92 protein-coding genes and 3 pseudogenes are annotated in these 102357 nt (G+C 71.3%); 41 read left to right on the top strand and 54 right to left on the bottom strand.

Features of this window, described 5'->3' with window-relative positions; translation table 11 throughout:
• Together ACFWJW_RS04740 and ACFWJW_RS04745 are read right to left on the bottom strand one after the other, a co-directional pair.
• A partial coding sequence (locus ACFWJW_RS04740) for an IPT/TIG domain-containing protein (RefSeq protein WP_387234855.1) occupies window positions 1–1727 on the bottom strand: 1727 nt, incomplete at its 3' end.
• Between the two features lie 495 nt (window positions 1728–2222).
• A complete protein-coding gene (locus tag ACFWJW_RS04745; RefSeq protein ID WP_387234857.1) occupies window positions 2223–3299 on the bottom strand; it encodes a chitinase in 1077 nt (358 codons plus the stop codon).
• Between the two features lie 374 nt (window positions 3300–3673).
• On the opposite strand from ACFWJW_RS04745, the gene ACFWJW_RS04750 reads away from it, so the two are divergent.
• The gene (locus ACFWJW_RS04750) at window positions 3674–5185 is read left to right on the top strand and encodes a PepSY-associated TM helix domain-containing protein (RefSeq protein ID WP_387234860.1); all 1512 of its coding nucleotides are present in this window, start codon (window positions 3674–3676) and stop codon (window positions 5183–5185) included.
• A gap of 33 nt (window positions 5186–5218) precedes the next feature.
• Here the strand turns inward: ACFWJW_RS04750 and ACFWJW_RS04755 are convergent, their stop codons facing one another.
• Together ACFWJW_RS04755 and ACFWJW_RS04760 are read right to left on the bottom strand one after the other, a co-directional pair.
• The gene (locus ACFWJW_RS04755) at window positions 5219–5494 is read right to left on the bottom strand and encodes a hypothetical protein (RefSeq protein WP_042158621.1); all 276 of its coding nucleotides are present in this window, start codon (window positions 5492–5494) and stop codon (window positions 5219–5221) included.
• A gap of 197 nt (window positions 5495–5691) precedes the next feature.
• Complete coding sequence (locus tag ACFWJW_RS04760) at window positions 5692–6567, bottom strand: alpha/beta hydrolase (RefSeq protein WP_387235122.1); 876 nt, start codon at window positions 6565–6567, stop codon at window positions 5692–5694.
• Window positions 6568–7000: 433 nt separating this feature from the next.
• Between ACFWJW_RS04760 and ACFWJW_RS04765 the strand changes: the two genes are divergently transcribed.
• Both ACFWJW_RS04765 and ACFWJW_RS04770 read left to right on the top strand, forming a co-directional pair.
• Window positions 7001–7261, top strand: coding sequence for a hypothetical protein (locus tag ACFWJW_RS04765; protein ID WP_387234863.1), 261 nt, complete (start codon window positions 7001–7003; stop codon window positions 7259–7261).
• 416 nt (window positions 7262–7677) lie between these two features.
• Window positions 7678–8058: a peptidase inhibitor family I36 protein gene (locus tag ACFWJW_RS04770; RefSeq protein WP_387234866.1), complete on the top strand. Its 381-nt coding sequence runs from the start codon at window positions 7678–7680 to the stop codon at window positions 8056–8058.
• 162 nt (window positions 8059–8220) lie between these two features.
• On the opposite strand, the gene ACFWJW_RS04775 is transcribed toward ACFWJW_RS04770, so the two are convergent.
• Complete coding sequence (locus tag ACFWJW_RS04775; RefSeq protein WP_387234869.1) at window positions 8221–8382, bottom strand: hypothetical protein; 162 nt, start codon at window positions 8380–8382, stop codon at window positions 8221–8223.
• Window positions 8383–8760: 378 nt separating this feature from the next.
• On the opposite strand from ACFWJW_RS04775, the gene ACFWJW_RS04780 reads away from it, so the two are divergent.
• Together ACFWJW_RS04780 and ACFWJW_RS04785 are read left to right on the top strand one after the other, a co-directional pair.
• Window positions 8761–10497, top strand: a complete 1737-nt coding sequence (locus ACFWJW_RS04780) for a sensor histidine kinase (protein WP_387234872.1) — start codon at window positions 8761–8763, stop codon at window positions 10495–10497.
• 271 nt (window positions 10498–10768) lie between these two features.
• A complete protein-coding gene (locus ACFWJW_RS04785; RefSeq protein WP_387235125.1) occupies window positions 10769–10999 on the top strand; it encodes a DUF6480 family protein in 231 nt (76 codons plus the stop codon).
• A gap of 211 nt (window positions 11000–11210) precedes the next feature.
• Here the strand turns inward: ACFWJW_RS04785 and ACFWJW_RS04790 are convergent, their stop codons facing one another.
• From ACFWJW_RS04790 to ACFWJW_RS04800, 3 genes are all read right to left on the bottom strand, one after another.
• A complete protein-coding gene (locus ACFWJW_RS04790; RefSeq protein WP_387234875.1) occupies window positions 11211–11567 on the bottom strand; it encodes a hypothetical protein in 357 nt (118 codons plus the stop codon).
• 104 nt (window positions 11568–11671) lie between these two features.
• Entirely contained in the window at window positions 11672–12559 is an 888-nt protein-coding gene (locus tag ACFWJW_RS04795; RefSeq protein WP_387234878.1) for a S1 family peptidase, read from the bottom strand.
• A 252-nt stretch (window positions 12560–12811) separates the two neighbouring features.
• Entirely contained in the window at window positions 12812–13525 is a 714-nt protein-coding gene (locus ACFWJW_RS04800) for a hypothetical protein (RefSeq protein ID WP_387234881.1), read from the bottom strand.
• Window positions 13526–13690: 165 nt separating this feature from the next.
• On the opposite strand from ACFWJW_RS04800, the gene ACFWJW_RS04805 reads away from it, so the two are divergent.
• The 5 genes from ACFWJW_RS04805 to ACFWJW_RS04825 all read left to right on the top strand — a co-directional run bounded on the left by ACFWJW_RS04805 (window position 13691) and on the right by ACFWJW_RS04825 (window position 18791).
• A complete protein-coding gene (locus ACFWJW_RS04805) occupies window positions 13691–14362 on the top strand; it encodes a TetR/AcrR family transcriptional regulator (protein ID WP_387234884.1) in 672 nt (223 codons plus the stop codon).
• Between the two features lie 70 nt (window positions 14363–14432).
• On the top strand, window positions 14433–14732 hold the full coding sequence (locus ACFWJW_RS04810; RefSeq protein WP_387234887.1) for a hypothetical protein: 300 nt from the start codon (window positions 14433–14435) through the stop codon (window positions 14730–14732).
• A 459-nt stretch (window positions 14733–15191) separates the two neighbouring features.
• Window positions 15192–16574: a family 2B encapsulin nanocompartment shell protein gene (locus tag ACFWJW_RS04815; RefSeq protein WP_387234890.1), complete on the top strand. Its 1383-nt coding sequence runs from the start codon at window positions 15192–15194 to the stop codon at window positions 16572–16574.
• Window positions 16561–17976, top strand: coding sequence for a SufS family cysteine desulfurase (locus ACFWJW_RS04820; protein ID WP_387234893.1), 1416 nt, complete (start codon window positions 16561–16563; stop codon window positions 17974–17976). Before ACFWJW_RS04815 ends, ACFWJW_RS04820 begins: the two co-directional genes overlap by 14 nt.
• Before the next feature lie 155 nt (window positions 17977–18131).
• Window positions 18132–18791, top strand: a complete 660-nt coding sequence (locus tag ACFWJW_RS04825; protein ID WP_387234896.1) for a hypothetical protein — start codon at window positions 18132–18134, stop codon at window positions 18789–18791.
• Between the two features lie 53 nt (window positions 18792–18844).
• Here the strand turns inward: ACFWJW_RS04825 and ACFWJW_RS04830 are convergent, their stop codons facing one another.
• From ACFWJW_RS04830 to ACFWJW_RS04850, 5 genes and pseudogenes are all read right to left on the bottom strand, one after another.
• Window positions 18845–19360 carry a hypothetical protein gene (locus tag ACFWJW_RS04830; protein ID WP_387234899.1) on the bottom strand — a complete coding sequence of 172 codons (516 nt, stop codon included), beginning with the start codon at window positions 19358–19360 and terminating at the stop codon, window positions 18845–18847.
• A 193-nt stretch (window positions 19361–19553) separates the two neighbouring features.
• A complete protein-coding gene (locus tag ACFWJW_RS04835) occupies window positions 19554–20921 on the bottom strand; it encodes an MFS transporter (RefSeq protein WP_387234902.1) in 1368 nt (455 codons plus the stop codon).
• A gap of 323 nt (window positions 20922–21244) precedes the next feature.
• Entirely contained in the window at window positions 21245–21808 is a 564-nt protein-coding gene (locus tag ACFWJW_RS04840; RefSeq protein ID WP_387234905.1) for a GNAT family N-acetyltransferase, read from the bottom strand.
• 149 nt (window positions 21809–21957) lie between these two features.
• Window positions 21958–22824 carry a ketopantoate reductase family protein gene (locus ACFWJW_RS04845; protein WP_387235127.1) on the bottom strand — a complete coding sequence of 289 codons (867 nt, stop codon included), beginning with the start codon at window positions 22822–22824 and terminating at the stop codon, window positions 21958–21960.
• Between the two features lie 15 nt (window positions 22825–22839).
• Window positions 22840–23409, bottom strand: a pseudogene (locus tag ACFWJW_RS04850) (DUF6817 domain-containing protein); the annotation flags it as partial.
• A 178-nt stretch (window positions 23410–23587) separates the two neighbouring features.
• Between ACFWJW_RS04850 and ACFWJW_RS04855 the strand changes: the two are divergent.
• Entirely contained in the window at window positions 23588–23794 is a 207-nt protein-coding gene (locus ACFWJW_RS04855; protein WP_387234908.1) for a hypothetical protein, read from the top strand.
• A gap of 104 nt (window positions 23795–23898) precedes the next feature.
• Here the strand turns inward: ACFWJW_RS04855 and ACFWJW_RS04860 are convergent, their stop codons facing one another.
• The 11 genes from ACFWJW_RS04860 to ACFWJW_RS04910 all read right to left on the bottom strand — a co-directional run bounded on the left by ACFWJW_RS04860 (window position 23899) and on the right by ACFWJW_RS04910 (window position 34869).
• The gene (locus ACFWJW_RS04860; protein WP_387234911.1) at window positions 23899–24393 is read right to left on the bottom strand and encodes a hypothetical protein; all 495 of its coding nucleotides are present in this window, start codon (window positions 24391–24393) and stop codon (window positions 23899–23901) included.
• Between the two features lie 128 nt (window positions 24394–24521).
• The gene (locus ACFWJW_RS04865; protein WP_387234913.1) at window positions 24522–25028 is read right to left on the bottom strand and encodes a S26 family signal peptidase; all 507 of its coding nucleotides are present in this window, start codon (window positions 25026–25028) and stop codon (window positions 24522–24524) included.
• Window positions 25025–26926: an ABC transporter ATP-binding protein gene (locus ACFWJW_RS04870; RefSeq protein WP_387234916.1), complete on the bottom strand. Its 1902-nt coding sequence runs from the start codon at window positions 26924–26926 to the stop codon at window positions 25025–25027. The genes ACFWJW_RS04865 and ACFWJW_RS04870 overlap by 4 nt, the downstream gene beginning before the upstream one ends.
• On the bottom strand, window positions 26923–27468 hold the full coding sequence (locus ACFWJW_RS04875; protein ID WP_387234919.1) for a TlpA disulfide reductase family protein: 546 nt from the start codon (window positions 27466–27468) through the stop codon (window positions 26923–26925). Before ACFWJW_RS04875 ends, ACFWJW_RS04870 begins: the two co-directional genes overlap by 4 nt.
• A 13-nt stretch (window positions 27469–27481) precedes the next feature.
• Window positions 27482–28012 carry a MauE/DoxX family redox-associated membrane protein gene (locus ACFWJW_RS04880; RefSeq protein ID WP_387234922.1) on the bottom strand — a complete coding sequence of 177 codons (531 nt, stop codon included), beginning with the start codon at window positions 28010–28012 and terminating at the stop codon, window positions 27482–27484.
• Between the two features lie 84 nt (window positions 28013–28096).
• Entirely contained in the window at window positions 28097–28321 is a 225-nt protein-coding gene (locus tag ACFWJW_RS04885) for a hypothetical protein (RefSeq protein ID WP_387234925.1), read from the bottom strand.
• A gap of 164 nt (window positions 28322–28485) precedes the next feature.
• Entirely contained in the window at window positions 28486–29493 is a 1008-nt protein-coding gene (locus tag ACFWJW_RS04890) for a helix-turn-helix domain-containing protein (RefSeq protein ID WP_387234928.1), read from the bottom strand.
• 313 nt (window positions 29494–29806) lie between these two features.
• Complete coding sequence (rox, locus tag ACFWJW_RS04895) at window positions 29807–31243, bottom strand: rifampin monooxygenase (RefSeq protein WP_387234931.1); 1437 nt, start codon at window positions 31241–31243, stop codon at window positions 29807–29809.
• Window positions 31244–31559: 316 nt separating this feature from the next.
• On the bottom strand, window positions 31560–33131 hold the full coding sequence (locus ACFWJW_RS04900) for a beta strand repeat-containing protein (RefSeq protein WP_387234934.1): 1572 nt from the start codon (window positions 33129–33131) through the stop codon (window positions 31560–31562).
• Between the two features lie 165 nt (window positions 33132–33296).
• Window positions 33297–34049 carry an IPT/TIG domain-containing protein gene (locus tag ACFWJW_RS04905; protein ID WP_387234937.1) on the bottom strand — a complete coding sequence of 251 codons (753 nt, stop codon included), beginning with the start codon at window positions 34047–34049 and terminating at the stop codon, window positions 33297–33299.
• Between the two features lie 124 nt (window positions 34050–34173).
• Complete coding sequence (locus ACFWJW_RS04910) at window positions 34174–34869, bottom strand: hypothetical protein (RefSeq protein WP_387234940.1); 696 nt, start codon at window positions 34867–34869, stop codon at window positions 34174–34176.
• Between the two features lie 435 nt (window positions 34870–35304).
• On the opposite strand from ACFWJW_RS04910, the gene ACFWJW_RS04915 reads away from it, so the two are divergent.
• On the top strand, window positions 35305–35736 hold the full coding sequence (locus tag ACFWJW_RS04915; RefSeq protein WP_387234943.1) for a protein-tyrosine phosphatase family protein: 432 nt from the start codon (window positions 35305–35307) through the stop codon (window positions 35734–35736).
• Window positions 35737–35773: 37 nt separating this feature from the next.
• Here the strand turns inward: ACFWJW_RS04915 and murJ are convergent, their stop codons facing one another.
• Window positions 35774–37624 (bottom strand): murein biosynthesis integral membrane protein MurJ, encoded by a 1851-nt coding sequence (gene murJ, locus ACFWJW_RS04920; protein WP_387234946.1) that lies wholly within the window; start codon window positions 37622–37624, stop codon window positions 35774–35776.
• Window positions 37625–37789: 165 nt separating this feature from the next.
• Entirely contained in the window at window positions 37790–38869 is a 1080-nt protein-coding gene (locus ACFWJW_RS04925; RefSeq protein ID WP_387234949.1) for a S1 family peptidase, read from the bottom strand.
• A gap of 436 nt (window positions 38870–39305) precedes the next feature.
• Between ACFWJW_RS04925 and ACFWJW_RS04930 the strand changes: the two genes are divergently transcribed.
• From ACFWJW_RS04930 to ACFWJW_RS04940, 3 genes are all read left to right on the top strand, one after another.
• Window positions 39306–40508: an acyltransferase family protein gene (locus tag ACFWJW_RS04930; RefSeq protein ID WP_387234952.1), complete on the top strand. Its 1203-nt coding sequence runs from the start codon at window positions 39306–39308 to the stop codon at window positions 40506–40508.
• Between the two features lie 227 nt (window positions 40509–40735).
• Entirely contained in the window at window positions 40736–41797 is a 1062-nt protein-coding gene (locus tag ACFWJW_RS04935; protein WP_387234955.1) for a class I SAM-dependent methyltransferase, read from the top strand.
• A 133-nt stretch (window positions 41798–41930) separates the two neighbouring features.
• On the top strand, window positions 41931–43178 hold the full coding sequence (locus ACFWJW_RS04940) for a glycosyltransferase (protein ID WP_387234957.1): 1248 nt from the start codon (window positions 41931–41933) through the stop codon (window positions 43176–43178).
• A gap of 21 nt (window positions 43179–43199) precedes the next feature.
• On the opposite strand, the gene ACFWJW_RS04945 is transcribed toward ACFWJW_RS04940, so the two are convergent.
• On the bottom strand, window positions 43200–44114 hold the full coding sequence (locus tag ACFWJW_RS04945; RefSeq protein WP_387234959.1) for an alpha/beta fold hydrolase: 915 nt from the start codon (window positions 44112–44114) through the stop codon (window positions 43200–43202).
• A gap of 119 nt (window positions 44115–44233) precedes the next feature.
• Between ACFWJW_RS04945 and ACFWJW_RS04950 the strand changes: the two genes are divergently transcribed.
• The 3 genes from ACFWJW_RS04950 to ACFWJW_RS04960 all read left to right on the top strand — a co-directional run bounded on the left by ACFWJW_RS04950 (window position 44234) and on the right by ACFWJW_RS04960 (window position 46369).
• A complete protein-coding gene (locus tag ACFWJW_RS04950) occupies window positions 44234–44842 on the top strand; it encodes a TetR/AcrR family transcriptional regulator (RefSeq protein ID WP_387234963.1) in 609 nt (202 codons plus the stop codon).
• Window positions 44843–45064: 222 nt separating this feature from the next.
• Complete coding sequence (locus ACFWJW_RS04955) at window positions 45065–45838, top strand: ankyrin repeat domain-containing protein (RefSeq protein WP_387234966.1); 774 nt, start codon at window positions 45065–45067, stop codon at window positions 45836–45838.
• 252 nt (window positions 45839–46090) lie between these two features.
• On the top strand, window positions 46091–46369 hold the full coding sequence (locus tag ACFWJW_RS04960; RefSeq protein WP_387234968.1) for a hypothetical protein: 279 nt from the start codon (window positions 46091–46093) through the stop codon (window positions 46367–46369).
• A gap of 88 nt (window positions 46370–46457) precedes the next feature.
• Here ACFWJW_RS04960 and ACFWJW_RS04965 read toward each other — a convergent pair whose 3' ends face one another.
• Entirely contained in the window at window positions 46458–47084 is a 627-nt protein-coding gene (locus ACFWJW_RS04965; RefSeq protein ID WP_387234970.1) for an alpha-ketoglutarate-dependent dioxygenase AlkB, read from the bottom strand.
• Between the two features lie 152 nt (window positions 47085–47236).
• Between ACFWJW_RS04965 and ACFWJW_RS04970 the strand changes: the two genes are divergently transcribed.
• From ACFWJW_RS04970 to ACFWJW_RS04985, 4 genes are all read left to right on the top strand, one after another.
• The gene (locus tag ACFWJW_RS04970; protein ID WP_387234973.1) at window positions 47237–48025 is read left to right on the top strand and encodes an aminotransferase class IV; all 789 of its coding nucleotides are present in this window, start codon (window positions 47237–47239) and stop codon (window positions 48023–48025) included.
• Between the two features lie 144 nt (window positions 48026–48169).
• Window positions 48170–48928, top strand: a complete 759-nt coding sequence (locus tag ACFWJW_RS04975) for an IclR family transcriptional regulator (RefSeq protein ID WP_387234976.1) — start codon at window positions 48170–48172, stop codon at window positions 48926–48928.
• Between the two features lie 102 nt (window positions 48929–49030).
• Window positions 49031–50272 carry a PP2C family protein-serine/threonine phosphatase gene (locus ACFWJW_RS04980; protein ID WP_387234979.1) on the top strand — a complete coding sequence of 414 codons (1242 nt, stop codon included), beginning with the start codon at window positions 49031–49033 and terminating at the stop codon, window positions 50270–50272.
• Between the two features lie 168 nt (window positions 50273–50440).
• On the top strand, window positions 50441–50860 hold the full coding sequence (locus ACFWJW_RS04985; RefSeq protein WP_387234981.1) for a PPOX class F420-dependent oxidoreductase: 420 nt from the start codon (window positions 50441–50443) through the stop codon (window positions 50858–50860).
• A 110-nt stretch (window positions 50861–50970) separates the two neighbouring features.
• Here the strand turns inward: ACFWJW_RS04985 and ACFWJW_RS04990 are convergent, their stop codons facing one another.
• Entirely contained in the window at window positions 50971–51858 is an 888-nt protein-coding gene (locus tag ACFWJW_RS04990; RefSeq protein WP_387234984.1) for a SigB/SigF/SigG family RNA polymerase sigma factor, read from the bottom strand.
• Between the two features lie 488 nt (window positions 51859–52346).
• Between ACFWJW_RS04990 and ACFWJW_RS04995 the strand changes: the two genes are divergently transcribed.
• Entirely contained in the window at window positions 52347–53240 is an 894-nt protein-coding gene (locus ACFWJW_RS04995) for a virginiamycin B lyase (RefSeq protein WP_387234987.1), read from the top strand.
• On the opposite strand, the gene ACFWJW_RS05000 is transcribed toward ACFWJW_RS04995, so the two are convergent.
• Window positions 53237–53425, bottom strand: a complete 189-nt coding sequence (locus ACFWJW_RS05000) for a hypothetical protein (protein WP_387234989.1) — start codon at window positions 53423–53425, stop codon at window positions 53237–53239. The two genes, ACFWJW_RS04995 and ACFWJW_RS05000, sit on opposite strands and share 4 nt — an antisense overlap.
• Window positions 53426–53650: 225 nt before the next feature.
• On the opposite strand from ACFWJW_RS05000, the gene ACFWJW_RS05005 reads away from it, so the two are divergent.
• The 3 genes from ACFWJW_RS05005 to ACFWJW_RS05015 all read left to right on the top strand — a co-directional run bounded on the left by ACFWJW_RS05005 (window position 53651) and on the right by ACFWJW_RS05015 (window position 56403).
• Complete coding sequence (locus tag ACFWJW_RS05005) at window positions 53651–54940, top strand: PP2C family protein-serine/threonine phosphatase (RefSeq protein ID WP_387235130.1); 1290 nt, start codon at window positions 53651–53653, stop codon at window positions 54938–54940.
• 176 nt (window positions 54941–55116) lie between these two features.
• Window positions 55117–55959, top strand: a complete 843-nt coding sequence (locus tag ACFWJW_RS05010) for a DUF1206 domain-containing protein (protein WP_387234992.1) — start codon at window positions 55117–55119, stop codon at window positions 55957–55959.
• Window positions 55960–56076: 117 nt separating this feature from the next.
• Window positions 56077–56403 (top strand): hypothetical protein, encoded by a 327-nt coding sequence (locus ACFWJW_RS05015; RefSeq protein ID WP_387234995.1) that lies wholly within the window; start codon window positions 56077–56079, stop codon window positions 56401–56403.
• A 125-nt stretch (window positions 56404–56528) separates the two neighbouring features.
• Here the strand turns inward: ACFWJW_RS05015 and ACFWJW_RS05020 are convergent, their stop codons facing one another.
• The 4 genes from ACFWJW_RS05020 to ACFWJW_RS05035 all read right to left on the bottom strand — a co-directional run bounded on the left by ACFWJW_RS05020 (window position 56529) and on the right by ACFWJW_RS05035 (window position 62880).
• Window positions 56529–58340, bottom strand: coding sequence for a M28 family peptidase (locus ACFWJW_RS05020; RefSeq protein ID WP_387235133.1), 1812 nt, complete (start codon window positions 58338–58340; stop codon window positions 56529–56531).
• A gap of 377 nt (window positions 58341–58717) precedes the next feature.
• A complete protein-coding gene (locus ACFWJW_RS05025) occupies window positions 58718–60247 on the bottom strand; it encodes an aldehyde dehydrogenase family protein (RefSeq protein ID WP_387234998.1) in 1530 nt (509 codons plus the stop codon).
• 43 nt (window positions 60248–60290) lie between these two features.
• Window positions 60291–61682 carry a 2-oxoadipate dioxygenase/decarboxylase family protein gene (locus ACFWJW_RS05030; RefSeq protein WP_387235001.1) on the bottom strand — a complete coding sequence of 464 codons (1392 nt, stop codon included), beginning with the start codon at window positions 61680–61682 and terminating at the stop codon, window positions 60291–60293.
• A gap of 28 nt (window positions 61683–61710) precedes the next feature.
• The gene (locus ACFWJW_RS05035; RefSeq protein WP_387235004.1) at window positions 61711–62880 is read right to left on the bottom strand and encodes an NAD(P)/FAD-dependent oxidoreductase; all 1170 of its coding nucleotides are present in this window, start codon (window positions 62878–62880) and stop codon (window positions 61711–61713) included.
• Window positions 62881–63060: 180 nt separating this feature from the next.
• Between ACFWJW_RS05035 and ACFWJW_RS05040 the strand changes: the two genes are divergently transcribed.
• Complete coding sequence (locus ACFWJW_RS05040; RefSeq protein ID WP_387235006.1) at window positions 63061–63975, top strand: LysR substrate-binding domain-containing protein; 915 nt, start codon at window positions 63061–63063, stop codon at window positions 63973–63975.
• Window positions 63976–64363: 388 nt separating this feature from the next.
• Entirely contained in the window at window positions 64364–65761 is a 1398-nt protein-coding gene (locus ACFWJW_RS05045; RefSeq protein ID WP_387235009.1) for an amino acid permease, read from the top strand.
• 79 nt (window positions 65762–65840) lie between these two features.
• Here ACFWJW_RS05045 and ACFWJW_RS05050 read toward each other — a convergent pair whose 3' ends face one another.
• Window positions 65841–66755: a LysR family transcriptional regulator gene (locus tag ACFWJW_RS05050; RefSeq protein WP_387235012.1), complete on the bottom strand. Its 915-nt coding sequence runs from the start codon at window positions 66753–66755 to the stop codon at window positions 65841–65843.
• Between the two features lie 155 nt (window positions 66756–66910).
• Here ACFWJW_RS05050 and ACFWJW_RS05055 point away from each other — a divergent pair, with 155 nt between their 5' ends.
• Both ACFWJW_RS05055 and ACFWJW_RS05060 read left to right on the top strand, forming a co-directional pair.
• Entirely contained in the window at window positions 66911–69865 is a 2955-nt protein-coding gene (locus ACFWJW_RS05055) for an FAD-binding and (Fe-S)-binding domain-containing protein (protein ID WP_387235015.1), read from the top strand.
• Complete coding sequence (locus ACFWJW_RS05060) at window positions 69858–71006, top strand: Glu/Leu/Phe/Val dehydrogenase (protein WP_387235018.1); 1149 nt, start codon at window positions 69858–69860, stop codon at window positions 71004–71006. The genes ACFWJW_RS05055 and ACFWJW_RS05060 overlap by 8 nt, the downstream gene beginning before the upstream one ends.
• A gap of 27 nt (window positions 71007–71033) precedes the next feature.
• Here ACFWJW_RS05060 and ACFWJW_RS05065 read toward each other — a convergent pair whose 3' ends face one another.
• From ACFWJW_RS05065 to ACFWJW_RS05080, 4 genes and pseudogenes are all read right to left on the bottom strand, one after another.
• Window positions 71034–71336 (bottom strand): hypothetical protein, encoded by a 303-nt coding sequence (locus tag ACFWJW_RS05065; protein WP_387235021.1) that lies wholly within the window; start codon window positions 71334–71336, stop codon window positions 71034–71036.
• A gap of 159 nt (window positions 71337–71495) precedes the next feature.
• Window positions 71496–72398, bottom strand: a complete 903-nt coding sequence (locus ACFWJW_RS05070) for an aminoglycoside phosphotransferase family protein (RefSeq protein WP_387235024.1) — start codon at window positions 72396–72398, stop codon at window positions 71496–71498.
• A gap of 71 nt (window positions 72399–72469) precedes the next feature.
• Window positions 72470–74386: a cellulase family glycosylhydrolase gene (locus tag ACFWJW_RS05075; protein ID WP_387235135.1), complete on the bottom strand. Its 1917-nt coding sequence runs from the start codon at window positions 74384–74386 to the stop codon at window positions 72470–72472.
• A 207-nt stretch (window positions 74387–74593) separates the two neighbouring features.
• Window positions 74594–74767, bottom strand: a pseudogene (locus ACFWJW_RS05080) (dTDP-4-dehydrorhamnose reductase); the annotation flags it as partial.
• A 390-nt stretch (window positions 74768–75157) separates the two neighbouring features.
• Between ACFWJW_RS05080 and ACFWJW_RS05085 the strand changes: the two are divergent.
• Window positions 75158–75946: a hypothetical protein gene (locus tag ACFWJW_RS05085; protein WP_387235027.1), complete on the top strand. Its 789-nt coding sequence runs from the start codon at window positions 75158–75160 to the stop codon at window positions 75944–75946.
• A 66-nt stretch (window positions 75947–76012) separates the two neighbouring features.
• Here ACFWJW_RS05085 and ACFWJW_RS05090 read toward each other — a convergent pair whose 3' ends face one another.
• Window positions 76013–76555 (bottom strand): DUF1707 domain-containing protein, encoded by a 543-nt coding sequence (locus ACFWJW_RS05090; protein ID WP_387235030.1) that lies wholly within the window; start codon window positions 76553–76555, stop codon window positions 76013–76015.
• Window positions 76556–76652: 97 nt separating this feature from the next.
• A complete protein-coding gene (locus tag ACFWJW_RS05095) occupies window positions 76653–77420 on the bottom strand; it encodes an HIT domain-containing protein (protein WP_387235032.1) in 768 nt (255 codons plus the stop codon).
• A 328-nt stretch (window positions 77421–77748) separates the two neighbouring features.
• Here ACFWJW_RS05095 and ACFWJW_RS05100 point away from each other — a divergent pair, with 328 nt between their 5' ends.
• Window positions 77749–79563, top strand: a complete 1815-nt coding sequence (locus ACFWJW_RS05100; protein ID WP_387235034.1) for a TIGR03767 family metallophosphoesterase — start codon at window positions 77749–77751, stop codon at window positions 79561–79563.
• A 67-nt stretch (window positions 79564–79630) separates the two neighbouring features.
• Here ACFWJW_RS05100 and ACFWJW_RS05105 read toward each other — a convergent pair whose 3' ends face one another.
• The 3 genes from ACFWJW_RS05105 to ACFWJW_RS05115 form a co-directional block, all read right to left on the bottom strand.
• Window positions 79631–80587, bottom strand: a complete 957-nt coding sequence (locus ACFWJW_RS05105; protein ID WP_387235037.1) for a RimK family alpha-L-glutamate ligase — start codon at window positions 80585–80587, stop codon at window positions 79631–79633.
• Window positions 80572–80829 carry a hypothetical protein gene (locus ACFWJW_RS05110; RefSeq protein ID WP_387235040.1) on the bottom strand — a complete coding sequence of 86 codons (258 nt, stop codon included), beginning with the start codon at window positions 80827–80829 and terminating at the stop codon, window positions 80572–80574. Before ACFWJW_RS05110 ends, ACFWJW_RS05105 begins: the two co-directional genes overlap by 16 nt.
• A gap of 115 nt (window positions 80830–80944) precedes the next feature.
• Window positions 80945–82504, bottom strand: coding sequence for an alpha/beta hydrolase (locus ACFWJW_RS05115; protein ID WP_387235043.1), 1560 nt, complete (start codon window positions 82502–82504; stop codon window positions 80945–80947).
• 360 nt (window positions 82505–82864) lie between these two features.
• Between ACFWJW_RS05115 and dacB the strand changes: the two genes are divergently transcribed.
• The 5 genes from dacB to ACFWJW_RS05140 all read left to right on the top strand — a co-directional run bounded on the left by dacB (window position 82865) and on the right by ACFWJW_RS05140 (window position 87727).
• Window positions 82865–84472, top strand: a complete 1608-nt coding sequence (dacB, locus tag ACFWJW_RS05120) for a D-alanyl-D-alanine carboxypeptidase/D-alanyl-D-alanine-endopeptidase (RefSeq protein ID WP_387235046.1) — start codon at window positions 82865–82867, stop codon at window positions 84470–84472.
• 80 nt (window positions 84473–84552) lie between these two features.
• Entirely contained in the window at window positions 84553–85002 is a 450-nt protein-coding gene (locus ACFWJW_RS05125) for an RrF2 family transcriptional regulator (RefSeq protein WP_387235049.1), read from the top strand.
• 180 nt (window positions 85003–85182) lie between these two features.
• Window positions 85183–86421, top strand: a complete 1239-nt coding sequence (locus ACFWJW_RS05130; RefSeq protein ID WP_387235138.1) for a globin domain-containing protein — start codon at window positions 85183–85185, stop codon at window positions 86419–86421.
• Window positions 86422–86500: 79 nt separating this feature from the next.
• Window positions 86501–87037 (top strand): GNAT family N-acetyltransferase, encoded by a 537-nt coding sequence (locus ACFWJW_RS05135; protein ID WP_387235052.1) that lies wholly within the window; start codon window positions 86501–86503, stop codon window positions 87035–87037.
• A 168-nt stretch (window positions 87038–87205) separates the two neighbouring features.
• Entirely contained in the window at window positions 87206–87727 is a 522-nt protein-coding gene (locus tag ACFWJW_RS05140) for a hypothetical protein (protein WP_387235054.1), read from the top strand.
• 47 nt (window positions 87728–87774) lie between these two features.
• Here ACFWJW_RS05140 and ACFWJW_RS05145 read toward each other — a convergent pair whose 3' ends face one another.
• The 10 genes from ACFWJW_RS05145 to ACFWJW_RS05190 all read right to left on the bottom strand — a co-directional run bounded on the left by ACFWJW_RS05145 (window position 87775) and on the right by ACFWJW_RS05190 (window position 98743).
• Entirely contained in the window at window positions 87775–88434 is a 660-nt protein-coding gene (locus ACFWJW_RS05145) for an HD family hydrolase (protein WP_387235057.1), read from the bottom strand.
• A 37-nt stretch (window positions 88435–88471) separates the two neighbouring features.
• On the bottom strand, window positions 88472–89833 hold the full coding sequence (locus ACFWJW_RS05150; RefSeq protein WP_387235060.1) for an NCS2 family permease: 1362 nt from the start codon (window positions 89831–89833) through the stop codon (window positions 88472–88474).
• Window positions 89830–90636 (bottom strand): hypothetical protein, encoded by an 807-nt coding sequence (locus ACFWJW_RS05155; protein ID WP_387235063.1) that lies wholly within the window; start codon window positions 90634–90636, stop codon window positions 89830–89832. The genes ACFWJW_RS05150 and ACFWJW_RS05155 overlap by 4 nt, the downstream gene beginning before the upstream one ends.
• The gene (locus ACFWJW_RS05160; RefSeq protein ID WP_387235066.1) at window positions 90633–92003 is read right to left on the bottom strand and encodes an MFS transporter; all 1371 of its coding nucleotides are present in this window, start codon (window positions 92001–92003) and stop codon (window positions 90633–90635) included. The genes ACFWJW_RS05155 and ACFWJW_RS05160 overlap by 4 nt, the downstream gene beginning before the upstream one ends.
• 76 nt (window positions 92004–92079) lie before the next feature.
• The gene (locus ACFWJW_RS05165) at window positions 92080–93012 is read right to left on the bottom strand and encodes a nucleoside hydrolase (RefSeq protein ID WP_387235069.1); all 933 of its coding nucleotides are present in this window, start codon (window positions 93010–93012) and stop codon (window positions 92080–92082) included.
• 84 nt (window positions 93013–93096) lie between these two features.
• On the bottom strand, window positions 93097–94182 hold the full coding sequence (locus ACFWJW_RS05170) for a glycosyltransferase family 4 protein (protein ID WP_387235072.1): 1086 nt from the start codon (window positions 94180–94182) through the stop codon (window positions 93097–93099).
• 6 nt (window positions 94183–94188) lie between these two features.
• Window positions 94189–95199, bottom strand: coding sequence for a formylglycine-generating enzyme family protein (locus ACFWJW_RS05175; protein ID WP_387235074.1), 1011 nt, complete (start codon window positions 95197–95199; stop codon window positions 94189–94191).
• 7 nt (window positions 95200–95206) lie between these two features.
• Window positions 95207–96274, bottom strand: coding sequence for a bifunctional diaminohydroxyphosphoribosylaminopyrimidine deaminase/5-amino-6-(5-phosphoribosylamino)uracil reductase RibD (gene ribD, locus ACFWJW_RS05180; protein WP_387235141.1), 1068 nt, complete (start codon window positions 96272–96274; stop codon window positions 95207–95209).
• A 53-nt stretch (window positions 96275–96327) separates the two neighbouring features.
• The gene (gene ribA / locus ACFWJW_RS05185; protein WP_387235077.1) at window positions 96328–97014 is read right to left on the bottom strand and encodes a GTP cyclohydrolase II RibA; all 687 of its coding nucleotides are present in this window, start codon (window positions 97012–97014) and stop codon (window positions 96328–96330) included.
• A 10-nt stretch (window positions 97015–97024) separates the two neighbouring features.
• Window positions 97025–98743, bottom strand: coding sequence for a WD40 repeat domain-containing protein (locus tag ACFWJW_RS05190; RefSeq protein WP_387235080.1), 1719 nt, complete (start codon window positions 98741–98743; stop codon window positions 97025–97027).
• A gap of 509 nt (window positions 98744–99252) precedes the next feature.
• On the opposite strand from ACFWJW_RS05190, the gene ACFWJW_RS05195 reads away from it, so the two are divergent.
• The 4 genes and pseudogenes from ACFWJW_RS05195 to ACFWJW_RS05210 all read left to right on the top strand — a co-directional run bounded on the left by ACFWJW_RS05195 (window position 99253) and on the right by ACFWJW_RS05210 (window position 101965).
• Entirely contained in the window at window positions 99253–100287 is a 1035-nt protein-coding gene (locus ACFWJW_RS05195) for a questin oxidase family protein (protein WP_387235083.1), read from the top strand.
• A 100-nt stretch (window positions 100288–100387) separates the two neighbouring features.
• Window positions 100388–101057, top strand: a pseudogene (locus tag ACFWJW_RS05200) (alpha-amylase family glycosyl hydrolase).
• Window positions 100963–101310, top strand: a complete 348-nt coding sequence (locus tag ACFWJW_RS05205) for an alpha-amylase family glycosyl hydrolase (protein WP_387235086.1) — start codon at window positions 100963–100965, stop codon at window positions 101308–101310. The pseudogene ACFWJW_RS05200 and the gene ACFWJW_RS05205 overlap by 95 nt, the downstream one beginning before the upstream one ends.
• Window positions 101311–101377: 67 nt before the next feature.
• Entirely contained in the window at window positions 101378–101965 is a 588-nt protein-coding gene (locus ACFWJW_RS05210) for an SMI1/KNR4 family protein (protein ID WP_387235089.1), read from the top strand.
• Window positions 101966–102357: the final 392 nt, after the last annotated feature.

The following is a 102357-nucleotide window of genomic DNA, read 5'->3' on the forward strand; positions in this document are numbered from 1 at the left end:
ACCGTCGACGGATCCGGCGCCGAGACCACCGCCGTCGACGACCCGCTCGCCCCCACCGCCTGGGTGCCGGTCCCCGTGGAGGGTTCGAGGTTCCCGTCGCCTTGGTAGGTGGCGGTGACCGTGTAGGGGCTGCCCGCCGTACCGGCCCAGCCATGGCTGGTGGCGGCGGTGCCGTCGGTGAGCGGTACGTCGACGGGCGGGGTGCCGTCGCCGAAGTCGAAGGTGACCGTGCCGGTCGGGACGGCAGCTCCGGGCGGGACGGCGGTGACCGTGGCGGTCACGGCCACCGGCTGCCCGGCCACGGAGGGGTTGGGTGCCAGGTCCACCGCGGTGGCCGTGGCCGCCTGCTGCACGGTGTGGCTGTCCGTCCCCGTGGAAAGCGTGAAGTTGTCGTCGCCGCTGTAGGTGGCGGTGACCGGGTAGGGCAGTCCGGCGGCGTCCGCATAGAGGTGGATCGCGGTCGCTGAGCCGCCGTCCATCGGCACGGTGACGGGTACGGTGCCGTCGCCGAAGTCGAAGGTCACCGTGCCGGTCGGCGCGCCGGCTCCCGGCGGGGTGGCGGCGACCCGTGCGACAAAGGTGACCGGCTGGCCCACCAGGGACGGGTCGGGCCCGGACGTCACCGTGGTGGTGGTCGGTGCGACCTCGACGGCCTGGGTGTCCGTCCCGGTGGCGGGCAGGAAGTAGAGGTCGCCGCTGTAGGTGGCGGTGACGGCGTAGGGGGTGGCCGACGGGCCGGCGTAGGCGTGCTCCACCGTGGCCGTGCCGTCCGTCAGGGACGCCGTCACCTGTGCGGTTCCGTCACCGAAGTCGAAGGTGACGGTGCCGGACGGTGTCCCCGTCGTGGACGGGACGCCCTCCACTTCAGCGGTGAAGGTGACCGGCCGGCCGACGAGGGAGGGATCCGGCGCGGAGGTGACCGTCATCGCCGACGGCGCTTTGTAGTCGAAGGCGTTGGGGAACGTGACACTGCCCGCGGGTGTGGTGACGACGATGTCGGCCGGGCCGGGAACACCCGCGGGTGTCACCACGACGAGCACGTTGTCGGAGTACGCGCGAAAGGACCGTACGGGGACACCGCCGATGGTGACCCCGCTGACGCGGGCGAGGCCACTGCCGGTCAGTACGACGGTGGTGCCGCCCGCGATCGGCCCGGTGTCCGGGGTGACGCCGGTGACAAAAGCCACCGCCGCATAGGTGTAGAGCAGTCGGTTGCTCACCCCGCCGAGGGTGGTGACATACACGGGGACGGTGCCGGGGCCCGCGGCGGGCGGAACCGTGACACCGACCTGCCGGTCGGAGAGCGCCGTGGGGAAGGCGACGGCGTCGCCGAAATGGACGAGGAGCGCGGTGCGCAGGTTGGCGCCGGTGAGGACGACGGTGTTGCCCCCGCCGATCGGCCCCGTGGAGGGGACGATTCCGGTCAGTCTGGGCCAGGTGATGTAGAAGAAGTAACCGACCCAGGCCGATCCGCCAGGGGTGGTGACCGTGACCGGGACCGCCCCTTGTCCCGAGGGAGTCACCGCGACGATGGTGTCGTCGTCGAGCACGGTGAAACTCGCCGCCGGACGCGAGCCGAAGGTCACGGCCGTGGCATGGGTGAAGTTGCGCCCGATGATGGTCACCTGGGTGCCGCCACCGAAGGGGCCCTGGTCGGGAAAGACACCGGAGAACTGATTGCGCGCCGCCATCAGGCCGTAGGCGTATACGGCATCAAGACTCAGCATGACGGTGTCACCGCCGATGCCGTGCCCACGGCCGCCGGGTCAACGGGGCTTACTTCATAGGGCAGTTGGGGAAAGGGAGCGTACCGGCCCGGCGGGGCCACCCATCGGAGAGCGAGGACACGGACGGCGAGGCACACAGCGCGGGCAGCAGGCATGACGGCTCCAGGGCCAACTTGCGGGCCCGCCGCACCATGGGACGCCCGCGTACGCGCGCCGACATGGCCGGTCCTGCACATCCCCAACGGAGGAGCGCTCGAACGGCACCGTCATCACACCGGTGCTCCGAAACAGGCAGGGCACCTTCCACTCCCCCGGAAAGGATGGGCGGCCCACCGGAATCGGACGGATTCAGTAACCCATCCCGGTGTGGTGCGGGCAACACAGCCGGATCGAGCTCACCCGAACGGGCGAGCGGAACCCGGTCACCGGTGAACCGGCCCCGGCCGGGCACCCCGGTGCGACGATGCCCGACCCCGCCCGCCGGCTCTCCGCGGCTCAGCCCGTAAAGGCGCGCACGAACTCGTTCGTCTTCTTCCCCAGGCTCGAACAGGTCGCCACCGCCTTGAGGTTGGCGCCTCCCGGGCAGGGCTTGTCGCGGGTGACCGACCACATCGACAGCCGGCCGAGCCCCTTCTCCTCGGCGAACTTCTTGAGCTCCGCCGCGTCGTCGGGCCGGAAGACCTCGACCTTGACGTCGTTCACGCCGATCATCGGGGTGACCGCGACGCTCTTCCACGCCGTGGCCTCGTCCCGGATCCCCAGCGCTCCCTTGAGCTGCTTCTGGGTGGCGGTGGCGGCCGCGATGGCGTATTCGCCCATGTCACCGTCGTAGTAGGTGCCGTAGTCCATGGCCATGATGTTCACGGTGGAGATCCGGGCACCGTTCTTCTCGGCGCTCTTCAGCACCGCGACGGCGTGCCGGTTCAGGCCGGAGGGAAGCACCGGGAGGGTGACGGAGACATCCAGTTTTGTGTCCTGCTGGAGCCGGGCGATGGCCTGCGCACGGAGGTCGTTGGCCTTGGTGTCCGTGAGCGCGGGGCCCTCGATATCGAAGTCGACCTTGGTCAGGTGGTAGGTGTCGATGACCTTGCGGTAGGCGTTCACCAGCTTGTCCACCGAGCCGCAGACCCTGGCCAGTTCATTGCCGCTCTGCCCGCCGAAGGAGATCCGTACATCGCCGCCCTGGGCGCGCAGTGCGTCCGCCTGCCGCGCCACCGGGTTGGCGCCGAGCGGCTGCCTGCCGCCCCACTTGGGCACGCAGCCGCCGCCCGGCGAGACGAACGCCAGGTTGTACTCCTTCACGCCGGTCTCCTCGGCTCCCTTGACCAGGTCGAAGGAGGGCTTGAGCGAGGTGTCCACATATGGCGAGAACCCAACGGTCTTCGGCGTGGGGGCGGGGCTGCTCGGCTTCGCGGAGGGGGTCGCCGGGTCCGGGCGCTGGGGCTTCGCCGGCTCCTCGGACGAGCAGCCGGCGAGCAGGGACGCCGCTGTCACGGCCGTCACCACAGCGATCGCGGTCGACTTCCGCTTGCGGCTCCGCCGGGAAGCGTGCGCGTCTGCGGGGTACGTCATCATCGGGCTGCCTCCAACGGTGGGGGGTGGGCAGTGCTGTTCGGACCGGCGGCAGGGGGCGGGACGGGCGGAACACTCCGTCTGCCACGGGCCGGGTCCGGGGGCTTCGGGCCGGGTGCGGGAGGGAAGGACCCGGCGCAGCAGCCCACACAGCACGCGCGACATCAGCACGTCAGCAGGTAAGGCCGGCCCGTTCGTCATGGCCGCCATCGTGCCATCCGGTGCGGGCTCCCCGGAGGGTGGGTGCGGGCCGGGCAGCCTGCCGTATGGGGCAGCTCACATGATGCGCGGGAACTCGTCCTGCGGTGCGTCCGACTCCCTGAACGGTACCGGCAGCGGGCCGGGCCACCTCCTCCACGAGCCGGGAGCCCCGCGTGCCCACTGAACAACGTCTCGCACCGAGCCAAACACCGGACTCCCCGGACGCCCCGGACACCACCGGCTCCGGGGCGGAGCGGGCGGTACGGCGGACCGGGTGGGCCGCGCTCCGTCCGCTGGTGTTGCGCCTGCACTTCTACGCCGGGGTGCTGATCGCGCCCTTCCTGCTCGTCGCCGCGGTCACCGGGCTGCTGTACGCCGCTTCCTTCCAGGCGGAGAAGGTCGTTTACGCGCATGAGCTGAGCGTGCCGGTGGGCAAGGCCGAGCGGCCGCTGTCGCAGCAGGTCGCCGACGCCCGTAAGTCGCATCCCGAGGGCAAGCTCGCCGCCGTACGCCCGGCACCGCGGCCCGGCGACACCACCCGGGTCCTGCTCTCCGACGTACCGGGCGTCTCCGCCGGCAAGCAGCTCGCCGTCTTCGTCGACCCCTACACCGGGAACGTCAGAGGGGCTCTGGAGACGTACGGTTCCACGGGCGCGCTGCCCCTGCGCACCTGGCTCGGCTCCCTCCACCGCGACCTGCACCTGGGCGAGACCGGCCGGCTCTACAGCGAACTGGCCGCCAGCTGGCTGTGGGTGGTCGCCGGGGGCGGAGTGGCGCTGTGGATCGGCCGGAAGCGCCGGAACCGCGGGCTGCGGGCGCTCGCACTGCCGGACCGCACCGCCACCGGCCGCCGCCGGACCCTGTCCTGGCACGGTGCGGTCGGCCTGTGGGCCGCGGGCGGCCTGGTCTTCCTCTCCGCGACCGGTCTGACCTGGTCCGCGTACGCCGGGGCGAACATCGGCGAACTCCGGGAGTCCCTGGGACAGGCGACCCCGACCGTCTCGACGGCCGTGGCCGAGCACCACGCCGGACAGGGCGGCTCCGCAGGGATGTCCGGGATGCCTGACATGCCGGGGAGGGGCAACGCGAAGGGAAGCCGGCCGAGCGGAGCCGCGCCGGCGGACGTGGGCATCGACAAGGTGCTCCGAACGGCCCGCGCCCAGGGCCTCACGAACCCCGTCGAGATCGGCCTGCCCACGGACAAGGGCACCGCTTACGTCGTCAAGCAGGTGCAGCGCAGCTGGCCCGAGAAGCAGGACGCAATCGCCGTGGACCCGGCGACGGGCAAGGTCACCGATGTCTCACGCTTCGCCGACCACCCCGTCCTGGCCAAGCTCACCCGCTACGGCATCGACCTGCACACCGGCACCCTTTTCGGCCTCGCCAACCAGATCGCGCTGGCCGCGCTCGCCCTCGCCCTGATCTTCCTGATTCTCTGGGGCTACCGGATGTGGTGGCAGCGCCGCCCCACCCGCGACCGCGCGCTGCCCTTCGGGCGTCCCCTCCCGCGTGGCGCGTGGCGGCAGGTACCGCTGCCCGTGCTCATCGCGCTCGTGCCGGCGGTAGCGGTGGTGGGCCGGCTGGTGCCCTTGCTCGGCCTTTCGCTGGTCGCGTTCCTGGCCGTGGACATCGCTCTCGGCGCGCTCAGCCGCCGTCGCCGCGTCCCCGCCACGACTGCCGGCTGACGGCCTTCGCCACTAACGGGCCGTAAGGCCAGGTCAGGCGTCCCGCATCTCCGCCAGCCGGAACGGCCCCGCCGCGCCGGGACCGAACATCACCGGCAGGTTGCGGCCCAGTGGTACGACGACGAGCGGCTCGTCACGGTACTCCCGGAGGAATTTCTCCAGGGGTTCCCAGATCAGGCTCCGGTACCCGGACTCGGTCCGCTGATGCTCAAAGGAGAGGGTCAGCGCGGAGTCCATCACGGTGACGCTCACCGCGTCGACCTCCAGCCACTCTCCACCGATCCAGGCTTCAAGCCTTACGTATGACATGCCGCAAGGGTGCCCCGCGCCACACCCGCCTCGCAAACCGCACCACGCCCCTGGCGACAAACGCCGCCCGACCGCTGCCGTGCCGCGCCGTCGCCCGCCTCGCGGTGCGTCCTCCCAGGTCGCTCACGTGGCACCCAGTCGCGCCGGTGCCACGGGAGGCGGGCGCAGCTGGTGCTACCACCCTCTGCGCCCGTGGGTCACGGCCGGCGCTCGTCCCCGGCACACCAGGGTTCGGCGAGTTCACCCAGGACACGGGCCGCCGGCGCCGGGTCGACCAGCCACTTCAGATGGCTTCCCGCCAGAGTGCGGACGTCGTACGGGTTGTCCGGCGTCAGCGCGTTGCCCTCGCGGATCAGCCGGTCCTGTAGGGCGAGCGGCAGGCTCGTGTCGTCGGCCAGCCGCACGAAGGTCTTCGGAATGCGACCCCAGGTGGCGGCCTGCGCCCGGTCGGCGGAGGTGCCGACGTCCAGGTTCTCGTCGGGCTGGAAGGTGTTCAGGAAAGTCAGGAACTCCTCGTCGGTGCCGTCGGCGAAGAAGGCCGCCTTGAACGCCGCGAGGGCGGCCGGGTCCGCGGTGCGGAAGTTGATGCGCAGCAGGCCGAGTTCGGCCGGGTTCCCGGCCAGCGCTATCGCCAGCGAAGCGGCGTCGACCGTGGCCATCTCCGGCTCGGCGTAGTAGTCGTTGACGTCGAGCTCGACCGGGCACCAGGCCGAGACATACACGATGCGGTCGATCAGGTCCGGCCGTGCGTTGGCCGCGGCGGTGGCCGTGACGCCGCCGCGGCTGTGGGAGACGAGGATCACCGGCCCGTTCTCCTTGGCCCGCTCCAGGACTCCGATCAGGTGCGCGACGTTGTCGGCGAGCGTGACGCCCTTGATCGAGCCGGGCGTGGTGGCGAGCTCTTCGAGATTCTGCGGCGCCTGGTAGGCGCGCGCGTAGGTTGCCCCGAATCCGTGGCCGGGCAGGTCGACGGCGACCGAACGGTGTCCGAGGAGGCCGAGTTCGGCCTGGAGCGGCGCGAAGGAGAAGGAGTTCGCGAAGGCTCCATGAACCAGTACGAAGGTCGGTTGCATCTTGTTCTCACTCACTTTCTTGCCGCCGAGGCTCCCGCCCGCACACACCGCGCCCTTCGCGGCGCCACAGGCCACCTCGCGGCCGAGGAACGGGCCGTCGTCCTGCGCACCGTCCGCGCCGCAGAGACGTTTCGTGCGTGGCAGGCGCCACGCGGCCAAGCGCGGAGTCTCGAGCGCAGCGCGCGGACGGTTGCCCGGTATCCGAGGGTTCACCCTACTCAACGGAAGATCATCCGCACTACCCGTTTGCGCCCCTGGCGGCGAGTTCGGCCGTCAGTCGTCGTGAGGGCGCAAGGGAGGCCGTACGACAAGAACGTACGGCGACCTACGCGACAGTGACAGTGATCCACTATCCTCGGTGCGCCTTACTGCTCGGACCGGAGCGATAAGGCCAACTACGACCACGGGGCGGGGGCGGGGCCACGGCCGAGTCATGGACGGTGGCGGCTGGCGCAAGGTCGACGCCTTCATCGTCGAGACCCGGCTTGAGCGGGATGGCTTGGTCATCACAAGCAGGCGCTGCAATTTCACGAAGGCGGTCAACGCCGGGGACACGAACGCCGACTGCGCCAGCCCGTACGCCCTGGGGCGCACCCATTACACCGGTGACGGTCGCATCTACGTCGACATCGACGACGACGGCCGCGGCGGCACCTGGTACGACCTCGAGGGCTCGAAGCCGATCGGTAGCTGACCTGTCGTAACCGTTATCAGGCGCCCCGCTAGTGCCAGGGGCCGGTCGGCCGCTCGTACTTCGGCGCGAGGGAGCAGCCCCCGCCCGGGTGCCGGCCGGCGCCGGTTGCGCGTCCCGGTCCCGTTGCGCAGGCGGTGGCGGAAGTTGTACCGCGAGGCGTCGGAGCGCGGCGCGCCGCGTACGCCCGGTGCATACGCTGCCGCGCTCCAACAGCCGGTGGTCCGGCGAGAAAAGCCCTGAGGACGGCCGCGGGCGCGGACCATACTGGTGCTTCGTCAGGCCGCCCGCCCGGCACCCTTTCGCGGGCCAACCCTCCCACGCCACCCACCATCCGTGGCTCGCCCCGACGCGATCCTTCTCAGCCGATCCACAGCGGCGTGACCGTTCCCACCCTCACCACGAAAAGGACCCCTGCCATGCGTCGTCTTCGCTCGCTCACCATCGCCGCAGCCGCCCTGGCCACCGCCTTCGCTGCCGCGCCGCTCGCCAACGCGACCCCCTCGGCACCCACCGGCCTGGCCGCCTTCAACTGCACCTCCGGGTACTTCTGCATCTACAGCGACTGGAACGGTGGCGGAACCCGCTGCCAGTGGTCGCAAGCCAGCAAGGCGAACACGGCCGACGACTGCTCCTTCATCCAGCGGGGCCAGAACGTGCGCTCCGTATGGAACAACACCGGACACCGTGTGCAGTACTACACCCAGACCAACTACCACGCACGCGTCGGCTCCACGCCCTCCCACACCGGCGGCAACTTGCAGGGCAGCTACCAAATCCGTTCCTTCAAGCCGCAGTAGGCCAGGACGGCAGTAGGCCAGGAGAGAAACCGGCGCCGGCCGCGGGGTGGCCCCAACACGTCTGCTGCGAGCTCCCGTTGAAGGGGAGCGTACGGAGCAAGTACGGAGCAAGGGGCCGGGACACCGACCAGAGGCGCCCTCTCCCCCGCGCCCGCCAACAGGTCACGACGGCTCGACGTGCGGTTCGGCCTCGTACGCCACTACAGCGCGACGGGTTTCGCTGTCTGCCTCGTCACCGGGGACCGTCCCCAGAACGGGCGGCAGCGTCCCGTCCCGGGCCTGCTTCCGGTAGGACGTGCCCCGGCTGTCGTCGGCGTCCGGCATGGGGCGCAGCGGAAGAAGAGTCGGGGGTCGGGCGCCGCATCCCGGGACTGAAGACGGGCGGATCGTGGCCATCGGCCCTCGGCCATGGGCCACGGCCAGTGGTGCCGGTGGTGCCGTTCCTGCCCGGCAACTCAGCAGGTCCGCAGCCCGCGACGCGGTACCACCGGGTGTCGGCGCGTGCCGGCGAGTGTCGGCGGCGGGGCTCCCTCCGAGCCGGTGGGACGGCCACTCCCGACAGCCCGGCGTGCCGCGCGCCCGGTCACCTCGGCGTATCGAGCTCGTCCCGGGCCTGCACCAAGACCGTCTCCGAAGGGTCCGGACCGGGCGGGGTCGACGTAACATACCGGGAATTGTCCGCACGTCCGTTTGGTCGCCGATATGTCCGCCAAGGTTGCCGGCCCCGCCGCCGCACCCGCCCCACTGCCGGACCGGGCGCCGCCCACTCCGGGCTCATTGTTCTGGCTTCCTGCGCTTCCCCGGTGGTGGCGGCCGTGGGGCGCGATCGCGCTCGACGTGCTGATAGCCATGGGCTGTGCGGGGTTCGACGCACAGTTCCGCACTGCCTTCCCCGAGGGGCACCTACAGAGCCTGCTGCCCAAGGACTGGGCGATGTGGTTCACGGCCGTGGTCGCTCTGCTGCTGGTACTGCGGCGCCGATTCCCCGTGGCGGTCACCGCGCTCATCACCGGCGGTCTCCTCCTGGGCACCGGCTCCGTCCTGGCCACGATGGTGGCGTACTACTCGCTGTCCCGGCACACCCCGCGACTGCGAACGGTGTTCATCGCCGCATCAACGGGCTTGTTGCTCATTCTGGGCGTCGCCGCACTGCATCTGTGGCAGTACGCCCCGCGTCACGGGACGGCCTTCGCGCAGTCGACCGTGCTCATCGTCTTCGCCGGTCTCCTCGCGGTGGTGCTGCCCGTCCTGGCCGGCCTCTACCCGAGGACTCCGCGGCAGCCCTGGTGGTGGGAGCACCGGAGCGCGATGCTGTTCGACATCCTGCTCGTGTTGTTCTTCCCGCTGGCGAATCCGATCGCGCTGGTCAGCGGCCTGAACGGCGCGGAGCGGGACCCGCTGCTGCTACCGGCTCCGGTGGTCGTCATGGTCGTGGTGGTGCAGGGGGTGGCGCTGATCTGGCGGCGGCGGTATCCGGACGCGCTCGCCGCGGCTTCGGTGCTCCTCATCCCGCTCGTACTGCCGTCCTTCAGCATCCTCCCCGTCAGTCTCTACGCGCTGGCGAAGTACGGGGCGTCGCGGCGCAATCTCCTCCTCGGCTCGGGCGCGGCGGCCGTGGTCCTCGTGGCGTGGACCGTGGTCGCCACGGATTTCAACGCCGAGCAGTTCGTGCCCTTCTCGATCTTCCTCGTGGTGCCCTCCGTGGTGGTGCCGGTGCTGTTCGGCATGTACCGGGGGGCCAAGCGGAGTCTGATGGTGACCCTCCAGGACCGGGCGGACCGGCTGGAACGGGAGCAGCATCTGCTGGCCTCGCAGGCCCGGATGGAAGAGCGCACCCGCATCGCCCGGGAAATGCACGATGTGGTCTCCCACCGGGTGAGCCTGATGGTGGTCCACGCCGGGGCACTGGAGGCGGGGGCCGGCGGTACCGGGGTGGCCTCGGACACCGGCAAGCTGATCGGGGACATGGGCCGGCAGGCACTGAACGAGCTGCGGCAGGTGCTCGGGGTGCTGCGCCTGGACGACGGGGACCAACGGGTTCCGCTCTCCCCGCAGCCGACGCCGGACGACATCGCGACCCTCGTGGAGGAGTCACGGGCCGCCGGGATGCGGATCGCCTTCGACGTCATCGGCGAACCGCCGGCTGCGGACTCCACCGTCCAGCCCACCCTGTACCGGGTGATCCAGGAGGGCCTGACCAATGCGCACAAGCACGCGGGCAAGGTGGCGGCCCGGGTGGAGGTGCGGTACCAGAAGGACGCCGTGCGGGTGATCGTGGAGAACGAGGCCCCGGACGGCCCGGTCCCCACCCTGCTGCCGAGCGGCGGCCACGGTCTGGTGGGCCTGGGCGAGCGGGTCACCGTCCTCGGCGGCACCTTCGAGGCCGGACCACTGGAATCCGGCGGCTTCCGGATCACCGCGACGGTTCCCCTTCGGTGAGCGCCGTGCCGCTGCGCTGGGCGGTGCCGCCTCTCCTGGCGGTGCGGCACCGCTGAGCGCCGAGCGGCACCCCTGGTCCCGCCCCCTTCGCCGAGCACCTCCGCGACGTTCCCCTACGAGTACGAGGCGGACGCGTGCGCGGGAGGCACCTCCGCCGCCTCTAGCACGTAAGCGGCACATCCGGAGGAGCGAGCAGTAGCCCGCATCCGCTTGGCCCAAGCCCCGTCACCCCGGACCGGTGAATTCGGTCGATATCGGGCAAGCTTCCAGTATGAGTGCTCAATATCCGGAATCGGATCCACACAACGGACCAGGTCTCGGGCCCGGTGACGGGGTGCCGCCCGAGGAAACGCCCCAGGGCGAGGGCAGCACGGGAGCCGAAACCGGTCCCCGCGACAAACAGACACGGGGTTGGGCCAAAGGCCCGGCCATCGCCCTCGGCATTCTCGTCGTGCTCTGTGCGGCATTCTTCATCGCTTACGCCGTGACCGTGGCGCTGTAACTCTGTGACCGTGGCGCTGTAACTCTCGGTGAACCGAAGCACCGGTGCCCCGGCCATGCGGGCGGCACACGAGCCGGTAGGTGGCGCACGAGCCGGTCGGTGCGGCGCACGAGCCGGTCGGCCGCTGCACCCCAGGACGCGCCCTTCAGGCGTCGCCGATGACCACGCCCTGGTCAGGCACGTTGCGAGCGTTGCCCAGGCGCTGCGAGCGTTACAGCAGACCGGCAATGCTCGGCGGGGCGAATACGTGCCGGGCGCGGTGCTCCAGGACGAGTACGGCCGGCATCTGCCGGCTCTCGTCAGAGGTGCACCTTTCGCAGGACGGATCGATGGCGGGGACGTCCGAAGCATGGTGGGTGGCGATGTGCCGGGCGAGCCGGATCTGGGTGGACACCACCGTGTCGAGGGGGTCGTAGTCCACCCCCGGCTCACCCTCCTCCTGTGCGGCGTTCACCACCTCAGGGGCGTGCTTCATCGCCTTGTACAGCTCGGTGCACTCCTGGCAGCTCCACATCCATGGGGGAGGCAGCGGCCACTCATCGGCACCGGGCACGTCACTGGAATCCATGCCCGTCACCGTAGCGAGCTGCCGGCGCCGCAGGCAGCAGATCAGCCGAATCCCCCCTCCTGAGCAGCATCCTTGGCTGCACACTCATTTCCCGAACAACACACCTATGCCGACGTCACTCCTGCCATGAGCGCCGGAACGTCGGCGAACGCGGCGTCGGCGGGCTGGCCGCAGACCTTGCCCGCCGTTTCGCCGGCGAAGCTGAAGACGCCGACCAGTTCAGGCCCGCGACGTCCCCATATGACGAGGGGGCTGCCGCTGTCGCCGAAGCACATGGTCGTCTCGCCGCCGGATATGTCACGGGCGCAGAAGACCGATGCCTCGTCCACTACGGCGGGCGTCTGGGCGGCGCACTGCGCATGGGTGCGGGCGGTGAGGTCGCCGCGGCGGAGTACGTCACCGCGGATCTCCTTCCCCGGCCGGGAAGGGTCCGGTGCGGCCGTGGTGCCGTGACTGAAGAGGGAGACGGGGGTTCCGGGAAGCGGCCGGTGGTGCGCGATGCGGAGCGGCTTGACGCCTCGGACCGGGGCGCTGAGGCGGATTTCCGCCAGGTCGTAGGCCGCTGAGGAGAGTGCGACGTTGTCGGGGTCCGCAGGGGAGGGCAGCAGTTCGTACCGGGGGTGGGGGGTGACGCTGCGGATGTCGCGTACGGTGCCGGGGTCCTGTGACAGGACCGAGGACCCGATGTGCACCTCCGCCCGCCGGGCGTCCTGTCCATCGAGGCAGTGGGCCGCCGTCAGGACCCGGTCGGGAGCGATCAGGGCGCCACCGCACGAGGCACGTTGCAGCAGCGGAGCATCGCCCTTCACGGCCAGTGTCGCCAGCCACGGGGCCGCGCCGCGCTGCGGCAACTGCGTGCCCCCGGACATGGCGTGCACCGAACCGGCCGCGCTCACACTCAGCGCCACAGCGACCATGACCGCACCGAGCACCGCCCCCGTACGCCTCCGACGACCACGCCATACCTGTCGCCGCTGCGCTTCTTCGCTCACTTCGCTCCCCCGTCTCTCGCACCTCGCCTCGGATGCGATGAGTCGAAATTAGCGGCGGGGACGGTGAAAGTAGTCAGACCGTGGTCGCGTCCATGGTCATACTCCCGGCTGAACGCCCCTGAGCCAGCGTCAGGGTTGCTGCCGAGGGACTCTGCGAGGGACCGCCACGGCGGAGGGAGAACCGCTGGTGGGAGGGGTGGCCAACCAGTAGGGGACCCAGCCCCGCCGCCACTTCAGACCCGCCCCATCTCACTACCACCCCCGGTTCAACCGACAGTGCTGCCGCCGCCCTTCATCTCGCACGACAACCCCTAGCCTGGCCAACTCCTCGCGCATTTCCCGGAGATCCTCGGTCGGACTCTTCTTTTCGAGGAGCCGTGCCCGAGCTTTGAGCAGCGCATCGGCTCCCTGTGGCAGTCCCGGCATGTCCGGCACCCAGCGTCGGAACTCGTCCTTGTAGGGGTCCTCGTCCGCCCAGGCGTAGCCATGCACCCTGAATGCCCCGGCGACACGCTGGGCGCTCACATCGCAGGTCTCACGGGCGAGTTCACCCTCGTCGTTGCCGATCAGCACGAGTTGTCTACCGTCCAGGAACGCCTGGACGACGCGGTCGCGCGCGAACTCCTGGTCTTTGCCCTTCCGGGTAAGGGTGATCCGCTCGGCCGATACGACGACGGAGAGCTCCTCGTACTGGGCGATGAGGCCCACGATCAGCCCCAGGACCGTTCCGGCGGAGATCAGGCCAATGGTGAGCCAGGGCTCCGGAACCGAGGCCAGGAGCTTGGCCGGCCCTTGCATCGGCGCCCAGGGCAACGCCACCAGCCACTCCGCCAGGATCTTGACCAGCCAGCCGGCTCCGGCTCCCAGCAGCGCGAGGACGACGTACACAAGCGCCACCATCCAGGCCGGTTGTGCCAGCACCGTGGTCTTGTCCGTCGGGTGGCGCTGCGCGAGCAGGTCATCCATGGGTGGTGTCCCCCTTCAGCGAGTCTGCGTCGCCGCGGCCGACGGAAGCCGGCGCGGTGCGGCGCAGGAACGGACGCCAATCATAAACCGAGTGCGCGATCTATTATTGGCGCAACGGCGAAGGAGCCGTCCATCAGGTGCAGCGGTCAGTCATAAGGTGAGGCCATGAGGACGATCGATCCGGCGAAACATGCGGCGCGGCGGCAGCACATCGTGAACGCGGCGTGCGAACTGTTCGCCACGCAGGGTTTTGAGCGCACCACAACGGCGCAGATCTGCAAGGCCGCCGGGATGAGCTCGGGGAATGTGTTCCACTACTTCCCCAACAAGCGCGCGATCTTCATCGCCCTCCTCCAGGACGACAAGGAAGAGAAGGCGGAGCGGCTGGCCGCGGCGAAGGCCGGCGCCGACCCGTGGGCCGCCCTCCTGGATGTCGTACGATTCCTGGCCGCACCCGCCGCCGAGCCTCTGGCGCCGCCACTCGTCATGGAGGCCATGCTTCAGGCGCACCGCGACCCCGGGCTCGCGGAACTCCTGAGCCAGGACAACGCCGACGAGCACACCGTGATCACGGAACTGCTCACCAAGGCCGCCGCGGCCGGCCAGATCGACCCCGACTTCGATCCGGGCCACGCCGCCTCGTGGGTGATGGCCCTCATCGCCTCGATGTACACCAGCGCTGCCACCGAGCCGTCCTTCGACCCGGCCGGACAACTGCCCACCCTTGTCCTCATCTTGGAACGGTTCCTGCGCGGCGAGCCCCACAGCCGGACCACCACCGCCTCCCCCTCGCCGATGCCCCACCCGCACCCACCTGCACCACCGAACTCCCCCTGAGCAACCACCTCTTACCCCCACACCGCACCGGTCCACCCACCCCACCACCCACCGAAGGAAGACCCCACCCGTGAAGAAGAGTGCGATAGCCGGCGGCTGCCTCCTGGGCCTCTTCGTGATCGCCTGCGCCTACAACGGCAGCACCGACACCACCGACCCGCTGAGCCTCGCCGAATACCGGAAGATCAAGGCCGGCAGCAGCGAGAAGGCCCTGTTCAACTACACCAATACATGTCGGCAGAACAGCGAGTCCGAGCGCGCCGATGACTACCCGACCACCTGGACGTGCTACGGCGCCGACGGCAGCAGCGCCGTGTTCTTCTATTCCGAGGGCGTGATGTTCAGCAAGTCGCAGACCGGTCTGGTGTGAGGACCGGGCCTGTGTGAGGACCGGGCTGACGTGAGGGCGGTGCGCCGCCCGCCCGGCCACCCCTCCCCCCTCCCCCACCGTGCGCAACAGCCGTGTCATCCAACGGAGTTGGGGCAGTCACGCGCCATGAGACAGCGTCATAAGCCTGCCTTTAGGAAACGCAAAGCACCGTTATGAGGGTAAATCCCGTCGTAAATCGGGCGTCAGGTGATGTCGTACGACAGGTCCGCGTACTCCATGACGCGCCTCCGCGAGATTGCTACGCAAGGTAGTGGCGCTGAAACGGCTGGTAATCGCGCAGGCATTCGGGGTTGCGTCCTTCGTGCAGCGAGCATTTCCGGCCGCGCGCCGGCGGACGACTGGTTGCGAGCGGTGGGCTTCGACCAGACGATTCAGACTCCCGCGTGCCGGTCGGCCGAGTGCCGGCCGAGCGGCATGCCCGTAGGCGAGGAGGTCCTGATGAACGACCAGACTAGTCTCAGCCCGGATGCGGCACGGCAACTCGCGACCACGACCAAGACCAGCCCGCAGATGCGCGGCATCACCCCGCGCTACCTCCTGCGGGCGCTGCCATGGGTGGATGTGGAAGCCGGTGTCTTCCGCGTCAACCGCCGCCGGACCTACGTCCTCGGGGACGATCGCATCAGCATCCACACCGACGGCGGTTCGCCCCGCGTCATCCCGGGCGATCTGCGGGAGTTGCCGTATCTGCGGGATGCCGACGACGCACTGCTCTCCGAACTGGCGGGCTCCTTCACGGAAGTCAGCTTCGAGGCCGGACAGATGCTGGCGCAGGACGGGGATGCGCACGACAAGCTCTGGGTGATCGCCCAGGGCCGCGCCGAGAAGCGGGTGAGCGGCCGCTACGGCGAGGACGCCGTGCTCGAAGTGATCGGCGACGGCCAGTTCTTCGACCTCGACTCCTGGACCCGTTCCGAGCCCCTGCCGTACCGCGTCCGGGCGCTCACCCCCGGTGTGGCGCTGTGTGTCGAGCGCAGTGTGCTGGAAGGGCTGTGTGAACGCGACACGGCCGTACGGGGAGCGATGGATGCCTACCTCTCGGCGGACGGCATGCTGCCGGGCGCCGAGGTACCGGTCGATCTCAGTTCCGGGCACATCGGCGAACCCGACCTTCCCGCGACATTCGTCGACTACGAAGACACGCCCCGCGAGTACCACATGAGCCTCGCCCAGACCGTGCTGCGCGTGCACACCAGGGTTTCCGACCTCTACAACGGGCCCATCGACCAGATCCGGGCCCAGTCCAACCTCACCGCGCACGCACTGCGCGAGCGGCAGGAAGCCTCGCTGCTCAACCACCCGGAGTTCGGTCTCTTCAACAATGTGGCCCCCGGGCAGCGGGTCCAGGCGCGCACCGGTTCCCCGACCCCTGACGATCTGGATGAGCTGCTGACCCGGGTCTGGAAGCAGCCCGGCTACTTCCTCGCGCACCCCAGGGCGATCGCCGCGTTCGGCCGGGAGTGTACGCGTCGGGGTGTGCCCCCGGTCATCGACAACCGGTTCGGCAGTCCGCTGCTGAGCTGGCGCGGTGTCCCGCTGCTCCCCTCCGACAAGGTGCGGTTCTCCGGCAACGCCGGCATCGGTACCACCGAGATCCTGCTGATGCGGGTGGGTGAGGCCGAACAGGGCGTGGTGGGTCTGCGTCCCGCGAAGGTCGAGGACGAGGTGGAACCCGGTCTGTCGATGCGGAACATGGGCGTCGACCAGAAGGGCATCACGTCGTACCTGATGACGGCGTACTTCAATACCGCGGTGCTGGTGGAGGACGCCGTCGCGGTGCTCCAGAACGTCGAGGTCTCCAACTACTATGACTACTCCTGACGTCGTCCGGGGTCTGTGGCCCGGGGCGCCGACTCCGAACCTCCTCGGCGATGGTCTGGTGTCGCCCGATCCAGCCACGGTCCCGGCCTCGGTCCCCGTCACGGATCCGGCCTCGGTCCCGGTCACGGATCCGGCCGTCCCGGCCGCCCACCCCGCACAGTTCACCGGCCTCCCCGGTCAAACGGCCGCCTTCTCACCCGAGTTGGCCCGCCGCGATGTCCCCATCCTGCACCGGACGGTGAACGGGCACCCGCTGGTCTGGCTGGACAACGGGGCCACCACCCAGAAGCCACGCCAGGTGATCGAGGCACTGGCCGGCTTCTACGGATCCGCCAACTCCAATATCCACCGTGGTGCGCACACCATGGCCCGCGAGGCCACCGAGGCGTACGAGGCCGGCCGGTCGGCGGTCGCCCATTTCCTGGGGGCACCGTCACCGGACGACATCGTCTTCGTACGCGGCACCACCGAGGCCATCAACCTCGTCGCCCAGACCTGGGGCCGGGCCAACCTCGGCCCCGGGGACGACATCCTGGTGCCGGTGCTGGAGCACCATTCCAATATCGTCCCCTGGCAGTTGATCGCCCAGCAGACCCGGGCCCGGGTGGTACCCGTACCCCTCCAACCGGACGGGCAGATCGACCTCACCGCGTATGACGATCTGCTCTCCATGCGCACCCAGCTCGTCGCGCTCAGCCAGGCGTCGAATGTGCTCGGCACCGTCCCGCCCGTACGCGAGATGACCGCGCTCGCCCACCGTTACGGGGCCAAGGTCCTGGTGGACGGGGCCCAGGCGGTGGCGCACTTCCCCGTTGATGTGCAGGACCTGGACGCCGACTTCTATGTGTTCTCCGGCCACAAGCTGTACGCCCCCACGGGCATCGGCGCGCTGTACGCGAAGCCGGAGATCCTGCGGGACATGGCGCCGTGGCAGGGCGGCGGCAACATGATCGAGTCGGTCGACTTCACCCGTACCACCTATGCCCCCGTCCCTCACCTGTTGGAGGCCGGCACCGGTCACATCTCCGGCGTGGTCGGTCTGCTGGCCGCCCTGAACTGGCTGACCTCCTTCGACCGCGACGCCATCGCCGCCTACGAGACCTCACTGATGGCGTACGCACAGCAAGCCCTGGCGACGGTCCCGGGACTTGAGTTGCTGGGCTCCGCGCCCGACCGTATCGCCGTACTGACCTTCACCCTGGCCGGCCACGACCCGTCGGAGATCGCCGCCTGGCTGGACCGGGACGGCATCGCCATCCGGGCCGGACACCACTGCGCCCAGCCGGCCCTGGCCCACTACGGCCTGGCGAGTGCGGCCCGGGCCTCGCTCGCGCTCTACAACACGTCCGAGGAGGTGGACAAGCTGGTGGCCTCACTACAGCAGCTGCAACAGGCCGCCTGACGTTCCGTCCGTCCGACGTCGCCGACCGGTCATCGGCCGGCGACGTCGGCGCGGGCGTTTGCGTTCCGGGCGGCGGCTGGTGGCGTCCGGCCGCCGCTGACCGCGCGCTCGGTTCATACTGGGAGCCAGACCGCAAATGAGGGGGAACCGAAGCCATGACGTGGTCGCCGGACGGGGTGGAGCCGCCGCATCGGGTCGAGGACGTGTCGTCGGCCCGCTGGATCGAGGAGAGCGTCGGCGGGTTCGACAGTGGCGTCCACGCCCTGCTGCCGGCCGGGTTCGAGGCGTATGTACGGCTGCTGCATCCCAGCGAGCCGTCGGACGGCCGGTTCGAGCGGTGGGCGGAGGTGGCGCAGCGGTCGGGGCGCGGCCTGCACCCGCTGGCACGCTTCGAGGACGTGGCCGGCCCGGGTGACGAGCCCCCGTGGCAGGGTTCGCTGCCCGCGCCGGTGCTGGCGGCCCTGTGCTCGGTGCTGGCGGCGGAAACCGACACCCCCCGGCAGTGCTTCTTCGGACTCTGGGAAGGGTGGGGCTGGTCCGATGCCGGCGGGCCGATGGTGCAGTTGAGCGGACGTGCCTACACGCTGTACGAGGGGCCGATCGAGGCGGCGCTCGCCACGGGAGACAGGAGTGCGGGGGTCTTCTTTCCGCAGTCGCCGAATCTGTGGTGGCCACGGGACCGGGCCTGGTGCGTCGCCACGGATGTGGATCTGGACTCCACCTACATCGGCGGGTCCGCCCGCCTGGCCGAGCGGCTGGCAGGCGAACCGGGCATCGAAGTGGTTCCGGCAGCGCTCGGCGACCGACTTGGTTGAGCCGGTCGCCGAACGCCTCTCCGGCCCGGCCGGACGCCTGCCCGGCCGACGGGTCAGCGCTTCTTGCAGGCGTTGATGCGGGCCGTCGCGCTGGTGTGCTTCACCTGCTTGGTGTGCGGGGTGTAGCCGGGCGGGAAGGTGACCACGCCGACGGAGTAGCCGGTGTAGTTCTGCCGCTTGATGCAGCGCCGTGCGGCGTTCTGGCTCACCTTGTTCCGACCGCGGTTGACCTTGGCACCGCTCTGCTTGTACAGCGTTCCGTTCTTGTACAGGCCGACACGGAGGGCCAACTGCGCGACCGGCTTGGTGCACTTGATGTCGGCGGTGACGTTCACCATGTGCCGGTTGTCGGCGTGCGCGTGGTGGGAGTAGTGCGGGAGGTGCGTGGTGAGCTTGCAGGTGATCACGTCACCGCTGCGGGCGTCCATGGTGCGTACGGTGGTGGCGCCGGTCGCGGTGTGGGGCCCCGGCCCGGCCGGTGTCGAGGCACCGGCGGTCCCCGCCCCCATGGTCAGTGCCAGCACGCCGGTCAGCGCTCCGGAAAGCAGTGTTCGCTGTACGGTCCTCATGAATCTCCCCCTGTGTAGCGCCCGTTCGGGCGCTTTGCTGATGCACCGTCACCTCTCCGTGGCCGATCCGAGGTCCGGCGCGCGCTGGCCACATGATGGCGCATCAGGGCGACGGTCGCAGGCATATTGCCCATTTGCCGCGGCCGGCGCCGCTCGGCGGGAACGACGCAGTTCACGGCACACGGCACCCTCATCACGAGTCCTGGGTGACCACCGAGCTGTCGTCGACCGCTACTGACCGTCTGAGGCGGCTCGGGCGGTCCGCGGCGCGTGCGGTGAAGATGCCGAGGGCGCAGAGGACGGCGAAGCCGAAGAGCAGCCATCGTGCCGAGCCGAGCATCGACGGGCCGCCCAGGCCGACCAGGACGCCCGCGACCGCCGTGCCGAACGCGGTGGACATCGTCGTCACGGTGGCGATCGCGGCGGCCGCCTGCCGTCCTCCCTCCGGGTCCTGAGCGGCCGACATCGCGGCCACGGACAGGTGCGGGTAGGCGAGCCCGATGCCCGATCCGGCGACGTACAACACCGGCACCCAGATGACCACCCACCAGAGCGACGCGTGCTCGCGCTGGAGCAGGCCCTGGACGAGGAAGCCGAGGGCGAGCAACACCGGGCCGGTGGTGCGCAGTCGGCGTACGGTGCGCTTCCGGACGGCCGATGAGGCGGCGATCTGGGTCAGCGACCAGCCGAGGGAGACCACCGCTCCGAAGAAGCCGGCCGCGAGTGGGGGCAGCCCGGCGAGGCGTTGGCCGAACAGCGGGAGGAAGGACTCGACAGCGACGCCGAAGGACAGCAGCCCGAGCGTCAGATAGACCCACTTCAGCGCGGAACCCGCCTGGTAGGTCGCGCCGGGAAAGACCCGGCGCGCGCTGCGCCGCTCATGGGCGACGAATCCGGCGACCAGCAGCAGCGCCATCGCGATGCCCGCTGCCCTCGCCATGGTGTCGTGCAGGATTCCGGCCACGCTGACGGCCGCCGTGGCGGCCATGACCAGCGCCAGGGACCCGGCCGGTACGGGAGCCGCCGCATTGCCGCGTTCCCCTCGGGGCAGCACCCGGGGCACGGCCGCGAGGCACACCGCGGCGGCCCCTGCCATCAGGACGAACGCCAGGCGCCACGAGCCGACTTGGGCGAACAGGCCACCGAGCGCGGGGCCGGCGAAGTTTCCGACGCCGTACATCGCCGACATCAGCGCGTTGCCACGGGTCCAGAGCCGCCGGGGCAGGACCGAGCGGATGACGGCGAAGCCCAGCCCGGACAACAACCCGGCGCCAAGGCCCTGAAGGCACCGGCCCACCAGCAACACCGGCATCGCCGGGCTCGCCGCACAAACCAGTGAGCCCCCCGTGAACAGGGCGAACCCGAGGAGATAGGCACCGGCATTCCCCCAGCGTGCGAGGAACCGGCTGACGAGCGTCGTCGCGATCACCATGGCGACGAGGTAGAGCGTCATGTTCCACGCGTAGAAGCTCTCACCGCCGATCTCGGCCACCGCGGTGGGCAGCAGGCTCGACGCCAGATAGATATTGACCGCGCCGACGAGCACGCCGGCGGCCAGCACGACCGCGGCGCCCCGATGCTCCGGGCCGAGCAGCTCCCGCCAGCGGGGCGGGGCAGGGGCCGGTTCGGACGTGGCGCGATCATCTGCACCAGCGTGATCGTCTCGGGTGGGGCATCGACGGTGGCCGGCTTCCCCGATGCTGTCGAGGGGCGCCAACGCAGGGCGCGGGCCTGGGTGTGCGCTGTTGTCGGGAGGCATGACTTCCAGCGTTCCACTGAACCGGGCCCGGAGACTTCGGGCCGGATCCGGCCCACGGTGCCGGGACCAGGGGGCGGACAACCCTCAAGTCGCGGGTGAACCCCCGGGACCGGCCCCGGCCGAGGTCAGCCGGTGGTCTCCCGCTGCCGGCGCCACTCGGGAGCCAGGACCGACCAGACCTCCATATCGTGGCGTACGCCGCGGTGCGGATAGCTCTCCCGCTGCACTCCTTCGCGCACCATGCCGAGCCGCTTGGCGACATTGAGGCTCGGGGTGTTGGCCGAGGACGCGATCCACTCCACGCGGTGGATCCCGCGCTGGTCGACGGCCCAGTCGATGAGTATCCGGATCGCGCGGGTGATCAGCCCCCGCCCGACGGCCGCCTCCTCCAGCCAGCAGCCGACCTCGCAGGTGCCGGAGGTGAGGTCGAACGTCCGGAACAGGACGCCGCCGACGAGCACGCCGTCACTCCAGATGCCGTAGAGGCGGCCGCTGTCGGCGGCCGCCTTGTCCGCGTACATCTGGAGGAACGCCGTGGCGGACGCGAGGTCGGTGGTGTGGTCCGGCAGTGCGATATACCGGCCGATGAACTCACGGCCGCGGTCCATGTGCGCGAGGTACTCCCCGGCATGCCACGGCTCCAGCGGGCGCAGCTCGGCACCCTCGACACCCAGCGATATCGCAAACACCCGGTTCCCCCGTCCGACACGGCTCCTGCGCACCGGCTCTCCTGCTGCACCGACCCGGCACGAGCGGCGCCGGCTCTCCGCCGCTCGTGCACCGCGGCCGAAATAGTCCCACACCGGTGCGGCCCCGGGCCTGCCCTTTAGACGGGCGCTCAGTCGGCGCTCAGCTCGGCCATCAGCCGGACGGTCACCGGCACGGGTACGCCGTGCCGCTCGGCCGCGCGGAGCAAGGCGCCGCCGATCGCATCGAGCTCCAGCGGCCGGCCGGCCTCCGCGTCACGCTGCATGGACGACTTGCTGCCGGCCGGGAACGCGTCGTACCGCGCCAGGGCCTTCGCGGCCTCGGCCGGCGCGCCGCAGGCGCTGCTCACGGCGGCGGCTTCTTCGGCGAGGGCCACCAGTTCCTCGCGTCGCCGGGTGCGCACCTCACCGATGGTGCCGCCGTACCGGGTGGTGAGCAGGGCGAACGGGGCGAGGAAGGCCAGCTTGGCCCAGAGCGCGGCGGTCTCGTCCCCGACCGCCCGCGTGCGTACCCCGGCGTCCTCCAGCAGCGCGGCCGTCGGGGCGAGGCGTTCGTGCGCTCCGGACAGCTCGATCTCCGTGAACGGGCTGCCGTGCTCGATGGTGCCGGGTGCGGTGCGGGTCGACTCGACGCGGATGATGCCCGGCGCGACGCGCTCGGCGCCGTAGCGGTCGCGCAGCACGGCCGGATGCTCGATGCCGTTGAGCAGCGGCACCACCATGCCCTCGCCCAGGACGCCGGGCGGGATCCGCTCCAGCGCGGACTCCAGAGCGGTGTGTTTGACGGTGATCAGGCACAGATCGACCGGCTCCCGCAGTTCGGTGTCCGCCTCGACCGTCGCGGTGAAGTCGCCGAACTGGCCGCTGCGTACCCGGATGCCGTCCTGGCGCAGGGCCCGGGTCGTCGCGTCCCCGGCCACACAGATCACCCGGTGTCCTGCCCGGGACAGCAGGGCGGCGAGGAGACCGCCGACCCCGCCCGGGCCCAGCACCGCCACGGTCCACGGTCGGGATGCGGGCCCGTCGGGGAGCGGAGCGGCGCTGAGCTCCGTGTGGCAGTCCGTCCACGCCGGCCGGCTCAGGAGCGGTCGAAGGCGGGTGAACAGGGTGAGCAGCTCGGCGCCGGAGGCTTTCCGGAAGTCGGGGTCGATACGGGCGATATCGAGTTCGTTCGCGGCCGACAGCTCGGCGAAGTCCCGGCGCGGTCCGAGGTCCGGTGTGAAGGTGCGGCCGGTGAAACGGTCCCGGAAGGCGGCGTCGGGGTCCGCGAGGGTGGGGTAGGAGGCACGCCGGTCGCAGGCGGCGTAGAAGTACACCAGTGCCTCCGCCTCGGCGCCGATCACCGCCGCCAGCTCCGCGCGCCGGCCGAGCGGCAGGAGGGACGTGGGAAAACCGTCGGTGCCGTAGAACGCGTGGCACAGGCCCGCCAGTTGTACGGCGGGGCGGGCGCCCCAGGCGGCGAGCTGTTCCTGTACGCGGCGAAGGTGCGCGAGCAGGCCGCCACCGGGGTGCGCGATCGTCTCGGCACCCAACTCGCGGAGCAGCGCGAGGGCTTGGGGTCCGGCGGAAAGAGGTACGAACATGGAATCGGGCTCCTTTCGGACGTGACGGGTCGGCACCTGCCCGGTGCTCCCCGCTTCCCGGCGGACGGTTCCGTCCGGTGCGGAGAGCGGCACGGTTGCCGCCCTTGGGCCCTGCGCTGATCTTCGAGGCGGCCGGGGGGCGTGTCAATCCTCGGGTTTTCGGCGAGGGCGGTGACGGATGCCGCCGGCCGGCGTTCCCGTCGGGCGCCGGGGGCCTGGTCTCGACCGCCGACGACTGGCACGCCTTCGCCCGGATGCTGCAACGGCCGCGCATCTCACCGCCTCCACCGGCACCGTCACCCTCCTGCTCAGCCAGCTGGAACTGGCCGGGCCGTCGGCGCCCGCCCTGATGCGGGACTTCTGGCGGTGTGCGGTCGAGGAGTGAGGAGCGGGAGTCGGAGGCCCGGGCCGCTGCTGCGTTCGCGCCTTCCTGACTACGGAACCGGGTGGACGCAGCGGAATGCGGAGACCTCAGGTCCTGATGTGCAGTCAGCCGAACATGTTCGCGTAGGGGTCGGGTTCACCGGTGAGGGGGTCCAGGCCCGCGTGGAATCGGCGTTCCTGCTCCCGGACGTGGACGAAGGTCCCCACACGCCCCCACAGCGACAGGTCGCTCAGCGGACACTCGTCGAACTCGGCGGTCATGAGCCGGCGGAGGAATTCCGCCATGCCGCACTCAAACAGCGCCCAGTGCGGTGATCCGTGACGGCGCCACACCACCACTGGCCACAGGTCCGGGTCCGAGCCGGTCATCAGCCAGCCCAGCTCGTTTGCGTTGCACCCGCTCCCCCAGGGGAGCACCCGGTCCGCATCCAGTGCGATCCCAGGTACGCCCCCATCCATGTCCCACAGATGTCGAAGGTCCGCGGTGAGGTCGGAGATCGATGTCTGCCGGCCGTCGCCGGTCGGCAGGGGCGAAAGGATGCTCAGAAGCTCAGCAGTCCCTGCGGGCAACTGTCCACGCCGTGCGGCCAGTCGCGCCATGGTGCTGGGTGAGGCGGACTACGGCCGGGACGCGCGAGCGGCGGCAGAGGTCCTGCTCGAACGCGCTCTAACGGGCACGAGCTGACGGGGAAGGCGGCGGCGCTGGACAAGGGGTGCTGCCGGAAGCCTCATCCGCCCGCCGGGCCCGTTGCCTGCCGCAGCTGCCGGACCACCGTCCCCAGTACACGCTCGGCGGGGTAGAACCCGAAGTGCCGTGAATCCACGCTGTGGTGGGGGTTGTCGCCGAGCAGCACCAGGCTGCCGTCCGGTACCCGGGGCGGCCCGGGGAGTTCGAGGAACGACGTGGACAGCATGGCCGCCGGCACCGGGTCACCGGGGAGGGCCGCCACCCGCTTGATCAGCCACTGGCGCCGGCCCACCGTCCTGGCTCCGGCGGTGGCGGGCAACGGTCCGCTCGGCCACCGGGTGCGGAGGGCGGGCCGTTCCACGACGAGGACCTGACCGCGGGTGAGGCGGGTGGTGCGGCGGACGAGCACCCGGTCGCCGTCCAGGTAGGCGGGGGCCATGCTCACGCCCCGTACGGTCACGACCGCAAGGCGGTGGCTCAGGAGGACGGCGGTCGTGGGCACCAGTCCGGCGAGGCCGAGCAGGGCGGCGGCCGTCGCGGGCCTCATGACTGCCGTCCGTCATGGGCCGGCGCGGTGTCGCGGTAGCCGGCGGCCTGGAGCGCGAACAGCCGGGCGTACTCTCCGCCTGCCGCCATCAGCGCGTCATGGCTGCCGAGCTCCGCGACGCGGCCCTCGCGCAGCACGGCGATCGCGTCCGCTTCCCGCACCGCGCCCAGCCGGTGCGAGATCAACAGGCTGGTGCGTCCGCTGCGGTGGTGCTTCAGCGAGGAGTGGATCTCGGTCTCGGCCTCGGCGTCCAGGCCCGACGAGGGTTCGTCCAGGATCATCAGGTCCCGGCGGTCCCGCAGGAAGGCACGGGCCAGGGCGAGCCGTTGCCACTGGCCTCCGGAGAGGACGACGCCGGTTTCGGGGTCGTCCCGGTCCGTTCCGGCGAAGAAGATGCGGGACAGCAGGGTGTCGTATCCGTGGGGCAGGGCGGCCAGTTGGGGGGCGATCCCCGCGCGGGCCGCCGCCGCGGCGACCCGCGCGTGGTCGGGCCGCGCGGCGATGTCGCCGAGCGCGATGTTCTCGGTCGCGGTCATGTCGTAGTTCATGTAGTCCTGGAACACCGCGCCGAGGCGGCTGCGGAGTTCGGCCGGATCGGTGTCGCGGAGGTCGACGCCGTCCCACAGCACGGCTCCCCGCGTCGGATCGTAGAAGCGGCACAGCAGCTTGATCAGGGTCGATTTTCCGGCGCCGTTGAGGCCGACGAGGGCGAGCGAGGTGCCGTGCGGGAGGAACAGGTCGATGCCGCGAAGCACCCAGGGGTGGTCGTCCGAGTAGCGGAACCATACGTCTTTGAGCTCGATGCCGTGCCGTAGTGCGGGGAGCGTCCGGGGTTCCCGGGGTACGGGCAGGTCCGGGCCGGCCTCGACCACGGCGGTGTAGTGGCCGAACAGCAGCAGTGCCTGATGGGTCCGGGCGAAGGCGGTGGCGAGCGAGGCGAGCGCGCCCTGCACCCCGACGATGGCGGCGACGAAGACCGTGACATCGCCGACGGAGAGCCGGCCTGCTCTGGCCGCCGCCACCGCCCAGAGCAAGCCGCCCCCGGAGACCAGTGCCGCGAGCAGTCCCAGTGCGGTCTGTACCCGTGCCTCCCGCAGGTCGAGGCCGCGGCGTGCCGTGTTCACGGCCCGCCGGTCGGCGACCATACGTCCGCGCAGAAAGGCGCCGGTGCCGAACAGCCGTACCTCTTTCGCCGCTTCCATCCGCGACAGCAGCGTGCTGTAGAAGAACTCGCGGCGCTCCACGGGGCCCAGGTCCCACGCCAGGCGGGCCCGCAGCCGCGACAGCCACAGCTCGGCGGCCAGCACCGGCACCGCGGCGGCCGCGACCAGGAGTGTCATCAGCGGGCTGAGGACGAACAGCGAACCGAGGAAGCCGGTGACGGTGAGGACGGAGCCGGTGACGGTGAGCACCGCGTCGAGCACCTGGCCCGGTGAGGCCCCGCCGGACTGCTGGGCGAGCCGCAGCCGGTCCAGGAACGCGGGGTCTTCGAGACGGCGCAGACCGACGAGGCCGTCCACCGCCCGGTAGAGGCGTTCCTGCGCGGTGACGGCGACTTCCCTGCCCAGCTGTGCCCGCAGGTACTGGGCGGCCTCGCCCGTCAGCACCAGGGCGACCCCGGCCGCCGCGAGCCCCGCCGCGGGCCGGAGGACCTGCGAGAGCGGCGCGGCCTCGGCCAACGCGTCCAGGACGAGCTTGGTCAGCCATGCCGTCGCCACCGGCAGCACACCGGCGGCCAGGGTGAGGACGGCGTAGCCGGTGAGCAGGACGGGCGCCGCCGCCGCGACCAGGGTGCAGGCCGACCGGGCCAGACGGAGCGGAGCGGCCTCGTCCGGTGCGGACTGCGGGGGTGTGTCCGGTACGGGACCGGGCGCCGCGGGCTTCGGTAGGGACTTCATACGGCCATCGCCGTCGGGCGCGTCAGGTCCACGGCGTTGGAGGTGACCACCGGGCGGCCCTCGGCGTCGGGGCCGGTCCGCAGCAGCGTGGGGTACGCGTGCACGCCGAAGGCTCTGCTCAGCGCGCCGTTGGGCTCCTCGACCACCACTTGGGCGACCGGGCCGAGCGGTGCGGCGAACGCGGCGGCCTCCCCCGGCTCACCGACGACGACGGCCAGGACACGGCGGCGCCCGCCGGGCAGCGAGCGCGCGTGGGCCACGAACCCCGGCAGCTTTTCGACGCAGGGGGCGCAGCCGGGCGAGAGAAACGCCACCAGCAGATCCTCGGTCAGTGACGCCCGGGTCAGGGGCTCACCGGCCTCGGTCACGGTCTCGAACTCGGCGATCGGCGTGCCGACTTCGATGTCGGCGGACGGGGCGCCCCGGCGGCCGGCCAGCAACGCGCTGTGTTCACGCAGCCGTTTGACCACCCCCAGGACGAGGACCAGGTTGAGCGCACCGAGCGCTCCGACGAGTACGACCGCGGCGGTCAGGAAGGGCATCACGGCTCCGGATTCATCGTCGTAGTGGCGTCATCGGCTGGAACAGGGCGAGCAGTTCGTCGAGGGCGGCCACAAGCGCACCGAGGACGAGGCCGGCCGCTGCCGCCACCAATACCCCTGCCGGGTGGCCGTCCGGCGCGGCGACGGCCGTGGTGGTCGCGCCCAGGACGGCGAGCACGGCGAGCAGCAGATTGCGCAGGAGGTGGTGCGGCCCCAGCGGCGTCGTGGAGGCGCCGAAGCAGCGGCAGGCAGTCCGGGCACCGCGGCGCAGCCCGCGCGCGATACCGGCGGTGAAGACCAGCAGCAGGGTGGTGGCCAGCCCGAAGCCCGCCACCGCCGTCACCCGGCCGGGTACCGCCAGGGCCAGTACCACGCCCGCTTCACCGGCGACGACGAGCACCGCGACCGGCCGCAGATACGCCCGGGGCACCGCCCGCAGTTCGCGCAGTGACCGTTCGAAGCCGCCGAACCCACCGCGGACCACCGTCTTCCCGCACAGTGCGAGCAAAAAGACCACACCGACCAGGCACTTCAGACCGGTCATCAGGTAGACCATGACGTCCCTCCGGGAGCGGGAGTTCCTGGGACCGGCCCGGCGGCCGGCCCCAGGAAAACGGCGCGTGGTCGGTCAGTTCCAGTCGCCGGGCGTGCAGTTGTCGCAGTACCCGAAGATCCAGTCACCGTTGGTACCGTCCGAGCACGCCAGCCGGTACTTCCACCACGTGTGGCCGGTCGCGTTACATCCGCTGGTGCCCCGTACGCACAGGTACTGGTAGTCGCACGAGGTGCTGGATGCCTCGGCTGCCACCTTCGGCACGATGCGTTCGAGGAGTCTGCTCCCCAGTGTCTCCATCCTTGCGAACATGAATGCTCCAAGTTCTGCTCGGCCCACGACTCCGCGTCGTGGTGCATGAAGGGTGTGCGGGACCGGCTTTGGTGCGCCCGGCTGACGGATTCGGACGTCCTGCGTCGGTGCCCGGACATGACGATGCCGAGAAGAGCGGCGGATCGCGTTGACTATCCGTGCGGAGCGCTTGTCGATTCGCGCACGGCGCCGCGGAGGGCGTGTTCCCGGTAGTCGCGGGGCGGCATGCCGTAGGCCGCGCGGAAGGCTCGGCTGAAGTGCGCGGGATCGATGAAGCCCCACCGGGCGGCGATGGCGTGGATGGGGCGCAGCCGGAGGTGGGGGGTGGCGAGGTCGCGGCGGCAGCGTTCCAGGCGGCGTCCTCGTATCCAGGCCGCGGCGGTGGTGCCTTCCTCGGCGAACAGCTGGTGTACGTAGCGGACCGATATCCCGTGGACGGCGGCGATCGTGGCCGGGGACAAGGAGGGGTCGCCGAGGTTCCGGCGGATGAAGTCGCGGATCCGCACCTGTAAGGCACGTCGCCGGGATTCCGGGGTCATCGTGTCCTCGGCGTCCAGGAAGCCGCCGAGTGCCGCGGCGAGGAGATCGGCGGTGACCGAACGCAGGGTGGCGATATCGGCGGGAGTGAACTCATCGGCCCGGGTGTGGACTTCGGCGAGCCAGCGCCAGAGCACCCCGCTCATTCCCTGGCAGCCGCATATCGGGCGAGCGGCCACCCGCTGGACGGTTTTCCATGGCAGTGGCAGCAGTTCCCGGGGCAGCTGAATGATCATCGCGGCGTAGTTCTCCGCCCCGCCGTACAACCGCCCACGAAACGGCAGTCCGCTGTCCACGAGTACCAGCTGCCCCTGCCGGAGGGACATATTCCGCTCGCCCTGGGAAACGTCACCGGTACCGCTGAGGACACAATTGACTTGATAGAATTCCTGGTCGCTCTGCTGCCGTATGAGCTTCGGAGTCCGCACGACCTCCAGGCTCGGGAAGGTCATCGTGGATATCTGGGTGTCCCCCATGTCCAGCACCCGCATCGTCGCACGGAAGTCGTCTTCGTGGTCGCTGCGGATCCAGTTGCGCATATGTGAGTGAACGGCGAATTCCTCCCACAGCTCGAATCTGTCCTGCGCAGCCACCATCTCGGTGCTGAAGTTGTTCACCAGCATCGTTCCCCCGCCTCTCCGTGCTGGCCCCGGCCGTCGTGGCCCGAGTATGTGGGGAACGGTCCGGAACGGCCGAGTAGAAGACCAGCCGTTCTGCGAATGAGGGATGATCCGCTCAAGAAAGAGCGTTAAGCGTCGCCCGCTGCGGAGCCGCCTTTGCGGCCCCGCAGCAAACGCTCAGGGGAGAGAGTCCGCCGCCCGCCCGCCGCGCTTTCCGCGATCGATATCGGCGACGAGGGGGGCTACGGGTGAGGGAATTCCGGTTCGGGCGCCGCCGCCGGCGGTGGGCCTGACCGGGCCGGGCCGGACCGCGCGCTCAGTGGACCGGCGCGCCGAACCACTTGGGCAGCTCGCCGAGCAGCTCCTGCTGGTCCTCACCGGCCCACGCCACATGCCCGTCCGGCCGCAGCAGGACCGCGGGCACGTCCAGTTCCTCGCTGCTGTCGACGACGTGGTCGACGCGATCCGCCCAGCCCGTCACCGAGAGCCGGCCGCTCTGGTCGAGCAGCAGTCCGCGGCCGTCGTGCATCAGCTCGTAGAGGCGCCCTCGCTTCAGCGCCAGGTCCCGCATCCGCCTGCCGAGCAGGTCATGGCCCTCGCCGAAGTCGTAGCGGACGCCGACCGCGGTGATCATCTCGGTCACATACCGGTTCACCTCCTCGAAGTCCATCAGCTTCGCGAAGAGCTCCCGCAGCGCGGTCGCCCCCGGGTCGGTCCCCAGCAGCGTGATCTGCGCGCGGGTGTTGTCCAGCACGGCGGCGCCCACCGGGTGCCGTTCGGCGTGATAGCTGTCCAGCAGCCCCTCCGGCGCCCAGCCGTTGACCGCGGCGGCCAGCTTCCAGCCGAGGTTGAAGGCGTCCTGCACACCGAGGTTGAGCCCCTGCCCACCGGTCGGCGGGTGGATGTGCGCCGCATCGCCGGCCAGCAGCGCCCGGCCGGCCCGGTAGCGCTCGGCCTGCCGGGTGGCATCGCCGAACCGGGACAGCCAGCGCGGCGAGTGCACCCCGAAATCGGTCCCCGCGACGGCCCGCAGCTGCCGCTGGAACTCCTCCAGGGTCGGCGCGGCCGTACGGTCCTCGGCCACACCGTCGGCGGGCACGATGATGCGGTACACCCCGGCTTTCCCGTCCACGTCGGGAACGGCGCCGAACCGCAGCTGGGTCTTGCGGACTTCCTCGACGACGGCGGCGATCGTCGCCGGATCCTCGGCCGCTTCCATGTCGCCCAGCATCGTCTCGACCTTGGCGGGCTCGCCGGGGAAGCCGATGCCGAGCAGCTTGCGCACCGCACTGCGGCCGCCGTCACACCCGACGAGATACCGCGTACGCAGCTGCGTACCGTCCGCCAGCTCGACGGTCACCCCGTCCTCGTCCTGGCTCAGCCCCACCACTTCGCAGCCGCGCCGGATCTCGGCACCGAGTTCGACGGCACGCTCGTTGAGCAGCCGCTCGGTGACCGCCTGCGGGGTGGCCAGGCCGTACGGGTGCGCCGTGTCCAGCCGCTCCGGCCACGGCTTCATGATGCCGCCGAAGAGGCCGCCGACCTGGAACTTCTCACTGACCGCGAGGAACCGGTCCAGCAGGCCGCGCTGGTCCATCAGCTCGACGCTGCGCGCATGCAGGCCGCGCCCGCGGGACTGCTCGGTCGGCTCGGCCAACTTCTCCAGCACGACCACCCGCACCCCGTGCAGCCGCAACTCGCCGGCCAGCATCAAGCCGGTCGGTCCGCCGCCGACCACGATCACGTCACTCATCAAAAACGCCCGTTCACCGAGAAGGAATTCCGGCCAGCCGCTCCGGGCCATCCGGGATTCCCCAAGGCACACGCACTTGGGGAATCCCCGATTTCCGCGGGTTCTGGCTTCGAGCGCAGATTCTGACGCACCACGGGGGCCTTGCCGCAAGGCCCCCCATGCGCTATACATTAAGAGTGGCAAGGAGTGGATTACCTCCTTGCCTTTGTTTTTTGTCCTCCGGGTGGACGGACAACAGCGAGCGGCGAGAGAACGCACCGCTGCCCCTCCGCGCCTGACAGCCCGCGGGAGACGGGCCGTCAGGCGTTGCGGCATATCAGATATTGGGGGCCGCGACTCGGGTGTAGACCGCCGGTGCGCTGGTGCCGCCGGGGGTGGTGACGGTGACATTGACCGGGCCGGCGGCGCCGGCGGGGATGTCGGCGACGAGATGGGTGTCGGAGACGACGGTGAAGCCGGTGGGCGCGCCGCCGACGAGCACCGTGGTCGTCTGGGCGAAGTTGCTGCCGGTGAGGGTGGCGGTGCTGCCACCGGAGGTGGACCCCTGGTTCGGCACCAGCGTCGTGATGCTGGGCGCCGCCAGGTAGGTGTAGGAGACCGGGTTGCTGGTCCCGCCCACAGTGGTGACGGTGACATTCGACGGACCGGCGGCTCCCGCCGGGACCACGGCGGTGATCTGGGTGTCGGAGACGACGGTGAAGGACGTCGCCGGTGTGGCCCCGAAGCGCACCGCGGTGGCCTCGATGAGGTTGGTACCGGTGAGGGTGACGGTGTTGCCGCCCGAGAGCGGGCCGGAGAGCGGGATGACGGCGGCGAGCACCGGGGGGCTGACGTAGAAGTAGGACTTCGGGAGGGTGCTGGTGCCGCCGGGGGTGGTGACGGTGACATCGACCGGTCCGGCGGTGGCGGCCGGAACCACGGCGGTGATCTGGGTCGGGGAGAGCACCGTCACGGAGGTCGCCGGGGCGCCGCCGAAGGTGACCGAGGTGGCGCCGGTGAGGTTGGTGCCGGTGAGGGTGACGGTGTTCCCGCCCGAGGTGCTCCCCTGGTGGGGACTGATGCTGCTCAGCGTGGGGGCGCCGGAGTAGGTGTAGGAGAGGCCGTTGCTGGTGCCCCCGGGGGTCGTGACGGTGATCTGTACGGTGCCGGTCCCGGGCGGGGCGACGGCGGTGACGTGGGTGTCGGAGACGACGGTGAAGGAGGTTGCCGGTGTGGCCCCGAACCGCACCGCGGTGGTGGTGGCCAGGCCGGTGCCGGTGAGGGTGACCGTCGTGCCGCCCGCGGCCGGGCCGGAGTTGGGGCTGACCGAGGTCAGGACCGGCACGGACGCGGAAACGTAGGTGAACGACACCCCATTACTCGTCCCCCCAGGCGTCGTCACCGTCACCGCGACAGTCCCCGAACCCGCCGGCGCCGTCGCCGTGATCTGCGCACTCGAATTCACCGTGAACGACGCCGACACACCACCGAACCGCACCGCCGTCGCACCCGAAAACCCCGAACCCGACAACGTCACCACCGTCCCACCCGACGCCGGACCGGAGTTGGGACTCACCGAAGTGAGGCTCGGCACGGGCGCGGTGACATAGGTGTAGGTGACGAACTGGTTGCTGGTGCCGCTGGGGGTGGTCACGGTGACCTGCACCGTTCCGCTGCCGACCGGGCTGAAGGCGGTGATCTGGGTGTCGGAGTTGACGGTGAAGGACGCCGCGTGGGTGGCGCCGAAGCGGACGGCGGTGGCTCCGGTGAAGCCGGTGCCGGTCACCGTCACCGCCGTGCCACCCGCGGTCGAACCGGACGTGGGAGAGACGGATGTGACGGTGGGCGAGGCCGCCAGGGACGGCGCGGCGGAGGAGGTGGGCGAGTGTGCGGAGGGATTCACGGCCATGGTCCTTCGTGGGCGTGAGCCCCGGCCGGCCCCGTGGAGAGGCACCGGGCCGAGGCTCATCAAGGGAAGTGGGGTAGAGCCCGGGCAGGGAGGGGCGCCCCCTGTCCGGGCAGGTTGTCCGCGCGCCTGATCACACGAACCAGGCCGTCGGGGCTCGCGGTCCGGTCAGATGCCGGGCCCGGCGAGGTAGGTGAAGGCGCCAGCAGCGAAGGCGCTGCCGCCGCTGGTGGTCAGGGTGACATCAGCGGTACCGGGAGCTCCGTCAGGCGTGGGCGGGGTGACGACGGAGACGCTGGTGTCACTGATGACGGAGAACGGTGCGAGCGTGGCGCCGAAGGCTACCGACTGAGTGGTGGCGAGGTTGGTGCCCGTGATGGTCACCGCGGTACCGCCGGACGCCGGGCCGGAAGTGGGGTTCAGCGTGCCGATCGTGGGCGCGTCGACGTAGGTGTACGACAGACCGTTGTTGGTGCCGCCCGCAGTGGTCACCGAGACGCTTACCGGCCCGGGCGCCGTCCCCGCCGGTACGGTGACGGTCAGCTGGCTGTCGTTCACCACGGTCGGAGTCGCGGCGTTGGTGCCGAAGTTGACCGCGGTGGCGGTGCTGAGACCGGTGCCATTGATGGTGACGGTGTTGCCGCCCCCGGTGACGCCGGTCACCGGGGAAATGCTGGACTTGAACGGCGCGCTGACGTAGAAGAACTGAAGCGGGTTGCTGGTACCGCCGGGGGTGGTCACCGTCACCGGTACGGTGCCCGTGCCGGAGGGCGATGTCACGGTGACCGAGGTGGCGGTGTTGGCGGTGATGGTGGCGTTCTTCGTGCCGAACTTCACGGCCGTGGCGCCACCGAGGTTGGTGCCGGTGATGACGACCGTGGTGCCGCCGCCGGTCGATCCCTGGTTGGGGGAGATGGGCATGGTGATGCTCCTTTGACGAGATGTGTGAGAGGGGGTGCTGAACCGGAACCGGATGGCCGCGCGCGCCGTCGTCGGTCGAGGTGTTACGTGGTGGAGCAGTCGGCCGAGACCTCGGCCGGGACCGTCAGGTGCAGCCCATGACGCTGCCTGACGGAGCACAGTTGTCCGGGGTGTTGTCGCGCACCGACGTGCCCAGCAATGTCACCCCGCCCGAGTTGACGTAGATGCCGCCCCCGCTGGAGGTGGCTTCGTTACCAGTGACGGAGCTGGTGGTCAGCGTGATGCTGCCGTTGTCGTTGTAGATGCCGCCCCCGGCGATGGCGGAGTTGCCGGTGACGGCACTGGAGAGCATCGAGACCGTGCCACCCAGGTTCGAGAGGCCGCCTCCCGGATACGGAGAGACCGCGCTGCCACCCGCGGATGGTGTGAGACCCACCGCGCTCAACTGGCCCTTGGTGCCCGGCACGTTCGCGGCACCCTCCACCTGAAGAATCCGGAAGGCCGGCGCGCCAGGAGCGCGGGTGATGGTGACTCCCATACCCAGCAGGGTGATCGGGGTGGTGATCGGCGGCAGTCCCACCGCCCCGTGGGGCGAGGTCCCGTGAGCGCTGGTGAGCTGGTAGGTGCAGAACGGAAAGAGGGCCAGGGTTTCCCCGTCGGCCGCGTTGGCCGAGTTGATCGCGTTCACCAGCGAGGTCTCGCTGCACAGGACCGGAACCTGGGCGTGTGCCTTGGTCGGAGCCGCGGCCATCGCCACGGTCAGTCCCAGGGTCAGCGCACAGATCCCGAGGAGGGATCGCAACGTGCGGACAGTTCGCATGACGCCCACAGAAAGAGGTGACGTGAGCTACCGCACCAGTCGGTGCCCGCGACGGGGCACCGAGTGGTGGATGCACTTCCTCAAGCGTGGGAGGGCGCCTGCCGCGGATGCCAGGGCCGCATCGCCGCCTGCACTCTCAATCGGGAGTAAGGGCAGGCGAGTTGCCACTCCCCCGAGAGGAATGGGCAGCCCACCGGTTTGGAATATGACCAGTTATCCATTGGGATGAGCACAGCTGCAAGCGCCTTGACGCCCCCTCACTCAAATGGCAGAGCGCGTACCGAAGGCGCCGCAAAACCACCGGCGCTGCCCTCGACTCGCCCCGGTCCTGACACACCGAGTGCGCACCGGCCCACCGACTGCCGCCCCGAGCGACCGGCGCCAACTACCGCTGAATGCCCCCTCCTTGATCGGCTGCCCCGATACGGTGTCCGGATGACCGCTACCTGGAACGCCGCCGACCCCGGAGTCCTGGAGCTCCCTTCCGGGCGTCTGATCCGAGGCCGGGGCCTCCGCCGGCCGCTGCCGGACGGCCCGGCGCCGGACTTCGCCGTCTATCTCCTCGGCAAGCAGCCACCCGAGGTCCCCTGGGAATCCCAGTGGCTGCGCTGGCCCGACTTCCGGCTGCCCAGCAGTCACCCCGAGGCCCAAGCCGCGCTCCGTGCGGCCTGGGCGCGGGCCGGCACCGAACGTGTCGAGGTCGCCTGCGGCGGGGGCCGTGGCCGGACCGGGACGGCGCTGGCCTGTCTCGCTGTGCTGGACGGCGTTCCGGCAGGCGAGGCAGTGGACTTCGTTCGCCGGAACTACGACCCCCGGGCCGTCGAAACCCCCTGGCAGAAGCGCTACGTCCGCCGCTTCGCCGACTGACGGCGGAAGCCCGGCGGCCGCCCCGCCGGCCCCCGGTTCAGCGGCCGAGGCGCCCCCGGACCATGCCGACCATGGCATTGAGCTCCGCCACCCGCATCCAGTGCGCGAGGAGCACGAAGACACCGAGCAGGACACACCCGCCGGCCAGCAGCGTCACGAGTGAGCCCAGGGCGCCGCTGCCGACGGCCAGGGTGAGCGCGTAGGCCACCCCGCCGCCGGCGAGCGCCGCGGGGATCGCCGCGGCACTCAGCCGGGCATAGGTACGCAGCACACGAGAGCCGTCCAGATCGCCGCCCAGCCGCTTGCGCAGCCGGCGCCAGGCGGTGCCGACCCCGACCGCGTAGGCCAGACCGTAGGAGGCGGCCATTCCCGCGACGGCCCAGCGCGCCGGGAGGACGACGAAGCACGCCCCGGAAGCGGCGGCGTTCACCGCGGCGACGATGACGGTGTTGTAGAACGGGGTCTTGGTGTCCTCGTAGGCGTAGAAGCCGCGCAGCACGACGTACTGCACCGAGTAGGGAATGAGCCCCGGGCCGAAGGCCATGAGGACATAGCCGATGCCCCGGGCGCCCTCGGCGTCGGAGCCGGCGTAGAGCAGCGTGGCCATCGGCACACCCAGCGCCAGGAAGGCGAACGCGCAGGGCACGATGGCGACGGCGGAGGTCCGCAGGCCGTGGGAGATGTCCTCGCGGATCGCGGACACCTCCCCGTCCTGGACCGCACGGGACATCCGGGGCAGCACCGCGGTCATCACCGACACGGTGATGATGGCCTGCGGCATCTGCCAGAGCAGCAGGGCGTAGTTGTAGGCGGTGATACCGGAGCCGGTGTGCCCGGCCCGTTCGGCGAGGGAGCCGGCCTTGGTGGCGAGTTGTGTGACGACGATCAGGCCGGCCTGGTTGACGAGGACGAAGAGCAGCGTCCATTTGGCCAGGCCCATGGCCCGGCCCAGGCCATGACCGCGGAAGTCGAAGCGCGGGCGGAGTCTGAACCGGGCGTCGCGCAGATACGGCAGCATCGCCAGCGCTTGGACGGCGAGGCCCAGCAGGGTGCCCAGGCCCAGGAGCCGCACCCCTTCGGGGGTGATGGTGGCAGGACTGACGCGGGAGTCGGTGAAGCCGCCGAAGGCCCAGATGAAGCCGCCGAAGGTGGCGATGATCAGGACGTTGTTGAGCACCGGGGTCCACATCATCGCGCCGAACCGGCCCCGGGCATTGAGGATCTGTCCGAGCACCACATGTGCGCCCATGAAGAACATGGTGGGCAGGCAGTACCGGGCGAAGGCCACCGTGACCGCCATCCGGTGCGGGTCGGCGGCGATATCCGGCGACATCATGTGCACCAGCAGCGGCGCCGCCAGCACACAGAAGACCGTGACACTCCCCAGCACCACCATGACCAGGGTGATCAGTCGGTTGGCGTACGCCTCGCCGCCGTCGTCGTCCTGCTTCATGGCGCGCACGAGTTGCGGCACGAAGACGGCGTTCAGCGCACCGCCGCCGACCAGGATGTAGATCATCGTGGGCAGGACATTGGCGACCTGGTAGGAGTCGTTGAGGGTGCCGACGCCGATCGCCGCGGCCATGACGAGCGTGCGGAGAAATCCGGTGATGCGGGAGACGAAGGTGCCCGCCGCCATGACGGCGCTGGACTTCAGCAGCCCCGAGGCGCCACTCCCCGGCCGCTGCGGCTCGGGTTTCGGCTCACCGGCCGGGAACGGGGGCGGGGCGTGCTGTTCACCCGCCGGGTTCGCCGCCCCGCCGCCGTACGCCTCCCGAGGCGTGGTCGCCTGATGGTTCCCCAGGCGTGGCCGCAGCGGGACCGTGTCATCCGGCAGGACGTGGCCCCCCTGCCCCCGGCCGTCCTTCTCCCGCCCCTGCGCATTCATGGCTGCCCCGCCCCATTCGCCCCCGGCCCGTCACCGGGCCCCGTCGTCGCTCAACGGGACACTCTTTCACCTGCCCGCTGACGTCCCGACAGGTGGCCTGGTCACGGGCCCGCCGGGGACCGCAGGGCGCGCGGTCCCCGGCCTTCGTCGTGCGTTCCGGCCGGGTCAGCCGAGCTGCGCTCCGGTCTTTTCGAGGGCCTCGCGCACGGGCTGGTAGTAGGTCACCCCACCGGCCGTGCAGTCGCCCCGGCCGCCCGAGGTCAGACCGAGCGCGGTGTCACCGTCGAAGAGCGAGCCGCCGCTGTCCCCGGCCTCCGCGCAGATGCTCGCCTGGATCAGGCCGTCGACCGCGCCCTCCTGGTAGTTGGCGGTCACTTCGAGCGCGATGACGTCACCGTCATGCACATGTGTGGAGCCGCCGCTGCGCTGCACCTTCTGGCCCACGATCGGATCGCCGGCCCGGGTGATGGGCTGCATGCTGTCGTTGTAGAGATCCACCTGGCTGGGGTGCACGAGGTCGTCGTCGGTGTACTTCACGATCCCGTAGTCGTCGCCGGGGAAGGTGCCGGCCTCCGTCACCGCGATCTCCTCGCCGCCCTGGGTCGCCGACCAGCTCCGTACGGCGTTGGTGCAGTGCCCCGCGGTCAGGAAGTACGGCTGCCCGCCCCTGGTGACGTTGAAGCCGAGCGAGCAGCGCGCCCGGGTCCCCCAGATGGCGTCGCCGCCGGCGATCAGCGGCCGGAGGGTGCCCGTGGACTGTCTGAGGACGGCCCGGTCACCGAGCGCGGCGACGACCCGCTTCAGCCGCGTCAGCTTGTCGCCCCGGACCGTGCGGTCGGCGCTGATGACGACCTTGTTGATCCTGGGGTCCATCCCCCAGGAGGTGCCGGGGATGGTGGCCTGTTTCTTGAGGGTCGCGCGGGCGGCGTCCAGCGAGGCGAGCGAGTGCTTGACGACCCTGGCTTCGGCACCGGCCGCACGTGCCTTGGCCGCGGCGGCCTCGGTGGTGACGTTGACGATGAGTCTGCGGTTCTTGGCGTCGTAGTAGGCGCCCGCGCCGTCGGCACCGAGGGTGGAGCTGATGCCCTTGGCGCGCTGTCCGGCGGCGCTGGCCGTCGGCGGATCGGGGGCCTTGGCGGGGGCCGCCTCCGCGGTCTTCAGGGTGAGTGTGGCGGCGGTCAGGGCCACCACCAGAGCGGCACCGGTGAGGACGGTGCGGGGCGTCGGTACGCGGGTGTGCTTCAACTCGGAACCTCTGGTGGGGGTTGGACCGGGCAAGGGGGTCGGCCCGGATGCGGTCGCGTCGTTTCCTGCCCCACCATCGAGGGGCCGTCGGCACCGTCTGCGGCCCGAGGGCGGGACATCGCGGCGCGGACGTATCTCTTCCTGGCCCCGCCGCGCCCCACACCCGCCCGGCCACAGGACCGCAGGAATCACCTGTACGGCGGCGGCCCGGCGCCCTCACCAAATGCTGGACCGTACGAGTGAAATCGGGTCACTCACCCTATGCACGGGGCGTGCCGCGGTGGGTCAATCGTGCTATCCGCGCGACGGGCCGCCCATTCCTCCGCACGGGGCAAGGACCAGTCCTTCCCATCCGATCCCGGGCGACCCACCGGCGCAGCCATACGTCAATGAGTGGTGCCACGGGCCCGGGAAATATCCCCGCAGGAGGCCCCTCGTGCACCCTCTTTCCGGTCCGTCGTCCGAGTCAACCGCCAGGTCGGGAAGCCCCCGTGCCGAGCACGGGGAGGCGGCACCGCCGACCGCGGACAGCCCGTTCGCCGTCCCCAAACGATTGCCCTCGCTGACCGGTCTGCGCTTCGCCGCCGCGGTCGGGGTCCTCTATACGCACAGCAGGCTGATGATTGATCCGCATCTCGCCGAGACCCTCGGGCCCGAAGTATGGCTGGGCGGCAGCTCGGTATCGCTTTTCTTCATCCTCAGCGGCTATGTGCTGACGCACTCCGCCCGCCCGGACGACACCGCGCGCGCGTTCTGGCGGCGGCGGGCCGCCAAGATTTTCCCCAATCACCTGCTCACCTGGTGTGTGGTGGTCACCGCGCTGGCCTGTGCCGGTACGGCGGCCGTCACCACGGGCTCCGGGATAGCGGCCGGTCTGGCAAGCCTCTTTCTTGTGCACACCTGGGTCCCCAGCCACCTTTTCGTCTCCGCGGGCAACCCGGTTTCCTGGTCCCTCGCCGCCGAAGTGTTCTTCTACTTTCTCTTCCCCGTACTGCTGCCCAGGGTCAAGCGGCTGTCGCCCCGTGGCCTGCTGATCGGCTCGGCCACGGCGATCGCGGTCGTCTGGTCATTGCCGTTGTTCTGTGCGCTCGTGGTCAACCCTGATGGCTCCTCCTTTCCCGAGTACTGGTTCCTGTACATGCTGCCGGTCGCCCGGCTGCCCGAGTTCCTGCTCGGGATGATGGCGGCGCGGATCGCCTCGTCGGGTCTGCGGCTTCCGCGGATAGGCGTGCTGCCGGCCGCGCTGGGTGTCATCAGCGCGATCGTCATGAATCCCGCGTTCCTGCCGCAGCGCTTCCTGTACGCGGCCTCGACCGTTGCGCCGCTCGTCGTGCTGGTGTACGCGACCGCGGAGCTGGATCTGCGCGACCGGCCCTCGCTGCTGCGCTCCCGGCCCTGTGTGTTCCTCGGTGAGCTCTCCTACGCCATGTATCTCGTGCACTTCACGGTGCTGGGGCTGCTGTACCTGGGGCTGCGGGACCACGGCTGGAGCAATCTCGCTGTGGTGCTGGTCGGCCTCCCCTTCGTCCTGCTGGCCTCCTGGCTGCTCTACGCAGGGGTGGAGCGCCCCTGTGTGCGCCGGTTCTCCACACCACGTGCCCGTGCTCGTACCCGCACCCGTACGGCGGCGGCCTCGTGAGCGCCGGACGGTGCCCCGGCCGGCGGCCGCAGCTGCCCCGCCCGGCGCTCCCGTCGCGGTGCGCCCTCGGGGTGACACATCGTCAGCCGGCCGCCCGTCCCGAGCCGCCGGTCCGGCTCGGTCTGCTGGCCGTACGGCCGAGGAAATCCAACCTCGCGTATCGCGTTCACCGTCCACACCGAAAGCCACGCCCACGCCACCAGGACTACAGCTGAAAGGGGCTCCCCGTGAGGAACAAGCGAAGCGAGCAGATCGCCGCCCACAGACCCCGCTACCAGGACGAGCTGGCGCACGGGCTGGACCGGTTCTTCGATCCGGAGCGCGCCACCTGCCCCTGGTGCACCTCCGCCCGCCTGCGCCGCCGGCTGCGCACCACCAACCATCCCCAGCGCAAACCGGGGAACTTCGTACTCGACCAGTGCCGCAACTGCGGGCACGTATTCCAGAACCCCCGGCTCAGCGCGGACGGGCTGGATTTCTACTACCGCGACTGCTACGACGGCCTGGGCGAGGCAACGATGGCGCGGATGGCCGCCTCGCCCCTCGCGGTCAAGCTGTACCGGGCCCGCGCGCGGGCGCTGCTCCCGTTCAGCCGGCCCGCACGCTGGCTGGACGTGGGTACCGGCCACGGCCACTTCTGCGCCGAGGCCCGGAGAATCCACCCGCGTACCGAATTCCACGGACTCGACTGGGGCGAAGGCGTCGAGATCGGGGTACGCAACGGCCGGATCAGCCGTGCCTACCGGGGCTCCTTCGCCGGTCTGGCGGGCCAACTCACTTCGCAGTACGACGTGGTGAGCATGTACCACTACCTGGAACACACCCTGGCGCCACGGCAGGAACTGGCCGCCGCGCACACGGCGCTGCGGCGCGGCGGGCATCTCCTGATCGAGGTACCCGACCCCCAGTCCACCGCCGCCCGGTTACTCGGCCGCTGGTGGGGGCCCTGGCTACAGCCACAGCATCTGCACCTCATCCCCCTGGACAACCTCTGCGGCGCACTGACCGAGCAGGGCTTCACCGTGGTGGCCACCAACCGGCGGGAGCCGCACATCCCGACCGATCTGACCTCCGCGGCCGTGAACGTGCTCAACTGCGTGCTGCCGGGCGAAGACCTGCCCTGGCTGCCCAGGAGACCCGGCCCGGTCAGCCGCTGGGTCCGCAGGCTGTCCCTGCTGGCCGCCGCGCCCGCCCTGCTCGTCCTCTTCGGGATCGACATCCTGCTCGCGCCGCTCACCCGGCGCACCCGTCTCTCCAACGCCTACCGGGTGATCGCCCGCCGGGACTGACAGCGGGCGCCCTGCACAACCGTGCAGGAAGACAAGCGTTTTCGGCTGCGCGGGGCTGCGGCGGATAGCCCACCCGAGTGAAGCAGTACGTGGTCGGAATCGCCGGAACTCAGGGAACGGAACACTGCCGACTATGCACACCCTCATCGCTACCGCGGGGTCGCACGGCGACGTGGCTCCCTACACCGGCCTCGGTGCCCGGCTGCGGCAAGCCGGGCACCGGGTGGTGATGGCCACCCATGCGCGCTCGGCCGAGGCGGTCCGCCGCAGCGGCCTCGGTTTCCGCCCGCTTCCGCTCGACCGGTACGCCACCTCCGGAGCGGGTTCCCAGGAGGGGGCCGCGCCGGGTAAGGGCGGCTCGGGGGCCGGTCTTACCAAGGTCGAACAGATAAAGCTGGCACGGGAATTGGCACCGGAGATGGCCGACGCGGTGACGGATGCCTGTGCGGCCGGCGCCGAAGTCGTCCTGCTGTCCAGCGGTTTGGCGCCCCTGGGCCTCGTGGCGGCGGAGGGACTGGGGCTGCCCAGCCTCGGTGTCTTCCTGCAACCCCTCGCGCCCACCCGGGAGTTCCCGCCGATCATCTTCGACATGCCGTCGATGGGACCGTTCGCCAACCGGGCCGCGGCACGGTGCGCCGAGTCCCTGCTGACCCGGGCCTTCGCCCCGGGCGTCCGCCATGTGGAGCGCCGGCTGGGGGTGTCGCCGGCCGCCCTCGCACGGCGGCGGGCCACCTGGCCCGTCCAGCACGGCTTCAGCCCGGTGGTGGTCCCCCGGCCCGCCGACTGGCGGCGGGGGATGGAGGTGGCGGGCTACTGGTGGCCGTCGGAGAGCCCCGACTGGACGCCGGAGCCCCGGCTCGCGGACTTCCTGTCCTCCGGCCCGCCACCGGTGTACGTGGGGTTCGGCAGTATGCAGCCCAGCGATCCGGAGCGCCTGGGCCGACTCGTGGCCCGTGCCCTGAAGCTCGCCGGGGTGCGCGGTGTCATCCAGGCGAGCTGGGCCGGATTGTCGGTGGACGGGGACGATGTGCTGACCGTGGGCGAGGTGCCGCACTCCTGGTTGTTCCCGCGGATGGCGGCCGTCGTCCATCACGCGGGGGCCGGCACCACGGCGGCCGGCCTGCGCGCGGGGGTGCCGGCGGTCCCGGTGCCGATGATGCTGGACCAGCCCTTCTGGGCGTCGCGCCTCACGGCACTCAGGGTCAGCCCGGGAAGGGTGCCGTTCCGGCGGCTGTCCACGGAGACCCTGGCGGCGGCGCTACGGAAGGCCGTGCACGACCCCCGGTACCGTCATCGCGCCCGGCAGGTCTCGGCCTTGATCGGCACCGAGGACGGCGCCGGCCGGGTCCTGACGGCCGTGGAGCAACTGGCCGGGCAGTGACAGAGGGCCGGGACCGCCGCCTCAGTTGATGTCGTCCATAAAGCCCAGCATGCGGCTGTTGACCTGTTCCGCGTGGTCGATCTGCGGTCCGTGGCCGGTGTCGGCGATGATCTCGACGCGGGCCCCGGGCACCAGACGCGGAACGCGTTCCCGCTGCCGTTCCGGGTGCACCAGCAGGCTCCGCTTTCCCAGCAGGACGTACAACGGGGTGCGGATACTGCGCAGTTCGGCCTCGGTGAGGGGCAGCGGAGCAGGGCGGCGGATGCGGTAGGCGCGGACGCCCAGCCGCACCATGGTCCGTAGTTCCGGCACCACCAGGACCGGCTGTTCGAGCCAGGCGGCCAGGCGCGGTCGCATCGCCTTCGGCGCGAAGGTGGCCAGCAGGCTGAGGAACACCCAGCCGAAGAACCGGACCCCCACCTTCTCCAGGCCGCCCGGGTCCAGCAGGGTCACCGAGGCGAGCCGGCCGGGCCGGTGCAGCGCCTGGTTCAGCGCGAGCCATCCCCCGTAGGAGGACCCGATGAGGTGGACCTGGTCGAGCCCGAGGCCGTCGAGCGTCTCGTCCAGCCACTGGGCGGCGCGTTCGGGCTGGTGGATGGGTTCGCGCTGCACGCTGCGGCCCGGGTCGCCGACGGTGTCGACCGCGTAGACGGGGCGCTCCGCGCTCAGCGCGGCGACGTTCGGATACCACTGCGACGAGTTGCCCCCGGCGCCGTGCACCAGCACCACGGGGGTCCGGGCGGCGGCATCGGGGTCGGCCGGCCCGTACCGGTAGACGTGGGTGGTTCCGAAGCCGGTGGCTATCGTCAACTCCCCCTGCGGGGCCGGTCCCAGCGCATAGACCGCGTCACAGGCGGCGAAGTACCGGTCCCGCAGGGCCTCGTTCACATAGCGGCCGACCGCGGGATCACGGTCGCGCGTGGTGGTTTCGGTCATGACAGGCCCCCTCTGGACAGCAGGTTTAGTGGTACGACCGTACCATCAAAGTGATACAGCGGTATCATGAAGCGGTCCCAGCGGTCGGACGGAACGAACGAGGCGGAGGGCAGCGGCTGATGCCGAAGCGGGTGGACCACGAGGAGCGGCGCGCGCAGATCACCGAGGCGCTGGTCCGAGTGGCCGGGCGGCAGGGTCTGCACGCCGTCGGGATGCGCGATGTGGCCGCCGAGGCGGGGGTGTCCCTGCGGCTGGTGCAGTACTACTTCGAGACCAAGGAAAGGCTGCTGCTCCATGGCCTCCAGTGGCTGACGGCCGGACTCAGCCGCCGTGTCGCCGACCGGGTCCGGGCTGCCGGGGAAGCGCCGGGGCCGCGGGCGGTGATCGAGGCCGTACTCCTCGAAGCCCTCCCGACCGACGAGGAGAGCCGGGCCTTTCACCTCGTCCACACCGCCTACGCCGTGCTGGCGGTGACGGACGAGACGCTGGCCGCACAGCCGTTCATCGACGGCCCCAATGCCGCCGAGGACGCGCTGACCGACCAGCTGGAGCGGGCGCGCGAGGCCGGTCTCACCCCGCCCGGCCTGGAGGTGCGTACCGAGGCAATCAGCCTGCTCGCCCTGTCGGCCGGCCTCGGCACCAGCGTCCTGGTCGGCCAGCGCACCCCGGAGGCCGCCGCGGGAATCCTCCGCCATCACCTGGACCGGATCTTCCCGAACGGGAGTTGAACCACCCGGCACGCCGCCCCCCCGTCCCCGCCCGGCACGCCGCGCCCCGTCTCACCGGGGACGTCGCGCCCCGTCTCACCGGGGACGTCGCACCCCGTCGCACCGGGGACGCCGCGCCGCGCCCCGCCCCACCCCGCCGTCTCCAGGTGCGCCACGGCCGCGGCGGCCTGCGGCGGGACGTCGTACGCTGCGCCGAACCGGCTCCCCGAGGAAGGACCCTGCATGACCGAGGCGTTGACCTCTCAACTCATCTCCGCCATCTACGCGGACCAGGCGGACACCGTGGCGGCGCTCCTGCGACAGGGGGCCTCCCCGTCCGCGCCGGCCGCCGACGGGGAGACGCCGTTGTACCTGGCCGCCGTGGCGGGACAGGCGGACCTCGTGCGGCTCCTGCTCGAAGCCGGAGCCACCCCCGATACGGAGAGCAGGGGGGAGCCGGGAAGCGAGGGGCTGCCGCTGTGCGCGGCCGCCTGCTGGGGCCATGAGGAGGTGGTGCGCGCACTGCTCACCCACGGCGCCGACCCCAACCTCCGGGAGGATGACGGCACTTCCTACACCCCGCTGATGTGGGCGGCCGCCAACGGCCACCACCGCACCGCTCAGCTCCTGTTGGACGGGCAGGCCGATCCGGACGCGGGCCACGGCGACCGGACCCCGTTGATGGTGGCGGCCGAGCGGGGATCGGTCGCGGTCGTACGGGCCCTGTTGCGCCATGGCGCCAGCCCGCAACTCGTCGATGCACAGGGCCGAACGGCGTGGCACATGGCCCGCGAGGAGAGCGGCAAGGACGTCGAAAGCGAGCTGCGCCGGAAAGCGGGCGCAGCGGGCGCGTCCCCGGACAGCCGGTGCGAGTTCCGCCGCAGCCCCCGCCCCGAGGGCACCGAATTGGTCGAACTCATTGTCCGCGCGCCGGACGGAACGCACGCGGCCGAGTACCACCGGGAGACGGGGCACGCAGCCATTGTGGCGCTGCTGGAGGAGAACACGCCGGATTGAGGCGGGCCGGCCCGGGGGCGCGCAGAATTCCCGTCACGCCCCGGTCGAGGTTTTCGGGTCCGGCCCCCATCCTGCGGTTTCGCACCTATCAACCGCCTTCATAGGATTTCTGCTTTTCGCCGGCTTCTGTCTGCATTGCGTAAAACCATGGACGTTGGCGGGATGGAGTGAGCGCCACCGGTGCATGGTCATTCCTGCCCGGCCAACGGCGGGGCAGGAACATCACGGCAATGCAGAAAGGCATGATCCGCAATGATTGACGGGTTCAAGCGCGCCCTCGCTCTCGGCGCCGCCACCGTGGCCCTCGCCGGAGGCGCGGCCTTCTCCTCGGTGGGGGTCGCCTCGGCCACGCCGTCGCACCACGGCGACCACTCCGCCACGAAGCATGTCGACCGGGGCCGGTGTCATATGGTCCGCGGACACTGGGTCCGGGTCTGGCACCCGGCCTGGCGCGACCGGCACGGCCACCGCCACCCGGGCCACTGGACGCGGACCTGGCACCGCGGCCACCTGGTGTGCCACAGACACTGATCGCGGCGCCCCCAGCAGTTCCCGGGCCCCCGAGCCGATCACCGGCTCGGGGGCCCTCCGCCATGCCGCGGGAACGCCGTCCCGGAGTTCAGTGCACGCCGTGCGGCCGGAACTGGATGCTGATCCGCGGCCCGGCCGCTCGGGCGGTCTTGGGGATCGCATGCTCCCAGGTCCGCTGGCAGGAGCCGCCCATCACGAGCAGGTCGCCGTGCCCGAGCGGATGCCGTATCGAGCCGCCGCCGCGCCGCGGGCGCAGCAGCAGATCGCGCGGCGCACCCACGGACAGGATCGCGACCATCGTGTCCTCCCGTCTGCCGCGGCCGATCCGGTCGCCGTGCCAGGCCACGCTGTCGTGGCCGTCCCGGTAGTAGCAGAGGCCGGCCGTGGTGAACGGTTCGCCGAGCTCGGTGGCGTAGTGGGCGGAGAGGGCGTCCCGCGCCTCGTCCAGGACGGGGTGCGGCAGGGCGTCGTCGGCCTGGTAGAAGGCGAGCAGCCGCGGTACGTCCACCACCTGCTCATACATCCGCCGGCGCTCGGCCTGCCAGGGAACCTCCGCGGCGAGCTGCTCGAACAGGGCGTCGGCCCCGCTCAGCCACCCGGGCAGCAGATCGATCCAGGCACCGTCACCGAGTCCGGACCGGCGCATCCCGCGCAGCGGACCGAGCCGGACCTCGTCGGTCTGATCGAAGAGCGAGCCCTGAAGATGCGTGGCCATGCGGCAAGGGTACGCCCGTAATCGAATGTGTGTTCTGTCGTTGTGGAGCGAGCGATGCCGAGGGGGCTGCAACGGGGGCCAGGGCGGCGCCGCTCCCGGCGGGGCCGGTACGTGCCTGCCCAGCTGCGGGCGGGCACCCTAGGATGCTGATCATGACCGACTCGTCCACGCCCCACATAGAGATCAACGGCCGTGCCACCGAGGCCGATCCCCTGCTGTTCGAGATGCTGAGCGGCCAGGGGCATTTCACGGCCATGCAGGTCCGGGGAGGCCGGGTACGCGGGCTGGATTTCCATCTGCGGCGGCTGGACGCGGCCACCCGTGAGCTCTTCGGTGTGGAGCTGGACGGCGAGCTGGTCCGCGGCAGGATCCGCCATGCTCTGCGGGACCGGAGCCACGACGCGGCCGTCCGCGTGTACGTCTACCATCCCGAGCCCGGCGACGGACCGGTCACGGTGGTGACCGTCCGTCCCCCGGTGCCCGAGCCCGAGACCGCATACCGGCTGCGCAGTGTGCAGTACCAGCGGCCCGCGGCCCATCTCAAGCATCTCGGCGGCTTCGGGCAGCGGTACCACCTGGACCGGGTGCGGCAGGAGGGGTACGACGAGGCGCTGCTCGTGGCGCCGGACGGTGCGGTGGCCGAGGGCGCGATCACCAACATCGGCTTCATCGAGGGCGCCACGGTCGTCTGGCCCGACGCACCCGCCCTCCAGGGGACCACCATGCTGGTGCTCCGGCAGGAACTGGACCGGGCCGGCATCCCTTGGACACAACGACCGGTCCACACAAACGAGTTGGCCTCCTTCGACGGGGCGTTCGTCTGCAACTCCCAAGGGGTGGCCGCCGTCTCGGCGATCGACGACACCCCGTATCCGGCGGACACGGAGCTGGTGCGCACGGTGCGGAGGCTGTACGGGGCCGCCCCCTGGGACGAGATCTGATCACCGCCCCGCAGCATTCCCGATCGCCTCGCCGGCGATCGCCTTGCCTGCCGTGTGTGCCGCGGTGCATACCGTCCGCGAACGAGGGTGATCTCCGGCGGGACGGCCCTTGCCCGGGTGGGGCGCCAGGGGCAGGCTGAACATATGGGCAACAGCGAGGGCCCCACCCTCATCACCTCCGTCCAGCGAGCCTTCCGGCTGATGGAGGCGGTCGGCGTGCACGAGGGCGGTGCGCCGGCGAAGCAGCTGGCACGGGAGACCGGGCTGCCCCTGGCCACCACGTACCACCTGCTGCGCACGCTGGCGCACGACGGATACCTCCGGAAGCTGGACGACGGCGGTTTTGTGCTGGGCGAGAAACTGACCACACTGCATGCCGGCGGACGGAGCCAGGCGTTGCTGAGCCGGGTCCGCCCCGCGCTCGCGGCGCTACGGGACGAGCTCTCGGCCGCCGCCTACCTGACCTTCTACGAGGACGGCGAGATCCGGGTCGCCGAGATCGTCGACGGTCCGCGGGCGCCGCGGGTGGACGTCTGGGTGGGCTTCGAGGACGCCGGGCACGCCACGGCGCTGGGCAAGTGTGTGCTGCGCGAGCTGGACGACGAGGCCCGCGACGACTACCTCGCACGGCATCCCCTTGCCGACCTCACCCCGCGCACCATCACCGGCCGCGCCGAACTCCTCCGACGGCTCGGCACCACACCCCTGACACCGGCGGTGACGGACATGGAGGAGTACGCCCTGGGGACGTTCTGTGTCGCGGTACCGGTATACAGCGGCGAGATACTCGGCTCCCTCGGTGTGTCCCTCCGGGCGGACCGGGTGGCCCGCATCGACGAGATCCGGAACCGGCTGATTTCGACCGCGGACCGCGTGACCAGGGGACTGTCGCTCACTATCTGAAATTCCGGTCCTTGCGGCCGCCGCTCCGGCACCCGTTTCCTAGATGAAACGGACATTTAGGTACGTAAGTGCCCTGAGCAGGGAAGCGAGCCGCGGACGAGGATGCGCCCAGCCCGAATCCACCACGATCACCAGCCGCAGTGGCAGCTTGCGCATCCGTTCTCCGCTCTGCGGAGGGCTGCCCGGCGCCCCGTCCCGCCGCGGGGCGAGGCACCGTCCGGCGGCGCGGGCGTCCGCCGGCACTTCGCCTCCGTAGTACCGGTTCTGATCATCGCGGCCGTCACGCTCCTCGCCCTGACGGGCGGCACCGGGATGAGCTGGCTGCCGCTGCTCGCCGTCGGTCCCGCACTGGCCGCCGCGACCAGCGGGCCGTGGGGGGTGCTCCGTATCGGTGCGCTGGCCGTGGGCCTGGGGGCGGCCATCGGGATCCATGCCGGGACGCCGGACCGTGAGCTGGCGATCGTGCTGACCACCCTGTCCGCCGTGACCCTCGCCAGCAGTCTGGCCGGTGCCCTGCGCAGGCGTCGGGAACAGGTGCTGGCCGCGGTCCGCTCGGTCGCCGAGGCCGCGCAGCACGCCTTCCTCAAGCCGGTCCCCGCGACCGTAGGGCCTTTCCAGGCGGCGGTCCGGTACAGCGCCGCCGCGGCCGAGGCACGGATCGGCGGGGACCTGTACGCACTGGTGCCCACCCCCTTCGGCATCCGGCTCATCGTCGGCGACGTCCGCGGCAAAGGACTGCCGGCGGTCGGCGTCGCCGCCCTCGTCCTGGGTGTGTTCCGGGAAGCCGCCTACGACGAACCGGATCTCCTCGATGTCGTCCACCGCATCGAACGGAGCCTGGCACGCAACCTCGGCCCGGACGACTTCGTCACCGCGGTGATCGCCGGCTACCCCGAAGCCGACCGGATGGAGCTGGTCAACTGCGGGCACGCCGCTCCGCTGCTGGTGCAGGGCTCGGGCGTGCTGCACGTGGAGCCTGCCCGGCCGACCCCACCGCTCGGATTGCGGGCCCTGGCCGACGAAACCCCGGTCCTCCAGGAAGTAGCGCTGGCGGACGGGAACCAGCTGCTCTTCTACACCGATGGCGTGACCGAGGCCCGCGACCACGAGCGGCAGTTCTACCCGCTCGGGGAGCGGCTGGCGGTGCATCTCTCGGACGAGCCGTCCCGCACGCTCGCCGCGCTCCATGAGGATCTGCTCACGCACGTGGGCGGGGAGCTCCACGACGACGCCGCGATGCTGCTGCTCCGGAAGCCGGCCGTCGCCCCGGTGGGACCGGGGGTATCGGATGCCATGGACGAGCCGGTCGAACGGTGCCCCTCCCGGCCGGTGGCCGCCGAATAGGACGCGGGCGTGGGGCGGGGTGGGCCGCGGTCGCCCTGTCGCCCCGTCGCCCCGTCGCCCCGTCGCCCCGGTCAGCAGGAAGGTGAGAGGTGGGCTGAGTACAGTCGTTGATGTCGGTCATGTCGGACGTCCCGACCGGCGGGCGGCACCGTAGTGGAGGGCACCTCAATGTCGAAACCACCGCTTCCCGAGGCGGCAGTCACCCTGTTGGCGAAGGCGAACCCGGCGGTCATCACGACGCTGCGTACGGACGGACAGCCGGTCTCCACGGCTACCTGGTACCTCTGGGACAACGGCCGGGTGCTGGTCAACATGGATGAGGGCCGCAAACGGCTGGCGCACCTCCGCAACGATCCCCGGGTCGCCCTCACCGTGCTGGACGACGGCAACTGGTACACCCACCTCAGCCTCATCGGCCACGTCGCGGAAATCCGCGCGGACGACACGTTCGCCGATATCGACCGACTGGCACAGCACTACCTCGGCAAGCCGTACCCGCAGCGGGACCGCGGTCGGGTCAGCGCCTGGATCGAGATCGACCGATGGCACGGCTGGGGCAGCTTGAAGGACAGCGACCAGGCCGGCTGACCACGGACGAGCGCGGCACCACGTGGGGTGGACCCGCACCCGGTCGGCGGCGGCCCTGACTGCCGGCCACTTCCTCGTCACGCCTCTGGGTCACCGTCACGGCGGGCGCTTCATCCCTCGGCGAGCAATCCCTCGCGCAGGGTGGTGCAGGCGCGGGTCAGCAGGCGCGAGACATGCATCTGGGAGAGGCCGAGCTCCTCGCCGATCTCGGCCTGCGTCATCTCCGCCCCGAAGCGCAGCTGGAGGAGGGTGCGGTCGCGGTCGTCGAGCTTGGCCAGGTGCGGCTTGAGTGCCTGGATGTCCTCGGCGAGACCGAGGGCGGGGTCCTCGGCGCCCATGAGGTCGGCGACGAGACCGGTCTGCTGCTTGCCGCCACCGCCGGCCTGGATGGGCCGGTCGATGGAGTCGCTGTCGTAGCCGTTGCAGGCCACCAGACCTTCCTCCACCTCGTTCTCGGGCATGCCGAGGTGGTCGGCGAGCTCCGCGACGGACGGCTCGTGGCTGCCCTCCCCCTCCAGCTCCTCCCGGGCCCGGGCGAGGTCGATCCGGAGCTCCTGGAGGCGCCGTGGCACCCGCACCGACCAGGTGGTGTCACGGAAGAACCGCTTGATCTCGCCCTGGATGTAGGGGACGGCCAGCGTGGTGAACTCCACGTCACGGGAGGGGTCATAGCGGTCGATCGCCTTGATCAGACCGATCGTCCCGACCTGGAGAACGTCCTCCATGGATTCCCTGCGGCTGGAGAAACGGCGGGCGACATAGCGCACCAGGGAGAGGTTCATCTCGATGAGGGTGTTCCGCACGTACTGGTACTCGGGCGTGCCCTCCTCCACCGTCTCCAGCCGCGCGAGGAAGAGCTTGGACAACTCCCGTGCGTCGGCAGGGGCGACGCGCTGCGGCGCCTCGATGTGCGGCAGCACCGTCGGAGCCGGGACGGCACACACCTTCGACGTGGTCTCCGGCTCCATTCCGGCCGCCATGGTGCTGTTGGTCCTCATGCTCTGGCTCCCGCCTTGTTGCTGAGCCCCCGTCGCACGATCCCCTACCCGACGCAGACACATGCATGTCCACTCGTTCCGGTGCGTTGGCCCGCGCGGGCGGTGGCGACGGGGAATTCCGGTGAATGCGGGCGGCGGGCACCGTTCCCTCGGCGGGCAACCAACTGACCGCGGTGTGCGTGTCGTTGGCGATTCCGGAGGCAGGCCGCGCTCCAGCGGAGAGTTGCGGGCGATCTCGGGCCCTCCAGCCGCTCCACCCGCTCCCTCGCTGACGCCACGCGGCGGAGACCTCGCCAAAAATTCTTGTTGCTTCCGCGGCGGCATCGTGACAGCATTCTTAATGCAACTGATGTAGCAGTAGCGACTCTGATCGGCCCCTGCCCCGACGCTGCCGCTCCCGCACGTACACCCGCTCCCCCAACCCCCGACCACGGCCCGGCACCCCGCACCCCGCACCCCGCACCCCGCTGAAAGGACCAGCCCCACCGATGACCCGACGTACCGCCTCGTTCCAGCAGATCCCCGTCTCCGACGCGGACGCGGGCCCGTACGCCCTCACCAGCGGGCCGGATGGCGCACTGTGGTGCACCTTGGTCCACGCGGGGCAGATCGCCCGCCTGACCCCGGACGGCCAACTCGACCACTACGCCCTCGACTCCGCGTCCTGCGGGCCGTCCGTCATCACCTCGGGCCCCGACGGCGCCTTGTGGTTCACCCGAAGCCGGGACCACCGGATCGGCAGGATCACCGTGGCCGGCGAGATGAGCTCATTCCCCCTCCCCACTCCGGGGGGTGGTCCCTTCGGCATGGCGTCCGCCCCCGATGGAGCTCTGTGGTTCACCCAGCTGCACGGCGACCGGATCGGCCGGATCACCACGGACGGCCGGGTGACGGAATTTCCGCTGCCGCTCAGCGGCGCGTTCCCCTCAGCCCTCACCGCCGGGCCGGATGATGCCCTGTGGTTCACCCTCAATCAAGCGCATGCGATCGGCCGCATCAGCTTCGACGGGGACATCACCCTCCACTCCCTCCCCACCGAGAACGCCGCGCCGGTCGGCATCACCTGTGGCGGGGACGGCGCACTCTGGTTCGTGGAGATAGGCGCCGGCCGGATCGGCCGGATCACCACCGACGGCCGAATCGACGAGTTTCCCCTCCCGGACCCTGCGTCCCGGCCCCATGCGATCGTCGCCGGACCGGCCGGTGAGTGCTGGTTCACCGAATGGGGAGCCAACCGCATCGGTTCCATCACCCCTGACGGCCGCATCGAGGAGTACGACCTGCCGATCGCCTCGTCCGAACCGCATGGACTGGCCTTCGGGCCGGACGGTGCCCTCTATGTGGCACTGGAGATCGGAGCGGTTGCCAGGCTGGCGCTCTAGGAGGGAGCGAGCGGCTCTCCTCTGGCTGTCCTCTGGCTGTGGCGACCGCAGAGCTGCGGACGGGCGACGGCATCGCGGGGCCCATAGCCCGGTCCGGGGTCGTGGTCATGGACGTGGTCGTGGCCATGGACGTGGTGGTGGTCGTGGTCGAGGTCGAGGTCGAGCGACGCATCGTTTCCGGTCACTCAGCGCCCACCGTCCGCAACCCGGAGGTGTCGCTTCGGTGCCGTACCGCGGCGTCGGTGTCGGCGAGCTCCGTCCAGGTGTCACCATCGACAGCACAGGCATCGCCGCCGGCCGCAGGGACAGCCGGGGATGCCGCGAGAGCGACAGCCCACGGGCCGGACGGCTCAGCGGGCCGATGCCCGAGGAAAGGTGCCTCCATGAGCAGTCCTGCCGCCCGTGGGCGGATGCTGGGTGACATCATCGCCGCGAGCCATGTGGTGACCATGGACCAGATCCCGGACCTGGTCGCCAAGCACGCGGCCAAGGTCGGCTGGCTGGACGTGCAGATCTACCTCGCCGATCTCCAGCAGGTCATTCTGTGCCGGCTCGGCGGGCAGGCGTGCGGTTCCGGAGAGGAGACTGAGCCGGCGGCGGATGTGGTGCGGGTGGAAGGCACGCTCGCCGGCCGGGCGTTCCAGACCGGGGCCATCGTCGCGGGCAGCACCTCCGAGGCGGGCCGGTGGTGGGTGCCGATGCTGGACGGCACCGAACGGCTGGGAGTGCTGCGCGCCACCGCCGCCCCGGGCTCGGAGATGGATGCCCAAGCGGCCCAGGACCTGCGCAACCTCGGCGGGCTGGTCGCCTTGATGATGGTCAGCAAGAGAGGGGGGAGCGATACCTACGCCCGGCTGGTACGACGCCGCAGGATGAATGTGGCAGCGGAGATGGAGTGGCGTGTCATGCCGCCCCGGACCTTCGCCACCGACCGGGTGCTGATCAGCGCGGTGATGGAGCCCGCCTATGAGGTCAGCGGCGATGTGTTCGACTACGCCGTCGCCGAGGAGACCGTACACCTGGCGCTCTTCGACGCCATGGGCCATGACACGGCCGCCGGGCTGACCGCGAACCTCGCGCTCGCCGCCAGCCGAAACCACCGCCGGCAGGACTGCGGCATCCTGGAGATCGCCGAAGCGGTGGAACGGGCCCTCGTGGCGCAGTTCAGCTCGAACCGCTTCGCCACCGGCATCCTCGCCGAGCTGAACGCCGGCACCGGAGCACTGACCTGGACCAGCCTCGGACACCCACCGCCGGTCATCATCCGCAAGGGGCGTACGGCCATGACCCTGTCCTGCTCGCCCGCCCCTCCCATGGGCACCGACCTGGGCGTGCCGCCCACACTCCACCGGGACCAACTGGAGCCCGGTGACCGGCTGTTGCTCTATACCGACGGCATCACCGAGGCACGTGATCACAAGGGAGAAGAATTCGGCCTGGAGAGCTTCTCCGACTTCCTCATCCAGCACCATGCCGACGGTCTGCCCGTACCCGAGACGCTGCGCCGGCTGATCCGGCGTCATCTCGCCTACCACGACGGACGGCTCGAGGACGACGCCACCGTGCTGCTGCTGGAGTGGAGCGGCCCCACCCCGTACCGCCCCGCCCGCGTCGAAGCCCTCGCCGGTCTCCCCGAGCACACCACCCCCGCCACCGCCCTGCCCACCCCGTGGACCACGCCCGGCACGGACGCCCCGTGACGCGGTCCGCGCCGGGGGCGCCGTCGCGGCAGAGCGGGACGACGCTGGCGTACGCGGACCGGCTTCGGACGGCATACGCGGACCGGCTGCGGCCGGCGGGCCCGGTGGTTTCCGTTCTGCGGCCAGGGGCAAACGGAGTGCACCCAACGGCTGGGTCACGCCTCTGGAGGCCACATATGCACCCCACCACCGCGGTACCCCCTCTCGGACGAGGTACGGCCCACCGCGCGGCGCGCAGCTCCGCGGTCCGCGTCGCGGCACGTGGTGGTTTCGTGGCACGGGGCGTGATCTACCTCCTGGTGGGGGTGCTGGCCCTGCGGATCGCGTTCGGTGACTCCGGTGAGCAGGCCGATCGGGGCGGGGCGCTGGCAGAGCTCGCCGCCCGGCCGTTCGGCAACGTGATGATCTGGGCGCTCGGTCTGGGCCTGGCGGGGATGGCGCTGTGGCGCCTGTCCGAGGCGGGGTTCGGCGCGGCCGGGCCCGACGGGCACAAGGCCGGTACCCGACTGCTGTCGTTCGCCCGCTTCGTGTTCTATGCCGTGGTGTCGTTCTCCGTCGTGTCCTTCGCGGCAGGTGAGAAGGGCAGTGGAAGCGGGGCGAGCGACCAGCAGTCCCGGGATGCCACGGCCCAGGCGCTGGGCCTGCCCGGTGGCCCCTGGCTGGTGGCCGCCGCGGGCGTGGGCATAGCCGTCGCCGGGGTCTGGATCGCGGTGCGCGCGGCCCTCCGCTCGTTCCACGAACATCTCGACCGGAGCGGAATGTCGCCACGGCTCCGGCGCGGGGTCGATGTGCTCGGCATATCCGGCGGGCTCGCCCGCGGTGGGGTGTTCGCGGCCGCCGGGGTGTTCGTCGTCAGGGCCGCGGTGACCTACGACCCCGACCGGGCCAAGGGCATGGATGACACCCTCCGCTCCTTCGCGGACACTTCGGCCGGTCCCTGGCTGCTCGCCGCGATCGCCGCGGGCCTCGCCCTGTTCGGCCTCTTCTCGTTCGTCATGGCCCGGTGGCGCAACGTCTGACCGCGCCACCCCAGGCCACGCCGCATGAGCGGCCTCCCTCGCGCGTCACCCCACGCCCACCGGAAGCCGCACCGCACGCCGACCACTCCCCTGCCTCATGACAGGAGTTCCTCTCGCATGACCGAGACCCATCAGAACGCCCGGACGGTACGAGCGGTGTTCCGCGCCGAGGCTTTCGTCCGGAACGGTCGCTGGCACCTCGAAATCGCCAGCCTCGACCGCGAGCCCGAGACCGGCGACACCGAGGCCCTGCTCGTCACCCTGTGGCCCGTCGAGGACACCCCCGACGGCAGCGGCTTCCCCGCCGTCCCGCTCGGCGAGCAACTGCACGAGAACGGCTTCGCCCTCGCCGACCCGGACCACGGCATCGGCGGCTGGACACCCACCGGCGACCGGGGCCACTACAGCGCGGCGTGCTACCCGACGGGCGAAACGACGGTCTGACGCCCCCGGCACCGGGACGCCCCCGGCACCGGAGGGGCGAGGCACTCCAGCCCTCGCCCCTCCGATGCCGTCGGAGCAGCCGGGATCGGCCGGGATCGGCCAAGCTCAGCCGGGATCGGCCGGGATCAGCCGGTCTGGAGCGCCACGTCGTCGACGACGAAGCTGCTCTGGAGACTGGCGTCTTCGGTGGCGGTGAAGGTCAGCGTGATGCGTTGTCCGACGTAGCGGCTCAGGTCCAGGGTGCGCTGGGTGTAGCCACTGGCGGCGTCGGTGTTGGAGAGGGTCGTCAGGGTGGTGCTGCCCACCTTGACCTTGAAGGTGTCGTAGGCGACGCGGTCGGTCTCATCGGTGTCGATGTGCAGCCAGTAGGTCAAGGTGGCCTTGGCGCATCCGGCGGGCACGGTCACCGCCTGGCTGAGAGTGTCGGTGGTGGAGGAGCCGTAGCCGCCGAGCCAGGCGAATCTGCTGCCGCTGTGGGCGGCCTGACCGGCGTGGGCGCCGATCGTCCCGGTGTCACCCGTCCAGGGTGTGGTGCCGCTCTCGAATCCGCCGTTGGTGAGGAGCTGTTGGGCGGTGCAGCCGCCGCTTCCCCGGACGGTCAGGGTGTAGGTCGTGGTGTGGGTGACGGACCCGGTACCGGTGATCGTGAGGGGGTAGGTGCCCGGTGCGGTGGCCGAGGTCGTGGCGACGGTCATGGCCGAGCTGCCGCCGGAGGTCACCGAGGCGGGGTTGAAGGAGACGGTCACCCCGGCCGGAGCGCCGGTGGCCGACAGCTGCACCGTCTGGGCGGATCCGCTGGTGGTGGCCGTGGAGACGGTGCTGGTGGCCGAGGCGCCCGGGTCGACGCTGCCGGTGGCCGGGCTGGTGGCCAGGGAGAAGTCGTTCGCCGGGGTGGAGTTGGTGACGGCGAGCTTCCACAGGGTGTAGGCGATGCCGTCGACGCTGCGGTTCAGTCCCGTGGCGTTGATGTTGCCGGTGGTGTCGCAGGACTGGTGGTAGCAGGGGTCGTAGGCCCGGCTGGCGGTGCCGCCCCACTTGGCCGCCTGCGCCGAGGTCTTCCTGGCACTGGCCCCCATCGCGTATCCGGAGGTCGGGATGCCGGCCTGCTCGAAGGAGTAGTCGTCGGAGCGCCCGGCGCCCTCGGTGTTCTCCTCGGGCTGGAGGCTGAGGGAGTCCCAGTACGCCTTCATCGGCTGGGCGGCGGTGGAGTTGACGTGGTTGATGAAGTAGCCGCCGTTGGTCGAGGCGATCATGTCGAAGTTGTAGTACGCCTTGATCTTTGACCGCTCGGCGGTGGAGAGCGAACCGACGTAGAAGTCGGAGCCGTTGAGGCCCTGTTCCTCGTCGGTCCACCAGCCGAAGCGGACCCGGGCGGCCATGGCGGGGTGCTGTTCCGCGAGGGTCAGTGCCGTCTCCAGCAGCGCGGCCGAGCCGGAGCCGTTGTCGTTGATGCCCGGACCGGCGCCGACGCTGTCGAGGTGGGAGCCGAACATATACACCTTGGTGGCGTCGCCCTGCGGCCATTCGGCGATCAGGTTGGGTCCGGCTCCACTGGCGCAGCCGGAGGTGCAGGGCTGTTCGGTGACGGTGTAGCCGGCCGCCTGGAGCTTGTTCTTGACGTAGGCGACGGAGTCCCGGTAGCCCTGTCCGCTGGACTTGCGGTTGCCGCCGTTGCGGGTGGCGATGGCGTTCAGTTCGGTGAGATGTGCCTGGACCTTGGTCACGTCGATGTCCGGGGCATCGGCGGCCGAAGTGCGGTCGGCGACGGGGCCGTTGGCCGCGGTGGCGGGAGCGCTGCGTGCGGTCTGACCGGTGGTTATCGCGGAGTGTGGCGGGTGGGTCCGGGGGGTCGCCGCGGCCGTGGGGGCCACGGCCAGTGCGGCCGCTCCGATGGTGGCGGCGAGGGATACCCCGGCCACCGCGAATCTTCGAAACACCATGACTCCTTGAGGGGGTAGGGAGTGCTACCGACGGAGGTTCTGGTGGAGCGCCGGGCCGTGGCAGCGCCTTGTCGTCCGGCCGGCTGCGACGAGGTGGGGCTCGTGCGCGGCAGGAGAAGGCATGTCCATGACCCAAGCCGCCGTACCATCACACCGCGACCCTCATGGCGTCAACGGATGTCCCCGCGTGGAGCGAGGTTTGTCGAAAAACGGCAGATGATGCCCGATATCCGGGCACCTACTGGTGCTTGTGACTGCTGCCGGATCCGGCTCCGAGCCCTCCGCGACATGACGAACCCCCGCCGCGGCTGGGGAGCCAGGGCGGGGGCACGGGTTCCGCTCACGCGGGTGACGGTCCGTCAAGCAGTCGTGGCCTAAAGGAAGCTGACGTTCTGGGCGAGGGCGAGCCGGCTGGAGTAGTTGATGGTGTTGGTGGCGGAGCGCATGTACGCGCGCCAGGCGTCGGAACCGGACTCGCGGCCGCCGCCGGTCTCCTTCTCGCCACCGAAGGCGCCGCCGATCTCGGCTCCGGAGGTACCGATGTTGACGTTGGCGATACCGCAGTCGGAGCCCTCCGCCGACAGGAAGAGCTCGGCCTCCTGCTGGTCACGGGTGAAGATGCTGGACGAGAGGCCCTGCGGGACATCGTTGTGCAGCGCGATGGCCTCCTCCAGGGTCTCGTAGGTCTGGACGTACAGGATGGGCGCGAAGGTCTCCTCGCGGACCACGTCGGTCTGTGCGTCGACGCGGACGATGACCGGCTCGACGTAACTGGCCCGGGGTGCGGCGTCGGTGAGGCGCCGGTTGCCGCCGGCCAGGATCTTGCCGCCCTCCGCCTGTGCGCGGACGAGGGCGTCCTGCATGGTGTCCAGCGCCTGCGGGGTGATGAGCGGCCCGACGAGGGTGGTCTCGTCGAAGGGGTCGCCGATGGGGAGCTTCTGGTAGGCGGCGGTCAGCCGGGCGATGAGGGTGTCGGCGATGTCCTGGTGGACGATGAGACGGCGCAGGGTGGTGCAGCGCTGCCCCGCGGTGCCGGCCGCGGCGAAGACGATGCCCTGGACGGCGAGGTCCAGGTCGGCGGAGGGGGCGACGACGGCGGCGTTGTTCCCGCCGAGCTCCAGCAGGCTGCGGCCGAAGCGGGCCGCGACGCGGGGGCCGACCTCGCGCCCCATACGGGTCGAGCCGGTGGCGCTGACCAGCGCGACCCGGGGATCGTCGACGAGCTTTTCCCCGACGGTGCGGTCACCCAGCAGCAGGCGGTGCACGTCACGCGGCGCACCGACCTCCTCGGCGGCCCGGTCCAGCAGCCGGGTGCAGGCGAGCGAGATCAGCGAGGTGAGCTCGGAGGGCTTCCAGATCACGGTGTCGCCGCAGGCCAGAGCGACGGCGGTGTTCCATGACCAGACGGCCGCGGGGAAGTTGAACGCCGAGATCACCCCGACCACACCGAGCGGGTGCCAGGTTTCGGCGAGACGGTGGCCGGGGCGCTCGGAGGCGATCGTCCGGCCGTAGAGCTGGCGGGACAGACCTACGGCGAAGTCGCAGATGTCGATCATTTCCTGGACCTCGCCGAGCGCCTCGGAGCGGATCTTGCCCGCCTCGATGGTGATGAGGTCGCCCAGGTCGTTCTTGTGCTCCCGCAGCAACTCCCCCAGGCGGCGGACGAGCTCGCCGCGGCGGGGCGCCGGGGTGGTGCGCCAGGTGAGGAATGCTTCGCGGGAGGCGGCGAGCGCTTCCTCGGTGTCGGCGGCGGTGGCGGCACGCAGGCCGAAGAGGTCCTCACCGGTGATCGGGCTGCGGGCGTGGAAGTCGCCGCCTTCCTCGACGGTGACGCCGACGCGGGCGAGGGCGGCGCGGGCGCGGGTGCGCAGGTCCTCGGTGGTGGGGAGGGCGGTGGCGGTCATGATGCTCCTTGGGTGGGGAGGGGTGGGTGACGGATCGGCCGGGTCAGCCGGGAAGACCGTCCAGGGCGAGTTCTCGGGCGACCTGGGCGAGGGAGCGGTTCTGCTGCTCCTCGTAGAGGTCGAAGGGGTCCAGGACCTCGCGTCCGATCGCGCCGGAGAGCCAGGCGCTGTCGTAGGCGATGCCGGTGCGGTCGTTGTTCCTGGCGCCTTCGTCGCTGAGGTTGGACTGGAAGATTCCTGCTGCGGAGCGTGGCAGGAAGTCCTCGTAGACGATCGGTTCGGCCCGGACCCAGCCCTGTTCCAGCAGCTCGTCGAAGCCCGCGGGCGGGCGGCTGCCGTCCGCCGGCCGGCCGGGCACGACGTGATAGGTGAAGTGCGCCAGGCCCTGGGCGGCGAGGGCGTGTTCGGTGGCGGGGAGTTCCGCCGTCCACAGGGCGCGGGCGATCTCGGCCCGGTCGGTCTGCGGCTCACGGGCGGCCAGTTCGTCGGCGCGGGCGAGCAGCGCGTCGTAACGGGCCCGGCCCTGGCGGGTGAGGGCGATGCCGCGGGCCTCGACCTCGCCGAAGCGCACCCGCAGGGCACCGCTGATCACCTCGCCGTCCGGGGTGCGCATCGCACGGGGCTCGGCGAGGGCACGGAAGGACGTCTGCCGCAGCAGGACATCGGGGCCCGGCCACCGGGGCGGCCCCTGGATGGCGTCGATCATTTCGATGCCGCGCTCGGTCATCCGCCGGTAGAGCGCGTCGATATCGAGGACCCGGGGCGTGAGGTGGTTGATGTGGGTGCTGCGTACGCCGCCGATGTCCGCGGCGACCGCGGAGACCTTCTCCAGGGTTTCGTACCATGCCTTGTCGACCGGTTCCGGGGACAGTTCGAAGACCTGCACGGCGAGGTGGAGGAACCGTTCGGCGTCCGTGTCGGACAGTTCTCCGGCGGCTTCCGCGCGGTCGGCGAGAGCCAGCAGCTCCGGGGAGAACAGCTGCCGGCCGGCGAGGAAGTTGTCCAGGCGGGAACGCAGTTCGGGGTCGAAGAACCGGGGGTCCGCCGGGGTGAGCAGCGAGGTGAAGACGCGGAACGGATTCCGGGCCAGCTCCTCGCCGTCGACGGGGCGGAAGGCGGTCGAGACGACGGGGACCGCGCTGGCGGCGGCCTCCCGCAGGTCGTAGAAGCCGACCGGGTGCATGCCCAGCGCGCCGAAGACGCGGGCGACCTGTCCGAGTTCCTCGGGGGTGCCGACCCGGATGGCGCCGTGCCGTTCGGCGGTCACCCGGCCGATCGATCCCAGGCGTTCGGCATCGGCGCCCCGCTCACGCAGCACCTCCTCGTTGACCTCGCGCGAGACGTCCACGAGCGTCGAGTAGGCGGGCACCTCCCGCCCGTACATGTCGGAGAGCCGCCGGGCGAAGGCGGCGCGCAGTTGCCACTGGCTGAACATCGACAGGTCTGCCTTTCGTCGGGGGAACTCACACCACGTGTGCTTCGGGGCGGGTTTCGGCGCCGGTCGTGAACCGGTCGGCGCTGAGCGGGGTGACGTCCACGAACGGTGTGCGGCCGAGGTGGAGATCGCGCATGATCTCGCCGACCGCGGGGGCCTGGAGGAAGCCATGACCGGAGAACCCGGTGGCGTACAGGAAGTTGGGCAGCGTGCCGGAGCGTCCGATCAGCGCGTTGTGGTCCGGGGTGACCTCGTACAGTCCGGCCCAGCCGTCGCGGGTCTCCATGTCCGCGAGGGCGGGGGCCCGGCGCCGTGCGGCGGCGCGGAAGAGCCGGAGCCAGTCCGGTGTCCAGGTGGTGTCGAAGCCGTCGGCCTGCTCGGGGTCGGCGAGGCCGAAGAGCAGGCCGTCGTCGCTGTTGTGGAAGTAGGCCGTGGAGGCGAAGTCGATGGTGAAGGGGATGCGCGGGGCGGGCGGTGCGAGCGGCGCCGTGAAGGCGAGCTGGCGGCGCACCGGGCGCACCGGGAGGTGGACGCCCGCCATCGCACCGATCCGTGCGGACCAGGCGCCCGCGGCGCAGATGACCGTGGCGCAGGAGATCCGGCCGTGGTCGGTGTGCACGGCGGTGACCCGGTCGCCGGTGGTGTCGAGGCCGGTGACGGCGGTGTGCGGGGCGAAGACCACCCCCGCCCGTGCGGCGGCGCGCGCATAGCCCCGGACCGCGAGTCCGGGCCGGGCGTGGCCGTCGGTCGGTGAGTAGGCGGCGGCCACCAGCCCGTCGGTGCTGAGGTAGGGGCACAGTTGCCGTGCCTCGCGGGGGCCGATCATGCGGCTGGGGACGCCGAGGCTGTTCTGGAGGCGGACGCCGGTCTCGAAATCCGCGGCCTGCTGCTCGCTGGTGAGCAGGAAGAGGTAGCCGACGCTGTCCAGCCGGATGTCGGCGCCGGGCCGCTGCGGGAAGTCCTGCCAGGCGCGCAGACTCCGGCTGCCCAGGGCGATGTTGAGTGGGTCGGAGAACTGCGCCCGTACGCCGCCGATCGGCTTGCCCGAGCTGCCGCTGCCCAGCTCACCGCGTTCGACGACGACGATGTCGGGGACCCCGGCCTCGGCCAGATGGAACGCGATGCTGGTGCCCATCACACCGCCGCCGACGATCACCACGTCGGCCGTGGGCGGGACGGTGCGGGAGGTGGATGACATGGACAAGAGGCCGATCCCTTCCAGAGGCCCGGCCCGGTGCGGGGGCGTCCGTCCGGCACGTGGGCTGGGCTGTCAATGCATGGCGAGGACTGCTGATCAGCTAGCTGCCCGCCATCGTGCAGCACCCCAACCGTTGACGTCTACGAACAGTTACTGCGTCCGATCTATTACGATCTCTATATGGACTGGACGAGTGCCCAGCTGCGGTCGCTGGTGGAATTGACCAGGCGCGGCACGATCACCGCGGCGGCCCAGGCCCTTGGATACACGCCCGGCGGGGTCTCCCAGCAGATCGCCGCGCTGGAGAAGGCCGCGGGCATGGAGCTGCTGCGGCGGGTCGGGCGGCGGGTGGAGCTGACCGATGCCGGCCGGACGCTGTCCCGCCACGCGGAGCGGATCCTGTCCACGGAGGCGGAAGCCGTCGAGGCCCTGGAGCGCACCCGGCACGAGATCTCCGGCGTCCTCCAGGTGGGGCTGTTCGCCACGGCGGCCGCCGAACTGCTGCCGCCGGCGCTCCAGGAGGTCCGGCGGGCGCATCCCGCGCTGACGGTGCAGAGCCGCGATATGGATGTGGACGAGGTGTATGACGCCGTGGCGTCCGGCGCGGTGGACCTGGCGCTCGGTCTCGACTACCCGGACGTGCCGATTCCGCGCGAGCCCGCCCTGCGGGTGCGGCGGCTGTACCGCGAGCGGTTCGCGCTGGCGGTTCCGGCCGGATCGATGGCGGGACGCGAGGCGATCGGCCTGGCGGAGACCCAGGAGCTGGGCTGGATCCTGCCGTCGGCGGACAGCTACTACGGACGGGCGGTGCGCACCGCCTGCCGACGGGCGGGTGTCGAACCGCGGGTGCAGCACGAGGTGACCGATACCGCGGCCACGCTGGCGCTCGTCGAGGCGGGCATCGGAGTGAGCACGGTGACGGATCTGATGCTCGGCCTGCGGGCGTCCCGCCTGGACGTGGTGCGGCTGCGGGAGCGGATCGAGCGGCACATCGTGGTGATCTTCCGTTCCTCCGTCGAGCACCGACCCACGGTGACGGCGCTGGTCGATGTCCTGCGGGCGGTGTCCGGGGCCCGCAGCGCGCCCTCCGGCTGAGGGCCGTCCCGCGGATCAGGGCCGGCCCACGCAGCCGCCCAACGCCCCGGATTCCGGGACGAGTTTACCTTCCCCAGGGAACAAGATGCTGCGTACACCAGAGCCCGAGGGCCTCGCCCTCTGACGCGGCTGCGCCAGTTTTCCTTGCGCTCAGCACCGCAAGTTGTCGCCCTGCGGTGTCTTTTGCCGGGGGACATCGTGAGTGATGGTTTCAGGCCAGTGGTGACCCACGCCACGACGGTGGCCCGTCGTGCTGCCGGTGCCTGACAGGGAGCGATCGATGTCCCCTCATCACACCCCGAAATCCACCCTCCCCGCGCTGCTGGGAAGAGGCCCCAAGGGGGTATTCAGGCGAACACTTCCCCATGAACAGCCCACCGGTGCGCGGATGGTGCGCACGCTGGGCCTGACCCAGCTGACGATGATCGGCATCGGTGCCATCATCGGGGCCGGCATCTTCAGTCTGGCCGCGGCCGTCGCCCGGGATGTCGCCGGTCCCGCCGTCCTGATCTCGTTCCTGGTGGCCGGAGCCGCCTCGCTCTGCGCGGCCTTCGCCTACGCCGAGTTCGCCGGCATGGTGCCGAAGGCCGGCTCGTCCTACACCTACTGTGCCGCGGTGCTCGGGGAGCTCGTGGGCTGGATCGTCGGCTGGGATCTGCTCCTGGAGTACACCGCCATCGTCGCCGTCGTGGCGATCGGGATGTCGGGCTATCTGGGCTTCCTGCTGGAGGCCGTCGGTATCCATCTGCCGGCCTGGGCCCTGGGTGCTCCCGGCACCGGGGCCGGGCACAAGATCGACCTGCTCGCGGTGGCGATCTGCCTCGGCGTGGCCTGGCTGCTGACGCGTGGAACCCGCACCTCGGCCCGGGTGGAGACGGTGCTGACCATCGTCAAGATCGCGATCGTGCTGCTGGTGATCGTGGTCGGCTTCACCAAGGTCGACAGCGGCAATCTCCAGCCCTTCGCGCCGTTCGGTCTCGGCGGGGCGTTCACCGGGGCGGCGACCGTCTTCTTCGCGGTCTTCGGCTATGACGCACTGAGTACGGCCGCGGAGGAGTCGCTGGAGGCCCGGCGCAAGCTGCCGAAGGCGATGATGCTGTCGCTGGCGGTCTCCATGGTGCTGTACGTGCTGGTCTGCGTGGTGCTCACCGGTATGCAGCACTACAGCGAGATCAATCCGAAGAGCGGTATCTCCAGCGCGTTCCAGAGCGTGGGGCTGAGCGGACTGGCCAATGTGATCGCCGTCGGTGCGGTCATCGGCATCGTCACCGTGACCTTCTCGTTCATGATGGGCGCCTCCCGGCTCTGGTACGCCCTCAGCCGCGACGGCCTGATGCCCGCCTGGTTCGGTGCCATCCACCCCAAGCGCAAGGTTCCGCACCGCGCCACCTGGCTGATCGGTGGGGTGGCCGCCGTGCTGGCGGGGGTTCTGCCCATCAACGCCGTCGCCGAACTCACCAATATCGGCGTGCTGCTGGCGTTCGTGGTGGTGTCCGCCTCCGTGTTGCTGCTGCGCTACAAGAAGCCGCACCTCAAGCGGGGTTTCCGGTGTCCGGGCATGCCGGTGGTGCCCGTCCTCGGCATCGTCTTCTCCGTCTGGCTGATGTCGTTCCTCCAGTGGGAGACCTGGGTGCGGCTCGGCTGCTGGCTGGTCGTCGGTCTGGTCATCTACGCCGCGTACGGCTACCGGCACACCCGCCAGGTCATGCCGGGCGGCTCGGTGGATCTCGACACCCTGGACGACCTGTCCGAATCCGACGAGGCCGAGCCCACGCCCGTTCCGTGACGGGCGGTCGGCCACCTCTGCCGGCGCTCCGTCCCTCCCTCCTCCCCGGGAGGGACGGAGCCCGCCTCCGCCGTCACCGTCAGGCGTCCTCCGCCGGATGCAGATACGGCTCACCGGACGGCACCGCGCGGCGCAGACAGCTCAGCACGGCGGGGAGCAGCGGATTGCTGTTCTCACTGCGGTGCAGCGCCATCACCTGACGGTGCGCGGAGCGCTGGGTGAGCCGGGTGGCTTCGACCCCGTCGCTGGGCAGATGCCCGAGTGCCGGGACCACCGCCACGCCGAGACCGGCCGAGACCAGCTCCCGCACCACGGCGTAGTTGTTGCTGCGGAAGGCGACGGCGGCGTCGAAGCCCGCGGCCGCGCAGAGCCGGAGGAAGGACCGGGCCCCGGCGGTGTCCTCCCGGCTGGTGATCCAGCGGGCCCGGGACAGCTGGGACAGCTGCGCGCTCAGGCCGCTGTTCCGGGCCCTGAGCAGGATGAGGTCCTCCCGGAGCAGGTGATGGCGGGTCAGGCCGGCGGGCCACTGGCGGGGGCTGAGTCCGTACTCGTAGACCAGCGCGACGTCCAGGTCACCCTGGCTGAGCGCGGCGAGGAGCTCGTCGGGTTCGGCCTCCTCCAGCTGGATCCGCGCGCGTGGATGGGTCTCGACGAGGGCGGACAGCGCCGAGGGCACCAGCCGGACATCGGCCGTGGGGAAACTGCCCAGCCGCAGCCGGCCGGTGGCGCCGGTGGCGAGTTCCTGCACCTGGTGGTCGAGATCGTCCATGGCGGCCAACACATGGGTGCTGAGATCGACCAGCCGGTGGGCGGCGGCGGTGGGGCGGATACCGTGCGCCTCCCGCTCGAAGAGCACCAGCCCGGACTCCTTCTCCAGGGCGGAGATCTGCTGCGAGATGGCGGACGCGGTGTAGCCGAGATCGCGGGCCGCGAGCGCGAACGACTCGCTGCGGACGACGGCCTTCAGCGTGAGCAGATGCAGTGGCTTCAGCACGGCGGACTCCCGGGAACGACGGGGGCGAGCATAAGCATTGCTCGCCCTCAAGCGTCAATACTTTCGGCCTGCTGGGCCTTGTCCCTGTTCCCTCCGGCCCACATCGTGGTTGCACCAGGCCGAACGTGACCGGTGAGCACAAAGGAGCAAGCACGGTGACCACAACAGCGCAGGGCCCCGGCAGCCTCGACGCGGCAGCCGTGGCCGAGGCCCTCGGCGCGGGGGACTGCGGCGAGGTCGCCGGCGACGCCGGCCGCCGGGCACAGTATGCGTCCGATGCCTCCAACTACCGGCAGATACCGCTGGCCGTCGTCTTCCCCGGCGAGCGGCGGCACATCCGGAACACGCTCGAGATCTGCCGCCGGCTGGGCGTGCCGGTCACCGCACGCGGCGCGGGCACCAGCACCTCCGGGCAGGCCGTCGGGCCAGGCGTGGTGCTCGACTTCTCCCGGTACTTCCACCGGCTGCTCGCACTGGACCCGGAGGCCCGGACCGCGACCGTCGAGCCCGGCATCGTGCTGGACGATCTCCAGCGGGCCGCCGCCCCGCACGGCCTGCTGTTCGGCGCCGACCCGTCCACCCACAGCCGCTGCACGCTCGGCGGCATGATCGGCAACAATGCCTGCGGATCACACTCCCTGGCCTGGGGACGCACCGCGGACAACATCGTGGAACTCGAAGTGATCACCTACCGCGGCACGGTGGTCCGGCTCGGCGAGATGACCACCGAGGAGATCGACGAGGCCATCGCCGCGGGCGACGACCGCGGCGAGCTGATCGCGTCCCTGCACCGCCTCGCCCAGCGCAATCTGGCGGCGCTGCGCACCGGGCTGGGGCGGTTCCCGCGGCAGGTGTCGGGCTACGCACTGGAACAGCTGCTGCCCGAGCGGCGCTTCCACCTCGCCCGCGCCCTGGTCGGCAGCGAGGGCACACTGGCCGTCATCCTCTCCGCGACCGTCCGGCTCATCTCCCCGCCCCCCGCGCGGGCCCTGGTCGTCCTCGGGTTCACGGACGCCTGTGCCGCGGCCGACGCGGTGCCCGCCCTGCTGGCGCATCGGCCGCTGGCACTGGAAGGGCTCGATCACGCGCTGACCGACATCGTCACCCGGCCCGCGACCCGGGCCGCCATCGACACCCTGCCGGCCGCACGGGCCTGGCTCTTCGCCGAACTCGGCGGCACCGCCGACGCGTTGCCCCGGCAGGCCGAGGCGCTGGCCGAGACCGCGCGCCAGGCCGCCGGGTCCACCGGCAGCGAAATCATCACCGACCCCGTGCGCGCCCGCACCCTGTGGCGGATCCGGGAGGACGGCGCGGGGCTGGCCACCCGTTCGCCCGAGGGCGCCGAAGCCTGGCCCGGATGGGAGGACGCCGCCGTCCCGCCCGGCCAACTGGGCTCCTATCTCCGCAAGTTCACCGAACTGCTGGCTCACCACGGGCTCCAGGGCGCCGTCTACGGGCACTTCGGCGAAGGCTGTCTGCACGTCCGGATCACCTTCGACTTCGGCACCGAGCAGGGCACCGCCGTCTTCCGCGCCTTCGTCACCGACGCCGCCCGGCTGGTCGCCGCCCACGGTGGTTCGCTGTCCGGTGAGCACGGCGACGGGCAGGCCCGCTCCGAGCTGCTGCCGCTGATGTACGGACCCGACATCATCGCGCTGTTCGAGGAGTTCAAGAGCATCTGGGACCCCGACAACGGCCTCAACCCCGGCATGATCGTCCAGCCGCTGCCGGTCGACGGAAATCTGCGCGTCAGCCCGCACCGCACCCCGCTGCCCCTGGCCACCGTCTTCCCCTTCCACGCCGACGACGGGGACTTCGCCAAGGCCACCCGCCGCTGCGTCGGCGTCGGCAAATGCCGCTCCACCGAGCACCGCGGGGATGTCATGTGCCCCAGCTACCGGGTCACCCGGGACGAGAAGGACTCCACCCGCGGCCGCGCACGGCTGCTGTACGAGATGACGCAGGGCGAGGTGATCACCGACGGCTGGCGTTCCACCGAAGTCCGCGACGCCCTCGATCTGTGTCTGTCCTGCAAGGGGTGCAGCGCCGACTGCCCCGTCGGGGTGGACATGGCCACTTACAAGTCGGAGTTCCTGCATCACCACTACAAGGGGCGGTTCCGGCCCGCCTCGCACTACACCATGGGCTGGCTGCCGCTGCTGGCACGGCCGGCCGCCCGGATCCCCCGACTGGTCAACGCGCTCACCTCCTCCCGGCTGGCCCCGGCCGTCAAACGGCTCGGCGGGATCGCCGCCCAGCGGGAACTCCCCCGCTTCGCCGGGCAGACCTTCCTGGCCTGGTTCCGCGGCCGTACGCCCCGGGGCGACGGCCGGCGCGGCCCGGTCGTGCTGTGGGTGGACTCCTTCAACAACCACTTCAGCCCCGAGGTCCTCCAGGCCGGGGTGGCCGTACTGGAAGACGCCGGGTTCCGGGTCCAGGTCCCGGACGGCACACAGTGCTGCGGACTCACCTGGATCACCACCGGACAGCTCGGCACGGCCCGCCGTATCGCCCGGCGCACCACCGCCGCGCTGGCCTCCGCGGTCGCCGCCGGCCTCCCCGTCGTCGGACTGGAGCCGAGCTGCACGGCGGCCCTCAAGACCGATCTGCCCGAACTCCTCGACGGCGACGAGGAAGCCCACGCCCTCTCCCGCGCCACGCTCACCCTCGCCGAACTCCTCGTCCACCACGCCCCCGACTGGCAGCCCCCGCGGATCGAGGCCCGCTCGATCAGCCAGACCCACTGCCATCAGCACGCCACCTCCGGCTTCGGTGCCGACAGCGTGCTGCTGGCCCGGCTGGGCATCGACAACACCGCGCTCGATTCCGGCTGCTGCGGCCTCGCCGGCAACTTCGGCTTCGAACGCGGCCACTACGACGTCTCCGTCGCCGCGGGCGAACAGGTCCTGCTCCCCGCGGTGCGCTCGGCCCCGGCGGACACCCGGATCCTGGCCGACGGCTTCAGCTGCCGCACCCAGATCGCTCAGCAGACCTCGCGCCGGGGCACCCATCTCGCCCAGCTGATCGCCCAGGCACTGCGGCCGGCCGGCACCACCGCCCGGGCCGGCCTCCCTTCGCTTCCTACCGACAAGGAACACTCCCGTGACTGACGCACTCTCCCTCGTCGACGAGTGGGGCCCCGAGAAGATCGTCGTCGTCTCGCACCGGCGCACCGGCATGAAGGGCGTCCTGGTGATCGACAACACCGCCCGCGGGACCGGCAAGGGCGGAACGAGGATGAGTCCCGGCGTGACCGTGGAGGAGGTCTCCCGGCTGGCCCGTGTCATGACGTGGAAGTGGGCCGCTGTCGACCTCTTCTACGGCGGCGCCAAGGCCGGCATCGTCGCCGACCCGGCGTCCCGCGACAAGGAGGCGGTGCTGCGGGCCTTCGCCCGTGCGCTGTCCAACGAGGTGCCCCGCGAGTATGTGATGGGGCTCGACATGGGCCTGACCGAGAGTGATGCCGCCCTCATCCAGGACGAGCTGGGCGACCGCGGTGCCGCCGTCGGTACTCCCGGGCATCTCGGTGGGGTGGCCTACGACAAGCTCGGCGTCACCGGCTACGGGGTGGCGGAGGCGGCCGACGCCGCGGCGCAGCACCAGGGGCTGCCGCTGGCCGGCTCCCGGGTCGCCCTCCAGGGCTTCGGTGCGGTCGGCAGCGCGGCCGCCACCCGGTTCGCGGAGCTGGGCGCCACCATCGTGGCGGTGTCCACCGCCCAGGGGGTGCGGTACGACCCCAGCGGTCTCGACGTGGGGGCCCTGCTGGCGGCGCGCGACGAGCACGGCGACCACTTCGTCACCCGTCACCCGGCCGGTACCGCGCTCCCTGCGGGCGCCGAACTCACCGTGGACTGCGACGTCTTGGTGCCCGCCGCGCTCCAGGACGTGATCCACCGCGGCACCGCGCACGAGATCAAGGCGAAGCTCATCGTGGAGGGCGCGAACCTGCCGACTTCGGCGGAGGCCCGGAGCATTCTCGCCGAGCGCGGTGTCACCGTGCTGCCCGACTTCGTGGCCAACGCCGGCGGTGTGGTCGCGGCCGCCTTCGCGATGGATGCCCGCTACTCCGGGTTCCGGCCCGGCACGGCGAGCATCTTCGAGTCGGTCTCGGCCAGGCTGCGGGCCAACACGGTGACGGTCCTGGACGAGGCCCGGCAGCAGGACATCACCCCGCATGCCGCCGGCCGCCGCCTCGCCGAGGACCGCGTCCGTGCCGCCATGCGCAGCAAGGGCCGTCTCCCGCGCGACTGAGCCCCGCGGCACCGCGGACGCCGGATGTCAGACCGGACACGCCTCATGGGTCTTGACGACGGTGAGCGTGGCATCGCGGCCCTGTAGGGGTGCGCCTGCCTCCGGGCTCTGCGAGCAGACCTTCCAGCTCGCCGGCCACAGCACATGGCGGCCCGCGCCGCGCCCGTCCAGGAGCCGGACGGAGGAGTCGTAGTTCAGGGCCCGGTAGGCGGCGACCAGGCCCTGGCCCGCCACCTGCGGCATCCGCTCGGGGCCGTCGGCCTGCGCCGGAGCGGCCGGGACCAGGCAGGACAGGACAAGGAACGAGGTGGTGAGGATGCGTTTCATCATCTGAGAACGATCGTTCCGGACATCGGTCACATACGGCTTTCGGGGCCGGCACCGGGCGTCGGGGCAGAGGCCGTGCGGCCGGAGCCGAGCCCGGCGGACCGCAAGCCCGACGGTGATCCGGGGTCAGACGGCGGTCCGAGGTGGGACGGTGATCGGGTGTCAGACGACGGCCCGCGCATGCTCGATGCGGACTTCCTCGATGACCTGCCGGGCGATGGCCGCCATCACCGGGTTGCTGTCGCGGTAGTAGCGGAGTTCGCTGAGCGCGATCGACAGCGCCCAGCCACGGCCGCGGGCCCAGGTGGCGTCGTCGGCCCCCAGCGCCGTACGGAAGGCGCCGCGCGCCTCGGCGGGCAGCACGTACCACGCCACGATCAGGTCGACGGCGGGATCGCCGAGGCCGAGGCAGCCGAAGTCGATGACGGCGGCGAGCCGTCCACGGACGGTCAGCAGATTTCCTGGTTGCAGGTCTGCGTGGATCCAGACGGCCGGGCCGGGCCAGGCGGGCGCCTGGAGGGCCGTCTCCCAGGCGGCGATGGCCGCGCCGGTGTCGACGATGCCGGGCAGCTCCGCCACCGCGGCGCGGGTCGCCCGGTCCCGGGCCGCCAGGGATTCGCTGCGGTAGGACGGCGGCCCGTCCGCGGGGTCGATCCGGTGCAGCGCGGTGACGAACTCCGCCAGATCCGCCGCGAGCGCGTGGGGCGCGGCGAGGCGGCCGGTGGCCGGTGTCTCCCCGTCGAGCCAGCGGTAGACGGACCACTGCCAGGGGTAGCCGTCGGCGGGCATGCCCTTGCCCAACGGCCCCGGTACGGCCACCGGGAGCGAGGGGGCCAGCCGGGGCAGCCAGTGGTGCTCCTTCGCCACGTCGTGGGCGGCCCCCGCGATGCGCGGGAGCCGTACGACCATGTCGTCGCCGAGCCGGAACATGGCGTTGGAGGTGCCGGCGGAGTCGACCGCCGTGACGGGCAGGTCCGCCCACCGGGGAAACTGCGCAGCCACCAGACGGCGCACGAGCGGGACGTCGATGTCCGCCTCGTCGGTATGCATCCTGCGTGCGCACATGGGCGCCCTCCGCCTCGGAACGGTGTCGTGGACAGCGTCCCTTGATACCCCGGCCGGTCCTTCCGGTCGACTCAGTTTTCTCCGGTCAGGGGGCGGCAGAGCAGGGCGTCGGGGCGGCCCAGGTGGCCGAGTCGGTAGGTGTAGGCGATGCCGGCCGCGTAGGAGCGGGAGGAGCACTGTCCCTTGTAGTGGCCGTGGGCGAAGTCGCCACCGGGGTCGTCGGGCGGACGGTTGTCGCCGCGGTCGAACCAGAGGGTGCTGCCGCCCGTGCCGAGAGCCGCGCGGGCCGGTGTGCACAACGCGGCGGAGACTCCCTCACCCCGCAGGCTGTAACCGGTGAGGAAGTGCCCGTCGGGGCACTGGAGTTTGCTGTAGCCGGGCGCCCAGTCCCCGCCGGCGGGAACATGGCGTTCGTCCCGCACCACGGTGGGGAGGCTGCCGGGCGCGTGCAGAGGGCGGGCCGTGGGGGCGTCGGTGCACAGCCCGCGGCCGCGGGTGTGGCTGAGGCCGATGAGCCGTTCGCCGTCGGGGCAGGCCGCTTTGCGGGCGCCGCCGTCCCAGTCGCCCAGCGAGCGGGCGCTCAGGGACTGGACGAAGTCGCGGTGGTCGGTGGTGAGCAGGTGCCAGGCGGGGGTCGGTGCCACCGGTCCCGTCTTTTGCGGCGCGGTCATGAGCCGGTGCCAGGCGGCCGCCCGCCAGTCGTCGCCGTCGAGGATGCCGCTGCGGCGTCCGGCGTTGTCGTAGCGCAGCATGGCCCAGTTGTCCCCGGCCGGCCCGCCCGGGCCGTCGGTGCGCCAGCCGACGAGCGGCCAGTAGGCGAAGTCCGTGTCGGTGTCGGCGAGGTAGTCCGTGAGGTTGCCGAACCAGGCTCGGGCGGCCTGGTTTGATTCCCCGGATCCGACGCCGAATTCGCTGATCCACAGGGGCGCGGTGAAATGCCGGCCGCTCTCCGCGGAGACATAGAACGCCTGGTCGTGCAGTACGGCACGGAGCTGGTCGCGGGTCAGGTCCTGGTAGCGGGGGTCACTGGTCTCCCCCACTCCTGTGGCACCGCTGTGGTGCGGGCCCGTGTAGCCGTAGAAGTGGGCCGAGTAGACGAGTTTCCCGGACGTGACGAGGGTGTGCGAGAGCGTACGGACCGGGGCGAGGGTGGGACGGCCGTGCGGCAGACCGTCCACCGGCACGCCGGTCCAGTTGATGCCCTCGATGACGATGAGGAGACGGGGGTTGGCCTCGGTGAGGATCCGGTCCGCCGCCTCCTGCGCGGCGGCCTGCCAGTCGTGGCCGTCGCCCAGGCCCCAGTTGGGGTCGTCCAGGACGTCACGGCGCACCTCGTTGTAGAGGTCCGCCCCCACCACGCGGGTGTTGTGCTGGTAGCGGCGGGCCATGAAGACCCAGTCATCGGCCCATTGCCGGGTGGACTGGCGGCTGTTCCAGCGCTCGTTGCCGTCGAGGCCGCAGCACCATCGGGTGGTGTTGGTGTGGTTGTTGAGGATGACCGCGAAGCCACCCGCGGTCAGGGCCTCGACCACGGCGTCGAAGACGCCCAGGGGGGTTTTGCCGCGCAGGTGCGGGTTGGCGGCGACCGCGGCATCGGGCACGGGGGCCGTGGCACGGAGCATCTCGTTGGAGAACGGCAGCCGGATGCTGTTCAGGCCCAGCGCCCGGAAGTCGTCCAGCAGCGCGGCGATCCCCACCCGGTCGAGGCCGAGGGGTATGCCGTGGGAGTTCTGGCCGCCGTGGTGGGTGGCCGGGTCGTCGATGTCGCCCGAACCGTTCCAGGAGCCCTGCGCCCCGTCCCAGTTGGCGGACTTCAGCCGGAAGCGCCGGCCGTCGGCGTCGACGATATAGCGGCCCCTGGTGGAGAGCGGAGCGGTCCACGCCTCGGCGGCCTTCCCGGCGGCGGACGGTCCGGACGCGGAGGCATCCGGCCGGGCCGGAGCCGCGACCGCCCCGGAGACGGCGAGCCCCGTCAGTACGAGGCACATCGCCAGGACACGGCACACGGAACGTAAGAGCGGCTGCACGTCATCGCCTGCTTCATCGGGCGTGCTCGCCGGCTTCGTCCGACAAGCGGCCGCTCGGCAGGACACCACCGGCGGGCCGGGGACAAGTTACCGGCGGTAGGCCCAGGTGGCCATACCCGGGGAGACGGATCGAGCCCCGCGGCTGCCGACCGGCAACAACGGTTCCGCTCACGGCACTTGGAGGAACTCCCGGGCTCCACGCAGCCGGGTACGGACGCGCCGCTGTGTGACGCTGCTGTCGAGTCGGACATCGAGGGCCCCGGGCATGCGGGCGTCGGCTCGCCGCCCGGCAGCCAGCCGGCCGGCGTCGAGGCCGTCGCGCCGGGCGATGAGAACCCCGACGGCGGGGGTCGGGCTGACCTGGGGCGCCTTCGTCATGCGGGCTCCTGGTGTGTCGCCGGGGCGAAGGGGCCCGCGACGGCCGTTCCGTACGGGCCTCCAGGGCCACCGGCCACCGGCCCCGCGTCCCCCGGGTGGGGGAGCCACTCCGACTGTCGCGTCGAGGGTACTCACCCCCTTTCACGGCGTTTGATCGCCCGGGACCGCATAGCTCTGCGCAGCGCCGGATTTCAGGCGCCTGGCCCAGTCCCCGGCCGGGCTGCCGGGGACCCCGCAGACAGCCACTTAAAGTGACTAGGTGATCACGGTACGGATGCCCCACCGGCCGGCCGTCGGCGGTGGGTCACCGGCATCCGATGCCGGCACTCGGTCGCACCGGAGAAAGGGACACATATGCGCGCTCGCCATCTCGCCACAACCGCCGCTCTGGCGCTCACCACCGCTCTTCTCGCCGCCGCACCGGCCCCGGCACAGCCCTCCGCCGCCACCCCGCCGCCGGGCAGCCGGTCCGCCCCGGACCGCCCCGCCGGCCACACCGAGGTCCCCGTCAAGGGCGGCTCGGCCAGCTTCGCCACGCCGCCCGCCCTTCTTGCCGCGCTCAAGGCACGCGGCGTGGCGCTCGCGCACGTCGACACCCGGGGCACCGTCACCCCGCACCACGACGCCAAGGGCATCAGCCTGGGCATCAAGGGCGGCGCGGTCACCAACAGCGGTGGCAAAGTCGGCGGTGAGCTGCGGCTCGCCGATGCCGGGATCGCGCTGGTCAACCGCACCAGCAAGAAGGTCGTCAAGGTCACCGGCTTCACCGTCGACCTCGGCCAGGGCACCCTCCGCGCCCGGCTGAACCGCGGCCCGAGCATGGCCGTGGGCACCTTCACCCGCCCCGCCATCGCCTCCGCCATCGACACCCATGCCGCGGCGCTGCGTATGGAGACCGGCATCACGGTCACCGCGGCGGCCGCCGCCAAGCTCAACGCGGCCCTCGGCACCACCGGCTTCACCGGCGGCGGCCCGCTGCTCCACGCCCGTATCGACGCCACGCTCGACCCGACCGTCGACCTCGGTACCGCCCTCAACCTGGGCCGTCGCCCGGCCTCGACCGACGCGGGCCGCCGCTCGGCCGGGGGCGCGGGCGAAGGCGCGGGCGGAGGCGCGGGGGGACGGCTTCCGTGGGAGTGGTGATCCGCGGGGCAGGGGCCGGCTCGTCGGCTCCCCGCCGGTCAGGTGGGCCTGGCGCCGGAGGGGACCTCAGCGCCACGCGTGGCGGATCTTCAACCGTCCGAACCCCATGGTTCCGGAGATCCGGATCGTTGGTCCGCCGGTGCGGGGGCGCCGCCTGATCTTGTAGAGCGGGTCCTTCCACCCGGCGTGCAGCCCCTCGACCTCGACCGTCGCGTCGCGGGGCACCGTGATCCTGGCCCTGCCGGTGCCGAGTTGCAGCTCGATGTCGACCACCGGATGCTCGATCACCGCCCGGGACAGGTCCAGGTGCACCCTGCCGAACGCGGACGCGACCGTGAGCGTGCGAGGTACCCGCCAGGCGCCGCGCCGGTGGATGCGTCCGCCGGCGACGGCGATCGTGGCCGTGGCCCCCGCGTCCTCCTCGGGGAGCGAGGTCAGAGCCTCCACGAGCTCACCGGGCGCCTTGGCGGTAAGTGCCTGGTGGAGGCGTGCGTCCATCTCCTCGTGCGAGAGATGCCCTTGGGTGAACGCGTCCTGGAGGCGCTGTACGGCCGCGTCGCGGTCCTCTTCGCTGATCCGTGGCGGCAGGTTTTCCGGTAACGGGGTCACCGCTTCACTCTAGTGCGGTGGTGGCGATATCGAACGCCCTTAGGTAGTACTGGGCAACGCCCTTGGGTCCGTACAGGGCAGGCATCGGGGGCCGAACTCACCGACGCTGCGGGGTCCAGGGCAGTGGCAGGCCGTCGCTGTGGCGCCGGGGGATGAGATGGACATGGGCGTGGAAGACCGTCTGGGTCGCCGCCGGGCCGGCCGCGGTGATGATGTTCAGGTCCTCCGCGAGTTCTCCGCCGAGCTCCGCGGCGCGCTGCATCACGGCGGCGGTCACGGCAGGGTCGGTCGTCGCGTCCCGGACATGGCGGCGGGGAATGACCAGCAGGTGTCCGGGGGTGACCGGGCGGCGGGGCACGATCGCGAAGGCGTCGGGCCAGTCACGGACGAGCGGGGCGGGGTCCGTGCCGGCGGCCATCCGGCAGAAGGCGCAGGCTTCCAGTTGCTTCGCGGGTTCGCGGTGGATCAAGGGGCGGGTGATGTCGCGGTGTTCGACGTCGGCGGCCGTTCCGCGCTCGGCGAGCCAGTCGGCGACGGCACGGGCGACGGCCGGCGCCCGGTGGCGGCCGTACCAGCAGGCGACGTAGAGGTGCACCGCCTCGTCGGTGGCGGCCCGGTGGAGGGCGAGCAGCTGACGGCCGGTGCGCTCGACGGTCTGCCGGGCGTCCGGGGCGGACAGCACATAGTCGCGGACCTCGGGGTCCAGCCCCGTCAGCACGACCAGCGGCGCGGTGACCGCCACGTCGGCCGGGTCCCACATCCGGTCCCGGACGTCCAGTACGAGGGCGCCGGTGTCATGCCGGGGCGGAGCGCCCCAGCGGGCGCCGTAGGACGTGATACGGATCGGGGCGGGGCTGCTGGACATGGGCTCTCCTGCCGTGGGGAACTGGGGGACGGCGCGGGGCGGGGGACCTGATCCCGCGTCCTCGTCGCCGTCGGCGAGCGGCGGGTTTCCCTGCGGTTCGCCTTCGACAGATGTACCGGACATCGCGTGGTCATGCGGCGGCTTCGGAGCGGGGCGTCCCGGTCGGCACGGCCGGGCGAGGGACGGATGGTAACCGACAGGCAATGGGTGTACCGCGTTCCGGGTTCGTTCAGCTACCGGTCACGCTCACCGCCCAAGCTCTGGAATGAGACATTCCGATTGGTGACACCGCTGTGGTCGGGCCTCCCGCCACGGCACGGAGGGCCGCATGGCCGGTATGACCCAGATCCCCACCAACCGTCGTCACTTCCTCCTCACTTCCGGTGCCGCCGTCGCCGGAGCCGGCGCCGCCTGGGCGCTGCCTGGCCAGCGCAACAGCAGCGCGGCGCCGGGCGACGGACACGCACGGACGCTCCCCCGCACCGCGCCCGCCCGCCCGGCCGTGCGCCGCGCGGCACCGTACGGCGCCACCACGCTGGACACCGCGGCGCGCCTCGTCGGCAGCAGCGGCTACCGCCGCCTCGGCTCCGGCCCGGGCTGGCCGCTGGTCGTCCGGGGTGAACTCGCCGCCGCGTCGACCGGACGCCAGGACCGGCGCACCCCTCTGGCGTGCTTCGTCCAGTTCACCGACCTCCATGTGGTCGACGTCCAGAGCCCGTTGCGCACCGAGTTCCTGCGCGCCGGGTCGCCGGGGACGTGGCGGGCGCAGGAGGCGCTGTCGGTGGCCGGTTCGGTCTCGCTGGTGGAGCAGGCCAACGCACTCGGCGGCGGACCCCACACGGGCCGTCCGCCGGCGTTCGTCATGTCCACGGGCGACAACATCGACAACCACTCCATGGTCGAGCTGGAGTGGTTCCTCACCCTCATGAGCGGCGGCCGCATCACGCCCAACACCGGAGACCCGGCGTCCTTCGAGGGCGTACAGAACTCCGGCCTCCCTCTGTACTGGCACCCGGACGCCGTCCTGCGCGACCAGGACAAGCAGCGGGGGCTCCCGCGGATACCCGGCTACCTCGAAGCCGCGATGCGCCCGGTCACCAGCCCCGGTCTGCGCATGCCGTGGTACTCGACGCCCGGCAACCACGACGACCTGCCGGGCGGCTGTCTGGCTCCGCAGGACCCGATGCTGACGGAGTACATCACCGGGTCACGCAAGCTGTTCTCCGTACCTGACACCGATGTCGCCGCGTTCAAGAAGGTGCTGGATTCCGGCGACGACCCCAAGAGCACGGTGCTCAAGGACATCCTCGCCCGCAACGCCCGCCGGGCACGGACCGTGACCCCCGACGAGCGCCGGCGGATGGCCACCCCGCACGAGTATCTGCGGGCCCACCTGGACCCGGCCTTCGCGGGCGCGGGGCCCGTCGGCCACGGCTACACCGACAACCACCTCGACGGCGACCGGATGTACTACGCCTTCCCCGTCGCGGAGGGTGTCGTCGGCATCAGCATCGACACCACCTACCGCAGCGGTCACTACGAGGGGTCGCTGGGCACCGAGCAACTCCAGTGGCTGGAACGGACGTTGGCCGCGCACAGCTCCCGCCATTACGACGCGGACGGGCGGCTGGTGCGCAATGCCGGTGCCGATGACGCGCACATCCTGGTGTTCAGCCACCATCACAGCCCGAGCATGACCCGGCGACCTGACGCGGCGCGTGCGGAGGAACGGCGGCACGACGGCGAGGAGGTCATCGCCCTGCTGAACCGGTTCCCGAACGTGGTGGCGTGGATCAACGGCCACAGCCACATCAATCGCATCACGCCGCACGCCCACCCGACGGCCGCCCGTTCCTTCTGGGAGGTCAACACCGCCTCGCATGTGGACTATCCGCAGCATGCCCGGGTCATCGAACTCGTCGACAACCACGACGGGACGCTGTCCCTGTTCACCACCCTCATCGAGTCCGCCGCGCCGCACCGCACGGACTTCGGCGACCTGTCGGCCGTCGGGCTCGCGTCCCTCTACCGCGAGCTGTCCTACAACGCACCCGGTCTCGCCGGTATGACGGGCGCGGTCCACGAAGGGCTGGCGGGCACCGCGGCGGACCGCAACACCGAACTCCTCGTACGACGGGCCTGATCCGGGACGGTCACGTCAGCCGTCGTTCCACCGGGGCTCGCCCGTCGTCGGTCCGGGCCGGCCCCGCTCAGGCCGCGGAGAGCAAGAAGTCGGCGAAGTGCTCGGCCAGCGGTTCCCCGGTGAGCGGTTCCAGGAACAGGAATTGCCCCTGCGGATTCACCTCAAGCCAGACCGGCTCCCCTTCCGGGGTCAGTTTCAGGTCCACGATGCCCATGCGCAGGCCGAGTTGGCGCAGTACGGTACCGACGCGCCGCCGGATGTCGTCGGGGACGGGCCACGCCGAGATGGGCACATTGAGGTCGGGGCGCCAGTCGAGCGCGGTGGTCTCGATCAGCGCGGCATACATCCGGTCACCGAAGCAATTGAGCCTGATGTGGCGGCTTCCTTCGATGTACTCCTGATACGTCGCAGGGCAGATCTCGAACGACGGCGCCGGAATCAGTTCCGGGTCGTCGAGCCGGCGTGTGTAGAGGGAGGGCCCGCGGGCGCCGACCACGGGCTTGACGATGGTCCGTCCGACCTGCCGGGTGAAGGCGATGACCTCGTCCCGTGACTGCGAGATCAGGGTCCGTGGCACCCGGAATCCCGACGCGTGGGCCACGGCCAGTTGATACAGCTTGTCGGCGGCCAGGTCGGTCGCGGCGGGCGGCGAAATCCAGTCGCCGTGAAAGGTGGCCGCGAGAATTCCGCCCAGCGCGCCACGGCAGTCGTTGTTGACCAGACTGCGCTCATGGGCGCTGCCCGCCGCCCCGGTGATGTCCTGATCGGCCCTGGCCCGCCGCCACCACAGCAGCGCCGCCTCCTCCGGCGACACCGGCACGCCCTCGGACGTCAGGACGGTCGCGGCACCGGCGCGACCGTCCGCTTCCTCGCGGTGGGAGCGCCAAGAGAGGCTCCGCCGGCCGCTGATGGTGTCGCATTCCACGACATGGAAGGCGTGACCGCGGCTGCGCACCGCGTGCTGGACCGCGAGGGCATGCAGGTCGTCGTGGAAGGAGACGGCCAGGATCATGCCATGTCGCACGCGTCGCTATGGCTCGCCTCGCCGAATTCACAGCCCGATTCGGCGGCCACCCCCGCGAGGTTGTCGGCGACGATTTCCAGACCGGTGGTGAGCCGCACCGCCTGTTCCCACGCCCGGAGTTGCTCGGGGGTCTTCAGCCGCACAAAGCCGCTCGGCTGGACCCGGAGGACGACGGGGGGTGGTGTCGTGACGAACTCTTCCGAGTTCTTGTCCAGCGGATCGCCGAGGTTGAACTCAGACATCGCTCTCACCTTCGGAACGCACATGTCGGAACACACATGGATGGGCTTTGTCTCTCCTTCCACTGAACCACCGGTGGGTCGCCGCCGCCTCCCGGGCCGCTGTGCGGGCCGTGCGCTACCCCCGTCCCGACGGCACCGGCAGCGGGCCGGCCGCGCAGGTCACATCGTGCTCCGGGGCGGCTCCGTCGAGGAGATAGGCGTTCACCAGGCCGTCCACGCACGCATTGCCGTTCTGGTACTGGCCGTGATCGCCGCCGCCGGTCACGGTGACCAGCCGCGAACCGCGCAGCGCCCGGTGTGCCGCGAGCGCGCCCTCGTAGTGCGTGGCGGGATCGTGCTCCGAGTTGAGCATCAGTGTGGTCGGCAGGCCCTTGCCGGTGACGCGTACGCGGGGTGCGGCGGGCACCGGCCAGGCCGCGCAGGTCGCCGCGTAGGCGAGTTCGCGCGCCCCGGCGAGCGGATGGGCCGCGGTGTCCTCGGCGCTGCGCCGGAGCCAGTAGCCGAGGTCACCGCGCCACCGGGTGTCGTTGCAGGTCACCGAGAAGAAGGCGGCGGCGAACCCCGGGGACAGATAGCTGCCGAAGAGCTTTCCGACGAGGGTGCGCTCGGCCGGTGTGGCGGTCGGCCAGTGGTCGAGGGCGCTGAGGGCGGACGCCAGTGGGGCGAACTGCCGCTGTGCGTTGTAGAGGTTCTGAAGGGTGGCGTTGTCGAGCTGGTTGGGCCCGATCGTCAGGGAACCGACGGTCAGCGGATGGTCCCGCAGGGCGCGGCGGCGCGCCTCCCAGCGTGCCTTCGCCTCGCCCGCGGTACGCCCGTAGTGGTACGTGGCGTCGTACCGGGCGATCCAGGGCAGGAAGTCCTGCTCGAAGCGCCGCTGGAAGCTTCTCGGCTGGCCTGCTTCGGCGTTCTGCCAGGTACCGCTGAAGTCCAGGTTGCTGTCCAGTACGGCGCGCTCGACGCGCCGCGGGAACTCCGTCGCGTAATAGGCGCCGAGCCAGGTCGCGTAGGAGGGCCCGTAATAGGAGATCTTCCGTACGCCGAGCAGGGCACGGAACAGATCCATGTCGCGCACCGCCTGCTCGGTGGTCAGCCAGGGCACCACGTCGCCGCTGCGCCGCAGACAGCCGGCGACGAGCCGCCGGGAGCGGTCGAGGACGCCGCGCAGGGCCGCGGGCGAACGGTCGCGGAAGTCGTGGGCGTAGAAGTCCTGGAACTCGGCGTCGGTCTGGCACCGGGCGGGTGTGCTGCTGCCGACGCCGCGCTGGTCGAAGCCGACCACGTCGTATGCGGCGCCCACGGCGGGCGAGCGTGCGGCGAAGTCCGCGGGCCGGGTCAGCCCCGAGGCCCCCGGCCCACCCGCCGCCATCATCAGGACACCGCGCCGCCGGGCGGGGTCGGTCGCGCGGTGCCGGGAGACCGCGACGGTGAGGTCCGGCCCGGTGTCCGGGTGATGCCAGTCGCGCGGCACGGTCATGCGCGCGCACTCCAGAGACGGTTTCCCCGCGCAGGGCTGCCAGTTGAGCCGCTGGTGGGCGTAGCGGGCCGGTACCGGCGGCGCGGACCGGTCCGCCGCGCGGGCCGGGGCCGCGGTGGGAAGCACCGCCGTCAGCAATGCGGCGGCGGCCATTCCCGACAGCGCGGCTCTCGGCCACCGTGGTGTTCTGAACGCGGACATCGATCCTCCCGTCGGCGCGCGGGGTGCGCTGCCACGGCAAGAATCCTCGGCGTCCGGCCGGTCCGCGGTCGATCACACTGGTGCCCGTTCGCGGGGTGGCACCAGCACCACCACGGCTCTCCCCGCGTCGCAGCACGCGCCGTGCGCGCGCCGCCGTCGTCGTCCCCGTCGCCGTCCTCGCCGACGCAGGCCGTGGGGACGCGGCGCCGACGGCCTCCCCCTCTCCGTCCGGACCGGGGCGCTGGGGCGTCCGGGGGACCCCGGCCGAGGTGCTGCGGCCGCGCGGCGGTCGTGGGCAGTACTGTCAGGGCGGGCATATCGGCAGATATGCGGCAGAACAACACCATTGGTGGAGTCTGTATGTCCCCCTCCGTCCCCACGCGGTCGGCCCGACGGCGTACCTTCGGCGCCCTGTGCGTACTGCTGGCCGTCGGCGTCGTCATCACCGGCCTGGTCCAGGCGGCGCCGTCCGCCACGCCCCGCGCGCTCGATCCGCGGATCGCCTCGGTCATGCGGAAGCCGGACTACCGGCATGCCCAGTGGGGCCTGTTCCAACAGGACCCGCGGACCGGCAAGGTGACCCACTCCCGCTACGCCGACCAGTTCTTCATCCCCGGTTCGGCGGCCAAGCTGTTCAGCGTCAGCGGGACCTGGCACACCCTGGGCGGCGACCACCGCTTCGTCACGCCGGTCCACGCCGTCGGACAGCGCCGGAACGCGACGCTCAAGGGCGATCTGGACCTGGTGGCGCAGGGCGATCTGACCCTCGGCGGCAGAACCCGCAAGGACGGCACGGTCGCGTACACCACCATCGACCACACCTACGCCAACGACGTCCCGGGAGCCACCCTCACTCCGGAGAACCCGCTGGCCGGTATCGACCAGCTGGCCCGGCAGGTACGGCGGACGGGGATCCGCCGGGTCGACGGCGATGTGGTCGTCGACGCCCGGCTGTTCACACCGGACCCCGGCCTCGATCCGGTCCCCACCCCGCTGATCGTCAATGACAACGTCATCGATCTGCTCACCACCCCCGGCGCCGAGGCAGGCACCCCCGCCGGTCTGGAGTGGCGCCCGAAGGTCGCGCCCTACCACGTCACGTCCTCCGTCCGCACGGTCGCGGCAGGCAAACCCTCCGACATCAACGTGCGCAGCTCCCCCGACGGCACCCGCATCCAGCTGTCCGGCACCATCGCCGCCGACTCGGCCCCCGTCCTCCGGGTGTCCGCCGTCAAGGACCCGAACGCCTTCGGCCGCACCGCCCTGATCGAGGCACTACAGCGGGCCGGTGTCGAGGTCCGCGCGAAGGCCGTGGGCCGCAACCCCGTCCGCCGACTGCCGCGCTCCTATGAGGGCGCCCCCACCGTGGCCCGCTACACCTCCCCCGTGTACGCCCAGTACGCCAAGCTCATCCTCAAGGTGAGCCACAACCTCGGGGCGAATCTGGGGATCTGCCTGATGGCGACGAGCACGGGAAGCACCAACTGCGACGACGGCTTCCCCGTCCTCGCCACATTCCTGGACCGTGCCCAGGTGGACCGCAAGGCCGTACAACTCGCCGACGGCCGCGGCGGCAACCCCGCCGACCGGACCACCCCGCGTGCCATGGCACAGATCCTGACGTACTGGCAGCGCACCCCCGAGGCCCGGCGCTTCCGCACCTCGCTGCCGATCCTGGGCGTCGACGGCACCCTGGCGGACTCCTGCCGCAGCTGCCCGTCACGGGGCAAGGTCTTCGCCAAGACCGGCACCGCGGCGGGCGGCGACCTCCTCAACGACCGGCTGGCCGTGGGCGCCGAAACCACGGCCGGCTATCTGGAGACCCGTAAGGGCCACTTCGACGTCTTCTTCGCCGGCGTGAACGGCGCCGCCACCCCCACCGCCGACATCACCGGCGTCCTGACCATCGCCAACGACGTGGCCGACGTCGCCGCCCACCTCCAGCAACAGGCCGGCGGGGGGAACTGAGGGGGGCGGCGGGGGCCACGAGCCACCCTCCCCCGGGGCTTTAATTGGCATCTTGGATGCCACTTCTATAGAGTGCTGCCGTGCGACTCACCAAAAGCACCGACATCGCCCTCCGCATCGCCATGCGCCTGGCGGTGCTCGGCGACGCGGGCGATGCGCCCACCACCCGGGAGGTGGCGAGCGCCGTCCAGGTGCCGTACACCCATGCCGCCAAGGTGGTCAGCAAGCTTCAGCATCTCGGCGCCGTCGAAGCGCGGCGCGGGCGAGGTGGTGGGCTGGCGCTGACGACGGCGGGGCGTACGGGGTCGCTCGGGCGGCTGGTGCGTGAGCTGGAGGGGACCGATGACGTCGTGGGGTGCGAGGACGATCCGCCGTGTCCGCTGCGTGGCGGGTGCCGGCTGCGCGGGGCGCTGCGGGCGGCGCAGGAAGCGTTCTACGCCTCGCTCGATCCGCTCTCCGTCGCCGACCTGGTCGAATCGCCGACCGGGCCGCTGCTGATCAGCCTGACGCCCGCCCCACCCTCGGACTGATCCGCCCTCGGACTGATCCGTCCACGGACCGACCCACCCACGGACTGAGCGCGCCGCCCGGCTGCCCGGCGGCGCGCCCTCGGATCAACCCGCCCCGTACGCCGCCTTTTTCACGGCTGGAAATACGCATCCAAGATGCGACTTTACTTCTCCCCCACCTTCGAGAGTCCGGAGTTACCCATGCTGTCGCCGAAGTCCGCCGAGACCGTACGTGCCACCCTCCCCGCCGTGAGCGGAGCCATCGACGAGATCACGACGCTCTTCTACGAGAAGCTCTTCGCCGCCCACCCCGAGCTGCTGCGCGATCTCTTCAACCGCGGCAACCAGGCCAACGGCAGTCAGCGGCAGGCCCTCGCCGGGTCCATCGCCACCTTCGCGCACCATCTCCTCGACCACCCGGACCGCCGGCCGGACGCCATGCTCGCGCGGATCGCGCACAAGCACGCCTCCCTCGGAGTGCGCGAGGACCAGTACCCGGTCGTGCGGGAGCACCTCTTCGCGGCCCTCGCCGAGGTGCTGGGCGAGGCGGTGACCGACGAGGTCGTACGGGCCTGGGACGAGGTGTACTGGCTGATGGCCCATGCCCTGATCGCCGTCGAGAAGCGGCTCCTGCGGGAGGCGGGCGTACGGGACGGCGCGGTATGGCGGCCCTACCGGGTGGCCGGCCGGGTGCAGGAGACCGATGAGGTGGCCACCTTCCTCCTGCGGCCTGCCGACGGCGCTCCCATACCGGCGTCCCGGCCCGGCCAGTACGTCTCTGTGCAGGTCCAACTCCCGGACGGTGCACGGCAGATACGGCAGTACAGCCTGTCCGGGCAGCCGGACGGCGGGCTACAGATCTCCGTGAAGCGGGTGGCGGCGGACGGCCCGTCCGGCGCCCCCGCGGGCGAGGTGTCCGAGTATCTGCACACGCGGGTGCACGGCGGGGAGACCCTGTACGTGAGCCCGCCGTTCGGCGATGTGGTGCTGTCCGACGACGGTGACGGGCCGCTGCTCTTCGCCTCGGCGGGTATCGGCTGCACCCCGATGATCGGCATGCTCGCGCACCTCGCCGCCACCGGCTCCCGGCGCCGGATCATCACCGCGCACGCTGACCGCTCCCCCGCCACGCACCCGTTCCGTACGGATCTGCACCGGCTCACCGGCAAGCTCGCCGACGCGACGGCGGAACTCTGGTACGAGGAGGGGGCCGGGATCGAGGGGAAAGGCGCGGGGTGGGAGACGGGCGGCGCGGTGGACGCGGTGACCGTGCGCTCCGGGCTGATGGATCTGAGGCAGCTCGCCCTTCCGGCCGGGACCACGGCGTATCTGTGCGGGCCGGTGCCGTTCATGAAGGCGGTACGGGCCCAACTGCTGGACTCCGGCGTACCGTCCGCGGCGATCCACCATGAGGTGTTCGGGCCGGACCTCGGGCTGTAGGTGCCACGGCCCAGGGCATCGGGTCGGTGCGTGCGGGAACGGCGTTGCCAACGGTCGGTGGGGGCAGCAAGATCGAGGAATGACAGCGAACCTGCCTTCCGCGTCGGCGGCCGTGGTCCGGCTGACGCGGTTCACGCGGACGGAACTGAGCGAGATCGTCGGGGACGGCGAGGACGCCTTCGGGGTCTCCTGGACCGGGCTGACCTGGCGGGGCAAGGAGGAGCACTTCGGCATCGAACGGGACGGCCGTCTCGTGGCGCACACCGGTCTGGTGACGGTTCCGCTGTCGATCGGCTCCGTGGAAACCCGGGCGGTCGGCGTCGGCGGGGTGGTCGTCGCTCCCGGCCTGAGAGGGCAGGGACTGGCGCGGGTCGTCATGACCGCCGCTCTGGAGCACGCCCGCACGGTGGGACCGGATTACGGCCTTCTCTTCTGTATGCCACATCTCCTCCCGCTGTACGAGCGGTTCGGCTGGCAGCAGCTCCATGAGGAGGTGGAGGTCGAGCAGCCCGAGGACACCACCGCGGTCATGCCGCTGCGGAGCATGTGGGTGCCGCTGCGCGAGGGGGCGCGGTGGCCGGTGGGGCCGGTGCGGCTGCGGTCGCTGCCCATGTGAGCGACCGCGTCGTCACGGGCTCGACGGGGCGGGACCGGCCGCACCCCCGCGTGCGGCCGCCGCCGTCCTCGGCTCGGGACTGCCACGGGAGTTCGTATGTGTCCTTCGTCCGCGTGGCCGCCCGGCGCGTCGTTTGGACAGCTCACGGGCCTCCGACACCGTGAAGGCGTGCGCCCACTCCTCCTTCGCCTCGTCGCAGCGACGGCCGTTCTCCTCGCGGTCGGCGGCTGTGTGTCCCTTCCCGCCGACGGCTCCCCGCACGACCCCGGCCCCTCGTCGGGCGGACGCACGGTCGCCCCGGCCCGGCCCTCGCCGCTGGTGCTGCCCACCCAGGGGTCGTCGCGGGAGCGGCTGGTGGATGTGGCGTCCGCACGGCGGAAGGCGAAGCGGCCCGCGGCGTCACGGAAGGGGCACGCCGCCCCGCGGCACACCGCGCCGGGGCACCGAGCGGAACGGCGTCCCGTGGGGCGGCCGGTGCCGCGGCCCGCTCGTTCGGTGGCGTCGAGGCCGCGTCCGGTGCCGGTGCGCACGGTGCCGGGGAAGCGGCATCACGTGGCGGCGCCGCCGCGCACGCACCGGCGGCCGCCGCGGCCCCGCCCGACGATCGATCCCGGTGTGGTGTGCCGGATGGCGGCCGGCCGGGTCCGCGGGGATCTGCTGCGGCTGTGCCATCGGACGTACGGGCACTGAGGCGGTGCGGCCGCCGGGCCGGTCCCGGCGGCGCCGACCGCTGAGCGTCAGGAACGGGAGTCGGTGCGGGGCACCCAGCCGTTGCCGGCTCCGGTGTGGATCAGGTCCTGGGCGTAGCGCCAGAGGTCGGCGGAGGCGTCCTTGATCACGGACTTGCGGGCGAGCACGTCGTCCTCCGTGACGCCCGGGGTGCGCCAGGTCCCGCCGTGGTTGCCGTAGTTGAGCAGCAGCGGCTGGAGCCGGTCCATGGCCTTGGCGAAACGTGCCTCGGGGGTGGCCCGGGCCTCGAACTCGTCCCACAGGGCCCGGAAATGCTCGCGCTGGTCGTCGGGCAGCAGCGCGAAGAGCTTGTCCGCCGCCCGCTGTTCCCTCTCCTCCTGGTCCGCGGCGGCCACGGTGTCGTACAGGAAGGTGTCTCCGGCGTAGATCTCCACCAGGTCGTGCACGACGACCAGGGCGAGCACCTTGCTGGTGTCGAGGGGTTCGTCCGCGTATTCCGTGAGCACCAGGGTCATCAGTGCGAGGTGCCAGGAGTGCTCGGCGTCGTTCTCCTTGCGGTCCGCGCTCAGCAGCGGACTGCGCCGGAAGACGTTCTTGAGGCGGTCGACCTCCATGATGAACTCGATCTGGCGGCGCAGCCGTTCGGGGGTGCCGTCGGGCTGCCGGACGGCCTCGGCGAGCAGGGGGAGGTCCTCGTCGTGCGGCATGGCAGGCTCCTTGGAGGGGGTTGGGGGGACGCGCCGTTCAGCGGTGGAGGTATTGCAGAACGACGCCGGCCATGAGCAATAACGTCGTCACCCATAGCGCGGGAGGCGGCCGGCGGCGGCCGATGATGCTCGCGGCCACGCTCACCACGAAGGCGGCGGCCATCGCCTGGTCGATGGCGAGGGTGGCGACGGTGACGGCCACGGCGGTCACCGTGACGGTCAGGCCCAGGCGGTCGGTGCCGCCCGGCCGGCGGGTGGTCAGCATCTTGACCGCCACGAAGACCAGGGCGCCCGTGGTGGCCTCCACCGGGACATGGACCAGGACCGGGCCGAGGAACAGGCAGGAGAACAGCAGCAGTCCGGTGACGACCGCCGCGATCCCGGTCCGGGCACCGGCGCGGATCCCGACCGCGCTCTCCACGAACGCCACGAAGCTGGACGATCCCACGGCGGACCCGGCGACGGTGGCCCCGGCGTCGACCAGCAGCGCCGCACGCATCCCGGGTACCCGCCCCTTGGCGTCCTGCAACGGGGTGTGCGCCGAGAGGCCCACCACCTTCGCGATGCTGCCGAAGAAGTCGAGTGCGAACAGCACCAGAATGACGCTCCATGCCCGGGGATCGGTGAGGACCGTGAGGTCGAAGCGGAAGAGCGCCGCGCCGCTTCCGTGGACGCCGTCGTGGACCGCGCCGGCACGGAGGCCCGCGACGGCGCAGTACAGCGCGGCGGCCGCGATGCCGCCCAGGACGGCCGCGGCCCGTGCGCCGAGCCGGTCCAGGACCAGGGCGACCGCGAGGCCGAGGTACAGCGCCACGGCGGGTGGTCCGGTCCAGTCGCCCAGGCCGGACAGCCGCCCGTCGGTGGTGCGCACGAGGTGTGCGATCTGCAGCCCCACCAGGCCGATGAACGCGCCGACCGCGGCGGCGAGGGCCGAACGCAGCTCCGGCGGGATGGCGTTGATCACCGCCGCGCGCAGCCGCAGCAGCGACACCGCCAGCATCGCCACTCCGGACCAGAACACCATGCCCAGCGCCTGGGGCCAGGTGTAGGCGAGGGTGCCGACCACGGAGAACGCCACCATCGCGTTCATCTCCATGCCCGGTGCCACCGCGAACGGGAGCCGGGCCCACAGCCCCATGGCCATGGTGGCGAGGCCGCCGACCGCCGCCGTCGCGAAGAAGGCGGCGGAGTGCGGGATGCCTCCCTGGGCGAGGATCGCCGGGTTGACGACCACGATGTAGGAGAGCGCCAGGAACGTCGATATCCCGGCGACGATCTCACGGCGCCAGGTCGAGCCGCGGGCGCTCAGGGAGAAGTACCGGTCGACGGCTCCGGGCCCGGCCGGGGCGTCGCGCCGGAGCAGTTCCGGGCCGCGCCCCGGGCTGTCCGGAGTGGTCACGCCGGGGTCCCCCGGGGCGGGGAGGCGGGCGCCACCGGGCTGATGGTGTCCCCGACATCGCCCAGCACGACCTGATCGGGGGCGTCCGGCCGCACCGCGTAGAACTTCCCGTTCAGCGCGCCCGACACCTGTCCGACGTGCAGGGTCAGCGACACCTGGAGCTGCTCGGCGTAGCGGGCCAGGGCGAGCGCGCCCTGGCGGGTGGAGTGGCAGGTGAAGATCTCGACGTCGGCACCGGGCCGGACCGTCAGCTGCATCAGGGCCATGAGGGTCACCCCGCTGGCCACCACACCGTCAATGATCACCAGCCGGTCGGCCTGTGAGGGCAGCCATTCGTCCACCCCGACGAGGAGTCCGCCGCCCACCGGCATCCGCTTGGCCTGGGGCGTCCAGCCCTGGCGCTGGGGCATGACACCGAGCCGTTCGGCGAGGATGCGGCCTTCGCGTTCCGGCGCTATGACGGTCGTTCCCCATGCGGAGGCACGCCGGGCCGGCGGGACGGGCAGCATGCCGTAGATGTCGAGCAGCGCCTGGAGGTAGCGGGTGCGGTCGGCGTCCTGCTGGTGGGGGAGGTTGGCGACGGCCGTGACGGTGGCCATCCGCTCGGTCACATCGGGACGGACGGCGGACGCGACGGAGATGTTCTCCGGCAGCGGCCCCGGGGTGTGCAGCGACTCCAGCAGCTCGGGGCCGAAGTGGACCAAGTGGCTGAAGTAGGTGTCGTGTTCCTTCTCGAAGTCGTCCACCGTACGCCGGGCCTCCGGCGGGAGTCCTGGCCTGTCGAGCAAGCGAGCGGTGTTCATCGATGACCTCCGGTCCGTGGCTCGAAAGAGGGGTCGTGCGGGGAGACGGGGGCGGGCGTGGGCCCGGTGCGCGGCAGGCGGAGCAGCGCCGCCGGCGCGGCGGCCGCGGCGATGACCGCGGTGGCGCAGAAGGTCCACACGAAGTCTCCGGCCACCGGATGCTCCCCGTGGAGGAGGACCAGCAGCGCCAGGCCGAGGGAGCCGCCGAGGTACTGCGCCGTGGTGACCAGGGCGCTCCCGGTGCCGTTGCTCTCCGGCGGGAGGTCGCGGGTGCCGGTGATGAACATGCCGGTGAACGCCATGCCCTGGCCGAAGCCGCTGAGCAGCAGCCCCGGCAGGATGCCCGCCAGGTATCCGCCCCGGGTGCCGGCGGCCAGCGCGAGCACCACCAGTCCGGCCGCTCCGGTGAGGTAGGCGAGGGACAGCAGCCGCCCCAGCGGCAGGCGGCCGGCCAGCCGTCCGGCGACCGTGTTTCCCACCACGATGGTCCCGGCGAGCGGCAGGAAGGCCATGCCGGCGGCGAGCGCGCTGTAGCCCCGTACGTTCTGGAGGTACAGGGTGACGAGGTAGAACTCGGCGCCGAAGCTCGCCATGTACAACGCCGCGACCAGGCAGGCCACTTGGAGGGCCCGTACGCCCAGCAGGGCGCGGGGCACCAGCGGCCGGCGCCGGCCGCGGACGAGGACCCCGCCGGCGAGCACCGCCACCACCAGCGCCGCGGCGACGACGGGCAGGGAGGGGCGGGCGCGGGAGAGTTCGGTGCAGGCCAGGACGACGGCGACGACCGCGGCACAGGCGGAGAGGGTGACCGCGGTGGCGAGCGGGGCCCGCTCGGTGTGTGTGGTGGCACGGACCGCACGTCCGGCGGCGAGCAGACAGACCGCCACGATGGGGAGGTTGATCCAGAAGATCCACTGCCAGGAGGCCACTTCGAGGATGCCTCCCCCGGCCGTGACACCGAGGGCGAGTCCGACCGCGCCCGTGGTCCCCCACACGCTCACCGCCCGGTCCCGGGCCGGCCCCGACGGGTAGGCGGAGCTGAGCAGCCCCAGCGTCGCCGGCACCAGCAGGGCGGCCGCCACCCCCTGCCCGACGCGCGCCGCGATCAGGGGGGCCGCGGACGACGAGAGCGCGGCGCCGACCGAGGACGCGGCGAAGAGCAGCTGGGCGGTGAGGAAGACCCGGCCGGGTCCGAAGACATCGGCCAACTGCCCGCCCAGCAGCAGGAATCCGGCGAAGAAGATGGCGTAGGCGCTGACGATCCACTGAAGGGCGACCGCGGAGAAGTGCAGGCTTCCCCCGATGTCGGGGAGCGCGACGTAGATGATGGAGAAGTCGAGCGCCACCAGCAGCTGTGCCCCGGCCAAGGCCGTGAGTAAGCGGGCACCCGGAGTCGGTACGGGAGAAGCGGGCACGGTCGGTCAGCCTCCGTAGGTCGACTGGTCAGCCCAGGGCGGCGAGCGCCTTCAGGAACACGTCCCAGAACCGCTCGGTGTCCAGATGCGTCGCCACCAGGGCATTGGGGGCTCTCCCCGTCACACCGTAGAGGTCGATCACGGTCGCGCCACGGGTGAACTCGCCACGCAATTCGATCGAGACGGGGGCCTCGACGCAGTCCACCAGGCTCGGGTCGAGCACCCGGGCGATGGCGACGGGGTCGTGCAGCGGCGCGTCGGGCAGATCCCAGATCTGGTCGTAGGTGCGGGAACGGAAGGCGAGGAGGGCCGCGGACACCTCGCTGATGTGGGTGCCGACATCGAGGATCCGGTCCAGCACCTCACGGGTGACCGGGGCCTGGTGGGTGACGTTGAGGCCGCAGTAGGTGAGGGGGACGCCGGTGGCGAGTACTTCGTGGGCGGCCTCGGGGTCGACCAGGATGTTGTACTCGGAGTAGGGCAGGGTGTTGCCGCGGTGGGTGGCCCCTCCCATGCAGACGATCTCCTTGATCTTCGTCTTGTCCTCCGGGTGCAGGGCGAGGAGTCCGGCGATATTCGTCTGCGGGCCGGTGACCACCAGGGTGACGGGTTCCGGGCTGTCGGACAGGATGCCGTGGATCAGGTCCACGGCGTGCGCGGAGTGCAGCGGTACCTCGGGGTCGGGGAAGTCCCAGCCGTCCAGGCCGGTTTCGCCGTGCACATCGTCGCCGATCAGCAGCATGCCGGTGAGCGGCTTGGGGTATCCGGCGGCGACGGGGACGTCAAAAGCCTTGGCGAGGGCGCACATCCGCCGGGCGTTGAGCGCGGTCTTCGCCACGGTCTGGTTGCCCGCGCTGGTGGTCACGGCCTTCAGCTCCACGCGGGGGTCGCCGACGGCGAGCAGGATGGCCATCGCGTCGTCATGGCCGGGGTCGCAGTCCAGGATGATCGGGGTGGGCATGCGGGGCTCCCTGGTGGGTGGGTCGGGGAAACGGCGGCAGGCCGGCGGTACATGGCGCCGGCCGGGGTGCGGGCGACCGGTCCGTCACGCCGGGCCGGCGAGGGTCCGGTAGAAGGCCAGGTGGTGCCGGCCGGCGGTGGCGAAACCGTCCCGGAGGTGCTGGGCCAGGGCGCGGTCAGCGGTGGTCGGTGCGACGGCCGGCCGGTCCACCGCTTCCCGGAGCGCCTCGGTCAGGGCCCGGACATCGCCCGCGGGGACGAGGGTGGCGGCCGAGTAATCGGCCAGCAGCAGCGGCAGGTTGCCGGAGTCGCTGGCGATGATGCGGCGGCCGCAGATGACGGCCTGGGCGACGGACAGCGAGAACGGCTCGCCGTGGGCGCCGCGGTCGATGGTCGGGTGGATGACGAGGTCGCTGGCGCGGATCGCGGCCCAGCTCTGCTCGGGCCGGTAGTGGGTGAAGTGCACCCGCCCCTTCTCCTGCCAGACCGCGGCCCGTTCCAGCAGGGACTCGGGGATGCCGGGCGGCCAGATGAGGTGCTGGGTTCCCGCGTGCACGAAGTGCAGATCGGCGCCTTCGTCCAGCAGCGTCAGGGACGCCGCAAGGCTCAGGTGGGAGCCCTTCCACCGGGTCATCCGGCTGGGTTGCAGCACGGTGGTGCCACCCCCGCCGGGGAGCCGGAAGGGGGCTTCGAGCAGCGGCAGTGCCAGGGGCAGCGTGCTGACCTCGGCCGCGGGCAGTCGGCGACGGACCTCGCCGGCCACGAACTCGGAGTGCACGACGAGCGGGCCGGGGAGCGTGGCGAGGAACTCCCACCGCTCCGGCCGTTCGTCGATGTTGTGCAGATCGAAGACGAAGCGGCCGGGCCAGCGGCACTCCCGCAGCCGCGCCACGAGGGCGGTCACGACATCGGGTTTGTGCCACTGCGGGTTGTGCCAGTGCACGACGTCCGCGCTCCGGCACCGCTCGGCGAGCGCGGCGACAGCGGCCGGGTCGAAGGGGACCTCGATGTCGAGGGCCGGGTCGTAGTCGCAGTCCGGTGACCGCGGGGTGCCGACGACGGCCAGGACCTCGCACGGCAGGGCGCCGAGCTGGCCGACGACCGCCCGCAGATGGGTCTCTACACCGCCGGTGACCGGTAGGCCGGTCCAGTGGACATGGACGATGCGCACCGCGCGTCAGCCCTCCTCGGACATCGGGACGTCCTCGGCCAGCCGGAACCCCATCGCGTACAGCGAACGCGGGTAGGGGCCGTGCCGGCGCTGGCACCGGGCGAGGTCCCGGAACCGGTTGAAGGCCCCGCCCCGGGCGATGCGGTAGGCACCGAGCCGCAGATACAGGTCGTCCCGCACCACTTCCCCTCCCGGGTAGGGCTCGTAGGTGCTGCTGGTGTACTCCTCGACGTTGCCGGCCAGATCCAGGGCCCCGCACCACGACCGGCCGGCGGGGAAGGCCCCGACCGGGCTGCTCATGAGCAGGCCCGTCTCCAGCGTGTTGGCCGCGGCGGCGTCCCAGGTGTCACCCCAGGGGTGCCGCAGCCCGTCCGGCCCGCCCGCGGCGTACTCCCATTCCTGCTCGGTCGGCAGCCGGAAGCGGCGGCCGGTCCGCCGGCTCAGCCAGTCCGCGTACCAGTCGGCGGCCTCCGCGGTGACCGTGTAGACGGGGTGGTTGGCGGCGGCGGGGTCGTAGCGTCCGTAGTTCCAGTTGCTCGGCAGCCCGGCATGGCCGGTGTCCTTGAGGAAGACCGCGAACTCGGCGTTGGTGACCGGGTACTTGGCGAGGCGGAAGGCCGCGATCCCGACCGTGTGCCGTGGGCACTCCTTCGCCACCCAGGACCGCTGCACCCCGAACCGGGCGGAGTCGGCGTGCAGGGCGTCGACCGCGCTCTCGGGTGTGCCGATCTGCGCCCGGCCCGCGGGGACGGGCAGCATGACCGGGGCGTCCCAGCGGGTCCGCGGGTCGCCCGTGAGCGCCAGTGCGGTGCCCGCGGCCAGGCGGCGTTCGAGGGTGAGGGACGGATCCTCGACCAGGGCGGCGAGTTGCTCGGCCGGGCGGCCGGCCAGACGCGGGAAATCCTCCAGGCGCTCGGCCCTCGGTTCCACATAGCCTTCCGGCAGCCCCATCGCCGCCCGGTCGGTCAGGGCGTTGATATCGGCGTCGACCAGGTTCCTGTGCACGATGTGGGACATGTCGCTCCTACTTCCTGCGGACGGGATCCGGCTCCAGTACGGTGCGGACGTCCTCGCCGACCCGGCGCACGCCGAGGACGCGGAAGCCCGGGGCCCCGGCCAGGGAAGGGACTTCGAGGCCGCGGACCGCGGGGGCGCCGTCCTGGCCGAGCAGCCGGGGCGCGCTGTACCAGATCACCCGGTCCACCAGCCCCTCGCCGAGGAGGGCACCGGCCAGCGTGGCCCCGCCCTCGACCAGCAGCGACCGGATGCCCCGGTCGTACAGCGCGTGCAGGGCTTCGGTGAGATAGCGCGGGCCGGGGCCGATGGTGACCGGTTCGGCCGACCCGGGTGACGGGTCCGCCGCGGGGCGGGTGGTGAGGATCCAGGTGGGGGCTGCGCCGTCGGAGGCCAGCCGGGAGCGGGCAGGGGTGCGCAGCCGGCGGTCGAAGACCACCCGGACCGGCTGCCGGGCACCCGGGCGGCCGGCGGCGGTGCGTGCGGTGAGGGCGGGGTCGTCGGCCAGGACGGTGCCGCTGCCGACGGCGATCGCGTCGACCCGGGCCCGCAGCCGGTGGGTGTCGCGGCGGGCGGGCGGGCCGGTGATCCAGCGGCTGGATCCGTCGCGGGCGGCGATCCGTCCGTCGAGGGTGGTGGCGAGTTTGAGGGTGACATGCGGCCGCCGGGTGACCACGGCGGTCAGCCAGGCGTGGTTGGCCTCCGTGGCCTGCTCCGCGAGGAGCCCGGAGCGCACGTCGGCTCCGGAGCGGCGCAGTGCCGTGGCGCCCTCACCGGAGAGGGTGGGGTCGGGCACGGCGTAGATCACCCGGCGGATGCCCGCCTGGAGCAGTGCCTGGGTGCAGGGGCCCGTGCGGCCCTGCCGGCTGCACGGTTCGAGGGTGACCAGGGCGGTGCCGCCCTCGGCGCGGGGGCCCGCGGCGCGCAGTGCGTGGACCTCGGCGTGCGGTCCGCCGGCCTTCCGGTGCCACCCCTCCCCCGCCGTCCGGCCGTTGGCGTCGAGGATCACCGCCCCGACGACCGGGTTGGGTGCCACCGTGCCGAGCCCGCGCCGGGCCAGCGTCACCGCCCGGCGCATCGCGGTCCGCTCGCCGTCGGAGAAGGCCCGGCCGGCCCCGGAACCGTGCGGGGTCACTGCGGCACCTGCCCCGGGAGCGCCGCCCGCAGGCCGGTGACCTGCTGTGCCGTGCCCAGCGCGTCGAGATGGCCCATCAACCGGTCCTTGACTTCCAGATACGCCTCGTTGAACGGGGTGCGGAAGCCGCCGAGCGGGACCCGGTCCTCGACCACCGTCCCCTGCGCGGCGAGCTGGGCGACCTTCTCCGGGTTGTTCGTCATCAGCCGTACCCGGGTGATGCCCAGGTGCCGCAGGCAGTCCGCGGCCATCCGGAAGTCCCGGCTCTCCGCCGGGAAGCCGAGGGCGAGATTGGCGCTGATGGTGTCGTGCCCCACCGACTGGAGCGCATAGGCACGGATCTTGTTCGCCAGCCCGATGCCCCGCCCTTCCTGCCGGAGCATATAGACGAGCACACCGTTGTACGACCGGACGATGGCGGCCAGCGCCGCGGAGAGCTGGGGCCCGCAGTCGCACTTCTCGGAGCCGAGGACATCGCCGGTGAAGCAGGCACTGTGGATACGCACGAGCGGCGGGGCGGCGGATTCGCTGCGTGGTGCCAGGGTCCGCAGGGTGACCACTTCTTCCGTCTCCCGGCCGTCCGCGCCGACCTGCCCGAAGACGGTCAGCTGCATCAGGGTGGCGCCGACCGGGACCGGGGCGCTCGCGAGGCGGACCACCACCGCCTCATCGGATGTCGTCATCGGGCGGCCCCTACCGGTTCCGGACGGACGGCGCGGCGGCGGCCGCCTCGATGCCGTAGACCCGGCCGTCGTAGGAGGAGGCCAGGAACCGGCCCGGGGAGCCGGCCGGGGCCAGTGCCGAGATCCCGGCGGTCGTGGGCCGTTCGTCGCACACCCAGGTGCCGGCCGCGGGGTCATGGACGGCGACCCGTCCGTGGTAGCCGCCCGTCGCGATCAGTCCGGTGTGCGGGTCGACGGCGACGCACTTGATGCTGTTGCGGTGCGGGGTCGTCACCACGGCCTCTTCCTCACCGGCCGCGGTCCAGATCCGGAGCGTCAGATCGCGGCCCACGCTGACGAAGCGGCCGTCCGGCAGGGCGTCCGCGGCGTTGGCTATGCGGGCGTGTGCCGCTTCCTTCGCGGCCAGGAGTTTCAGGTCCGGCAGGGCGTGCCACCTCGCGGCGCCGGTGGCGCACACGCTGAAGAGCACCTCGCCCTGGACGGCGACCCCCTTGACGGCGTTCTCCTGGATGCGCCGCACATCGACCAGCTTCAGTCCGGTGCCGTCCCCGTCCCGCAGGATCAGGGCCTCGCCGGTGTAGGTGCCGACGATGAGCGTCTCGCCGTCCGAAGTGGTGTGGACGGCGGCGCAGTTGAGCGGGGAGCGGTGCTGGTACAGCAGGGTGCCGGTGGTCGCGTCGTAGAGGGCGCCGAGCTGGCCGCCGCTGACGACGGTGCCCACGACCGCGGTGACGAAGTTGCAGCAGCTGCCGAGTTCGGCCACCACCGCGTCGTCCCGGCGGACCGTGCCGCTGTCGCCCACCGTGAACCGTCCCGTGGGGGTGCTCGTGACCGCGTTCAGTCCCGGTGTGGGCTCGACGGCGGTCAGGTCCCAGGTCCCGCCGTCCCGGTCGAAGACCGCGTAACTCGATCCGAAGGTGCCGAAGACCCAGCGGGTGGCGCTCAGTTTGGCGCAGGAGCGCAGCCAGACGTCGGCCGGCACCTCGCTCGTCAGCAGATGGGCCGGGTCCCCGCCCTGGTCCAGGCGCCACAGCCGTACGGTGCGGTCATAGCTGGAGCTGAGCAGAATGCCGCCCTCGGCGTCGTACGCGAGCCGTTTGATGCCGGCGTCGTGCACCCGGTGGCGCCGCGTCCCCGACGGGTCGATCAGGATCAGCTCGCCCTCGTCGTTGCCGAGCGCGAAGCTGTCCACGCCCAGGACGGCGACGGTGTCCGTTTCGACGTCCCCGAGGTCGATGGTGCGCAGCAGGGTGCCGTCGGCGCTGTCCCAGCGGCGTACCGTTCCGTCGTCGCTGGTGGTCACCAACTCGGTGCCGTTCCGCACCCATTCGACGGACAGGACGTCCGCCTCATGCCCTTCCAGCCGGTGGATCAGCCGGCCGTCCAGGTCGTAGATGCGGGCGAGGTGATCGCGGGACGCCGTGGCCACCCGGGTTTCATCGGGGGAGATCACGGTCATCTCCACATCGTCCTTCTGATCCGTGAGCACCGAGATGAGACGCAGATCGGGCACGGACCATAAACGGGCGGAATAGTCGCTGCTCGACGTCACCACGATCCGGCCGGACGCGGAGAACCGGCACTGGTTGGCGAGGTGGTCGTGGCGTGCCTCGGTGATGGCGGTATGGGTGACCGCATTCCAGAGAATTACCCGGTTGTCATAGCCGGCGGTCACCACCAGGTCGCCGTGTGCGTCGATTCCACTGATCGGCGACGTGTGCTTGATCATGCAGTCTCCTCGTCGTTACGTATCCGACCGCAAGGGGGCATGCCGGTGCGCCCGTGCGGAGGTATGGCACCACAGCGAATGGTGGGCGATAACGCCGAATGACCAGCCGGCGAGACTCACGCCAACGAAAAAGAAATCAGAATCGACCAGCGAAGAAATGATGGCCCATTCCGGGCCGAAGCAGGACACTAGTTTTTGGCACATGACCACGTCAACGGCGATTGGCCAACTGTCTTGATTTCACTGGTTTGTGCCGACGAAAAGCAGCACCTGATTCGCGCCAAGATCCAATGAACCGGCCCGCCGCCCGCACCGTCCCCGCCTGTACAATTCCGTGCCGGCTCGCCCGCACCACGGGGTGCGCCCCTGTCGAAATCCGCGCACCCACGCCGCACCCACCCGGACGACACATCTCCCACCCACCCTGGAATCCGGCCAATATGGCGGGGTCATATTGCTGAACAGCCCGCCGCGTCCTTCCATGAAGAGGAATCGATCTAGGGGGCACAGTGAACGACCTGGACGGCGCACTGAAGTACCTCAGCAACTCCGGCCCCGAGTTCGGTCCCGGGGTGAGCAATCACGGCCCCATGGCGGCGGAGGCCCTGGGACAGCTCGGGCACACCGCGGCGATCGGGGCCTGGGTGAGCTCGTACCGGAAGGTGCTCTACGAGGACACCTACGGACGATTCCAAGAGATCACCCACGACAACTGGCGCCCGGCCCTGGGCAATATGCGGCTCCTCGGGGACTGGAACGCATTCTTCCGGCGGGAACTGGACGGCGCCGCCTGGACCGATGTGCTCGCCCGCTGGTGGCCCCGGCTGCTGCCGGGCTTCGCCGCGGGGGGCGGCCATGGCGTCATCCGCACCGGGCACGCGGTGCGGATGCTGAAGGAATCCGCCGGCCCCTGGCGCATCGAGGAGCTCGCCCGTGGGCTCGGTTACTGGGCCGCCCGCTACCAGGAGCTCCCCGAGGAACCGTCCACGCCACGTCGACGGGATCTGGCGCAGGCGTGGGAGGCGGTCCCCAAGCTGCGCAGCGACCAGGGCATGGGCATGATCTTCCGGATCCGGCTCGAAACGGTGTGGCTCGAACCGGACTTCGCGCCGGCCGTGGACTCCCTGCTCCCCGAGGACGACGCCGACCGGGCGCTCAGCCGGCTCACCAGGGCCGCCGCCGGGAGCTACCTCACCGACGACCACAAGACCCCGATGGCCTTCGTGCACGCCCTCACCACCCCCGCCGCGGTCCGCCTCGTGCTGCCGAGCCTGCCCGCCGAACTCCACTGGCCCAGCGTCGTTGCCGCGGTCCGCTTCTCGGCGGCCATCCGCAGCGCCTACGGCACGGGACGGCGCGAGCACCACCCCGAGGAGCCGGTCCAGGACTACGTCACGCTCGCCGAACGCGCTCTGGCGACCGAGGACCCGCACGCCATCAAGTACGTGGAGGCATGCCGCCGGGAGGACCGGCTGAGCCCCGATCCGTCGTACGCGATCGCCGCGACCGACTGGGTCCGGCGCTGCGAGACCGGATCCTTCTGACCGTGAGCGGGGCGCACCCCGCACGACGCGGTCCTGGTGGCAGGACGCGGTGATCTACCACGTCTACCCGCGGAGTTTCCTCGACACCGACGGCGACGGCGTGGGCGATCTGCGCGGTATCGGCCACCGGATTCCCTATCTCGCCCGGCTCGGCGTCGACGCTCTGTGGCTGTCGCCGTTTTTCTCCTCCCCCATGGAGGATTTCGGCTACGACATCCGGGATCACACCGCGGTAGATTCCCTCTTCGGCGAGATGGCGGACTTCGACGCGCTTCCCGACACCGCCCATGGCCACGGATTGCGGGTGCTGATCGGCTACGTGCCCAATCACACCGCCGCCGCACACCCTTGGTTCCAGGAATCGAGGTCCGGGCCGGACAGTCACCGGCGCGACTGGTATGTATGGCGCGACCCCGTACCCGGTGGTGGGCCTGCCCAACAACTGGATCACCCTGTTCGGCGAATCCGCCTGGACATGGGACGCCGGCAGCGGTCAGTACTATCTGCACTCCTTTCTTTCCACCATGCCGGATCTGAATTGGCGCAACCCGGCCGTCAAGGACGCCATGTTCGATGTGGCGCATTTCTGGCTCGACCGTGGCGTCGACGGATTCCGGGTGGACTGCGCCCCACTCCCCGCCAAGGACCCCGCCCTGCGGGACAATCCTCGACGAAATGCACCTCCCCCTCAACTTCGGCCTGCTCCGGTCTCCTTGGCAGGCCCGCGCCACCGCGGATCTCGTCCGCGACGTCCTCCGCGCGCTCCCTGACGAGGCGGTGCCGACCTGGGTCATGGGCAGCCATGACGACCCGAGGGTCGCCTCCCGGGTCGGCCGGGCCCAGGCGCCCAACGCGATGATGCTGCTGATCACCCTCAACTTGACGGATCACCCGGTCCCCGTCGACCAGCTTCTCGCCGGCCGATACGGAGGACGGTCCCTGTCGACGCTCGCCACGAAGGCCACGCGCGGCGCCCGCCCTGTTCTGGCCCCGCACGAGGGGGTGATCTGGACGCCGAAGTAAACACCGGCAGCCGACGGGGACGGAGCCTGTCCGGACTTCAGCGGGCGGGGGAGGGAGAATGCCCGCCATGAAGCGAAACGCCCCCTCGGCAGAACCGGCACCGGTCTGGGATGCGGCTGCCGTACGGGCCCGGCTCGACGAACTGGCGCGGCGGGACCCGGAAGGCAAGCGCTTCGGCTCCGAGGAACACCGCTACCGGCTCACCCCGCCCCTGCCGGAGGCGGCAGTCCGCGCCTTCGAGGAGCGGTACGCCATCCGGCTGCCCGACTCCTACCGCACGTTCCTCACCCGGATCGGTGGCTCCGGAGCCGGCCCCCACTACGGACTGCTGCCGCTCGACGCCCCCCTCCCCGTCGACAGTGACGACGCCGTCGACGATCTGCGGGAACAGGACCGGCGTCCGGGCTTTCTGGCGGCGCCCTTCCCGCTCTCCGCGGAGTGGCGGGGCAATCCGGCCGAGCGGTTCGACGAGGAGGCGGAGCGCGCGCGGGTGGCGGGGTCGCTGGTCATCGCGGAGGCGGGGTGCGGGGAGTTCGTCCGGCTCGTCGTCACCGGGCCGTCCGCCGGTCAGATCTGGTTCGACGACATGACCTGGGACCATCTCCGGCCCGGCCCCGGCTTCCGGGACTGGTATCTGTCCTGGCTGCTGCGCTGAGCCGACACCGCCCCGGCGCCTTCCGCGGCCCGCTAGGGCCTGTCTTCAAAGTCCCGCCTGCCTCGCGACGCCTGGCACGCACTCCCCCACGCCTGAACGGCGCGGGGGGACCCCCATGCCGCGTTGTCGGGATCATCCCGGTACACCCAGTACCGGGACGACCCTCCGCCTTGCGATCGCGCTCGGCATCCAGTGGCTCTTTCGAGGAGCCGAGACGAAGCGAGCGCAGCGAGTGAAGTGCACCAGACGCCGCGAGGCCCGCCCTACGGGCGAACGACGGGACTTTGAAGACAGGCCCTAGGGGGTGTCCGCAAAGTCATGGGAGCCAGAGTTGTAGGCAGGCGAGGGTGACCATGGCCTGGTAGTGGGTGGCTCGTTTGTCGTAGCGGGTG

The organism is Streptomyces sp. NPDC127097, assembly GCF_042724075.1.
GTDB lineage: Bacteria > Actinomycetota > Actinomycetes > Streptomycetales > Streptomycetaceae > Streptomyces.

What these genes read in the sequence shown, in the direction of transcription:
- ACFWJW_RS04745 (WP_387234857.1), bottom strand. Translation starts at nt 3,299, where the DNA reads ATGACGTACCCCGCAGACGCGCACGCTTCCCGGCGGAGCCGCAAGCGG.
- ACFWJW_RS04755 (WP_042158621.1), bottom strand. Translation starts at nt 5,494, where the DNA reads ATGTCATACGTAAGGCTTGAAGCCTGGATCGGTGGAGAGTGGCTGGAG.
- ACFWJW_RS04760 (WP_387235122.1), bottom strand. Translation starts at nt 6,567, where the DNA reads ATGCAACCGACCTTCGTACTGGTTCATGGAGCCTTCGCGAACTCCTTC.
- ACFWJW_RS04765 (WP_387234863.1), top strand. Translation starts at nt 7,001, where the DNA reads ATGGACGGTGGCGGCTGGCGCAAGGTCGACGCCTTCATCGTCGAGACC.
- ACFWJW_RS04770 (WP_387234866.1), top strand. Translation starts at nt 7,678, where the DNA reads ATGCGTCGTCTTCGCTCGCTCACCATCGCCGCAGCCGCCCTGGCCACC.
- ACFWJW_RS04775 (WP_387234869.1), bottom strand. Translation starts at nt 8,382, where the DNA reads ATGCCGGACGCCGACGACAGCCGGGGCACGTCCTACCGGAAGCAGGCC.
- ACFWJW_RS04780 (WP_387234872.1), top strand. Translation starts at nt 8,761, where the DNA reads ATGTCCGCCAAGGTTGCCGGCCCCGCCGCCGCACCCGCCCCACTGCCG.
- ACFWJW_RS04785 (WP_387235125.1), top strand. Translation starts at nt 10,769, where the DNA reads ATGAGTGCTCAATATCCGGAATCGGATCCACACAACGGACCAGGTCTC.
- ACFWJW_RS04790 (WP_387234875.1), bottom strand. Translation starts at nt 11,567, where the DNA reads ATGGATTCCAGTGACGTGCCCGGTGCCGATGAGTGGCCGCTGCCTCCC.
- ACFWJW_RS04800 (WP_387234881.1), bottom strand. Translation starts at nt 13,525, where the DNA reads ATGGATGACCTGCTCGCGCAGCGCCACCCGACGGACAAGACCACGGTG.
- ACFWJW_RS04805 (WP_387234884.1), top strand. Translation starts at nt 13,691, where the DNA reads ATGAGGACGATCGATCCGGCGAAACATGCGGCGCGGCGGCAGCACATC.
- ACFWJW_RS04815 (WP_387234890.1), top strand. Translation starts at nt 15,192, where the DNA reads ATGAACGACCAGACTAGTCTCAGCCCGGATGCGGCACGGCAACTCGCG.
- ACFWJW_RS04820 (WP_387234893.1), top strand. Translation starts at nt 16,561, where the DNA reads ATGACTACTCCTGACGTCGTCCGGGGTCTGTGGCCCGGGGCGCCGACT.
- ACFWJW_RS04825 (WP_387234896.1), top strand. Translation starts at nt 18,132, where the DNA reads ATGACGTGGTCGCCGGACGGGGTGGAGCCGCCGCATCGGGTCGAGGAC.
- ACFWJW_RS04830 (WP_387234899.1), bottom strand. Translation starts at nt 19,360, where the DNA reads ATGAGGACCGTACAGCGAACACTGCTTTCCGGAGCGCTGACCGGCGTG.
- ACFWJW_RS04855 (WP_387234908.1), top strand. Translation starts at nt 23,588, where the DNA reads ATGCCGCCGGCCGGCGTTCCCGTCGGGCGCCGGGGGCCTGGTCTCGAC.
- ACFWJW_RS04860 (WP_387234911.1), bottom strand. Translation starts at nt 24,393, where the DNA reads ATGGCGCGACTGGCCGCACGGCGTGGACAGTTGCCCGCAGGGACTGCT.
- ACFWJW_RS04865 (WP_387234913.1), bottom strand. Translation starts at nt 25,028, where the DNA reads ATGAGGCCCGCGACGGCCGCCGCCCTGCTCGGCCTCGCCGGACTGGTG.
- ACFWJW_RS04870 (WP_387234916.1), bottom strand. Translation starts at nt 26,926, where the DNA reads ATGAAGTCCCTACCGAAGCCCGCGGCGCCCGGTCCCGTACCGGACACA.
- ACFWJW_RS04875 (WP_387234919.1), bottom strand. Translation starts at nt 27,468, where the DNA reads ATGCCCTTCCTGACCGCCGCGGTCGTACTCGTCGGAGCGCTCGGTGCG.
- ACFWJW_RS04880 (WP_387234922.1), bottom strand. Translation starts at nt 28,012, where the DNA reads ATGACCGGTCTGAAGTGCCTGGTCGGTGTGGTCTTTTTGCTCGCACTG.
- ACFWJW_RS04885 (WP_387234925.1), bottom strand. Translation starts at nt 28,321, where the DNA reads ATGGAGACACTGGGGAGCAGACTCCTCGAACGCATCGTGCCGAAGGTG.
- ACFWJW_RS04890 (WP_387234928.1), bottom strand. Translation starts at nt 29,493, where the DNA reads ATGCTGGTGAACAACTTCAGCACCGAGATGGTGGCTGCGCAGGACAGA.
- rox (WP_387234931.1), bottom strand. Translation starts at nt 31,243, where the DNA reads ATGAGTGACGTGATCGTGGTCGGCGGCGGACCGACCGGCTTGATGCTG.
- ACFWJW_RS04900 (WP_387234934.1), bottom strand. Translation starts at nt 33,131, where the DNA reads ATGGCCGTGAATCCCTCCGCACACTCGCCCACCTCCTCCGCCGCGCCG.
- ACFWJW_RS04905 (WP_387234937.1), bottom strand. Translation starts at nt 34,049, where the DNA reads ATGCCCATCTCCCCCAACCAGGGATCGACCGGCGGCGGCACCACGGTC.
- ACFWJW_RS04910 (WP_387234940.1), bottom strand. Translation starts at nt 34,869, where the DNA reads ATGCGAACTGTCCGCACGTTGCGATCCCTCCTCGGGATCTGTGCGCTG.
- ACFWJW_RS04915 (WP_387234943.1), top strand. Translation starts at nt 35,305, where the DNA reads ATGACCGCTACCTGGAACGCCGCCGACCCCGGAGTCCTGGAGCTCCCT.
- murJ (WP_387234946.1), bottom strand. Translation starts at nt 37,624, where the DNA reads ATGAATGCGCAGGGGCGGGAGAAGGACGGCCGGGGGCAGGGGGGCCAC.
- ACFWJW_RS04940 (WP_387234957.1), top strand. Translation starts at nt 41,931, where the DNA reads ATGCACACCCTCATCGCTACCGCGGGGTCGCACGGCGACGTGGCTCCC.
- ACFWJW_RS04945 (WP_387234959.1), bottom strand. Translation starts at nt 44,114, where the DNA reads ATGACCGAAACCACCACGCGCGACCGTGATCCCGCGGTCGGCCGCTAT.
- ACFWJW_RS04950 (WP_387234963.1), top strand. Translation starts at nt 44,234, where the DNA reads ATGCCGAAGCGGGTGGACCACGAGGAGCGGCGCGCGCAGATCACCGAG.
- ACFWJW_RS04955 (WP_387234966.1), top strand. Translation starts at nt 45,065, where the DNA reads ATGACCGAGGCGTTGACCTCTCAACTCATCTCCGCCATCTACGCGGAC.
- ACFWJW_RS04960 (WP_387234968.1), top strand. Translation starts at nt 46,091, where the DNA reads ATGATTGACGGGTTCAAGCGCGCCCTCGCTCTCGGCGCCGCCACCGTG.
- ACFWJW_RS04965 (WP_387234970.1), bottom strand. Translation starts at nt 47,084, where the DNA reads ATGGCCACGCATCTTCAGGGCTCGCTCTTCGATCAGACCGACGAGGTC.
- ACFWJW_RS04970 (WP_387234973.1), top strand. Translation starts at nt 47,237, where the DNA reads ATGACCGACTCGTCCACGCCCCACATAGAGATCAACGGCCGTGCCACC.
- ACFWJW_RS04975 (WP_387234976.1), top strand. Translation starts at nt 48,170, where the DNA reads ATGGGCAACAGCGAGGGCCCCACCCTCATCACCTCCGTCCAGCGAGCC.
- ACFWJW_RS04980 (WP_387234979.1), top strand. Translation starts at nt 49,031, where the DNA reads ATGCGCCCAGCCCGAATCCACCACGATCACCAGCCGCAGTGGCAGCTT.
- ACFWJW_RS04985 (WP_387234981.1), top strand. Translation starts at nt 50,441, where the DNA reads ATGTCGAAACCACCGCTTCCCGAGGCGGCAGTCACCCTGTTGGCGAAG.
- ACFWJW_RS04990 (WP_387234984.1), bottom strand. Translation starts at nt 51,858, where the DNA reads ATGAGGACCAACAGCACCATGGCGGCCGGAATGGAGCCGGAGACCACG.
- ACFWJW_RS04995 (WP_387234987.1), top strand. Translation starts at nt 52,347, where the DNA reads ATGACCCGACGTACCGCCTCGTTCCAGCAGATCCCCGTCTCCGACGCG.
- ACFWJW_RS05005 (WP_387235130.1), top strand. Translation starts at nt 53,651, where the DNA reads ATGCTGGGTGACATCATCGCCGCGAGCCATGTGGTGACCATGGACCAG.
- ACFWJW_RS05010 (WP_387234992.1), top strand. Translation starts at nt 55,117, where the DNA reads ATGCACCCCACCACCGCGGTACCCCCTCTCGGACGAGGTACGGCCCAC.
- ACFWJW_RS05015 (WP_387234995.1), top strand. Translation starts at nt 56,077, where the DNA reads ATGACCGAGACCCATCAGAACGCCCGGACGGTACGAGCGGTGTTCCGC.
- ACFWJW_RS05025 (WP_387234998.1), bottom strand. Translation starts at nt 60,247, where the DNA reads ATGACCGCCACCGCCCTCCCCACCACCGAGGACCTGCGCACCCGCGCC.
- ACFWJW_RS05030 (WP_387235001.1), bottom strand. Translation starts at nt 61,682, where the DNA reads ATGTTCAGCCAGTGGCAACTGCGCGCCGCCTTCGCCCGGCGGCTCTCC.
- ACFWJW_RS05035 (WP_387235004.1), bottom strand. Translation starts at nt 62,880, where the DNA reads ATGTCATCCACCTCCCGCACCGTCCCGCCCACGGCCGACGTGGTGATC.
- ACFWJW_RS05040 (WP_387235006.1), top strand. Translation starts at nt 63,061, where the DNA reads ATGGACTGGACGAGTGCCCAGCTGCGGTCGCTGGTGGAATTGACCAGG.
- ACFWJW_RS05045 (WP_387235009.1), top strand. Translation starts at nt 64,364, where the DNA reads ATGGTGCGCACGCTGGGCCTGACCCAGCTGACGATGATCGGCATCGGT.
- ACFWJW_RS05065 (WP_387235021.1), bottom strand. Translation starts at nt 71,336, where the DNA reads ATGATGAAACGCATCCTCACCACCTCGTTCCTTGTCCTGTCCTGCCTG.
- ACFWJW_RS05070 (WP_387235024.1), bottom strand. Translation starts at nt 72,398, where the DNA reads ATGTGCGCACGCAGGATGCATACCGACGAGGCGGACATCGACGTCCCG.
- ACFWJW_RS05075 (WP_387235135.1), bottom strand. Translation starts at nt 74,386, where the DNA reads ATGTGCCTCGTACTGACGGGGCTCGCCGTCTCCGGGGCGGTCGCGGCT.
- ACFWJW_RS05085 (WP_387235027.1), top strand. Translation starts at nt 75,158, where the DNA reads ATGCGCGCTCGCCATCTCGCCACAACCGCCGCTCTGGCGCTCACCACC.
- ACFWJW_RS05095 (WP_387235032.1), bottom strand. Translation starts at nt 77,420, where the DNA reads ATGTCCAGCAGCCCCGCCCCGATCCGTATCACGTCCTACGGCGCCCGC.
- ACFWJW_RS05100 (WP_387235034.1), top strand. Translation starts at nt 77,749, where the DNA reads ATGGCCGGTATGACCCAGATCCCCACCAACCGTCGTCACTTCCTCCTC.
- ACFWJW_RS05110 (WP_387235040.1), bottom strand. Translation starts at nt 80,829, where the DNA reads ATGTCTGAGTTCAACCTCGGCGATCCGCTGGACAAGAACTCGGAAGAG.
- ACFWJW_RS05115 (WP_387235043.1), bottom strand. Translation starts at nt 82,504, where the DNA reads ATGTCCGCGTTCAGAACACCACGGTGGCCGAGAGCCGCGCTGTCGGGA.
- dacB (WP_387235046.1), top strand. Translation starts at nt 82,865, where the DNA reads ATGTCCCCCTCCGTCCCCACGCGGTCGGCCCGACGGCGTACCTTCGGC.
- ACFWJW_RS05130 (WP_387235138.1), top strand. Translation starts at nt 85,183, where the DNA reads ATGCTGTCGCCGAAGTCCGCCGAGACCGTACGTGCCACCCTCCCCGCC.
- ACFWJW_RS05135 (WP_387235052.1), top strand. Translation starts at nt 86,501, where the DNA reads ATGACAGCGAACCTGCCTTCCGCGTCGGCGGCCGTGGTCCGGCTGACG.
- ACFWJW_RS05145 (WP_387235057.1), bottom strand. Translation starts at nt 88,434, where the DNA reads ATGCCGCACGACGAGGACCTCCCCCTGCTCGCCGAGGCCGTCCGGCAG.
- ACFWJW_RS05155 (WP_387235063.1), bottom strand. Translation starts at nt 90,636, where the DNA reads ATGAACACCGCTCGCTTGCTCGACAGGCCAGGACTCCCGCCGGAGGCC.
- ACFWJW_RS05165 (WP_387235069.1), bottom strand. Translation starts at nt 93,012, where the DNA reads ATGCCCACCCCGATCATCCTGGACTGCGACCCCGGCCATGACGACGCG.
- ACFWJW_RS05175 (WP_387235074.1), bottom strand. Translation starts at nt 95,199, where the DNA reads ATGTCCCACATCGTGCACAGGAACCTGGTCGACGCCGATATCAACGCC.
- ribD (WP_387235141.1), bottom strand. Translation starts at nt 96,274, where the DNA reads ATGCGCCGGGCGGTGACGCTGGCCCGGCGCGGGCTCGGCACGGTGGCA.
- ribA (WP_387235077.1), bottom strand. Translation starts at nt 97,014, where the DNA reads ATGACGACATCCGATGAGGCGGTGGTGGTCCGCCTCGCGAGCGCCCCG.
- ACFWJW_RS05190 (WP_387235080.1), bottom strand. Translation starts at nt 98,743, where the DNA reads ATGATCAAGCACACGTCGCCGATCAGTGGAATCGACGCACACGGCGAC.
- ACFWJW_RS05205 (WP_387235086.1), top strand. Translation starts at nt 100,963, where the DNA reads ATGCACCTCCCCCTCAACTTCGGCCTGCTCCGGTCTCCTTGGCAGGCC.
- ACFWJW_RS05210 (WP_387235089.1), top strand. Translation starts at nt 101,378, where the DNA reads ATGAAGCGAAACGCCCCCTCGGCAGAACCGGCACCGGTCTGGGATGCG.